This window comes from Altererythrobacter sp., from assembly GCF_050299635.1.
Classification (GTDB): domain Bacteria; phylum Pseudomonadota; class Alphaproteobacteria; order Sphingomonadales; family Sphingomonadaceae; genus Erythrobacter.
Genome location: NZ_JBNKWF010000004.1, coordinates 1 through 111,138, shown reverse-complemented (window position 1 = coordinate 111,138; position 111,138 = coordinate 1). Strand labels below are relative to the sequence as shown.

General features: G+C 61.8%; 112 protein-coding genes, 3 tRNA genes and 1 pseudogene (1 of these 116 only partly in view). 66 read left to right on the top strand and 50 right to left on the bottom strand.

Annotation, left to right across the window (positions count from 1 at the left end; genetic code table 11):
- Positions 1–594, bottom strand: the 5' portion of a protein-coding gene (locus ACQY6C_RS03280; protein WP_427964654.1) for a LysR family transcriptional regulator. Its footprint begins 342 nt before the window's first position; 594 of the gene's 936 nt are visible here — the first part of the coding sequence; it begins with the start codon at positions 592–594; its stop codon lies beyond the left edge, outside the window.
- A gap of 128 nt (positions 595–722) precedes the next feature.
- On the opposite strand from ACQY6C_RS03280, the gene ACQY6C_RS03275 reads away from it, so the two are divergent.
- Together ACQY6C_RS03275 and ACQY6C_RS03270 are read left to right on the top strand one after the other, a co-directional pair.
- Entirely contained in the window at positions 723–3,782 is a 3,060-nt protein-coding gene (locus ACQY6C_RS03275) for a TonB-dependent receptor plug domain-containing protein (RefSeq protein ID WP_427964651.1), read from the top strand.
- Between the two features lie 101 nt (positions 3,783–3,883).
- Positions 3,884–5,302 carry a sulfatase family protein gene (locus tag ACQY6C_RS03270; RefSeq protein WP_427964648.1) on the top strand — a complete coding sequence of 473 codons (1,419 nt, stop codon included), beginning with the start codon at positions 3,884–3,886 and terminating at the stop codon, positions 5,300–5,302.
- Between the two features lie 70 nt (positions 5,303–5,372).
- On the opposite strand, the gene ACQY6C_RS03265 is transcribed toward ACQY6C_RS03270, so the two are convergent.
- Both ACQY6C_RS03265 and ACQY6C_RS03260 read right to left on the bottom strand, forming a co-directional pair.
- A tRNA-Thr gene (locus tag ACQY6C_RS03265) sits at positions 5,373–5,448 on the bottom strand.
- 67 nt (positions 5,449–5,515) lie between these two features.
- A tRNA-Cys gene (locus tag ACQY6C_RS03260) sits at positions 5,516–5,589 on the bottom strand.
- Positions 5,590–5,724: 135 nt separating this feature from the next.
- Between ACQY6C_RS03260 and ACQY6C_RS03255 the strand changes: the two genes are divergently transcribed.
- Positions 5,725–6,504, top strand: coding sequence for a thioesterase family protein (locus tag ACQY6C_RS03255; protein WP_427964645.1), 780 nt, complete (start codon positions 5,725–5,727; stop codon positions 6,502–6,504).
- A gap of 29 nt (positions 6,505–6,533) precedes the next feature.
- Here ACQY6C_RS03255 and ACQY6C_RS03250 read toward each other — a convergent pair whose 3' ends face one another.
- The 5 genes from ACQY6C_RS03250 to ACQY6C_RS03230 form a co-directional block, all read right to left on the bottom strand.
- A complete protein-coding gene (locus tag ACQY6C_RS03250) occupies positions 6,534–7,340 on the bottom strand; it encodes a crotonase/enoyl-CoA hydratase family protein (protein WP_427964643.1) in 807 nt (268 codons plus the stop codon).
- 105 nt (positions 7,341–7,445) lie between these two features.
- On the bottom strand, positions 7,446–7,835 hold the full coding sequence (locus ACQY6C_RS03245) for a winged helix-turn-helix domain-containing protein (RefSeq protein ID WP_427964640.1): 390 nt from the start codon (positions 7,833–7,835) through the stop codon (positions 7,446–7,448).
- Positions 7,836–8,037: 202 nt separating this feature from the next.
- Entirely contained in the window at positions 8,038–8,523 is a 486-nt protein-coding gene (locus ACQY6C_RS03240) for a hypothetical protein (protein ID WP_427964637.1), read from the bottom strand.
- A gap of 12 nt (positions 8,524–8,535) precedes the next feature.
- Positions 8,536–9,009, bottom strand: coding sequence for a helix-turn-helix transcriptional regulator (locus tag ACQY6C_RS03235; RefSeq protein WP_427964634.1), 474 nt, complete (start codon positions 9,007–9,009; stop codon positions 8,536–8,538).
- A gap of 102 nt (positions 9,010–9,111) precedes the next feature.
- Complete coding sequence (locus ACQY6C_RS03230) at positions 9,112–10,311, bottom strand: LL-diaminopimelate aminotransferase (RefSeq protein WP_427964780.1); 1,200 nt, start codon at positions 10,309–10,311, stop codon at positions 9,112–9,114.
- 144 nt (positions 10,312–10,455) lie between these two features.
- Between ACQY6C_RS03230 and ACQY6C_RS03225 the strand changes: the two genes are divergently transcribed.
- The 5 genes from ACQY6C_RS03225 to lptG all read left to right on the top strand — a co-directional run bounded on the left by ACQY6C_RS03225 (position 10,456) and on the right by lptG (position 16,350).
- Complete coding sequence (locus ACQY6C_RS03225) at positions 10,456–12,360, top strand: PHA/PHB synthase family protein (RefSeq protein ID WP_427964631.1); 1,905 nt, start codon at positions 10,456–10,458, stop codon at positions 12,358–12,360.
- A 108-nt stretch (positions 12,361–12,468) separates the two neighbouring features.
- On the top strand, positions 12,469–13,275 hold the full coding sequence (locus ACQY6C_RS03220; RefSeq protein ID WP_427964628.1) for a phasin family protein: 807 nt from the start codon (positions 12,469–12,471) through the stop codon (positions 13,273–13,275).
- A 268-nt stretch (positions 13,276–13,543) separates the two neighbouring features.
- Entirely contained in the window at positions 13,544–13,894 is a 351-nt protein-coding gene (gene clpS, locus ACQY6C_RS03215; protein ID WP_427964777.1) for an ATP-dependent Clp protease adapter ClpS, read from the top strand.
- A 102-nt stretch (positions 13,895–13,996) separates the two neighbouring features.
- A complete protein-coding gene (locus ACQY6C_RS03210; protein ID WP_427964625.1) occupies positions 13,997–15,229 on the top strand; it encodes an LptF/LptG family permease in 1,233 nt (410 codons plus the stop codon).
- 23 nt (positions 15,230–15,252) lie between these two features.
- Positions 15,253–16,350, top strand: a complete 1,098-nt coding sequence (gene lptG / locus ACQY6C_RS03205; protein ID WP_427964622.1) for an LPS export ABC transporter permease LptG — start codon at positions 15,253–15,255, stop codon at positions 16,348–16,350.
- Here the strand turns inward: lptG and ACQY6C_RS03200 are convergent, their stop codons facing one another.
- Positions 16,351–17,442: a fatty acid desaturase family protein gene (locus tag ACQY6C_RS03200; protein ID WP_427964619.1), complete on the bottom strand. Its 1,092-nt coding sequence runs from the start codon at positions 17,440–17,442 to the stop codon at positions 16,351–16,353.
- Between the two features lie 140 nt (positions 17,443–17,582).
- Between ACQY6C_RS03200 and ACQY6C_RS03195 the strand changes: the two genes are divergently transcribed.
- Both ACQY6C_RS03195 and ACQY6C_RS03190 read left to right on the top strand, forming a co-directional pair.
- Complete coding sequence (locus ACQY6C_RS03195) at positions 17,583–18,743, top strand: N-acetyltransferase (RefSeq protein ID WP_427964616.1); 1,161 nt, start codon at positions 17,583–17,585, stop codon at positions 18,741–18,743.
- Between the two features lie 314 nt (positions 18,744–19,057).
- Positions 19,058–19,852 carry a response regulator gene (locus ACQY6C_RS03190; RefSeq protein WP_427964613.1) on the top strand — a complete coding sequence of 265 codons (795 nt, stop codon included), beginning with the start codon at positions 19,058–19,060 and terminating at the stop codon, positions 19,850–19,852.
- A gap of 22 nt (positions 19,853–19,874) precedes the next feature.
- On the opposite strand, the gene ACQY6C_RS03185 is transcribed toward ACQY6C_RS03190, so the two are convergent.
- On the bottom strand, positions 19,875–21,551 hold the full coding sequence (locus ACQY6C_RS03185; RefSeq protein ID WP_427964610.1) for a CHASE domain-containing protein: 1,677 nt from the start codon (positions 21,549–21,551) through the stop codon (positions 19,875–19,877).
- Between the two features lie 142 nt (positions 21,552–21,693).
- Here ACQY6C_RS03185 and ACQY6C_RS03180 point away from each other — a divergent pair, with 142 nt between their 5' ends.
- The 3 genes from ACQY6C_RS03180 to ACQY6C_RS03170 all read left to right on the top strand — a co-directional run bounded on the left by ACQY6C_RS03180 (position 21,694) and on the right by ACQY6C_RS03170 (position 23,804).
- Positions 21,694–21,864 carry a NepR family anti-sigma factor gene (locus ACQY6C_RS03180; RefSeq protein WP_427964607.1) on the top strand — a complete coding sequence of 57 codons (171 nt, stop codon included), beginning with the start codon at positions 21,694–21,696 and terminating at the stop codon, positions 21,862–21,864.
- Positions 21,865–21,875: 11 nt separating this feature from the next.
- Positions 21,876–22,487: a sigma-70 family RNA polymerase sigma factor gene (locus ACQY6C_RS03175; protein ID WP_427964604.1), complete on the top strand. Its 612-nt coding sequence runs from the start codon at positions 21,876–21,878 to the stop codon at positions 22,485–22,487.
- Positions 22,488–22,595: 108 nt separating this feature from the next.
- On the top strand, positions 22,596–23,804 hold the full coding sequence (locus tag ACQY6C_RS03170) for an AI-2E family transporter (RefSeq protein ID WP_427964601.1): 1,209 nt from the start codon (positions 22,596–22,598) through the stop codon (positions 23,802–23,804).
- Positions 23,805–23,909: 105 nt separating this feature from the next.
- Here ACQY6C_RS03170 and ACQY6C_RS03165 read toward each other — a convergent pair whose 3' ends face one another.
- Both ACQY6C_RS03165 and ACQY6C_RS03160 read right to left on the bottom strand, forming a co-directional pair.
- Entirely contained in the window at positions 23,910–24,518 is a 609-nt protein-coding gene (locus tag ACQY6C_RS03165; RefSeq protein ID WP_427964598.1) for a superoxide dismutase, read from the bottom strand.
- Positions 24,519–24,603: 85 nt separating this feature from the next.
- Positions 24,604–25,869 carry a dicarboxylate/amino acid:cation symporter gene (locus ACQY6C_RS03160; protein ID WP_427964595.1) on the bottom strand — a complete coding sequence of 422 codons (1,266 nt, stop codon included), beginning with the start codon at positions 25,867–25,869 and terminating at the stop codon, positions 24,604–24,606.
- 124 nt (positions 25,870–25,993) lie between these two features.
- Here ACQY6C_RS03160 and glmM point away from each other — a divergent pair, with 124 nt between their 5' ends.
- Genes glmM through thiD form a run of 3 tightly spaced genes read left to right on the top strand, consistent with a single transcriptional unit; the run spans position 25,994 to position 28,382 of the window.
- Entirely contained in the window at positions 25,994–27,331 is a 1,338-nt protein-coding gene (glmM, locus tag ACQY6C_RS03155; protein ID WP_427964592.1) for a phosphoglucosamine mutase, read from the top strand.
- Positions 27,331–27,570 carry a DUF1272 domain-containing protein gene (locus ACQY6C_RS03150; RefSeq protein WP_427964590.1) on the top strand — a complete coding sequence of 80 codons (240 nt, stop codon included), beginning with the start codon at positions 27,331–27,333 and terminating at the stop codon, positions 27,568–27,570. Before glmM ends, ACQY6C_RS03150 begins: the two co-directional genes overlap by 1 nt.
- On the top strand, positions 27,567–28,382 hold the full coding sequence (gene thiD / locus ACQY6C_RS03145; protein WP_427964587.1) for a bifunctional hydroxymethylpyrimidine kinase/phosphomethylpyrimidine kinase: 816 nt from the start codon (positions 27,567–27,569) through the stop codon (positions 28,380–28,382). Before ACQY6C_RS03150 ends, thiD begins: the two co-directional genes overlap by 4 nt.
- Before the next feature lie 36 nt (positions 28,383–28,418).
- Here thiD and ACQY6C_RS03140 read toward each other — a convergent pair whose 3' ends face one another.
- Positions 28,419–29,303: an LOG family protein gene (locus ACQY6C_RS03140; RefSeq protein ID WP_427964585.1), complete on the bottom strand. Its 885-nt coding sequence runs from the start codon at positions 29,301–29,303 to the stop codon at positions 28,419–28,421.
- A gap of 64 nt (positions 29,304–29,367) precedes the next feature.
- A tRNA-Gln gene (locus tag ACQY6C_RS03135) sits at positions 29,368–29,441 on the bottom strand.
- A gap of 185 nt (positions 29,442–29,626) precedes the next feature.
- Between ACQY6C_RS03135 and ACQY6C_RS03130 the strand changes: the two genes are divergently transcribed.
- Together ACQY6C_RS03130 and ACQY6C_RS03125 are read left to right on the top strand one after the other, a co-directional pair.
- Positions 29,627–30,877, top strand: a complete 1,251-nt coding sequence (locus ACQY6C_RS03130) for a Ppx/GppA phosphatase family protein (RefSeq protein WP_427964582.1) — start codon at positions 29,627–29,629, stop codon at positions 30,875–30,877.
- Entirely contained in the window at positions 30,874–31,539 is a 666-nt protein-coding gene (locus ACQY6C_RS03125) for an RlmE family RNA methyltransferase (RefSeq protein WP_427964579.1), read from the top strand. The genes ACQY6C_RS03130 and ACQY6C_RS03125 overlap by 4 nt, the downstream gene beginning before the upstream one ends.
- Positions 31,540–31,572: 33 nt before the next feature.
- On the opposite strand, the gene ACQY6C_RS03120 is transcribed toward ACQY6C_RS03125, so the two are convergent.
- Positions 31,573–32,226 carry a c-type cytochrome gene (locus ACQY6C_RS03120; protein ID WP_427964576.1) on the bottom strand — a complete coding sequence of 218 codons (654 nt, stop codon included), beginning with the start codon at positions 32,224–32,226 and terminating at the stop codon, positions 31,573–31,575.
- A 158-nt stretch (positions 32,227–32,384) separates the two neighbouring features.
- Here ACQY6C_RS03120 and ACQY6C_RS03115 point away from each other — a divergent pair, with 158 nt between their 5' ends.
- Positions 32,385–33,278 carry a prephenate dehydratase gene (locus tag ACQY6C_RS03115; protein WP_427964774.1) on the top strand — a complete coding sequence of 298 codons (894 nt, stop codon included), beginning with the start codon at positions 32,385–32,387 and terminating at the stop codon, positions 33,276–33,278.
- Positions 33,279–33,290: 12 nt separating this feature from the next.
- On the opposite strand, the gene ACQY6C_RS03110 is transcribed toward ACQY6C_RS03115, so the two are convergent.
- Positions 33,291–34,859 carry a tryptophan halogenase family protein gene (locus ACQY6C_RS03110; RefSeq protein ID WP_427964573.1) on the bottom strand — a complete coding sequence of 523 codons (1,569 nt, stop codon included), beginning with the start codon at positions 34,857–34,859 and terminating at the stop codon, positions 33,291–33,293.
- An 88-nt stretch (positions 34,860–34,947) separates the two neighbouring features.
- Here ACQY6C_RS03110 and ACQY6C_RS03105 point away from each other — a divergent pair, with 88 nt between their 5' ends.
- The 9 genes from ACQY6C_RS03105 to ACQY6C_RS03065 all read left to right on the top strand — a co-directional run bounded on the left by ACQY6C_RS03105 (position 34,948) and on the right by ACQY6C_RS03065 (position 43,829).
- The gene (locus ACQY6C_RS03105; RefSeq protein ID WP_427964571.1) at positions 34,948–35,619 is read left to right on the top strand and encodes a hypothetical protein; all 672 of its coding nucleotides are present in this window, start codon (positions 34,948–34,950) and stop codon (positions 35,617–35,619) included.
- The gene (locus tag ACQY6C_RS03100; protein ID WP_427964568.1) at positions 35,616–36,875 is read left to right on the top strand and encodes a DUF4350 domain-containing protein; all 1,260 of its coding nucleotides are present in this window, start codon (positions 35,616–35,618) and stop codon (positions 36,873–36,875) included. The genes ACQY6C_RS03105 and ACQY6C_RS03100 overlap by 4 nt, the downstream gene beginning before the upstream one ends.
- A 14-nt stretch (positions 36,876–36,889) precedes the next feature.
- Positions 36,890–37,846 carry an AAA family ATPase gene (locus tag ACQY6C_RS03095; protein WP_427964771.1) on the top strand — a complete coding sequence of 319 codons (957 nt, stop codon included), beginning with the start codon at positions 36,890–36,892 and terminating at the stop codon, positions 37,844–37,846.
- A 5-nt stretch (positions 37,847–37,851) separates the two neighbouring features.
- A complete protein-coding gene (locus tag ACQY6C_RS03090) occupies positions 37,852–39,195 on the top strand; it encodes a DUF58 domain-containing protein (protein ID WP_427964565.1) in 1,344 nt (447 codons plus the stop codon).
- Entirely contained in the window at positions 39,192–40,256 is a 1,065-nt protein-coding gene (locus tag ACQY6C_RS03085) for a stage II sporulation protein M (RefSeq protein ID WP_427964562.1), read from the top strand. The genes ACQY6C_RS03090 and ACQY6C_RS03085 overlap by 4 nt, the downstream gene beginning before the upstream one ends.
- Positions 40,253–41,179: an RDD family protein gene (locus tag ACQY6C_RS03080; protein WP_427964559.1), complete on the top strand. Its 927-nt coding sequence runs from the start codon at positions 40,253–40,255 to the stop codon at positions 41,177–41,179. Before ACQY6C_RS03085 ends, ACQY6C_RS03080 begins: the two co-directional genes overlap by 4 nt.
- On the top strand, positions 41,176–41,643 hold the full coding sequence (locus ACQY6C_RS03075) for a GNAT family N-acetyltransferase (protein WP_427964556.1): 468 nt from the start codon (positions 41,176–41,178) through the stop codon (positions 41,641–41,643). Before ACQY6C_RS03080 ends, ACQY6C_RS03075 begins: the two co-directional genes overlap by 4 nt.
- On the top strand, positions 41,640–42,548 hold the full coding sequence (gene bla / locus ACQY6C_RS03070; RefSeq protein ID WP_427964553.1) for a class A beta-lactamase: 909 nt from the start codon (positions 41,640–41,642) through the stop codon (positions 42,546–42,548). Before ACQY6C_RS03075 ends, bla begins: the two co-directional genes overlap by 4 nt.
- Positions 42,549–42,662: 114 nt before the next feature.
- On the top strand, positions 42,663–43,829 hold the full coding sequence (locus ACQY6C_RS03065; protein WP_427964551.1) for a mechanosensitive ion channel: 1,167 nt from the start codon (positions 42,663–42,665) through the stop codon (positions 43,827–43,829).
- A gap of 69 nt (positions 43,830–43,898) precedes the next feature.
- On the opposite strand, the gene ACQY6C_RS03060 is transcribed toward ACQY6C_RS03065, so the two are convergent.
- From ACQY6C_RS03060 to ACQY6C_RS03050, 3 genes are all read right to left on the bottom strand, one after another.
- Positions 43,899–44,681 carry a putative DNA-binding domain-containing protein gene (locus tag ACQY6C_RS03060; RefSeq protein ID WP_427964549.1) on the bottom strand — a complete coding sequence of 261 codons (783 nt, stop codon included), beginning with the start codon at positions 44,679–44,681 and terminating at the stop codon, positions 43,899–43,901.
- Positions 44,678–45,526 carry a DUF692 domain-containing protein gene (locus ACQY6C_RS03055; RefSeq protein WP_427964546.1) on the bottom strand — a complete coding sequence of 283 codons (849 nt, stop codon included), beginning with the start codon at positions 45,524–45,526 and terminating at the stop codon, positions 44,678–44,680. The genes ACQY6C_RS03060 and ACQY6C_RS03055 overlap by 4 nt, the downstream gene beginning before the upstream one ends.
- Positions 45,527–45,616: 90 nt before the next feature.
- Positions 45,617–45,904 carry a hypothetical protein gene (locus ACQY6C_RS03050; protein WP_427964544.1) on the bottom strand — a complete coding sequence of 96 codons (288 nt, stop codon included), beginning with the start codon at positions 45,902–45,904 and terminating at the stop codon, positions 45,617–45,619.
- A 219-nt stretch (positions 45,905–46,123) separates the two neighbouring features.
- Between ACQY6C_RS03050 and ACQY6C_RS03045 the strand changes: the two genes are divergently transcribed.
- The 4 genes from ACQY6C_RS03045 to ACQY6C_RS03030 are packed head-to-tail and all read left to right on the top strand — an operon-like array spanning position 46,124 to position 48,072.
- Complete coding sequence (locus tag ACQY6C_RS03045) at positions 46,124–46,414, top strand: DUF2282 domain-containing protein (RefSeq protein ID WP_427964541.1); 291 nt, start codon at positions 46,124–46,126, stop codon at positions 46,412–46,414.
- Between the two features lie 29 nt (positions 46,415–46,443).
- Positions 46,444–46,902 carry a DoxX family protein gene (locus ACQY6C_RS03040; RefSeq protein WP_427964538.1) on the top strand — a complete coding sequence of 153 codons (459 nt, stop codon included), beginning with the start codon at positions 46,444–46,446 and terminating at the stop codon, positions 46,900–46,902.
- The gene (locus tag ACQY6C_RS03035) at positions 46,899–47,429 is read left to right on the top strand and encodes a sigma-70 family RNA polymerase sigma factor (RefSeq protein WP_427964535.1); all 531 of its coding nucleotides are present in this window, start codon (positions 46,899–46,901) and stop codon (positions 47,427–47,429) included. Before ACQY6C_RS03040 ends, ACQY6C_RS03035 begins: the two co-directional genes overlap by 4 nt.
- Position 47,430: 1 nt before the next feature.
- Positions 47,431–48,072 (top strand): DUF1109 domain-containing protein, encoded by a 642-nt coding sequence (locus tag ACQY6C_RS03030; RefSeq protein ID WP_427964532.1) that lies wholly within the window; start codon positions 47,431–47,433, stop codon positions 48,070–48,072.
- A 6-nt stretch (positions 48,073–48,078) separates the two neighbouring features.
- On the opposite strand, the gene ACQY6C_RS03025 is transcribed toward ACQY6C_RS03030, so the two are convergent.
- Positions 48,079–49,104, bottom strand: a complete 1,026-nt coding sequence (locus tag ACQY6C_RS03025) for a CorA family divalent cation transporter (protein ID WP_427964529.1) — start codon at positions 49,102–49,104, stop codon at positions 48,079–48,081.
- Positions 49,105–49,174: 70 nt separating this feature from the next.
- Between ACQY6C_RS03025 and ispG the strand changes: the two genes are divergently transcribed.
- The 5 genes from ispG (at position 49,175) to ACQY6C_RS03000 (ending at position 53,677) form a co-directional block, all read left to right on the top strand.
- The gene (gene ispG, locus ACQY6C_RS03020) at positions 49,175–50,311 is read left to right on the top strand and encodes a flavodoxin-dependent (E)-4-hydroxy-3-methylbut-2-enyl-diphosphate synthase (RefSeq protein ID WP_427964526.1); all 1,137 of its coding nucleotides are present in this window, start codon (positions 49,175–49,177) and stop codon (positions 50,309–50,311) included.
- The gene (locus tag ACQY6C_RS03015; protein ID WP_427964523.1) at positions 50,308–50,805 is read left to right on the top strand and encodes an N-acetyltransferase family protein; all 498 of its coding nucleotides are present in this window, start codon (positions 50,308–50,310) and stop codon (positions 50,803–50,805) included. The genes ispG and ACQY6C_RS03015 overlap by 4 nt, the downstream gene beginning before the upstream one ends.
- A gap of 13 nt (positions 50,806–50,818) precedes the next feature.
- Positions 50,819–51,373 (top strand): manganese efflux pump MntP family protein, encoded by a 555-nt coding sequence (locus ACQY6C_RS03010; protein ID WP_427964520.1) that lies wholly within the window; start codon positions 50,819–50,821, stop codon positions 51,371–51,373.
- Between the two features lie 103 nt (positions 51,374–51,476).
- The gene (locus ACQY6C_RS03005; protein WP_427964517.1) at positions 51,477–52,928 is read left to right on the top strand and encodes an NAD(P)-binding protein; all 1,452 of its coding nucleotides are present in this window, start codon (positions 51,477–51,479) and stop codon (positions 52,926–52,928) included.
- A 47-nt stretch (positions 52,929–52,975) separates the two neighbouring features.
- Entirely contained in the window at positions 52,976–53,677 is a 702-nt protein-coding gene (locus tag ACQY6C_RS03000; RefSeq protein WP_427964514.1) for a murein L,D-transpeptidase catalytic domain-containing protein, read from the top strand.
- 15 nt (positions 53,678–53,692) lie between these two features.
- Here ACQY6C_RS03000 and ACQY6C_RS02995 read toward each other — a convergent pair whose 3' ends face one another.
- The gene (locus tag ACQY6C_RS02995; protein ID WP_427964511.1) at positions 53,693–55,081 is read right to left on the bottom strand and encodes a L,D-transpeptidase family protein; all 1,389 of its coding nucleotides are present in this window, start codon (positions 55,079–55,081) and stop codon (positions 53,693–53,695) included.
- A gap of 179 nt (positions 55,082–55,260) precedes the next feature.
- Between ACQY6C_RS02995 and ACQY6C_RS02990 the strand changes: the two genes are divergently transcribed.
- The 3 genes from ACQY6C_RS02990 (at position 55,261) to ACQY6C_RS02980 (ending at position 60,152) form a co-directional block, all read left to right on the top strand.
- Entirely contained in the window at positions 55,261–56,157 is an 897-nt protein-coding gene (locus ACQY6C_RS02990) for a DMT family transporter (RefSeq protein ID WP_427964508.1), read from the top strand.
- A gap of 124 nt (positions 56,158–56,281) precedes the next feature.
- Positions 56,282–58,957, top strand: a complete 2,676-nt coding sequence (acnA, locus tag ACQY6C_RS02985) for an aconitate hydratase AcnA (RefSeq protein ID WP_427964506.1) — start codon at positions 56,282–56,284, stop codon at positions 58,955–58,957.
- A 247-nt stretch (positions 58,958–59,204) separates the two neighbouring features.
- Complete coding sequence (locus tag ACQY6C_RS02980) at positions 59,205–60,152, top strand: hypothetical protein (RefSeq protein ID WP_427964504.1); 948 nt, start codon at positions 59,205–59,207, stop codon at positions 60,150–60,152.
- A gap of 637 nt (positions 60,153–60,789) precedes the next feature.
- Here ACQY6C_RS02980 and ruvB read toward each other — a convergent pair.
- From ruvB to ruvA, 3 genes are all read right to left on the bottom strand, one after another.
- Entirely contained in the window at positions 60,790–61,833 is a 1,044-nt protein-coding gene (gene ruvB / locus ACQY6C_RS02975) for a Holliday junction branch migration DNA helicase RuvB (protein WP_427964502.1), read from the bottom strand.
- Positions 61,826–62,101, bottom strand: coding sequence for a hypothetical protein (locus ACQY6C_RS02970; protein ID WP_427964499.1), 276 nt, complete (start codon positions 62,099–62,101; stop codon positions 61,826–61,828). Before ACQY6C_RS02970 ends, ruvB begins: the two co-directional genes overlap by 8 nt.
- Positions 62,102–62,306: 205 nt before the next feature.
- Positions 62,307–62,915, bottom strand: coding sequence for a Holliday junction branch migration protein RuvA (ruvA, locus tag ACQY6C_RS02965; protein WP_427964496.1), 609 nt, complete (start codon positions 62,913–62,915; stop codon positions 62,307–62,309).
- A 79-nt stretch (positions 62,916–62,994) separates the two neighbouring features.
- Between ruvA and aroC the strand changes: the two genes are divergently transcribed.
- From aroC to katG, 4 genes are all read left to right on the top strand, one after another.
- Entirely contained in the window at positions 62,995–64,083 is a 1,089-nt protein-coding gene (gene aroC / locus ACQY6C_RS02960) for a chorismate synthase (RefSeq protein ID WP_427964493.1), read from the top strand.
- Between the two features lie 273 nt (positions 64,084–64,356).
- Positions 64,357–64,923 (top strand): alkyl hydroperoxide reductase subunit C, encoded by a 567-nt coding sequence (gene ahpC, locus ACQY6C_RS02955; RefSeq protein ID WP_427964490.1) that lies wholly within the window; start codon positions 64,357–64,359, stop codon positions 64,921–64,923.
- A gap of 150 nt (positions 64,924–65,073) precedes the next feature.
- Entirely contained in the window at positions 65,074–66,663 is a 1,590-nt protein-coding gene (gene ahpF / locus ACQY6C_RS02950; RefSeq protein WP_427964487.1) for an alkyl hydroperoxide reductase subunit F, read from the top strand.
- A gap of 210 nt (positions 66,664–66,873) precedes the next feature.
- Positions 66,874–69,054 carry a catalase/peroxidase HPI gene (katG, locus tag ACQY6C_RS02945; protein WP_427964484.1) on the top strand — a complete coding sequence of 727 codons (2,181 nt, stop codon included), beginning with the start codon at positions 66,874–66,876 and terminating at the stop codon, positions 69,052–69,054.
- A 90-nt stretch (positions 69,055–69,144) separates the two neighbouring features.
- Here the strand turns inward: katG and ACQY6C_RS02940 are convergent, their stop codons facing one another.
- The 4 genes from ACQY6C_RS02940 to ACQY6C_RS02925 all read right to left on the bottom strand — a co-directional run bounded on the left by ACQY6C_RS02940 (position 69,145) and on the right by ACQY6C_RS02925 (position 72,054).
- Positions 69,145–69,372 carry a hypothetical protein gene (locus ACQY6C_RS02940; protein WP_427964481.1) on the bottom strand — a complete coding sequence of 76 codons (228 nt, stop codon included), beginning with the start codon at positions 69,370–69,372 and terminating at the stop codon, positions 69,145–69,147.
- A 170-nt stretch (positions 69,373–69,542) separates the two neighbouring features.
- Positions 69,543–69,881 carry a Smr/MutS family protein gene (locus tag ACQY6C_RS02935; protein WP_427964478.1) on the bottom strand — a complete coding sequence of 113 codons (339 nt, stop codon included), beginning with the start codon at positions 69,879–69,881 and terminating at the stop codon, positions 69,543–69,545.
- 242 nt (positions 69,882–70,123) lie between these two features.
- The gene (mltA, locus tag ACQY6C_RS02930) at positions 70,124–71,350 is read right to left on the bottom strand and encodes a murein transglycosylase A (RefSeq protein WP_427964475.1); all 1,227 of its coding nucleotides are present in this window, start codon (positions 71,348–71,350) and stop codon (positions 70,124–70,126) included.
- 32 nt (positions 71,351–71,382) lie between these two features.
- Entirely contained in the window at positions 71,383–72,054 is a 672-nt protein-coding gene (locus ACQY6C_RS02925) for a Tim44/TimA family putative adaptor protein (RefSeq protein WP_427964472.1), read from the bottom strand.
- Between the two features lie 254 nt (positions 72,055–72,308).
- On the opposite strand from ACQY6C_RS02925, the gene secB reads away from it, so the two are divergent.
- From secB to ACQY6C_RS02905, 4 genes are all read left to right on the top strand, one after another.
- Positions 72,309–72,851 carry a protein-export chaperone SecB gene (gene secB / locus ACQY6C_RS02920; protein ID WP_427964470.1) on the top strand — a complete coding sequence of 181 codons (543 nt, stop codon included), beginning with the start codon at positions 72,309–72,311 and terminating at the stop codon, positions 72,849–72,851.
- 29 nt (positions 72,852–72,880) lie between these two features.
- Positions 72,881–74,452: a murein biosynthesis integral membrane protein MurJ gene (murJ, locus tag ACQY6C_RS02915; RefSeq protein ID WP_427964467.1), complete on the top strand. Its 1,572-nt coding sequence runs from the start codon at positions 72,881–72,883 to the stop codon at positions 74,450–74,452.
- Positions 74,453–74,457: 5 nt separating this feature from the next.
- Positions 74,458–75,519, top strand: coding sequence for a tryptophan--tRNA ligase (gene trpS / locus ACQY6C_RS02910; RefSeq protein WP_427964465.1), 1,062 nt, complete (start codon positions 74,458–74,460; stop codon positions 75,517–75,519).
- Positions 75,520–75,667: 148 nt separating this feature from the next.
- Entirely contained in the window at positions 75,668–76,357 is a 690-nt protein-coding gene (locus ACQY6C_RS02905) for a DUF4136 domain-containing protein (RefSeq protein WP_427964462.1), read from the top strand.
- 73 nt (positions 76,358–76,430) lie between these two features.
- Here ACQY6C_RS02905 and ACQY6C_RS02900 read toward each other — a convergent pair whose 3' ends face one another.
- The 4 genes from ACQY6C_RS02900 to ACQY6C_RS02885 are packed head-to-tail and all read right to left on the bottom strand — an operon-like array spanning position 76,431 to position 80,201.
- Entirely contained in the window at positions 76,431–77,540 is a 1,110-nt protein-coding gene (locus tag ACQY6C_RS02900; RefSeq protein ID WP_427964459.1) for a hypothetical protein, read from the bottom strand.
- 58 nt (positions 77,541–77,598) lie between these two features.
- Positions 77,599–77,973, bottom strand: coding sequence for a hypothetical protein (locus ACQY6C_RS02895; protein WP_427964457.1), 375 nt, complete (start codon positions 77,971–77,973; stop codon positions 77,599–77,601).
- Between the two features lie 55 nt (positions 77,974–78,028).
- Entirely contained in the window at positions 78,029–78,502 is a 474-nt protein-coding gene (gene dut / locus ACQY6C_RS02890) for a dUTP diphosphatase (RefSeq protein WP_427964454.1), read from the bottom strand.
- Complete coding sequence (locus ACQY6C_RS02885) at positions 78,483–80,201, bottom strand: bifunctional phosphopantothenoylcysteine decarboxylase/phosphopantothenate synthase (protein ID WP_427964451.1); 1,719 nt, start codon at positions 80,199–80,201, stop codon at positions 78,483–78,485. Before ACQY6C_RS02885 ends, dut begins: the two co-directional genes overlap by 20 nt.
- Positions 80,202–80,394: 193 nt before the next feature.
- Between ACQY6C_RS02885 and ACQY6C_RS02880 the strand changes: the two genes are divergently transcribed.
- Entirely contained in the window at positions 80,395–80,790 is a 396-nt protein-coding gene (locus ACQY6C_RS02880; protein WP_427964448.1) for a DUF4345 family protein, read from the top strand.
- Positions 80,791–80,883: 93 nt separating this feature from the next.
- Here ACQY6C_RS02880 and ACQY6C_RS02875 read toward each other — a convergent pair whose 3' ends face one another.
- From ACQY6C_RS02875 to ACQY6C_RS02865, 3 genes are read right to left on the bottom strand one after another with little or no spacing between them, the layout of a single operon-like run.
- Entirely contained in the window at positions 80,884–82,020 is a 1,137-nt protein-coding gene (locus ACQY6C_RS02875) for a hypothetical protein (RefSeq protein WP_427964445.1), read from the bottom strand.
- 14 nt (positions 82,021–82,034) lie between these two features.
- On the bottom strand, positions 82,035–83,591 hold the full coding sequence (gene ubiB / locus ACQY6C_RS02870) for a 2-polyprenylphenol 6-hydroxylase (RefSeq protein ID WP_427964442.1): 1,557 nt from the start codon (positions 83,589–83,591) through the stop codon (positions 82,035–82,037).
- A 1-nt stretch (position 83,592) separates the two neighbouring features.
- The gene (locus ACQY6C_RS02865) at positions 83,593–84,324 is read right to left on the bottom strand and encodes a class I SAM-dependent methyltransferase (protein ID WP_427964439.1); all 732 of its coding nucleotides are present in this window, start codon (positions 84,322–84,324) and stop codon (positions 83,593–83,595) included.
- A gap of 211 nt (positions 84,325–84,535) precedes the next feature.
- Here ACQY6C_RS02865 and mutM point away from each other — a divergent pair, with 211 nt between their 5' ends.
- The 3 genes from mutM to dnaA all read left to right on the top strand — a co-directional run bounded on the left by mutM (position 84,536) and on the right by dnaA (position 87,831).
- Complete coding sequence (mutM, locus tag ACQY6C_RS02860) at positions 84,536–85,351, top strand: bifunctional DNA-formamidopyrimidine glycosylase/DNA-(apurinic or apyrimidinic site) lyase (RefSeq protein ID WP_427964436.1); 816 nt, start codon at positions 84,536–84,538, stop codon at positions 85,349–85,351.
- A 332-nt stretch (positions 85,352–85,683) separates the two neighbouring features.
- Complete coding sequence (gene rpsT / locus ACQY6C_RS02855) at positions 85,684–85,944, top strand: 30S ribosomal protein S20 (RefSeq protein ID WP_427964433.1); 261 nt, start codon at positions 85,684–85,686, stop codon at positions 85,942–85,944.
- Between the two features lie 423 nt (positions 85,945–86,367).
- Complete coding sequence (gene dnaA, locus ACQY6C_RS02850) at positions 86,368–87,831, top strand: chromosomal replication initiator protein DnaA (protein WP_427964430.1); 1,464 nt, start codon at positions 86,368–86,370, stop codon at positions 87,829–87,831.
- Positions 87,832–87,869: 38 nt separating this feature from the next.
- Here the strand turns inward: dnaA and ACQY6C_RS02845 are convergent, their stop codons facing one another.
- Positions 87,870–88,244, bottom strand: a complete 375-nt coding sequence (locus ACQY6C_RS02845; RefSeq protein WP_427964427.1) for a hypothetical protein — start codon at positions 88,242–88,244, stop codon at positions 87,870–87,872.
- 165 nt (positions 88,245–88,409) lie between these two features.
- On the opposite strand from ACQY6C_RS02845, the gene ACQY6C_RS02840 reads away from it, so the two are divergent.
- Positions 88,410–89,177 (top strand): HesA/MoeB/ThiF family protein, encoded by a 768-nt coding sequence (locus ACQY6C_RS02840; protein ID WP_427964768.1) that lies wholly within the window; start codon positions 88,410–88,412, stop codon positions 89,175–89,177.
- 91 nt (positions 89,178–89,268) lie between these two features.
- Positions 89,269–90,207 carry an alpha/beta hydrolase gene (locus ACQY6C_RS02835; RefSeq protein WP_427964424.1) on the top strand — a complete coding sequence of 313 codons (939 nt, stop codon included), beginning with the start codon at positions 89,269–89,271 and terminating at the stop codon, positions 90,205–90,207.
- A gap of 65 nt (positions 90,208–90,272) precedes the next feature.
- Here ACQY6C_RS02835 and ACQY6C_RS02830 read toward each other — a convergent pair whose 3' ends face one another.
- The gene (locus tag ACQY6C_RS02830) at positions 90,273–90,986 is read right to left on the bottom strand and encodes an NAD-dependent deacylase (RefSeq protein ID WP_427964421.1); all 714 of its coding nucleotides are present in this window, start codon (positions 90,984–90,986) and stop codon (positions 90,273–90,275) included.
- A 118-nt stretch (positions 90,987–91,104) separates the two neighbouring features.
- Between ACQY6C_RS02830 and dapB the strand changes: the two genes are divergently transcribed.
- The 4 genes from dapB to ACQY6C_RS02810 all read left to right on the top strand — a co-directional run bounded on the left by dapB (position 91,105) and on the right by ACQY6C_RS02810 (position 93,839).
- Positions 91,105–91,833 (top strand): 4-hydroxy-tetrahydrodipicolinate reductase, encoded by a 729-nt coding sequence (gene dapB / locus ACQY6C_RS02825; protein WP_427964418.1) that lies wholly within the window; start codon positions 91,105–91,107, stop codon positions 91,831–91,833.
- A gap of 18 nt (positions 91,834–91,851) precedes the next feature.
- A complete protein-coding gene (locus ACQY6C_RS02820) occupies positions 91,852–92,712 on the top strand; it encodes an ion transporter (RefSeq protein WP_427964415.1) in 861 nt (286 codons plus the stop codon).
- Entirely contained in the window at positions 92,709–93,356 is a 648-nt protein-coding gene (gene nth / locus ACQY6C_RS02815) for an endonuclease III (RefSeq protein WP_427964412.1), read from the top strand. Before ACQY6C_RS02820 ends, nth begins: the two co-directional genes overlap by 4 nt.
- A gap of 63 nt (positions 93,357–93,419) precedes the next feature.
- The gene (locus ACQY6C_RS02810; protein WP_427964409.1) at positions 93,420–93,839 is read left to right on the top strand and encodes a hypothetical protein; all 420 of its coding nucleotides are present in this window, start codon (positions 93,420–93,422) and stop codon (positions 93,837–93,839) included.
- Positions 93,840–93,848: 9 nt separating this feature from the next.
- Here the strand turns inward: ACQY6C_RS02810 and ACQY6C_RS02805 are convergent, their stop codons facing one another.
- A complete protein-coding gene (locus tag ACQY6C_RS02805; protein ID WP_427964406.1) occupies positions 93,849–95,084 on the bottom strand; it encodes a dicarboxylate/amino acid:cation symporter in 1,236 nt (411 codons plus the stop codon).
- A gap of 15 nt (positions 95,085–95,099) precedes the next feature.
- A complete protein-coding gene (gene dapE, locus ACQY6C_RS02800; protein WP_427964403.1) occupies positions 95,100–96,239 on the bottom strand; it encodes a succinyl-diaminopimelate desuccinylase in 1,140 nt (379 codons plus the stop codon).
- A 53-nt stretch (positions 96,240–96,292) separates the two neighbouring features.
- Here dapE and ACQY6C_RS02795 point away from each other — a divergent pair, with 53 nt between their 5' ends.
- Positions 96,293–96,760 (top strand): cupin domain-containing protein, encoded by a 468-nt coding sequence (locus ACQY6C_RS02795; protein WP_427964400.1) that lies wholly within the window; start codon positions 96,293–96,295, stop codon positions 96,758–96,760.
- On the opposite strand, the gene ACQY6C_RS02790 is transcribed toward ACQY6C_RS02795, so the two are convergent.
- The gene (locus ACQY6C_RS02790; RefSeq protein WP_427964397.1) at positions 96,757–97,425 is read right to left on the bottom strand and encodes a glutathione S-transferase family protein; all 669 of its coding nucleotides are present in this window, start codon (positions 97,423–97,425) and stop codon (positions 96,757–96,759) included. The two genes, ACQY6C_RS02795 and ACQY6C_RS02790, sit on opposite strands and share 4 nt — an antisense overlap.
- A 118-nt stretch (positions 97,426–97,543) precedes the next feature.
- Here ACQY6C_RS02790 and ACQY6C_RS02785 point away from each other — a divergent pair, with 118 nt between their 5' ends.
- Positions 97,544–97,963, top strand: a complete 420-nt coding sequence (locus ACQY6C_RS02785; protein WP_427964395.1) for a VOC family protein — start codon at positions 97,544–97,546, stop codon at positions 97,961–97,963.
- A gap of 3 nt (positions 97,964–97,966) precedes the next feature.
- On the opposite strand, the gene yihA is transcribed toward ACQY6C_RS02785, so the two are convergent.
- The 6 genes from yihA to ACQY6C_RS02755 all read right to left on the bottom strand — a co-directional run bounded on the left by yihA (position 97,967) and on the right by ACQY6C_RS02755 (position 102,246).
- The gene (gene yihA / locus ACQY6C_RS02780) at positions 97,967–98,641 is read right to left on the bottom strand and encodes a ribosome biogenesis GTP-binding protein YihA/YsxC (RefSeq protein ID WP_427964392.1); all 675 of its coding nucleotides are present in this window, start codon (positions 98,639–98,641) and stop codon (positions 97,967–97,969) included.
- A gap of 6 nt (positions 98,642–98,647) precedes the next feature.
- Positions 98,648–100,459 (bottom strand): membrane protein insertase YidC, encoded by a 1,812-nt coding sequence (yidC, locus tag ACQY6C_RS02775; RefSeq protein ID WP_427964389.1) that lies wholly within the window; start codon positions 100,457–100,459, stop codon positions 98,648–98,650.
- Positions 100,460–100,507: 48 nt separating this feature from the next.
- A complete protein-coding gene (gene yidD / locus ACQY6C_RS02770) occupies positions 100,508–100,717 on the bottom strand; it encodes a membrane protein insertion efficiency factor YidD (RefSeq protein WP_427964386.1) in 210 nt (69 codons plus the stop codon).
- On the bottom strand, positions 100,714–101,121 hold the full coding sequence (rnpA, locus tag ACQY6C_RS02765) for a ribonuclease P protein component (protein ID WP_427964383.1): 408 nt from the start codon (positions 101,119–101,121) through the stop codon (positions 100,714–100,716). Before rnpA ends, yidD begins: the two co-directional genes overlap by 4 nt.
- Positions 101,122–101,241: 120 nt before the next feature.
- Entirely contained in the window at positions 101,242–101,376 is a 135-nt protein-coding gene (gene rpmH, locus ACQY6C_RS02760; RefSeq protein WP_067678623.1) for a 50S ribosomal protein L34, read from the bottom strand.
- A gap of 84 nt (positions 101,377–101,460) precedes the next feature.
- Positions 101,461–102,246: an alpha/beta hydrolase gene (locus ACQY6C_RS02755; RefSeq protein WP_427964378.1), complete on the bottom strand. Its 786-nt coding sequence runs from the start codon at positions 102,244–102,246 to the stop codon at positions 101,461–101,463.
- A 157-nt stretch (positions 102,247–102,403) separates the two neighbouring features.
- Between ACQY6C_RS02755 and ACQY6C_RS02750 the strand changes: the two genes are divergently transcribed.
- Positions 102,404–103,912 carry a YifB family Mg chelatase-like AAA ATPase gene (locus ACQY6C_RS02750; RefSeq protein ID WP_427964375.1) on the top strand — a complete coding sequence of 503 codons (1,509 nt, stop codon included), beginning with the start codon at positions 102,404–102,406 and terminating at the stop codon, positions 103,910–103,912.
- Between the two features lie 1,112 nt (positions 103,913–105,024).
- Entirely contained in the window at positions 105,025–105,339 is a 315-nt protein-coding gene (locus ACQY6C_RS02745) for a hypothetical protein (RefSeq protein ID WP_427964372.1), read from the top strand.
- 94 nt (positions 105,340–105,433) lie between these two features.
- Here ACQY6C_RS02745 and ACQY6C_RS02740 read toward each other — a convergent pair whose 3' ends face one another.
- Positions 105,434–105,991, bottom strand: a complete 558-nt coding sequence (locus ACQY6C_RS02740) for a winged helix-turn-helix transcriptional regulator (RefSeq protein WP_427964369.1) — start codon at positions 105,989–105,991, stop codon at positions 105,434–105,436.
- A 159-nt stretch (positions 105,992–106,150) separates the two neighbouring features.
- On the opposite strand from ACQY6C_RS02740, the gene ACQY6C_RS02735 reads away from it, so the two are divergent.
- Positions 106,151–106,495, top strand: coding sequence for a CC_3452 family protein (locus ACQY6C_RS02735; RefSeq protein ID WP_427964366.1), 345 nt, complete (start codon positions 106,151–106,153; stop codon positions 106,493–106,495).
- Positions 106,496–106,605: 110 nt separating this feature from the next.
- Here ACQY6C_RS02735 and ACQY6C_RS02730 read toward each other — a convergent pair whose 3' ends face one another.
- The 3 genes from ACQY6C_RS02730 to galE form a co-directional block, all read right to left on the bottom strand.
- Positions 106,606–107,223 carry an HAD-IA family hydrolase gene (locus ACQY6C_RS02730; protein WP_427964363.1) on the bottom strand — a complete coding sequence of 206 codons (618 nt, stop codon included), beginning with the start codon at positions 107,221–107,223 and terminating at the stop codon, positions 106,606–106,608.
- 168 nt (positions 107,224–107,391) lie between these two features.
- Positions 107,392–107,517 carry a type B 50S ribosomal protein L36 gene (gene ykgO, locus ACQY6C_RS02725; protein WP_050599643.1) on the bottom strand — a complete coding sequence of 42 codons (126 nt, stop codon included), beginning with the start codon at positions 107,515–107,517 and terminating at the stop codon, positions 107,392–107,394.
- Between the two features lie 93 nt (positions 107,518–107,610).
- On the bottom strand, positions 107,611–108,630 hold the full coding sequence (gene galE / locus ACQY6C_RS02720) for a UDP-glucose 4-epimerase GalE (RefSeq protein WP_427964358.1): 1,020 nt from the start codon (positions 108,628–108,630) through the stop codon (positions 107,611–107,613).
- A 132-nt stretch (positions 108,631–108,762) separates the two neighbouring features.
- Here galE and ACQY6C_RS02715 point away from each other — a divergent pair, with 132 nt between their 5' ends.
- The 3 genes and pseudogenes from ACQY6C_RS02715 to ACQY6C_RS02705 form a co-directional block, all read left to right on the top strand.
- Positions 108,763–109,383, top strand: coding sequence for a DUF4136 domain-containing protein (locus tag ACQY6C_RS02715; protein WP_427964355.1), 621 nt, complete (start codon positions 108,763–108,765; stop codon positions 109,381–109,383).
- The gene (locus ACQY6C_RS02710) at positions 109,380–110,519 is read left to right on the top strand and encodes a M14 family metallopeptidase (RefSeq protein ID WP_427964352.1); all 1,140 of its coding nucleotides are present in this window, start codon (positions 109,380–109,382) and stop codon (positions 110,517–110,519) included. Before ACQY6C_RS02715 ends, ACQY6C_RS02710 begins: the two co-directional genes overlap by 4 nt.
- A 243-nt stretch (positions 110,520–110,762) precedes the next feature.
- Positions 110,763–111,029 (top strand): annotated as a pseudogene (locus ACQY6C_RS02705) (transposase); the annotation flags it as partial.
- Positions 111,030–111,138: the final 109 nt, after the last annotated feature.

Below are 111,138 nucleotides of genomic sequence, written 5' to 3'. Positions count from 1 at the left end.
TAGCTCGCTGATCTCTTCGGCCGAAGGGTTTCTAGACTTGGCTTGCAGAAGGTCGGGGCTGCTATAGATCCCCCCTCGTACAATCGCGAGCGGAATGGCGCCTGACTCGTGCGGGCGGTCTTCGCGAGAATGATACATGGCGAAATCGATCGCTCCCCGATCCAGTTTGGCTGAAGCCCGGTCAGATGGAAGGCGCACGTCGAAGTCGCATTCGATCATGGGATTTTCGCTGAGAAAGTGGCCGAGACCCGGCCGTACATAGTGATCGAACAGAGCCTGGCCGATACGAATACGGAAGCGGGCCGCCTTGTTGGTCTCGCTTGCTTCAAGACGATGCGCGGCCAGTGCCTGACCAGCACGGTCAAAAGCCTTGAGGTCTTCGCGGAACGCCTGACCGCGAGCGGTCATAGTGGGCTTTCGGCCCGGGCTCCGGGTGAACAGCTTGCAGCCCAGCTGCCTCTCCAGCAGCGCGATCTGACTGCTGACCGATGCTTGCGAGATGTTCAAATGTTCAGCGCATTCCCGAAAGCTGAGCACTTCAGACAGAGACCAGAAAACCTGCAACTGCCGAAGGGTGAAAGGTAGCTCAAGCATTATTGCCGGATACCAAACATATAATCTGAAAACAATGTTTCAGTTTGGCTGGACACTGCTTGCTCCAATCCACGAACGGCACGACTCTGGCCGCTCAAATCCAAAGGTTTGAGGGGAGAGGTATGTCCATGATTCGTGCGAGGATTGCGCGCCCGCAAAAGGCGCGCCTGCCATTTATAGCTGGAACGAGCATTCTGGCGCTCACTGTCGCAGTTACCCCTGTGGCAGCGCAGGAGGCTCCATCGAGCGGCGAGACAGTCGAACAACCTGCCGCAGGGTCGATTGTCGTCACCGGCTCGCGCCTGCGCACCGATGGGATGCAAACGCCAATTCCCGTCACATCGGTCGATGCCGAGGCTCTCGAAGACATGGCCGCAGGCAATCTGATCGAAGGCGTGGGCCAGCTTCCGCAATTCTTCGGAAACCAGTCGGTATCGGCGGTGCAGAAGTCTGGCGAAGGGGGTACCGGCTGGTTCACCCGCGGCGGATACGGCAACCTCGATCTGCGTGGTCTCGGCATCAACCGCACGCTTACCTTGCTCAATGGCAGGCGCATGATTTCGTCCGGCGTGTTCGGCGGCGTCGACATCAATGTCTTCCCAGAAGGCATGATCAAGAATGTCGAAACCACCACCGGCGGCGCATCCGCCGCCTATGGTACGGATGCTGTTGCGGGGGTCGTGAACTTCACGCTCGATACCGATTTCACCGGCGTCCAGGCCAAGGTCCAGGGCGGCATTACGGATCGCGGCGACAGCGCCAGCTACGAAGCTTCACTCAGCTTCGGCACATCGATCGGCGAGCGCGGGCACCTGTTGCTATCGGGAGAGATATTCGACCAGAATGGCGTCCACAATTACAAGGATCGAAACTGGTACGATGCTTGGGGCGTGATCGGCAGCGACGCCTATCCGCAGGTCATTTCCGCCAATTCGAGTTACAACGGCGTTATCTTCGCGCCCGGCACGCCGCTGCAAGGAATGGAGTTCCTGCCAGACGGTAGCGGCATTACGCCGTTCGTCCTGGGCGCTCCGTCGCTTGGAACAATCGGCACCCCTCCTGCGCGCCACTCGGTCGCAAACGGCGGCAGCGGAGACGATCTGGGCGGTGAGCTATTCACGCTCTTCCCCGATGCAAAGCGCAACAGCCTGTTCGCCTACGCCGATTACGAGGTGTCGGACGGCCTCACTCTCTTCGCGCAGGCGGTCAGAGGCCAGAACAAGACGTTCCGCTACAACGACCCGACAGGCTCCTTCAACGGCACGCCCACCACTGCGACGATCTTTCAGGATAACGCTTTTCTGCCAGACTCTGTCAGGCAGACCATGATCGACAACAATATCGACTCCTTCGTCTTGCGGCGCATGGGCAGCACCAGCGACCTGGCCAGGGAAATCTGGCTGCGAGACAACAATGTGATGTATTCCTTCACCGGCGGGCTAAGCTGGGACATCGCAAGCGGCGGTATGCTCGATGGCTGGCACGTGGATGCCTATTACCAATACGGCACCAACACCCGCAAAGCCTATCAGAGCGGAATACGGGTCGATCGCATCTTTGCCGCCCTGGATGCAGTGCGCGACCCGTCTTCCGGCGAGATAGTCTGCCGGACCTCCCTGTTCGGCAATGCCTTCCCGGGCTGCGAGCCGATCAATCTGTTCGGGGCCGGCAATGCTTCGGCCGCGGCGATCGACTACGTCACCGGATTCGAAGCCGGTGAGCAGGTGACTACTCCGATCTTCTACGCCGACAGCGGGTTCGATCGCGGCGAAACCTATAGCTACACGACCGGCAATTCGAAGTTGAACACCACCAGGATGCGCCAGCACCTGGTCGATTTCAGCATGAGCGGAGATGTGCTCGAAGGCTGGGCCGGTCCGATCACGATGGCGCTGGGTGCATCCTACCGCAAGGACAGCGTCAGGCAGTTGGTGCAGGATGTGACCAACCCGGCCTCCGACCATACGAACGGCCATCCCGTCCTGTGCAGTGGAGAAGCGCCCGGCCTGCGCGGCGTCAGCGTTTCGGACTGTCTCAACACGGTTGGCGTTCAATATTCCAAGGTCTCGAACATTCGCGGCTCGATCAACGTCAAGGAGGCATTCGCCGAAGCGCTGGTACCGCTCCTGGCGAACGCCGGGCCGGTCAACGCGCTCAACCTTCACCTTGCCGGGCGCTGGGCGGACTATTCCGGATCGGGCACAGTCTGGGCCTACAAGGCCGGGCTCGACGCGGAAATTGCGGACTTCCTGCGACTGCGCGGCACCTATTCGCGCGACGTGCGCGCCGCCAACCTTTCCGAACGGTTCGACAAGACCGGCGGCGTCGCCGTGCTCGATGATCCGCGCACGCCGAACGTCGTGGAAGCGCTCAATGTCACGCGCTTTTCCGGCGGCAATCCCGCCGTGAACCCGGAAAAGGCCGACACATGGACCGTGGGCGCCGTATTGCGGCCGAGCTTCCTCCCCGGCTTCTCCGTTTCGGCAGACTATTACGACATCAAGATCAAGGGAGCGATCGGGCAACTCGGCTCGCAAGCGGTGCTCAATGGTTGCCTGATCGACAATGTGCCGGAGCTTTGCGACCTGGTGACGCTCGATCCCGGCGACGTGCCAATCCTGGTCGGCGATGTATTCATCAACGTCAACGAGAACCGGGTCCGCGGTCTCGATGTAGAGATGGCTTACAGCACCCCTGTCGCCCTCTTCGGTGGCGATGAGGAACTCTCGACCCGCGTTTTTGCAAGCTGGTTGTTTGAAAACTCGCAAACCCTGGGCAATGGAACCTATACCGATCGTGCAGGACAGACCGGCATCCAGCAGTCCGATGGCGCGCCCTATGGCCTTCCCGATTTCAAGGCGACGGGTAACATCACCTACTCAAATGGCGGTTTCGGAGCCTACCTCCAGGGCCGCTACATCTCGTCCGGACAGCAGGAAAACTCGCTTGGCGATGTCCCGTTGAACAAGGTCGATTCCGCATTCTATCTCGATCTCAAGCTCAGCCAGGAAATCGAGGTTGGATCATCGACATTCGAGATCTTCGCGTCGGTCACCAACCTGCTTGACGAGGATCCGCCGATCACACCCTATTACAGCGTATTCGGCGGGCATTCCGCCCAGACCAACAGCGTCTTATTCGACCTGCTGGGCCGCCGCTACAATGTCGGCGTGAAGTTCAGGATGTAGTTCGGCACGGAGTTCCCATCCCGATCACCGTTTTCTCCAGCCTGGGGCGGCCATAGGCTCGCCAGTGCCGCCCCTTCTTTCTCTTCCGCAAAGGGTGCAGAATGAGCAATGACCGTCAATCGACCTTTGAAATCACGCGGCGGACCGTGATGGCGGGCGCAGCGGGAACAGCCGCACTTGCCGTGGCCAGTCCGGGTTTCGCCCACGATCCAACGCGCAAGCCGAATTTCCTCTTCATCATGGCGGACGATCTCGGTTACGCCGATCTGTCCTGCTACGGTCGTCGCGAGTATCAAACCCCGGTGCTGGACGCGCTGGCACAGCAAGGCGTCCGTTTCACTCACGCCTATGCCAACAGTGCAGTATGCACCGCCACACGGGTGGCGCTCATTACCGGACGGTATCAGTATCGCCTGCCAGTGGGGCTCGAGGAACCGCTGGGCCAGAGGAATGTTGGCCTGCCGCCAGAACATCCGACCATGCCTTCGCTGCTCAAACAGCAGGGTTACTACACCAGCCTGATCGGGAAATGGCATCTCGGCTCATTGCCGGATTATGGTCCGCTCAAGAGCGGGTATGACGAGTTCTGGGGCATACGGAATGGCGGCGTCGACTACTTCACGCACAAGATTTACGGCATGGAAGACCTGTGGGACGGCACGACGCAGATCGATGAGCAAGGCTATCTCACGGAACTCCTCGCCAATCGCACACTCCAGACGCTCGAACAGCGAGCTGGGGACGATCGGCCATGGCTGATCAGCCTCCACCTGACGGCACCGCACTGGCCTTGGGAGGGCCCCGAGGACCAGGAGGAATCCGCCCGTCTCGATGCCAAGGAAGGCTTCGCAATTGCCCATTACGACGGCGGCGATCAGGAAACCTATGCGACGATGGTGACCTATATGGATCGCCAGATCGGCCGCGTACTCGACAAGCTGGCCGAATTGGGAATGGAGCAGGACACAGTCGTCGTCTTCACCAGCGACAATGGCGGTGAACGTTTTTCCGATACCTGGCCGTTCACCGGGAAGAAGACCGAACTGCTGGAAGGCGGACTGCGGATCCCGGCAATCGTGCGCTGGCCCGGCCTGTCAACGCCTGGCAGCGAGAGTGACGCGCAGATCATGTCGATGGACTGGCTACCGACTTTCATCGCCGCGGCGGGCAGTGCGCCCGATCCCCGTTTCCCGAGCGACGGGATCGACATCCGCGAAGCCATCGCCGGACGCGCCCTGCCCGAACGGCCTTTGTTCTGGCGTTTCAAGAACCACGGACAGGAAGCAGCACGTTTGGGTCGCTACAAATATCTCAAGATTGCGGGCAACAGCTTCCTTTTCGATGTGATCGCCGACCCGCTGGAACGGGGAAATCTGAAGGAGCGGATGCAGGACACATTTGCCGACCTCCGCCAGCGATGGGAGAATTGGAACGCGAGCATGCTTGCGAACGATCCCGATGCGCCGTCCTATGGCTTCACCGGCGAGATGCTGGCGGATCACTTCGGCGTGGACAGCTGAATGGCGCGCCATCCGGCGTATGGCCGAACGGCCCCTTGTCAGAACAGCTTGGGTGTCTTCTGCGAAGAGGTGGTGCCGCTTACTGGACTCGAACCAGTGGCCCCATCATTACGAATGATGTGCTCTACCAACTGAGCTAAAGCGGCACTCTCGCCTCTCGGCCCATAATCGCCCTGCGGATTTACCGCAACGCTATCAAGCGCCGGAAGAATATGGAGGCCCGAGCCGGAATCGAACCGGCGTGCAAGGATTTGCAGTCCTCTGCGTAACCACTCCGCCATCGGGCCTCGCCCCACCCTCGCGAATGGGGAAGCGGCCCCCTAGCGAATGCCCCGCCGCATGGCAATCGCTTAACGCATGCGAGCGCGCTTTACGTTAGGTCAATCTGGACGCGGCGGCGCGAAACGGTCAGGGATCGCGGCATGAGTGTTTCTGCATTGATCGAACCCGTCACCGGCAAGCCTGGCCCCGTACAGCTATCCGAGGCAGCGAACTGGCTGCAGGGCCGTACGCTTTACGGCGGCGCATCGACGCTGATCGGCTATACGATGGCCCTGCGTGCCTTTCCCGATCTGCCACCGCTGCGCGCCGCCCAGGTGGGATTTGTCGCCCCCGTGGGCGACGAGGTCGAATTGTCGGCAGAGATCGTGCGACAGGGCCGCAACGTCACCCAGATCCGCAGCGAAATCCATGCGCAAGGCAAGCTCGCGCACACGGCGCTGTGGCTATTTGCCGAACCGCGCGAAGCCAATGCGGTTCATCCGGGCGAGAAGCCGGATGACTTCCCGCCGCAGCCTGAAGATTGCGAAGACGTGATGACGGGCAAGGGCCCCTCTTTCATCCAGTGCAATTTCGACCTGAAGCGGGCGCAGGACACCAGCGGTCCGGGCGCGCCGATCGTGCGCCGATGGGCTCGCCTCAAACAGACCGAGGATCTCGATCCGGTCAGCGAACTCATCCTGATGGGGGACGTGCTGCCACCCGGGGCAATGCGCGCGATGCGCCGGACGGCGCCGATCAGTTCGATCAACTGGTCGTTCAATCTGCTCGATACGGAACCGCGGACAAGCGACGGCTGGTGGCTTTCGGAGAATGCCAGTCAACACGCCGGTGACGGCTATTCATCAGAGCGTTTGCGGTTGTGGAACACGCAGGGCGAGCAGGTACTCGACGCGCTGCAATCGGTCGCCATCTTCGGCTGAGGCAGCGCATGGCCGCCCAGCCATGAGTTTCAGACGTCGTCGAAATTGGGCTGCCGATTGTCCATCCCTGCCATGACTGCCTCGACCTGGTTTTTCGACCGGACGATGGCGTGCTGCTCTATGCTTTCTTCCAGCAGGATTGAATCGGTACTCCGCTCGACCATTCCGGCCTGAAGCCGTTTGGCAGCGCGGATCGCGTGTGGATTGCGGTTGGCGATCTCGCTGGCGATGGCGGTCGCGCGTGCGAGCGGATCGGCATCGACATGGGTGGCAAGGCCCAGCCGCCCGGCCTCCTCGCCGGAGAATTCGCGGTTGGTGTAGATGAGTTCACGCAGCACGTCGTCACGCACCAGGCCGCGCCATAACGCATAGCCGCCCATGTCGGGCACCAGGCCCCACCGCATCTCCATGATGGACATGCGCGTATCGGGATGGACCACGCGGATATCCGCTCCGCTGGCGATCTGCAGTCCACCGCCAAAGCAAACGCCGTGGACGGCGGCGATCACAGGAACGGGCAATTTGCGCCACAGCATGGCAACCTGCTGGTACTTGTTCGCGTTGCCATAGGTCCGCTCGGTCAGCTCGGGCTCGTCAGATTTGGGCTGGCGCGCGAAATTGGACAGGTCGAGCCCGGCGCAAAAGGCGCGTCCCTCTCCAGACAGGACTACTGCCCTGAGGCCCTTCATCTCGTGTAGAGCGCGGCCGGCCTCTATGATCCGGGCGAACATCTCGGGATCGAGCGCGTTCATCTTGTCCGCGCGAATCAGGCGAACCTGTGCGACTCCGTCATCGCCAAGATCGATCGAGACGCGCTCATTGGGTTGAATTGCCATTCTGCATCCGCTCCTGCCGCTTGTTGGCGGCAAACTGGCGCATGTGGAGAGGGCTGTCCAGAACGTTACGGCAGGCGGGGCAAGCGCCCTTTCCTGCCACCCGGTTCAGCGCGCGCGATCGAATCGGAACGCACTAGGCCCGGGAGGCGCATCGAGGAAATATCCGCCCTGCGGGTGGGTCACCAACATGCGCGAAAGGCCAAACCGGTCGAGCTTTGCCCGCACGCGCGCGACATGCACCGCAACACTGTTCGTTTCAGGCTCGTGATGGATCCGCCACACCTCTGCTAGCAACTGCTTGCGCGTGACCGGCGTGCCAATCTCTTCAGCAAGGCGCCAGAGCAATTCGAACTCACGTGGGTGCAGGCCCAGCCAGCGATCCTCGACACGCCCGTCCCGGTGGAACAGATCAAGCGTGAGATCGCCTGCTTCACGAAAGCGCGGAATCATCTCCTCGCTTTCGATCAACAGGCGGCGTGCCGTCGATGCGCTCATAGTTCCAGCCTTCTGTTATTGCCCCATAGCTTTGTAGAATAGGCATTAATTTCGAATTCGATCAAGTGATCGTAGCATATGGCTTGTCGAGCCAGTCTGGCAGCAATGCTGAATAGCTGCGCGAACCTGGCCCGCCAATCGCGGCTTTCCCTTAGTTCGCCTTGCTTGGCTGCGCCGTGCGGACCTGCCTGATAACGCTCACTCAGGCCGAAACTCGCGGCCAAATCGGCGATGCCGTCCAGTCGGGATAGCTACCCAATCGCCGTCTGCGCCTGACGTGAGCTACGATACCCACGATCATGCAGACGAGGATCCCCCACGAAGGCGCAATGGCAAGGATCGGCAGGGAAATTGGGGCATGTCCGTGATCGATCGCCCAGGCGACATAGGCCAGGACCGAAACAAGCTGCAACGCTGCAATAACCAGAGGGTAGAGTCGGTTCGCTCTCAGCGCGACAGCCAGATACATGATGAGCCCGAAGCCATCGCTCGCCGCATGGAATGTAGGGGACCATGCCGATCCTGGCGCTAAGTGGTGATATATCCTGTGAGCCACGACCACCCAGCCAATGCCAATAATGGCAATCCACCTCTCAGGCGAACCGCCCAGGCGCAACATCGCAATTCCGGTCAGCACCATTAGGGTGGAATGGAGTGCCCAGCCATAGTCGAGAAACAGATCAAGCAAGGCTCGCTCCCGCTATCTGACAAGCGTGTCGACTACTTCCAGTGCTTCGACCGCAACCGCAATAAGTCCACCAAGCATCGCAGCAGCCAGGACGGCGATGAGCGCCAGTCTTGCCAGGGTCGCATTCGGACCATCAAGTGCAGCCGGCACCACGCGGGGCTCTACGATCTCTTCTTCCGTCGAACCCTCGTCTTGTCCAAGCGGAATTGCCGGACCATCGGCATCCTGGCCCGATGGGAGCGGCGCCTGCTCCTTATCCTGGCTCGGCACACCCTCGCCGTTCGCCACGTCACGGCGATAGATTTCGACCAATTCGTTCAGGCTCTCAGCCCCGTAGATGTCCTTCAGAGTCCGGATATGCTGATTGATGCGCGTTTCCGATACACCGAGTTCCCGCGCGATTACCTTGATCGGAACGCGGCGGTCGATTCGCTCCATCACGGCAAGCTGGCGCTCGGTCAGCTGCCGCGCGGTCATAGAGCCCATCAATTCCTCCATCACACGAATAGTAATGACGGAATGATCAAGACAAGAAAAGGGTCCCCGGCAATTTTATTGCTGAATTGCCGAATTATCGCACGCAGCTTGTCATGCCGCGGAACTATTGACCCCCAGTGAAGCGAAATAGCGCTTTATATTGCGCGCCGCCTGTCGCAGGCGCTGCTCATTTTCGACCATCGCAATTCGCACATAGCCTTCGCCCTCTTCACCGTATCCGACGCCCGCGGCGACCGCGACTTTGGCATGTGTCAAAAGCTGTTTCGAGAATTCGAGGCTCCCCATGTCCTTCAGCGCGGGGGGAAGCGGGGCCCAGGCGAACATCGAAGCGGGCGGAGATGGAATGTCCCAGCCGGCCCGGCCAAACGATTCCACCATCACGTCGCGCCGCTTGTGATAAAGCTGACGATTGGTTTCGACGATATCCTGCGGGCCGTTGAGCGCGGCGCAGGCCGCGGCCTGGATCGGCGTGAAAGCGCCATAGTCGAGATAGCTTTTCACCCGGCTCATCGCTGCGATCAGCGCCCTGTTACCCACCGCAAAGCCCATGCGCCATCCGGCCATGGAATAGGTCTTCGACATGCTGGTGAATTCGACCGCGACATCCTTCGCACCGGGTACCTGCATGATCGAGGGCGTCGGATTCCCGTCATAGTAGAGTTCCGAATAGGCAAGGTCGGACAGGATCCAGACCTTGTTCTCCTTCGCCCATGCGACCAGCCGCTCATAGAAAGCGAGATCGACCACTTCCGCTGTCGGGTTCGACGGATAGTTCACCACCAGCACGCTCGGGCGCGGAACCGTGAAGGCCATCGCCTTGTCGAGACTGCGGAAGTAATTCTCGTCCGGTGTCGTGGGAACGGAACGGATCGTCGCTCCGGCGATGATGAAACCGAAGGTGTGAATCGGATAGGACGGGTTCGGTGCCAGCACCACGTCACCAGGCGCAGTGATTGCCGTGGCGAGGCTGGCCAGCCCCTCTTTCGACCCCATGGTCACGACCACTTCGCGCTCGGGATCGAGCTCGACCCCAAAGCGGCGAGCATAGTAATTCGCCTGGGCCCGGCGCAGGCCCGGAATTCCCTTCGATTGGGAATAGCCATGCGCATCCGGCTTTTGCGCAACCTCGCACAGCTTGTCGATCACATGCTGCGGCGGCGGCTGATCGGGGTTGCCCATGCCCAGATCGATGATGTCCTCGCCCGCCTGACGCGCCGCATGCCGCATCGCGTTTACCTCGGCGATGACATAGGGTGGCAGGCGCTTCATGCGGTAGAAATCGGTATCCATGGTTTCCTTCATTCGATCCAGGCGCGCACCCCATTGGCCGCGCTGCATTTGAAATTACGCATATATCGGGTGAAGTGGAAGGGGACATTCGCTATGAGGCGAAAGAGTTTCGATTGAACCGTCACACGCACAAGAGAACCGACCATGGCCAATGACCCCGGCGACATGTGGAATGGGCAGTCCGAGCCCTTTCGCGCTTTCTTCGACATGCAGGGGGAGGCAATGCGAGAGATGTTCGGTCAGGTCCTGCCCGAAGGCACCCCGGGCGCCGCTGTGGATTCGGCAATCCCGACCGGCCTTTCCGCCGAAGATGTGACCGAATGGGCGAAGACGGCGAGCGAGCTGCAGACGATGTGGTTCGAGTTCGTGTCCGAAAAGGCGCGGGAGCAAGCGAGCAAGTCCGATCCGATGGACCCTGCGCAATGGATGATGATGGCGCAGAGCATGGCCAGGCAGGTCCCAGGCGCTCCGCTCGACACGGCGCAGAAGCTGGCAGGCGATGCGATGGCGGTTTGGCAGAGCGTATTCCAGCGCTTTGTCGGCGGCGAGAGCGAGACGAAGGAAGAACCCGGGCTTCCACGCAAGGACCGTCGCTTTTCCGATCCTGCCTGGCAGGAACATCCCGCCTTCGCCTTGCTTCACCAGACCTATCTGATGCTGGCGGAATATTTCACCCACGCCGTGCAGGAAGTTGAAGGGATCGACAGGGAGAGAAAGGAACAGCTCGAATTCGCCGTGACCAGCCTGGTCGAAGCGATGAGCCCTGACAACTTCCTGATGACGAACCCGGTCGTCCTGAAGCGCACGATGGAGAGCAAGGGGCAGAATCTGGTCAATGGCATGCGCCATTTGATCAACGACCTGAAGCGCGGCCAGCTGACGCATACCGATTCGGATGCCTTCACGCTGGGTGAAAACCTCGCCGCCACACCGGGCAAGGTGGTGCACGAAACGCCCATGTACCAGCTGATCCAGTACACCCCCTCGACCGAGGATGTGCTCGCGGTGCCGCTGGTGATCTTCCCGCCCTGGATCAATCGCTTCTACATTCTCGACCTGACGCCCAAGAAGAGCTTCATCAAATGGGCAGTGGATCAGGGCATCACCGTATTCGTCGCAAGCTGGAAATCGGCCGATGCGAGCATGAAGGAAGTGGTGTGGGACGATTATATCCGCGCCCAGATCGACGCGATCGACCATGTGCGCACCCGGCTGAAAGTGCCTGCGGTCCACACCATCGGCTATTGCGTGGCGGGCACGACGCTCGCAGCCACTCTGGCGGTGCTGGCGCGGCGCAACGAAAGCGACAAGGTCAAGAGCGCGACCTTCTTCACGGCACAGGTCGATTTCGAGAAGAGCGGCGAGCTCAAGCATTTCATCGATGACGGCCAACTCGAAATGATCGGCGCGCTCTCGAAGGATGGCTATCTTGACGGGCGCTATCTCGCCGCGACCTTCAACTCGCTGCGGGGCAAGGACCTGATCTGGAACTACGTCGTCAACAATTACCTGCTGGGCGAGGACTATCCCGCCTTCGACCTGTTGCACTGGAATGGCGACGTCACCAACCTTCCCGCCAAGTGGCACGGCGCCTATTTGCGCGACCTCTATCGCGACAACCGGCTTGTGGAACCTGATGCACTTTCGGCCGACGGCACGCCGATCGACCTGACTCAGGTCAAGACGCCAGCCTATATCCAGGCCGGCAAGGAAGATCATATCGCTCCGGCCGAAAGCGTCTGGCGCGCCACGCGACACCTCAAGGGGCCGCTCACCTTTGTACTGGCCGGATCGGGCCATATTGCCGGAGTGGTCAACCCGCCTGCTGCCAACAAGTACCAATACTGGACCGGCGACAGTACCGCTTCCTCGCTTAAGGAATTTGTCGACGGCGCCGAAGAGCATCCCGGTAGCTGGTGGCCGCACTGGATCGAGTGGCTGGAGAGCCAGGACGGTGCGCGCGTTCCCGCCAAAGGCAAGAGAAAGCCGGGCGGCAAGGGCGATTCCGTGATCGAAGATGCGCCAGGACGTTATGTAAAAACACGATAAATTACCGTTTTATAACTGTTTTTACGTTTTTTGTGCACTGCACAAAAAATCCTTGACTTCGCAGTTGCAATGCCTATTTTGTGCACTGCAACATGAAGCGAGGATTCCATGGCTGACAACGCCAAATCGAAAATCGATGCCGCTGCTGAAAAGGCTTACGCCGAAGCTGCTGCAAAGAGCACTGCCAGCGAGAAGGCAGCAGAAAAGCCGGTAGAGGCTCCTGCACCTGTCGCTGCGGCCAAGGTCGAACCCGCTCCCAAGGCGGCGGCCAAGGCCCCTGCCAAGAAATCTGCACCCAAGAAGAAGGTGACAGCGAAGAAGAAGGTCGTTGCCAAACCGGCCCCGGCGAAGAAGCCGGTCGCCAAGAAGGCTGCGCCCAAGAAGATCGCCGCGAAGAAGCCTGCCCCCAAGAAGGCGGCTGTTGCGGCCAAGACTACCGAAACCAATCCCGTCGTTCAAATCAAGGACAAGATCATGGCCACTGCCAAGACCAAAGAATTCACCAAGACCGCCAAGGAACTGGCTGCTGACGTTCAGGCTAAGCTGAAGAGCGCCTATGCCAAGACCAGCGAATACGCTTCGGAAGTGACCGAGTTCAACAAGGGCAACGCTGAAGCTGTTGTCGAAGCTGGCAAGATTTTTGCTGCTGGCGTTCAGGAACTGGGCCGCGAAGACGTGGAAGCCGGCAAGTCCGCTTTCGAAACCGTGACCGCCGACGTCAAGAAGATGGTTGCCGTCAAGTCGCCGACCGAGCTCATGCAGCTCCAGGGTGAACTGGCTCGCCGCAACTTCGACGCTGCCGTTTCCTACGGCTCGAAGCGCACCGAGGCGCTGGTCAAGCTCTACAACGATGCTTTCGCGCCGCTTTCGAGCCGCGTCAGCCTCGCTGCCGAGAAGATCAAGAAGGCCGCTTAAGGCCCTGATTGGCCCGAACACACACCGGGCCTGACAATTAGATAGCGGACCGGGACCTCTCTCCTCTCTCCCAATCCTGGTCAGCGAGCCCGAGCCGGGTGGATCACAACGATCCGCCCGGCTCTTGCGTTTCCGCCTTGATTGTCGTTTGGGCGCTGCAATGTTCGGCTGGAATTAACTTCTCGCCTGACATCTTGCGATCTTGCCGAGCGATACGATATTGCAGGACCCGATGATCGATCCGCGTTTTCCCTTTGCGTCGCAGCATATGCCCCTCCCCCGGCCCGCCGCCATGGCGGGTTCCGGTGATGATAGTGATACCGACGAGCAGGTCGGCATTGCCACCAGGACCAAGACGCGCCCCAAGAAGCCTAGCCAGTACAAGGTGCTGATGCTCAATGACGACTACACACCGATGGAATTCGTTGTGATGGTGCTCAAGCGCTTCTTCGCCATGGATCTGGAGCAGGCGACGAGAGTGATGCTGCATGTCCACCAAAGGGGCGTCGGCGTATGCGGTATCTTTCCCTACGAAGTAGCCGAGACCAAGGTGAACCAGGTGATGGATTTCGCCCGGCAGAACCAGCACCCGCTGCAGTGCACGCTTGAGAAAGCCTGATCGCGGGCCGATCCGGGCCGCGCGTGATGAATGTCGATTGGCCCTTGGCGCATTTTCGCGCTAGGAGCCGTTGCGAAACGCAACTGGACTGACGACACAGCCTTGTCAAAACTCTTTCCCAGCATTGACCGCTACATCTTCCGGCTGGTGGTGTTCCCGATGCTGGGCGTGTTTGCGCTTGCGGCTTCGCTGCTACTGCTCGACAAGATGCTGCGCCTGTTCGACTTTGTCGCGGTCGAAGGCGGGCCGATCGCGGTCGTCTTCAAGATGCTGGGTGCGCTGATACCGGAATATGCCAGCCTGGCGATTCCGCTGGGGCTGCTCCTGGGCATCCTGCTCGCTTTCCGCCGCCTGGCGACAACCAGCGAGCTTGACGTGATGCGGGCGCTCGGCGTGTCCTATAACCGCTTGTTGCGCGTGCCCTATCTGATCACGATGGCACTGGTGGCGGTAAACGTTGCGCTGGTATTCTACATCCAGCCGGTCAGCCGATACTATTACGAACAGATGGAATACGAGCTGCGCTCCGGCGCGCTCGGCGCGGCAATCAAGGTGGGCGAATTCACTACCATGAAGGACCGTATGGCGCTGCGGATCGAGCGCAGCGAGGATGACGGGTTGCGCCTGATGGGTATCTTCGCCCGCGTCGCCAACAGCAAGGGTCAGGTCCTCTCGATCAGCGCACGCGAAGGTTCCTTCCTTGCCACCAGCGACAGCCCGGACACGATCATCCTGCGGTTGACCGACGGCACGATCGTACAGGACACCGGCAGCAAGAACCCGCGCGTGCTCAGCTTCAGCAGGCACGATTTGCCGATCGATCTGCCGGCGGTAGAAAAATTCCGCGCCCGCGGCGATGCCGAACGCGAATATATCCTGCCTGAATTGTTACGGATCGGGTGGAACGACGAGGAGCCGGCAACCAAGCGCGATGCCAGCCAGGCCAGTTTCAACTTCCGGCTGGTCGAAGTGGTGATGATGCTATTGATGCCCTTGCTGGCGGTGTCGCTCGCGATCCCGCCCAAACGATCGACCAGCGCGCTTGGCGTGTTCGTCTCGATCATCATGGTGGTCGCCTATCACAAGGTGAACCAATATGGCGAAGACATCGCCGCGCTGGGCCGGGTTGACCCGATAATTGCCCTGTGGGGGCCCTTTACGCTGTTTTCCGCACTGATCCTGTGGATGTACTACCGCGTGGCATATGTCCCGGGTGGCCAGGCGATCGGTGCACTGGAAACCTGGTTCGATCGCTTGACCAAACGGGTAAAGAAGCTGTTCAAGCGCCGTCGGCCACGCCAGATCGCTTCGCTCGAAGCATCTCCGGCGGAATAGCCGAGGAATAGGAAAAGGCGACCGTGCAGCTCGATTTCTTCCCTTCGAGATCACTCACTCTCTACCTCGCGAAGATGTTCATCGTGCGGATTCTGGCCGTATTGGTGATGCTGGTGCTGGTGCTGATGATGCTCGATCTGCTGTCCAACAGCGGAGAGATCCTGGCAGTCGAAGGCAATGGCCAGGGCGAACTGCTGACCTACGCATCGCTCCGCATTCCGCAATTGATCCAGCGCTTCCTGCCCTATTCGGTGCTGCTGGCGACGATCATCACACTGGTAACGCTGAACCAGAACAGCGAAGTGATCGCGATGAAGGCGGCCGGGCTCTCCGCGCATCAGGTTCTGGCCCCGCTACTGCTGACTGCGACAGTCGTGGCCGCGATAAGTTTTGCGTTCAACGAACGGGTAGTGACCCGCGCAACCTCCACGCTCAAAGCCTGGGAATCGGCCGAATGGGGGCCGGTACCGCAGGACTCCGGGGTCAAGGCTGATGTCTATCTGACCGACGGATCCAACGTGCTGACCGCAGCCACAATCACCGGATCGGGCGACAACATCGTCATGAACAAGGTGACCTGGTACGAACGGGGAGCCGGCGGACTGATCCGGCTACAGGTGCGGGCGGACCGAGCGACATTTGCCAATCCCGGCTGGCGGCTGGAGAACCCGGTCCGTTTCAACGTCTCGACCACCACGACCGACCGGCCCGAGAGTATGGTTGTGGGGCAAGAACTGACCCCCGAGCAGGTCGATCTCGACACGATCGATCCCGATGCACAGTCGTTCCTCGACTTGCATGAGTCGATCCAGGCGCATGAAGCGGTCGGGCGCCGCACGGCAGAAATGCGCGCCAAATGGTGGCACAAGCTGTCAGGCCCGCTCTCTTCGGTCCTGATGCCCTTGCTGGGCGCGGTGGCAGCATTCGGTCTCGCGCGCTCGGGCCATCTGTTCGTCCGCGCGCTGATCGGAATGGCGCTGGGCTTCGCCTATTTCGTGGTCGACAATGCCGCGCTGGCGATGGGAAGCTTCGGCGGATATCCGCCCTTCCTCGCCGCCTGGGCGCCATTTTTCCTGTTCCTGCTGGTGGGCGAGACGGTGTTGATCCGCACCGAGGAATAGCTAGTCCCGGGACACCATCGTGCTCTTCGCGATCCGTGCCACAAGCACCGCCATGCCGGGATGGTTCGCACCGTCATAGGTCGAGTTCTCGCCCAGTTCGCGCTTCAAGCGGCGATGCGCTTCAGGCAGGTCGTGATAGGGCATGGACGGCATCAGGTGATGCAGCGCGTGGTAGCGCAGGCCCACTGGCGCCCAGATTTCCGCCGCCAGTCCGGGGGGCGGAACATTGACGCTGTCGAGGAATTGGGCCGTCACCGTCATCGGTTCACCCTCATTCTCCCACAGATGGGCTACCAGCGTGCGCAGCTGGTTGAGCACGGCAGTCAACGACACGATGGCAAGCGCGATCAGCAACGGGCGCCATCCGAGTATCTGTGTGCTGAGCAGCAGCGTCCATGCCCAGACGAACCCGCCCAGCTCCTGCCAGAACACGCGCGCCTTCATCACGCCTTCGGGCGGCTTACGGCGGAATTCGGGGTTGATCATCAGCGCCGATGCTCGTTCCCAAACCAGCTTGCGGATCGGCGGCACGATCACGCCAAGCGGCACCAGCACCCCATAGCGCAGCAGAAAACCGACCGGCGCGAGCAAGGCGATCAGCACGAAGACCGGCAGGCTCCACGGCTTCATCAGCGCCAGCGGGAGATATTCCGGATCCTCCACCGTGCCATATTGCGTGCGCTTGTGATGCAGCGTGTGCACCCCTTCATACATGAAGCTGGGCGTCAGCAGCGGGATGCCGACCAGCAGGTTCCACGTGAAGCGGAAACCAGGCAGCGCGTCGCGGTGGATATGCGTGAGCTCATGGATGAACATCAGCGCGCGGTAGAGCGCCAGCGAAGACACAAGGCCCAACACAACCGCCAGCGGCACGCTTTCCGTCAGAATCGCGCCTGCCATCGCGCCATAGCCTAGCGCAGCCGAAAGCAGCATGTCGGGCCAGTAAAGCACCGGTTTCGCTTCGCCCAGCCCCTTGGTCAGGTCGCGCGCAGCGCGCAGCATGTCCTTGTCATCGCTGGCCAGAAACTGTTCGCGAGTGGCGGGCGCGGGGTGCACCGGAGGAGAGGGTTCGAATGCGTGATCCATGGTCATTTCTGTGTTGCTGGAGGTCTTTTACCGCACAATTAGCGGGGAGGACAAACGAAGCCTCTCTAACAGTGTAATCGACTGGCTTGCTTGACACGGCGCAAATTGCGCACACAGGGCTATCACAAGCTGAACAGGAAACCCGCGTGAGCCAGGATCAGATAGTTGTCACCCCCGTATCGGGCAAGAAGGGCCGCGCCCGTTTTGTCGACCTTGGCCGCAGCTTTGCCGAGCGTTTGCCGCATTCGGTGCCGCAATTGCGCAGCGAGCAGATGGAATTGGTCGATCCGGGCAAGAACCCCTTTTTCGGGCACGGGCGCGCGCAGCTGTTTATTGCGGAGCGCGGCGGAACGCCCGTGGGGCGCATCTCCGCGCATATCGACGAGCTTGCGCTTGCTATGCCGGCCGAACAGGGATTTGGCCCCGGCACGGGCAATTTCGGCTATTTCGACGCGGAAGACGAAGCGGTGGCGCACGCCTTACTCGATGCCGCAGAAGGCTGGCTGCGCGATCAGGGCATGACCCGTTCGCTCGGCCCGATTTCCATGTCGATCTGGGAAGAGCCGGGTCTGTTGGTCAAGGGCCAGGATCATTCACCCATGATCATGATGGGCCATCACCCGGAAGAGTACCGCGGCTGGATCGAAAGCCACGGCTACGCCAAGGCCAAGGCGCTGTTGACCTACGAACTGGATGTCACCAGCGAATTTCCTCCGCTGATCCAGCGGATCGTAAAATCGGGCGAACGCAATGATCGGGTCAATGTCCGCCAGGTCGACAAGAGCCGCTGGGATGAGGAAGTCGCAATCGTCCTCGCGATTCTCAACGATGCATGGTCGAACAATTGGGGCTTTGTGCCCTTCACGCCCGAAGAAGTCGCCTATGCCGGCAAGAAGCTGAAACCCATCATCCACGAACAGATCAACATGATCGCGGAAGTGGACGGCAAGCCGGTCGCCTTCATGCTGACCTTCCCGGATATCAATGCCGTGCTCACACGGGTCAAAGGCAAGCTGTTTCCCTTCGGCTGGTTCCACCTGCTGCGCTGGCTCCGCAGGCCGGATCAGGCCAATATGCGCGTGCCGCTGATGGGCGTGATGAAGGAACTGCACAATTCGCGCCTCGCCAGCCAGCTCGCCTTCATGATGATAAGCCAGATCCGCCGCAATGCGGTGAAGGATTTCAACGCCGAACGCGGCGAAATCGGCTGGATCCTTGATGACAATCAGGGAATGGTGGCCATTGCCGACGCGATCGAAAGCAAGGTCAACCGCGAATACTGGATCTTCGAGAAGAAGCTCGGCTGAGCAACTCGCGCGATCCACGCGATCCACGCGATCGAAAGGTGCAAGTCATTGAAAAAGGCCCTCGCCATAATGACGAGGGCCTTTTGGGATCGTATCACCTACCGTTTGGACGGGAGGGGGGTCTCGGAGGTGACATCTGAAAAATGCGCAGTCCGCTGTCCGGTTCCCGCCTCGGTGAAAAAATATTCACGCAGGAATCGCGCATGCCGGGCCGGTATTCTGACACCTTTCGCCAAGATTGGCGGGAAGCGTGCTAGAAGGAACCGAAGACAGTACGAATCGTTGGCCGAACAGGACGTACGGGAAGGGAATCGATGTCTCTCAGCGATAGGATAGCCGCCAACCTGCCTTACTTGCGGCGATATGCCCGTGCCTTGACGGGCTCGCAGAAGAACGGGGACGCTATCGTCACCGCGACCCTGGAAGCTGCCCTGGCCGATGACGAGCTGAAGGCTTCATTGGCGGGCGGACGTGTACCGCTCTACCGCGCCTTCAACGCAGTCTGGTCGAGCGCCTGCATGGAATATGAAGGCGCACCGGTTGGCGCGAGCGGGCTGGAGAGCGCGGCCAATCTGCGGCTTGAATCGATTACGCCGCGGAACCGGCAGGCACTGCTGCTCACGACGCTGGAAGATTTCAGCCCGGCGCAGGCTGCGGATATCATGGGTCTGGACTCCACAGAGGTCGAAGCGCTGGTCGACGAAGCGGTCCAGGAAATCGATCGCGAATCTGCAACCAGCGTGCTCATCATCGAGGATGAGCCGCTGATTTCGATGCAGCTGGAGGATCTGGTGACCTCGCTAGGGCACGAGATTTGCGGCACCGCCGCGACCCGCACCCAAGCGCGCGAAGTGATCGCCAAGAGAACTCCCGGCCTGGTGCTGGCCGATATCCAGCTTGCCGACGGTTCTTCCGGCATCGATGCGGTAGACGATATTCTGGAGACCGGAAATGTGCCGGTGATCTTCATTACCGCCTATCCCGAACGGCTGCTTACCGGCGACAGGCCTGAACCGACCTATCTCGTGACCAAGCCGTTCCAGGAACGGACCGTTCGCGCGGCGATCAGCCAGGCGCTGTTCTTTGGATCGAGCAACCCGATCGGCTGAGACGGACACCCGGTCGCCGCTCTCAATCGGTCCCTTCGCGTATCTTGAATTCACCCCGACGGCGCACCGGCACGCGCAGCTCGCATCGCACCCCTTCTGGCGGAAATTCGAGCTTTACCGGCGACTTGAGCTCATGGGCAATGATCTTCTCGATCAGTTCCGTGCCGAACCCCGGCTTGCGCTGCGCCTCGACTTGCGGCCCGCCGCTTTCCTGCCAGCGGATGATTGCCCCATCTTCCCCCGCCATGTCCCAGGTGATTGTAACCTTGCCGCCCTTGCGGCTCAGCGCCCCGTATTTGGCGGCATTCGTAGCCAGTTCGTGCAATGCCAGGCCTAGCGAAAGTGCGTCGTTCGGGGCCAGTTCGACTGCCGGTCCGATCAGTTCAACCGTCGAATCGAAGCCTGCCGAATAGGGCGCAAGCTCCGCCTCTGCCACGTCGCGCAACAGGGTTGTGCCCCAATCGGACTTGGTCAGCAGGTCATGCGTGGCCGATAGCGCCCGGATACGTCCATCCAGCGCGGAAGCGAATTCATCGAGATTGTCGGTCCGCCGCCGCGTCAGCGATGCAATCGAAAGGACGTTGGCGAGCGTGTTCTTGACCCGATGGTTGAGCTCGCGCACCAGCGAGTTCCGGATCGAGTTCTGCTCCGCGTAATATTCGATGCGCGCTTCGTCCTCGCGCGCCTGCTGCGTCATCAGGCGCACCAGCACCATCAGCAGGCCCGCAACCGACAGCCCGAACAGCAGGGTCGCCATCGACAGCGATGACAGCGATTCACCGCGGGCGGATTCGATCTCCAGCAGGAACTGCCGGTTGGCAATCTCCACCCGCCTGGTCAGCACCAGCCCGGTCGCATGGACCGGCGGGCGCGACGCGATCAGGTTCTCGTCATCGCTGCTGCCGTCATAGAGGCGAAGCCCGATCCCTCCCAAGGCAGAGTTCCCAAGCGCGCTTTCCAGGAAAATCTGCGCGTTGAACGGGCTGTAGATGTAGCCGCGCAGTTCCCGCCCTGTCAGTGTATCCTCGAACACCGGCATGTAGATCAGGAAACCTGGCGCATCGCCCGTCCCTTCCTGCACCAGCACGATCTTGCCCGATGCCGTCGGGCGCACCATGCGTTCGGCCTCGTCCATCGCAGCGCGGCGGGTCGGCTGGGAATACATGTCGTATCCCAGGGCCCGGCGGTTCCTTTCCGTATTGGGCAAGAGGAATGTGACAGGCACCAGCCGATCCGTTCCTTCAGCAGGCTCTGGATTGACCCGCAGGCTGCTGCCCGTCTGTTCGGTGATGCGCTTCTCGTAATCGGGGATCTCTGCCGGAGTGATCGCTTCGGCCCAGCCGATCCCTTCGGTGCCGCGATAATCGGTGTCGAGTTTCAGTTCGGAAACGAAGCGGTTGAACATCGCCGGGCGCACCCGGTCCACCGTTGCGAACAGCGCCGCTCCGGCACGTAGATAGGACGCGTTTGTGCTGCCCCTGCGCTCCAGCGCGGCTTCAGCGGATTGCGCGGCTTCGGCCATTTGCGCACGGTCGCGCTGCAGCTCTCCGCTTTCGATCGAGAATACGCTGACGCCGGTAATCGAAAGGATCGCCAGGAAGATCGCGATCGGCACGGCGCGCGGATAGGCGATCAGCCAGCGGCCTATGCGCCCGTGCCCTGGCGGCGGCGTGTCGCGGGAAAGATTGCGGTTAGCCATTGCGCTTTCCATATTCCCACAATGGGTTGCGCTCTCCAAGGGGAGGGAACCAAACAGACGGGGCATCGTTCCCTCGACGTATAGCCATCTGCCGCATAGGATCGATCTGTCGATTCATGCAGGTCGGTCAATCGGGGTTCGCATGGCAGGGGAAAAGATCATTCCGGAACCGGAAAAGCAACCACGCAAGCAACCCGATTGGGCAGATGGTTTGCGTCAGCTATATGATTCGGTCGTTGAAGAGCCACTTCCCGACAGTTTTCGGGATCTGCTCGACAAGCTCGATGACAGCCCGAACCAGGGCAAGGCTTGAGAGAGCGACCGATGGCAAAAGTTGCAAGGACCGCGGCCGAGAAGGCCGATTTCAAGCGCGAGTTGACGGAAGTCGTCCCGCACTTGCGGGCCTTTGCACGCGGTCTATGCGGGCGCCCCGACATGGCCGACGATCTAGTGCAGGAAACGCTGATGAAGGCCTGGGCGGCGCAGGACCGGTTTGAGCCGGGCACGTCCATGCGGGCCTGGACCTTCGTGATCCTGCGCAACGTCTATCTCACCGATATGCGCCGCAATCGTTTTCGCGGTGAATATGACGAGACGGTTGCGGAGCGGATTCTCACGGCCCCCGCCGGGCAGGAAGAACCGATCCACCTTTCCGACATGCACCGCGCCTTGCTGACCTTGCCGCCAGAACGGCGCGAGGCGCTGTTGCTGGTGGGCGCAGGCGGATTTTCCTACGAGGAAGCAGCGCAGATCTGCGGATGCGCGATCGGCACGATCAAGAGCCGCGTGGGCCGCGCGCGCGCTGCACTGTCCGAAATGCTGGAAAGCGGGCAAATCCCGCCGCGCTCGGTCGACGACGAGGCAGCGCATCGTGCGATTCTGGAAGAACTTGACGAAGTGGCCGCCGGTAACGGTGTCGCCGCGACCAAGAACTGATCGCCGGTTTCGCACGGTCGCCAATCCGGCACACCAGAACAATAATCTGAAGCGGGCGGGCGGACTCAGGCTTGCCCTGCGGCAGGCTTGGCAGCAAAGTGAAGCCCGATGAATGACAAGCCATCATCTGCGCCGAAAACTTCAGGCAAATCAGGCCCTCACCTGCGCGGGCCGAAGCGCTTGCCCAGTCGGCGCATGGCCTTTGCGGAAGAGGAACTGAGGCTGATATCCGCGCTGGTGGTGCTGTTGGGGCTTGGGCTGTTCCTTGCCCTGCCCTTCGTACTCTCGATCGGATCGGTCGTGTTCCTGCCGCTTGTGACGGCGATCCTGCTCACCATTCTGCTTTCGCCGCTGGCTGACCGGCTGTCGTCATTCGGCCTGCCCAATGTCCTCGCCTCGCTTCTGGCGCTGCTGTTCTTCGTCGGGGTGGTGCTGCTCGCGCTGGCGCTGGTGCTGCAGCCGGCTGTGGCACTGTTCGACGAAGTACCCGAGATGACGCGGCGGGTGGGCGAACGCTTCGGCCAGTTGCGCGATCAGTTCGCCTGGCTGGCCTCCGCCAATCGCGAGATTGCCAGGCTGATGGGGCAATCGGGCGGACGCGAAGTCGTGCTGGCCAGTCCCAGCGTGCTCGAACAACTCGCCTTCGCGACTCCCAGCGCGGTGCTGGAGATGCTGCTGACCTTCCTGATGACGTTCTTCATGATCGAATCGAGGGTGAGGCTGCGTCGTCACCTGCTGTTCGACCGGGCAAGCTATGGATCGTCGGTAAAGGCCGCACGGGTAATGCGCGAGGTGCAGGACCGGGTGGCCGCCTATATCCTCACTGTCGGATGGATAAACGCCGGGGTCGGGATAATCGTTGCGGCGGGCGCCTGGCTGATGGGGATCGACGCGCCAGTAATGTGGGGCGGCCTCGCCGCCATCCTCAATTTCGTGCCCTATATCGGCCCGATGGCGATGACCGTGCTGCTCGCACTGTTCGGGATTGGCACGGCAGAGACGATGGTGCTGGGGCTGGTTCCCGCCGCGGCCTATCTCGGGCTGCACACGGTGGAATCGAATGTCGTGACGCCTTCGATCCTGGGCGCACGCTTCACCATGAACCCGGTGTTGATCCTGATTGCCCTGTCCTATTTCTCATGGATCTGGGGCGTGTTCGGGGCACTGCTTTCGGTCCCTATTCTGCTGACGCTCACCGCCTTCTTCGACCATGTCGGCAAACCCAATCTGGTGGGCTTCATTTTCGGCGAGCCGCTGTTCAAGGCCAATCCGCTGGCGATGGGCCTGGATGAGGAATCCGGCGGACAAGCCGGCTGATCCGTCCCGTTTGGAAGTGGGGCCCGCCAACGCTTTGCTGACAGGCCCCATTTCGACAGATTTCACGAGATAGCGCGCAGATCCGGAGCTATCCCTGACTTGGCCTCAGCCGTAGGTCCAGGCGCTTCCGCGAGCCAGGTTCTCCGCAGCGAAAGCCCAGTTCAGCTTGCCGTCGACGACTGCTGACAGATAGGCCGGACGCGCGTTCTGGTGATCGAGATAATAGGCGTGCTCCCAAACGTCGATCGTCAGCAGCGGGTTGAAGCCGCTGTCGGCCAAAGTGTCGCCATCATGCGTTTCCTCGATCGAGAGCTTGCCGTCCTTTTCGGCGAGCCACACCCAACCGCTGGCGAAATGGCCTGCGCCGCGATCCTTGAGCTGCTGCTTGAGGTTGTCGAGCGAGCCGAAACTGGCATCGATCATGCTCGCCAGTTCGCCTGACGGAGCGCCGCCATCAGCGGCCAGCGAATGCCAGTAGAAGCCGTGATTCCAGCTCTGCGCCGCATTGTTGAACAGGCCCTGATTGGAACCGCGCGCCGCAGCGATAACCGCTTCGAGCGGCTTGTCGGCCAGCTCGGTGCCGTCAATCGCCGCATTGGTCTTGTCGATATAGGCCTGATGGTGCTTGCCATAGTGGAACGAGAGGGTCTCGGCCGAAACAGCCGGGGCAAGCGCATCATCTGAGTATGGGAGAGGAATGAGTGTAAAGGCCATGATTACTCCATTTATGGCGTTGGATTGACACCGGAAAACAGCCGGGGGTACGCCCGACCAACTATCGATTGTGTGAAAGGTTGCGTCAGTTTTGCTGTTTTGCGCCGACCCGGTCGATTGCGCCGGTCAGTGCGACATTCATCGTCACATTTCCGAGCGTTCGCATAATATCAGGCAGCATCTCCACTGCAACCAGAAGTGCCAGCGGTTCGATCGGAACGCCCATCGCCAGCGCAATCGGCCCAATCGAAACGACAAAGCTGATCGAACCGGGCAGGCTGACCGAGCCGACACTGATGATGAGCGCGACCAGAATGCCGCCCACGAGCACAACCGGACTGAGTTCGACTCCGGCAAGATGCGCGACATAGATGGCCACCGCCATGTTCATCGCAGGGCTGGTCGCGCGGAAGATCGCCACCGCCAGCGGCAGGACGAACTCCGACGTGCTCTGGCGGAATCCCAGCCGGTTGGTGCTGTCGAGCATGGCGGGCAGGCTGGCGAGCGAGCTTTGTGTCGACAGCGCCACTGCCTGCGTGGGGACCATGGCGCGCGCAAATTGCAGCAGATTCACCCGTCCGAGCAGCCAGACGAGCAGATAGGCCCCCAGCAAGACCAGCAGGCCCATCGCCGATACAGTCAGGATGTAATGCCCCAGCGTGACGAAGGCCCCGTCTGCGCCCGCCCTGGAGGCAACGCCCAGCGCCAGCGCGAACACCCCTATCGGCGCCAGCCACAAGACCCAGCCGATAATCATCAACATGGCATTGGCCAGCGCATGAAACAGGCCGAGCAGCGATCCGCGCTGCGCCTGCTCGAGCCGCGTAATCGCCACCGCCAGTAAAGCGAAGAAGACCGTCAGCGGCAGCATGTTGGTTTCCGCAGCGGCGGCAAAGATATTGGGCGCGATCAGTGAAGTGAGGAATTCTCCGATCCCCGGCACCTGTTGATCGGCCAGTTCGCTCCTGGCGAAGACCTCTGCAGCCGCATCGGGCACCGGAAATATCGCGAGCAGCATGGGCATGAAAATGGCGGCGATCAGCCCGCTCAATATCAGCACTGCGAACACCAGGCCCAGCATCCGGCGCGCAGCAGCACCGGCTCGCGCGGCCTGCGCCATCTGCGTGATACCCAGTACCAGCAGCGCGCCGACCAGCGGAATGATCGTCATCTGCAGGGCGCGCAGCCACAGGGTCGCAACCGGCTCCGTCACCGCCAGAACCAGCTCGATGGAAGCGTTCGCGGAGAGCAGCATTCCGAGCACCAGCCCGGCGACGAGACCGGCAAAGGTCCAGCCAACCGGCAGCCTGATATCGATCAATTCGAACCGCTGTGCCGCCGTATCGCTCACAAACTCTTCCCCAATCGGGCATCAAACCCTTCCATTAGCGCGATAACCACGCCAGAAGCTGCTGACAATCAGGCCGGACCGATCCGGGCCATCCGATCCACGAATTAGGGGACGCTATCGTCCGATGACACGCAAGTTCTTTGGCACCGACGGAATCAGGGGCCGCACAAACAAGGGCGTGATGACCGCCGCAACCGCCATGAAGGTGGGCCAGGCGGCAGGCGCACATTTCCTGCGCGGCACGCATCGCCACCGGGTGGTGATCGGCAAGGACACGCGCCTGTCCGGCTATATGATGGAAAGCGCGCTGGTGGCGGGTTTCACCAGCGTGGGGATGGACGTCATCATGACCGGCCCCTTGCCCACGCCGGCCATCGCGCTGCTCACGCGCGAGATGCGGGCCGATCTTGGCGTCATGATCTCTGCCAGCCACAACCCATATGAGGACAACGGAATCAAGCTGTTCGGGCCAGATGGGTTCAAGCTTTCCGATGAAGACGAGCTCGCGATCGAGGGTTTGCTCGACAAGCCGCCGATGCTGGTTGATGCTGACCGGATTGGCCGTGCGCGGCGGATCGAGGATGCCCGTGGTCGCTACATCCACGCGGTCAAGCAATCGATCTCCAGCGATACGCGTTTCGATGGGCTCAAGGTGGTGGTCGATTGCGCCAATGGCGCGGCATACCAGGTCGCGCCTTCGGCCATCTGGGAACTGGGAGCGGAAGTGGTGACGCTGGGCGTCTCGCCCGACGGAACCAACATCAACCGCAATGTCGGCTCCACTGCGATCGGAGCGCTACAGGCCAAGGTGGTCGAGACTAGCGCTGATATCGGCATCGCACTGGATGGCGACGCCGACCGGCTGATCGTGGTCGACGAGAAAGGCCAGGCGGTCGATGGCGACCAGCTGATGGCGCTGATGGCCACGCGCATGGCGCAAAAGGGCACATTGAAGGGCGGCGGCGTGGTTGCCACGGTCATGTCCAACCTTGGTCTCGAGCGCTTCCTGCAAGGACAGGGTCTGTCGCTCGAACGCACCAAAGTGGGTGACCGCTATGTGCTCGAACGGATGAAGCAGGGCGGCTTCAACGTCGGCGGCGAGCAATCGGGCCATATGATCCTGCTCGACCATGCGACGACGGGCGACGGCACCATTGCGGCGATGGGTGTGCTGGCCAGCCTCGTGCGTTCGGGCAAGCCGGCGAGCGAATTGCTGCATCTGTTCGATACGGTGCCTCAACTGCTCAAGAACGTGCGCTATGATGGCGGCCAGCCGCTGGATGACAGCGGCGTAAAGCAGGTGATCGCCGATGCCGAGCGCGAGCTTGAGGGCAAGGGACGGCTCGTGATCCGTCCTTCGGGAACCGAGCCGGTGATCCGTGTGATGGCCGAAGGCGATGACCAGAGTCAGGTCGAAGCGGTCGTCGACCGGATCTGTGCGGCGGTGAAGGAGGCGGCGTAATGTTGGAAATGCGGCCCGATTGCGAACGCTGCGGAGCGGACCTTCCGGCGGAAGTGCCGGGAGCCTTCATCTGCAGCTTTGAATGCACCTTCTGCACCACCTGTGCCGAGGATCTGGACGATGTCTGCCCCAATTGCGGCGGCGAACTGATGGATCGGCCGACCCGCGCGAAGAAGCTGCATGACAAGTTTCCGCCTTCGACGGAGCGGAAGTTCATTCCTTCGACAGGCCCAGGATGACCGGGTCTAAGCCCCCGCCCCGGATCCTCGCCATTGCCGGATCGGATTCATCCGGCGGTGCAGGCATTCAGGCCGATATCAAGACCATCACCATGCTCGGCGGCTATGCCATGAGCGCGATCACTGCGGTGACGGCGCAGAACAGCTTGGGCGTGCAAGCCATCGCGCCGATGGGCGGCGAGATCGTCAGCAAGCAGATCGCTTCCTGCGTCGAGGATATCGGCGTCGACGCGATCAAGATCGGTATGCTGCATGATAGCGAGATTCTGGGAGCGGTCTGCAGCGCGCTCGAACGCGCTGATTCGAATGTGCCGATTGTGCTCGATCCGGTGATGATCTCCACCTCGGGCGCGGCGCTGATCGCGCCGGACACGGTGGAACTGCTGCGAGAGAGGCTATTCCCGCGCGCCACGCTGGTCACGCCCAACCTGCCCGAGCTCGAACACCTTGCCGGACGCACGCTGGCTACACTCGAACAGATGCAGCATGCTGCGCTGGAACTCGCGCAGGCCTATGGCTGCTTCGTTCTGGCGAAGGGCGGGCATACCGAGGATCACCGCGTCATCGATACGCTGGTGGGGCCGGCCGACGAGCGCGCGGTGGCCTTCAACCATGCCCGGCTCGATACGCGCCATACGCATGGCACCGGCTGCACCCTGTCATCGGCCATCGCGGTATTGCTGGGCCATGGGCAGCCGCTGGAGCATGCCGTGCGCCTGGCACGCAGTTTCGTCTATCGCGCGATCGAGGGCGCACCGGGTTTTGGCGCCGGGAATGGTCCGCTTGGCCATCAGGCGGTGAGAGGGGGCTAAAGGGGCGCGCGAGCCGGCTCTCTCTCCGCCCTCTCGTCAACACTCCAGATCGTAGAACTCGGCGATATGGCACCAGGCATCTTCCGCCGTTTCGCACCAGTGAAACAGCTCCAGATCCTTTGGCGAGATCGTGCCTTCCTCTGCGATAGCCTCGAAATCGACCACCCGGTCCCAGAACTCCCTGCCAAACAGCAAGATCGGGATCGGCTTCATTTTCTTGGTCTGGATCAGCGTGAGCAGTTCGAACAGCTCGTCGAATGTGCCGAAACCGCCGGGGAACACCGCCACAGCGCGGGCGCGCAGCAGGAAGTGCATCTTCCTCAGCGCGAAATAATGGAAGCGGAAGCTGAGATAGGGCGTCACATAGGCATTGGGCGATTGCTCATGCGGCAACACGATATTGAGCCCGATCGATTCAGCGCCTGCATCGCTGGCCCCGCGATTGGCGGCCTCCATGATCGAGGGCCCGCCGCCCGAGGTAATCACGAACTGGCGCTTGCCACCTTCGACAATCGACTTCTCACTCACGATCCTGGCGAGTTTGTAGGCGACATCATAATATTTCGCCTTGGCGGCGAGATTCTTCGCCACCTTCTGCTCGAACTCGCTGCCGCCCCTGGCTGCTTCCATCACCGCCTCGGCTTCGTCCGGCGAAGGGATGCGCGCAGAGCCATACATCACCAGAGTCGAGCCAACCCGCGCTTCATCAAGCAGCATTTCCGTCTTCAGCAGCTCAAGCTGGAAGCGCACCGGGCGCAGTTCGTCACGCAGCATGAAATCGGTATCGCGGAAAGCGAGCTGGTAGGCCGGATGCAGCGTTTGCGGCGTCTCATGTACTTCCGCATCGGCAAAGCTGGCTTCCTGGTCGGCCGGATAGAATTTGCGGCCGGTCAGTTCGTGATCATTGGGTTTGTCATTCATAAACACGGGCCTAGGCGGGACCTGCGGCGTCGGCAAGCCCAATGGACAATGTGAGATGATGGTCTGGATGCCCCGTGAGGATTCGAACCTCAATTGACGGAGTCAGAGTCCGTAGTCTTACCATTAGACGACGGGGCAACACGGCTTGCGAGAGGCGAAAAGCGCCTTGGCGAGCGGAGGGTGCATCTAGTTTCGCGCAGGCCGCAGGTCAAGGCCCGTGACGCGCACATTCTTACCGAGCTTGCCCCGCCCGCACACTCAGGATAACATTACAGCCAAGTCCTCGCGCCACCAGGGTGCGAGAGGAAAAGAAAGTATTGAATATGGCGGGATTTTCTCCGCCGGACAGCAAAAGGAAGGCTGGAAAACACAGGAGCGGCAGGTCCGGCAAGGTAGCCGATTTTCGCTACAAACGCTCCTCTCAGCCTAAGGATGACGGTGCTTCCCGCCCTGGGAAGCGCAGCGGCGGCAAATCCGCACAGCAGAACAGGCCAGCAAGCAGGAACGATTCGGCGCCGTGCAATGGCAAGCGCGCCGCACGTCCTTCCGCGCCTGCGCGTACTCCGTTTCAGGATAATCCCAGGCAGCGGCGACAGGCCTATGCAGCGCTCGATCTCGGCACCAATAACTGCCGCCTGCTGATTGCGCGCCCATCGGGCGAGAATTTCACCGTTATCGATGCCTTCAGCCGCGTCGTGAAGCTGGGCGAAGACCTGGCGCAATCGGGCCGGCTCAGCGATGCAGCCATGGACCGCACGCTCAGCGCGTTGTCGGTCTGCGCCGACAAGCTGCGCCGCCGCAATGTAACGCTGGCCCATTCGGTCGCCACCGAGGCGTGCCGCCGTGCCGCCAACGGCCAGGAGTTCATCGAGCGCGTGCGCGAGGAGACCGGCATCGTGCTGAACGTCATCAGCGCGGAAGAAGAAGCCCGGCTGGCGGTGCTCGGCTGCCATATCCTGCTCGAACAGGGCGAAGGCCCGGCGGTGATCTTTGATATCGGCGGCGGTTCGACCGAACTCGTCCTGCTAGAACCCTCGGGCGCAGTGCCGCGCATTCTCGATTGGGCGAGCGTGCCGTGGGGCGTTGTGTCGCTGACCGACACCGTTCCAAGGCTTGACCCGACCGATGAAGGCCGCGCCAGCCGCTATGCCAGGATGCGCCAGATCGTTTCGGACAGTTTCGCGCCCTTTGCCGGACGGATCGCCGAAGCGGCCAAGCATGAAGACAAGCGCTTGCTCGGCACAAGCGGAACGGTGACGACGCTGGCGAGCCTGCATCTCGAGCTGCCGCATTACGACCGCAAGGCGGTGGACGGGCTTATCGTTCCTTCACAATCGATGCGCGAGATCAGCACGCGCCTTGCCACTCTGTCGCGCGGAGAACGCAGCGAACTGCCCTGCATTGGGCAGGATCGGGCGGATCTGGTGGTGGCGGGCTGCGCCATCCTCGAATCGATCCTCGACATATGGCCAGCGGATCGCCTGGGCGTAGCCGATCGCGGCATCCGCGAGGGCATATTGCGCAGCCTGATGGCGGCGGACCTGCAGCGTCCTGACGGCAAAGCCGCGCAATGAGCCGGTCAGGCCGCAACCCTGACAAGCGCGTGCGCACCGCGCGCAAGCGCAGCGCCTCGTCCACGCGCTGGCTCGAACGGCAGCTCAACGACCCCTATGTGAAGCAGGCCAAGGCGGAGGGCTATCGCAGCCGGGCCGCCTACAAGCTGATCGAGCTGGACGAGCGTTTCAGCCTGATCCGCGGCGCGAAGCGTGTGGTCGATCTGGGGATCGCGCCGGGCGGATGGAGTCAGGTGGTGCGCAAGCTGGCTCCCGGTGCGGCCGTGGTCGGGATCGACCTTCTGCCGACCGATCCGATCGACGGCGTCAGCATCCTGCAGATGGATTTCATGGACGATGCCGCTCCGGCCGCGCTGGAGGCGGAACTGGACGGGACGCCCGATCTTGTCCTGTCGGACATGGCCGCCAATACCGTTGGCCACAAGCAGACAGACCATCTGCGCACCATGGCGCTGGTCGAGGCAGCAGCATGGTTTGCAATCGAAAACCTGCAATCAGGCGGTGCTTTCGTGGCCAAGGTCCTGGCTGGTGGTACGGACAGCGACCTGCTCGACATGCTCAAGCAGAATTTCGCCAGCGTCAAACACGCCAAACCCCCGGCGAGCCGCAAGGGCTCGTCAGAGTGGTATGTCGTGGCTCAAAAATTCAAGGGGCGCGGCTAGCTGTCGCGCTAAACGCCCTGCTAACGGCGAAAATCAGGCGCCGGCTTCTTCCGTCTGGGCGGCAGCGTCCTGCTCGGCCACTGCTTCGGCAGCAGCTTCGCTCTCCGTTGCGCCTTCGTCAGCCGACGCGCTTTCCGCACCCGCCTCCTCAGCCGCGGCAGGTGCCGGTTTGGCCGGAGCACCGCCCTTGGATTCGAGGAACAGCATCACATTGGCGCGATCTTCCGGCTTGGAAAGGCCGGCGAAGCTCATCTTGGTGCCATTGGCAAAACCACGCGGGCTGGCGAGCCATGCGTCCAGATTTTCCCAGGTCCAGTCGCCGCCGTGGTCCGATAGCGCCGAGCTATAGGCGAATCCGGCGACATGCTTGCCGATCGGCTTGCCCATCACGCCAAAAAGGTTCGGGCCGATGCCATTGGCACCGCCCTGGTCAACTGTATGGCAAGCGGTGCATTTGGCGAAGATCTTCTCGCCGGCAGCCGGATCGCCCGTTGCCAGAAGCGTCCCCAGATCGGGGCCCGCCGCTTCACCGCCACCTTCTTCACCCGCTTCGATGACATAGCCGGGAGTTTCGAGTTCTTCATGCCCATCGGCGTGGAAGACCTTGCCGCTGAGGATTGCAAGACCCAAAGCGACAATGCCGGAAAAGAGGACCCAGCCGGCGGCAGTGTTGAAACGATCGTTCATGGTCAGGTTTGATCCGCGAAGTGAGTTGCGCAATTGCGCGCCGCTCTAGTCGCGCATGGCGCAAGGTGCAAGGGCGATCATGGATCGACCTGTGGCGAAGCAATCTGGCGATCTTTCCGGGCTTGCCGGGCGCGGCTGGCGCGGATAGCAGCATTCCGATGCAGAACTTCCCCACTCTTGCCAAGGCGATGGTCGCCACCATGCGCGAATCGGCTGCAGCCGAACCGCAGCGCGCGATCACATTCCAGGGATCGCCCGGTGCCAATTCACACCGTGCAGCGATGGAGGCGTGCCCCGATTGCCTGCCACTGCCCTGCTTCAGCTTCGCCGATGCGATCGATGCGGTGAAGGCAGGCAAGGCGGGCAGCGCGATCATCCCGATCGAGAACTCGCAGCATGGCCGCGTGGCAGACATCCACTTCCTGCTGCCGGCAAGCGGGCTTTCGATCGTGGGCGAATATTTCATGCCGATCGACCACGCGTTGATGGGATTGGGCAAAGGGCCCTTCAAGGCCGCCTACAGCCATCCGCAGGCGCTGGGGCAGTCACATCACTTCCTGCGCGAGCGCGGCATCGTGCCAATCAACTATACTGACACGGCGGGTGCCGCCGCATTTGTGGCCGAACAGGGCGACCCGTCGATCGCGGCAATCTCCCCGCCTATCGCGGCCGAGCTCTACGGGCTCGAGATTGCCGAGCAAAATGTGCAGGACGCACATGACAATATGACGCGCTTCGTGATCCTGGCGCAGGATCCGCTCGATCCGGCCGTGCTGGACGGCGATGAGGCAATCACGACCTTCGTGTTTGAAGTGAAAAACGTACCTGCCGCGCTTTACAAGGCGCTGGGCTGCTTCGCCACCAACGGCGTCAACATGACCAAGCTGGAAAGCTACCAGGAAGGCGCCAGCTTTGCCGCGACCATGTTCTATGCCGACATCGTGGGCGCTCCCGGCGATCCCGCAGTCGACCGTGCGCTCGAGGAACTGGCCTTCCACAGCAAGGAACTGCGCATACTGGGCTGCTATCGCCAGGCGCGTAAGCGCGGCTAGCGCCGGGTCATTCTATGGCCCAACCGCGCCAGGGGAAGGGCAGTATCGAGCCACAAACTCGTGGTGCATCGGCAGCCTTTCAGCGGCTTGATTCACTTCCGCCACGATCTGCCGAATTTCGCCCGCAATGGTCTTGGGGTCCACTCTGTCGGTGAGGGCATGGAGACCATCGGGCAGGAAATTCTGGCCGATCAGGAGCGAACTCCAACTACCCAGCTGGAACAGATGTCCGCCGTCTATCGCCAACATCCCGCGTTGCTTCCACAGTTCCAGCACTTCGGAGAGCGAGTCTGGGATCTCCATCCCTGCTGTGTATTTCCAGAAGTCTGAATCATCACGCTGATTGAGCTTGTAGTGAGCGATGATGAAATCGCGAACCTGGCGCCAATCCGTCTCGACCAGAGTGTTGTAGCGATCGCGCAAGACGGGATCCATCCGCCGGCTCGGAAAGAGTTCGACCAATCGTTCCAGCCCGGTCTGGACGAGATGAATACTGGTGGATTCGAGCGGCTCGAGGAAACCGGCGGCCAATCCCAGCGCGACGACATTACCTTCCCATGCGCGCTTGCGTCGTCCGGTGCCGAACTTGAGCAGGCGCGGCGTGTCGATCGGCTCGGTATCCAGCGTCGCCAGCAAGCGCTGTTCGGCTTCGCTTTCCGACGAGAAACTGCTTGAAAAGACGTGACCATTTCCAATGCGGTTCTGCAGCGGAATCCGCCATTGCCAGCCGACTGAATGGGCGATCCCCTTGGTATAGGGAGTCAGCCCCCCTTCGGCTCGTTTGCTAGGCACTGCCAACGCACGATCGGCTGGCAGCCAATGCGACCAGTCGTCGAACGGTACCTGCATGGCATCGCCGAGCAACAAGCTGCGAAAGCCCGAGCAATCGACGTACAGATCGGCTTCCAGCCTGCGACCGTCTTCGAGCAGCACCCCTGCGACATTCCCGCTTTCATTGTCGCGATCGACCGAGGTGATCCGGCCTTCGACCCGCTTGGCTCCACGTGCTTCGGCCAGGCGCCGCAAGTGTCGTCCGTAAAGAATGGCATCGAAGTGATAGGCATAGGCGTATCTGCTCAACGGGTCGTTGGGCGGCCTCGTCGGAAGCGCAAAGCGATCCGCACGCGCTGCCGCCTTGGCGACGAAGACATCTTCCCAGGCTGGATAGTAGGCTTCGCCCGCCAATCTCCCAAGTAGCCACCAATGGTGCAGCTTCACGACCGCATCCAGTTCGCGCCCGACAAAGCCGAACTGGTGCAGATAGCGATCGCCAGGGCGCCCCCAGTTGTGGAACTCGATCCCGACCTTGAACGTCCCGTTGGTTTCAGACAGGAAAGCCTGCTCGTCGACCCGGCAGAAGTGGTTGAACTTCTTGATAGGCGGGATCGTCGCTTCGCCCACGCCGACCACACCGATCGCATCGCTTTCGACCAACGTGATTTCGATGTCACGCGAAAGCGCGGTTGCCAACATGGTCGCGGCCATCCAGCCGGCTGATCCTCCGCCGACGATCAGAACCGAGCGAACCCTTTCGCTGCGAGGATCGATAGGCAGGTTTCCGGGCAAGTCTGCGATCACCATGCCTGCCTTCATGACATTTTCTGGAATCTTGGCAAGTTAGGCCGCACCCAGCTTGCGCTATCCATCGCGATTTGCCACGAAGTTATCGATGACAATTGCCCCGGCAAATGGCGCGCCGCATCAGGCGGGCACGGCACCTGCCGGGTGGCAGGACTTGCGCAGCGATACGGATATCCAGTTCGCGCCCGTCGATATTCCCGAAATTCCTCCGCATGTTCCCACCTGGTTCGAACGGTTTCTGACATGGCTGGGTGAACTCTTCCGTCCGCTCGGCGGACTGCTCGCGCAATCCTGGCCGGTGCTGAAATGGGTGCTGCTGGCTGTGGCAATCGCGGCCGTGCTCTATTTCGTCGTGCGGCTGATCGACCCGTCGCTGCTGCGCCGGCGCAGGCGGGATATTTCGGAGGAAGGGGAAGCTGCATGGCAGCCCGAGCGGGAGGCTGCCATGGCCCTGCTCGAGGATGCCGACCGGCTTGCTGCCGAAGGCCGCTTCGATGAAGCAACCCATTTGCTGCTCCAGCGCAGCGTCGGGCAGATCGCCAGCGCCCGGCCGGATCTGGTCGAACCGTCAAGCACTGCGCGCGAGCTCGCTTCGCTTGGCGCGCTGCCGGACCGCGCAAGAATGGCCTTCGGAACCATCGCCGCACGCGTGGAACGCAGCCTGTTCGCCATGCAGTCGCTCGAGCGTTCGGATTGGGAAGCCGCGCGCACCGCCTATGCCGATTTCGCACTCGTCCGGATCGAAGGCGCAGGAATATGAGCACGCGCACCGCTTCCCCATTTTCGCTGCGCACTGTGCTGGCCCTGGTGGTGTTCGGCTTTGTCGCGTTTCTCGCGCTGCTCTATTTCATCGGATCGGGAGATACCGGCCGTGATACCAATGACGGCCGCGCCCATGCGGCGTCAAACGGGCTCAACGGCTATTCGGGCCTGGTCAAACTGCTGGAAGCCAAAGGCTCCCATGTTAATCTGTCACGCTCACCAAGCGGGCTGGAGACTTACGACCTCTTGGTGCTGACGCCACCCCCCTATTTCGATGCGGAGGAACTTTCCGAAATCCTCGAAGACCGCCAAGACCGCGGTCCGACATTGGTGATCCTGCCCAAATGGTATGCCTATGGCTTTCCCAAGCGCCTTCCCGACGAGGTAAAGGACAAGATCAAGGACGGATGGGTGCAGCTGGCTCGCGCCGAAGCGCCTGGCTGGCCCAAAGACCTTGCCAGTCCCTACACGCTGAAAATCGAAACCGAGCAGGTCGAAGACGGCAAGATTGCCGATTGGAACGGGATTGGCCGTTCAGGAACCCTGCCCACCAAATCAGTCCTCTACGCAGAATATGGGGACCTGCATTCTCCGGTCGTAACCGACAGTGCAGGCCATATTCTAGTGACGGAAATCATGGGGAAGAAAGACAGCGCCTTCTATAACGACGCGCATAATGCGGTCTTCGTGGTCGAACCAGACCTTGTGAACAATTACGGGCTCGCCGATGCAGACCGGGCTGCCCTGGCCGTTCAACTGGTCGAATATGCCGGATATGACGAGATCGAAGCGGTCACATTCGACCTTACGCTCAACGGCTTCGGTGGTTCGACCAACTTGCTCACCCTGGCCTTCCGCCCGCCATTCCTGGCCGCAACCCTGTGCCTGATGCTCGCCATAATAGTTATCGGCTGGCGCGCATTCCGCCGGTTCGGCCCGCCTGTTGCGGAAGGACCGGCGATTGCTTTCGGCAAGCAGAGGCTGATCTCCAACGGAGCGGGACTGATCCTGCGCGCGAACCGGCTGCGGCTGCTTGCCGAACCCTATGTCGGGTTGATGGCACAACGTTTGCAACGCAGGCTGGGGCTCGCCCGGGCGAGCGAGACCGAAATCGACGCCGCGATTGCGCACAGGCTGCCGCAAGAAATTCCGTTTAGTCAGCGGGCATCGTCGATGCGCGCCGCCCGCAGCAAATCCGAAATCCTGAGCGCCGCCGCGGCGCTGAAAGAGCTTGAAGGGAAACTCACGCGATGACGACTTCCGATGCGATGACCTTGGGCGAGCTGCGCGACCTGGCGCAATCGATCCGCGGTGAAGTGGGCAAGGCCATCGTCGGCCAGGACGGTATGATCGATCTGCTGCTGGTGGCAATGGTGAGCGAGGGGCATGTGCTGCTGGAAGGCCCGCCGGGAACCGCCAAGACTTTCCTCGCGCAAAGTTTCGCCACCGCATTGGGGCTCGATTTCGGGCGGATCCAGTTCACTCCCGATCTGCTGCCGGGCGATATCCTCGGCTCCAACCTGTTCAACTTCCAGACCAGCCAGTTCACGCTCACCCATGGGCCGATCTTCTGCGAACTGCTGCTCGCGGACGAAATCAACCGCACGCCGCCCAAGACGCAGGCGGCCTTGCTGGAAGCGATGCAGGAACGCCGCGTGACGCTCGACGGCGAAAGCCATCCACTGCCCGATCGCTTCATGGTGGTGGCGACGCAGAACCCGATCGAGAACCAGGGCGTCTATCCGCTGCCCGAAGCGCAGCTCGACCGCTTCCTGTTCAAACTGCTGGTGCCCTATCCCGAGGAAAGCGAAGAAGCGGCAATCGTCACGCGCTATGGCTCGCGCAGCGGCCCGCCCCGGCCGGCCGATCTGGGCGTCACCAAGGTTGCCGATCCGGCACAATTGGCGAATGCCAGCCGCGTGCTGGATCAGGTCACTCTGGCCGACGATATCGTGCATTATGTCGTACGTCTGGTGCGGGCGACGCGCGACCATGCGGAGCTCAGCGTGGGCGCATCCCCGCGCGCGGCGGTGATGCTGGCCAATGCGGCGCAGGCACGCGCGGCGCTGGACGGGCGCAATTATGTCATCCCCGACGATGTGAAGGCGTTGGCGATACCCGTGCTGCGTCACCGGCTCACGCTCAGCCCCGCCGCCGAGATCGAAGGACGCGATATCGAAGCGCTGGTGAGCGAGCTGGTCGAGAGCACGGAGGCTCCGCGCTGATCGCAATGCGGTTGCCCCGTCTTCCTTCCCTGCCGATCGTCCCGACGCAGCGAACCGCCTGGCTGGCGGCTGCAGCTGCGCCGTTCGCGCTGGTGATCGCTGCGACGGCGCCGCAGGCCTGGATGATCGCCCCGGCTGCGGCGGGCGCGCTGCTGCTGGTGGTCATTATGGATGCGCTGCTAGCGGGCAAGGTCGAAAGCTGGAACATATCCGCGCCCGCCGATGCGGAAGTGGGCGAGCCGACGCCAATCACCTTGCGCTGCGCGTTCCGCTCCGGCGTTCGCAGGCAAATCGAAGCGGCGCTGCAATTCGACACTCGCCTCGATGAAGGCGGACGCGCAATCGTTCCGCTCGCTGCCAGCCCCGATGGCGTGGGCTTTCGCGGTATCCATCAGGCGCGGCCCAATCGCCGGGGCACGGCACAGATCACACACGCATGGCTGCGCTGGACCGGGCCGCTTGGCCTGGGCGCGCGGCAGGCCGATCGCCCGATCGAGCGCGAGGTGCGGATCTGGCCCGATCTTTCGCCGGTCCGCTCGCCCGAACTCCAGACCTTCCTGCGCGACGCACAGATGGGCCTTATCGCCCGGCGCATTCGCGGCGAAGGCACGCAGTTCGAGGCATTGTCCGAATACGAACCCGGCATGGATCGCCGCCGGATCGACTGGAAGGCGAGCGCACGCCACACCAAACTCTATGCCCGCGAGAACGAAAGCGAGCGCAACAACCAGATCGTTTTCGCCTTCGATTGCGGGCAGGCGATGTGCGAGCCGGTCGATGGCCTGCCGCGCATCGATCGAGCTGTTTCTGCTGCGCTTACGTGCGCTTATGTCGCGCTCAAGGGCGGCGACCGGGTGGCGCTGTTCGGCTTTGCCCAGCGGCCCGAAGTCATCACGCCCTTCATCCGCGACGCGCGCGCATTTCACCGCCTGCAAGGCGCAGCGGCCGGGCTCGACTACCATTCCGCCGAGCCCAATTTCACGCTCGCGCTGGCGACACTGACCGCCCGGCTGAAGCGGCGTTCGCTGGTGGTGCTGTTCTCAGATTTCACCGACCTCACCGCCGCCGAACTTATGGTCGAAAGCGTCGGCAGGCTGGTCGACAAACACCTGGTGTTGTTCGTGACCATCGCCGACAGCGAGTTGGAAGAATTCGTCGCGGCCGAACCAGGCGACCTTGCGACGCTGGCACGCAGCGTGACCGCGGATACGCTCGCCCGCCAGCGCGCGCTGGTGCTGAGCCAGCTCAGGCGGCTGGGCGTTGATGTGATCGAAGCGCCGTGGGACCAGATCGGCTATCGCCTGATCGACCGTTATTTCGCCATCAAGCGGCAGGAAGCGATCGGATGAAGGCGCCAATCATCTCAAGTTGGCTGCGCAAGGGCGAGGTCGAGGCCCCGCCGGACATCGAAAGCGCATCGCTGCGCTCAGACCGCTTCAGGCTGGAACGCGAAGGCGACTGGAAACGGCTTGAGGACATTCTCAAGCGGATCGAGCGCGGCTCGCTGCGCCGCGTTAGCGACGAAGACTTGCTCGCGCTCCCCACGCTCTATCGCACAGCCGCCTCCAGCCTTGCAGTGGCACGCGAAACCTCGCTCGACCGCTCCACGCTCGACTATCTCGAAGCGCTGGTCCAGCGCGCATGGTTCCAGGTCTATGGCCCGCGCCAGGGCCTGTTCGCCTGGATGCGGAGCTTCCTGGCGGGCGGGTGGAGCCGCGCGATTCGCGAAATCTGGCTCGACCTGTGCATTGCGCTATTCATGATGATTTGCGGAACGGTGGTGGGCTGGCTGCTCGTCGCGCAGGACAAGGAATGGTATTACCGCCTTGTCCCGACGCAGTTCATGGACACCCGCGTGCCCGGCGCCACGCGCGAACAATTGCTCGAATCATTGGCAACCAAGGATGGGGCGGGCGGCTTGTCGGGCTTCGCCGCAATGCTGTTCAGCAACAATGCCGGGATCGCCATCCTCGCCTTTGCGCTCGGCTTTGCCTTCGGAATCCCTTCACTGATGCTGCTGATCCACAATATGGCCGTGCTGGGCGCGATGCTGTGGCTGTTTTCAGGGCAGGACCTCACATTCGAATTCGTCGCCTGGTTGAGCGTTCATGGCACGACCGAACTCTTCGCGATCCTGCTGGCCGGCGCGGCGGGTCTCCACATTGGCCGGTCGATGGCCTTTCCCGGCAACCGCTCGATCCTGGCCGCGGCCTCGGAGAGCGGAAAGCGCGGAGCACTGGTCATGGTCGGCGTCGTCATCATGCTGGTGGTCGCAGCGATTCTTGAAGCCTTTCCGCGCCAGCTGATCGGCGGACTGGAAGACCGCTTCCTGATCGGCGGGACCATGCTGGTGCTTTGGCTGGCCTATTTCTTCGCCTATCGCCCGCCCTCCAGTGGAGCCGAAGCATGAGCGCAGCAGGCACAGCGGCTATCTACAGCCCAATGGGCGCGTCTTCCCGCCGCCGTATCATCACGACGCCGGAAGGGATCGCCCTGCCTGTGACTGTCGCATCGCGCGGCGCACGCGTGGGGGCGCTGATCCTCGATTTCGTTATCCAGTTCCTGGCTTTGCTGATCTTCACCATCTTGATGGGCTGGCTGTTCGGCGGGCTGATGGATGTGATCGAGGGGATGGAAGACCAGGTGGCAGGAACCGCTGAATTCCTGATCATCATCTACCTCATCTTCCTGTTCCTGATGCGTTACGGCTATTTCCTCGCGTGCGAGCTGGGTCCGCGAGGCGCAACGCCGGGCAAGCGCATTACCGGCATCAGGGTAGCGGCGCGCGACGGGGGGCGACTTACTGCCGAAGCCGTGATCGCCCGCAATTTGCTGCGCGATATCGAGCTGTTCCTGCCGCTCGTATTCCTGCTGGAAGCTCCAGGCGGCGCAATGGGCAATGCCGGATTTGCAGGCCTCGCCTGGTTCCTGCTGTTCATGGCCTTTCCCTTCTTCAACAAGGACGCGCTGCGTGCCGGGGACGTGATCGCCGGAACATGGGTGGTCGAGGCTCCACGCGGCAAATTGGCGGAAACGCTTTCTACGCAAGGTGCGGCGAGCGGCACCAGTTCACTGACCGGTGCGCAATATGAGTTCGGCGAGGCGGAGCTTTCGGTCTATGGCGAACACGAGTTGCAGACGCTGGAACGCGTGCTGCGCGATGGAACGGAGGAATCAATCATCGCCGTGCATGAAACGATTTGCCGCAAGATCGGCTGGGAGCCGGGCGCAGGCGATGAGCGTGCCTTCCTTGAAGCGTTCTACGCCCAGTTGCGCGCGCGGCTGGAAGGCGGGATGCGCTTCGGCAAACGCAAGCGGGACAAGTTCTCGTGAGCCGATACCGTATAGAGGCGGACGATCTGCGCGATCCTGCGGTGCTGGGCCTGATACAGCTCCATCTTGACGAGATGTACCAATGGTCGCCGCCCGAAACGGTCCATGCCTTGCCTGCCGAACGGCTGCGCCAGCCCGATGTCAGCTTTTACGCCGCGTGGGATGGCGACACTCTGGCTGCAGTCGGCGCGCTGAAGGAGCTGGATGGTGAGCGCGGCGAGCTCAAGGCGATGCGCGCATCCCCTGCCTTTCGCGGCAAGGGTGCGGGTGAAGCCATATTGCTGCACCTGATTGGAGAAGCACGGCGGCGCGGGTATCGCTGGCTGGGGCTCGAGACTGGGCGACCGGATCCCTTCCTCCCGGCCAAGAAGCTCTATGAAAAGCATGGCTTTGCCGAATGCCCCGCTTTCGGCGACTATGTTTCGGATGAGTTCAGCCTGTGCATGGATATGGACCTGACATGACCAGCCGGCGCTCATTCATGGCAGGCGGCGCGGCACTGGCGGCCAGCGCCTGCGTGCCGATCGATACCAGCCCCACCGGCCGCCTGTCGGCAAAGCTGCGGATCATCGAAGCCGCGAGCGGTGGCACATTGGGCGTCGGTCTGCTTGATGCCGAAAATGGAGCAATGCTTAGCCACAACGCCCAAATGCGCTTTGGCCATTGCTCGTCATTCAAGTTTTCTCTCGCCGCCATGGTGCTGGCGCGGGCGCAAAGCGGCGCAATCGATGCCGATGAGCATGTGACGTGGAGCAAAGACGATCTGATGTCCGTCTCACCTTTTACGACGAAACGGATTGAGGAGGGGGCGACGCTGCGCGAATTGGCCGAAGCGGCGCAGAAGTACAGCGACAATGCCGCTGCCAACATCCTGCTGAAGCAGCTAGGCGGGCCGGAAGCACTGACGGCGTTCTGGCGCGAGATTGGCGATGGGACTAGCCGCCTCGACCGTATCGAACCTGCGCTCAACAATGTTCCGCCGGGTGAAGAACGCGACACGACTACCCCCACCGCAATGGCGCGGACAGTTTACCGGCTTGCCTTTGGATCCGTCCTCGATCCGGAAGACCAGCAAACACTACGGCAATGGACGACGGACACCAAAACAGGTGTGCGGCGCGTCCGCGCAGGCCTTCCGGAGAGCTGGCCAGCGGGCGACAAGACCGGCACGTCGAACTGGCCGGGCGTGGGCAGCATCTATGTCGATGTGGGCTGGGTCCACCCGCCGGAACGCGAGCCGCTGACCTTCGCAACCTACTTCCAATCGCGATCAGCACTGGAAGGCATGGATCCCGCTTCCGAGCAGGTATTGGCTCAGGTGGGCGAGGTTCTTGCGGCCTTTGCCCTGCACGGATCCTCTCCCGCCTGAGCGGTAACTCACGCCCCCAATGCGCCAAGTTATCCACTGATCGCCCAGCACAATTTTTAGCGGGCCCGCCCGCCATGCTAGCTTTCTCTCCCTCAATCTTGGGGGAGAGAGACAATGGACTGGAAGTACCACTTCGACCAGGCGCTGGCGGCGGAACTGGCCGAAAAGATCGGGCTGGCGCTGGTCGCACTTTTGGCGACCTGGGCACTGGCCAAGGCCGCCAAATGGACCTTCGCGAAGCTGGTCGACAATGTCGACTTCTTCAAGCGCGGCACCGGCAGCGGAGAATCGCTGGGCGTTTCGCTTGGAAAAATCGTTTCGCTGCTGATCTGGCTGTTCGGCCTGCTCATCATTCTCAACATATTGGGTCTTGGCGGCGTGGCAGGGCCGGTCGACAGCTTGCTTGAGAATGTCGTCGACTTCCTGCCCAATCTGCTGTGGGCTGGGCTCATCTTCTTCATCGGGATGATGGTGGCGCGAATCGTGCGCGACATCGTGGTCACCGCCTTGCAAACGGTCGATTTCGACAAGTGGGCCAATCGCGGCGGCGTGGACAATGTCACCGGCAATTCCACCATCAGCAAGACCATAGGAACGATCATCTATGTGCTTATCGCGATCCCTTTCGCGATCGCGGCGATCGAACAACTTGGCATTGAGTCGATTTCAGGCCCTGCCAGCGACATGCTGCGGATCATCCTGACGTCCATTCCCAATGTCATATTTGCGGGTATCCTGCTGGCGATAGGCTATTTCATCAGCAAATTCGTGGTTCAGATCATCAAGGAAGTGCTGCCGGGTCTCGGCGTAGACCGGGCGCTGGGCGAAAGCGGGTTGATTGCCGACGGCACGACCGCTTCCAGCATCATTGCCCGCGTGGTCCAGGTGGCAATCGTGCTTTTCTTCGCGATCGCCGCGACGGAAACGCTCGCCTTCCCGCAGCTCACTGCGATCCTCGACCAATTGCTGGAACTTGGCGGCCGGGTGATCTTTGGTGCGGTGGTCATTGCCTTCGGTTTCCTGATCGCAAACCTGCTTGCACGATTGATCAGCGGTGATGGTGAAAGCGCCACGGCGGCCACGATCGTCAAATGGCTCACCATCGTTCTGTTCGTCTTCATGGGGCTCGATTTCACCGGCATCGGCGGAATGATCCCGACCAACATCCTGACGATCATAATCGCTGGGCTGGCTGTCGCCGGTGCGCTGGCCTTCGGACTCGGGGGCCGCGAATGGGCCGCCAGAAAGCTGGAGCAACTGGACAAGACGAACTCTGGCTGAGCGATATCTCGCAAGAGCCGAGTGACGGGGCGCGGCGGCCATGCCACCGCGCCCTTTCCTTTGGTGCGGTCAGGCGGCGAGCGAAGCGATCATCCCTTCGTTGAGCCAGCGGCCGAGCATGGCCCCGGCGCGCATGGCAGCCTGTTGACCCGAATCTTCCGTGATCTGCGCGCTGGCGAGCGCGCCGCACACTTCTCCATAGCTCGCGCCCTCCTGCATGGCGCGGAAGGCCTGCGCCTCTTCTGCGGCAACCATCAGGAATGTCGGGCGCTCACCTTCACGCCAAACCAGCGCCCCGGCGGGCGCATCAAGCGCGTGGACGGGCCGTTCGAAGTCATTCTCACGGGTCGCGTTCCAGATCGTGCGCAAATCGTGATTCACCACGCGCGCCGTGGCGCCGGGCATGAAAGCGAGGCGCAGTTCGGCCCAATCCTCCTCGCCAAAGCCCGACGTATTCTCGGCAAAGCCGGCGCCGTCGAGCGGCACTCTGTTCTCGGCAGTAAAAACCTGAAGCATGTTCCATTCGAGCCATGCCAGTTCCGCCACTTCGGGATCATGCGCAAACAGAGCCTCACAGGTGGCATCGAAACCTGCTCCAGCTTCGTCGATCGTCCAGCCGCCAGGCGGATTGCTGATCAAATGATGAGCGGCCGCACGCCGAAAAGCCTCTTCACCAGCCCAGCGCGCAGTTCGTTCGTAAGTGCTGCGCAGCGCGTCAACCAGTGCGGACCGGTAATTGTTGCGATAGACTGCCATGCCAGCCGCTTGGCGCGCGCTCCAGCTATCGGGCGCGGGTACATCCTCATCCAGCACCTGCGCCATGAATGCGGATTGTGTCTCAGCCAGCCTCATGCCGCGGCACTCCTGCTGGGCTGCTTCGCGACTTTGCGCGCCAATTCCAGCTCATCCATCAGTTCGGGCAGCGGCGGGATCTTGTCGTCACGCTCGATCATGGTTGCGACCGGCCCCAGCCTGGCCATGGCACGGCCATAGAGCGCCCACACCTCATCGCAGACCGCGCGGTCATGCGTGTCGATGACAATTTCGCACTCGTCGCTTCTGGGTGAATGCCCCGCCAGGTGGATTTGCCGCACACGCTCCAGCGGCAGCCCATCGAGATAGTCCTGCGTCGAGAATCCGTGATTGCAGGCACTGACATAGACATTGTTGACGTCCAGCAGCAGGTAGCAGCCTGTCCGCTGCGCCATTTCCGAGATAAATTCCCACTCGGCCATCTCGTCCTGCGGGAAGGTCATGTAGCTTGAGGGGTTTTCGATCAGCATCGCCCGCCCGAGATGATCCTGCGCCCGCCCGATATTCTCGCAGACCACGCCCAGCGCTTCCTGCGTGAGCGGCAAGGGCAGCAGATCGTGGCTGTTATGCGCGCTGGTGCGGGTCCAGCACAGATGGTCCGAGATCCATAGCGGATCAATCCGCTCTGCCAGCCGCTTCAGCCGGTCAAGATAGGCAGGATTGAGCCCGCAAACCGAACCGATCGACATCGACACGCCGTGCAGAATAACGGGATGTTTGGCGCGAACCTGCTCCAGCACGCGTAGCGGCTTGCCCCCATCGACCATGTAGTTTTCGCTGATGACCTCGACGAAATCGACCGGCACATCGCCATCGAGAAAATCGGCGTAATGCGTGCGTCGCAGGCCCAGCCCGAAGCCGCAGAAGGGTTCGATCGAACTCATTGCGAATATCCCGAAATCGAGTGGGTGACCCGGCGCCGAGTCAGGGGGGCATGAGGGAGGCGCCGGATCACCCGAGGGTCGACGATTGGCTTAACCAAGATCGCCGATAGTTCCGCCAGTCGAGAGGCATTCACCGGCTTTCATCGCCTTGAAGCCGTGGCCCTTGCATTCGTTCTGGCCCTTGCAAGCATGCTCGCTGGTCGCGCAATCGGCCTGGCCCTTGCAACTGTTGACGCCATAACAGTGGACTGTGTCTTCCGAGCCGACGGCAGTGCCGGAGGAGCCAGCAGGCGGTTCGGCAGCGAAGGCCGCGACCGATGAAAGCGCCATTGCGCCGGCCAGTGCGGCCACTGCTGTCTTGCGGGTCTGGATAATCATGAAGTCCTCCAAATGGGAATGGTTCTGCCCATGGGCGGGCACAATGGAGTTCGGACGAGACTGGCCTGACGTTACAGTCCGGCTTTGATCGATGAAAAAAGATGAGGTTCCCGGAATATCGGCGGCACCTGTAACCGCGCCGCAGCCCTCTCCGAACCAGCAGGCAATCCCGGCGAGCGCGCCGGTCAACATGACCATCAATTTCTACGGAGAACCCAAATGAAAACCAAGTCGATCGCCGGTTTCGCTGGCCTTGCCCTCAGCGCTGGAATTGCCGCCGGTATCGCTGCTACGCCTGCTGCTGCAGCGGAGCAGAAAGCGCCGATGGAGAAATGCTATGGCATTGCCAAGGCCGGCCAGAACGATTGCGCTGCCGGGCCAGGCACATCCTGTGCGGGCACTTCCACCCGCGATTATCAGGGCAATGCCTGGAAGCTCGTGAAAAAGGGCACTTGTGAGAGCATCGCCACGCCGAAGGGCAAAGGCTCGCTCAAGCCGATCAACCGCTGATCGACCCGGCGTAGCGAGGGAGAGTGGCGATGGGTGCTTTGATTTCGCATTGCGACCGCATGTTCGGCATGCTGTCGGGGCGGCTGTTCGAAAGCCTGGTGCTGCTGTTCGTGCGTCTGGCCCTTGCCGGTATATTCTGGCGATCGGGCCGTACGAAGGTGGTCGAAGGGACGTGGCTCCAGATCAGTGACACCACGAAATACCTGTTCGAAAACGATTACTCGGACGTACCGATTCCGCCTGACATTGCCGCGCATTTGGCGACCTATTCCGAGCATCTGTTCCCGATCCTCCTGGTCCTCGGCCTTGCCACGCGATTTTCTGCGCTGGCCTTGCTGGGCATGACGCTGGTAATCCAGATCTTCGTCTTTCCCGAAGCCTGGTGGAGCGTGCATATCGTGTGGGTGGCTCTGGCAATGGTGCTGATTTCGCGCGGAGCCGGAATGCTCTCGCTCGACGCGGCGTTCATGAAGGCACGCGGGCGGTGATCTCGGACGAATCCACCCTCGCCCGGCTGATGGCGGCGGCACAGCGGGGCGACAGGCCCGCCTACAATGTACTGCTGTCTGAAGCGGGCATGTGGCTTGAGCGCTACTTCAGCAGACGCGTGCCCCCTCACCAGATCGACGATCTGGTGCAAGACGTGTTGCTGGCGCTGCATTCCAAACGATCGACCTATGATCCGGCACGGCCTTTCCTGCCGTGGCTCGCGGCAATCGCGCGCTATCGCTGGATCGATCACCTGCGCAAGGTTTATCGCCATGAAGCGGACGAGTTGGGCGACAATGATGCGAGCGTGGACAGCGAGGAGGATGTGGTTGAAGCGCGGGTGAGCCTTGAGCGGCTATTCGTCCATCTGCCACAGAAACAGGCGGAAGTGATCGAACTGGTGAAGATCGAAGGCAATTCGATCCGCGAGGCATCCGAAAAGACAGGCCAGAGCGAAAGCCTGGTAAAAGTGAATATCCATCGCGGGCTGAAGAAACTGTCCGCGCTTATCGAGAAGGCAGAGTGACATGAACCGGGCGCGAGAGAACATGATCGCCTCACTGACTGACGGGCTGGAACCGGTCCGCAGCTTCCGTATGCGGGATGGCGTGCTGGCCGTGGGCGTAGCCGGCATCGTCACTTTGGTCGGCATCGCGCTCATCGAAGGACTCTGGAACGGGGTATGGAACGGCGAGGCCAAGCCATTCTTCTGGGTTACCAACGGGTTGCTGCTATTGCTTGGGCTTGTCAGCAGCGGCGCGGCCGTGGGGCTTGCCTCACCTTCGGTGGGCAATCGACACGATGCACCGAAATGGGCGGCTGCGATGACGGGCGTTCTGCCGATCGCCGCGATCATAAGCCTGATCCCGCATGAGGATCCAATTGGTACCGTGATGGACCCCGCCTCGACTCATTGCCTGGCCTTTGCACTGGGAGCTTCTCTGCTGACGGGCGTTGTACTGACGATATGGCTGCGGCGCGGCGCGCCGGTGTCGCTCAATGCGGCAGGCTGGATGGCCGGGCTGGCCGCAGGCGCGCTGGGATCGGTGACCTATGGCATGTCTTGCCCGCTCAATTCGGTCACTCATCTGGGTATCTGGCATATCCTTCCGGTTGCGATTGCCGCTATTGTGGGCCGATTGGCGATCCCGCCGCTAGTCAGGTGGTGAGAGGATTCAGAGCCACTTCCACTTCCAGAACAGCGCGAGCATGGCCAGGAAGATCGCCGCGCACATGCCGACCACAATCCAGAACGCGTCCGCATCCTGAACGCCCGGCATTCCGCCGACATTGATGCCCAGCAGGCCGGTAACGAAACTCAGCGGCAGGAAGATCGCAGCCACAATCGTGAGCAGATAGTTCGTCCGCTCATTGCGCGCGATCGAGCGCCCGCGAATATCGTCCATCAGCACCACCGCGCTTTCCTTGCTGATGTCGAGATCTTCCAGATAGCGCCGCAACCGGTCGATGCTCTCGGCGATTTCGCGCCGGTCGTGATCCTCGAACCATTCGGGCGCGACGCGCGAGATAGCTTCCAGCGCTTCATGCATCGGCCCCATATGCCTCTTGAGCCCCAGGCAATTGCGGCGAATGGTGGCGATCTTTTCCAGCATGCCTTCGGGATCGTCTTCCGGATCGCGCTCTTCCAGCTCGTCGATATGCTCGTTCATGTCGACGATCGAGCGGTTCATCCGCGTAATCATCGCTTCGGTGATCTCGGTGATGAGCGCCCCGCAATCGTTCGGCCCCGCTTCGCGGCGGTCGATCATCTTGAGTACATAGCGCGGGGTCTGCAGCGGCAACCGGCGCAGGGTCAACAGCCGCTTGCCATCGCACCATAGCTGCATCGAAAGCATGTCTTCCGGCTGCGCATCGGGGTTGAAATTGATGCCCCTCAGCGTTGCCACCAGCGTTTCCCCCTCCCTGAAGGCGCGCGGACGGGTCTTGTCGCTGACGAGCAGTTCGCGGGTCGGCTCGGAGATTTCCAGCTCGCGGAGCCATTCCTCCACTCCCGGCCGAGTGCGGCACAGGTGGACCCACAGCACCTCTCCATCGCCATCGGGCTGCCATGCGCGCGCCTCGTCCCAGGTGACAGGACGGCCAGCGCCCTGCCCATCCAGAACGCGGCCAAAGATCAGGGGATTGTCCCCGTTGCCGTCTTCCGCCTGGTCGGGCTGCCGATCGTCGAACTCTTCGTCCATCGCGCCTTCATGCCTCAAACATTCGGCGCTGTCATTGCCCCTTCATCGCGCGGCGCCTATATGCCCGGCCATGTCTTCAGTGAGACCTTGGCGCGACATAGAACGTCGCAAGAGCCGCCAGATCATGGTCGGCAATGTCCCGGTGGGTGGCGATGCGCCGATCACGGTGCAGACCATGACCAATACGCCGACCGAAGATGCGGCGGCGACCATCGACCAGATCCGCCGCTGCGAGGATGCTGGCGCGGATTTGATCCGCGTGTCCTGCCCGACGGAGGAAGCGACCGCGAGCTTCGCGAAAATCGCCAGGGCAGCGCGAGTCCCGCTGATCGCGGACATCCATTTCCATTACAAGCGCGCGCTTGAGGCCGCCGATGCAGGCGCGGCCTGCCTGCGCATCAACCCGGGCAATATCGGCAGCGACGAGCGGGTGGCCGAAGTCGTCCGCGCGGCCAAGGCCAATGGCTGCGCGATCCGCATCGGCGTCAATGCGGGTTCGCTCGAAAAGGATCTGCTCGAGAAATATGGCGAACCCTGCCCCGAAGCGCTGATCGAAAGCGCGCTCGACCATATCAAGCTTCTGCAGGATCACGATTTCCACGAATACAAGGTGGCGGTGAAGGCTAGCGACGTGTTCCTGGCCGTGGCCGCCTATCATGGCCTCGCGGAAACGGTCGATTGCCCGCTGCATCTGGGCATTACCGAGGCGGGCGGACTGATCGGCGGCACGGTAAAAAGCTCAATCGGCATAGGATCGCTGCTGTGGGCCGGAATCGGCGACACGATCCGCGTCAGCCTCTCCGCTGAGCCCGAACAAGAGGTGAAGGTCGGCTTCGAAATACTCAAAGGCCTGGGCTTGCGCACACGCGGGGTGCGGGTCGTCTCCTGCCCGTCCTGTTCACGCCAGGGCTTCGACGTGATCCGGACGGTCGAGGCGCTGGAAAACCGGCTCGAGCACATCAAGACGCCGATGAGCCTTTCGGTGCTGGGCTGCGTGGTCAACGGACCGGGCGAAGCGCGCGAGACCGATATCGGCATTACCGGCGGCGGCAATGGCAAGCACATGGTCTATCTTTCGGGCGTGACCGATCACCATGTGCAAAGCGCGGACATGCTCGATCACATTGTCGAACTGGTCGAAGCCAAGGCAGCCGAGATCGAAGCCAATATGATCGATGCGGGCAAGGCGACGGAGGTGGCCGAGTGAGCCTCTCCATCAGGCAAGCCAGGCCTGACGACCTTCCTCTGATCGCCGGCCTGATCCGCGCCCTGGCGGATTACGAGAAACTGGCGCACGAAGTGCGGTTCGATGAGGAGATTCTCGCCAGAAACCTGTTCGGCGAGCGTCCGTATGCCGAAGTGGTGATCGGCGAGGTCGATGGCGAACCCAAAGGCTTTGCGCTGTTCTTTCACAATTTCTCGACCTTTGAAGGCAAGCCGGGAATCTATCTGGAGGACCTGTTTGTCCAACCTGATGTGCGCGGCAAAGGCCTGGGCAAGGCGTTGCTTGCTCATCTCGCTTCGCTCGCAGTCGAGCGGGATTGCGCTCGGCTCGAATGGTGGGTGCTGGACTGGAACACACCCTCGATCGACTTCTACAAATCGCTCGGCGCGAAATTCATGGACGAGTGGACGGTCATGCGAGTGGACGGATCAGCGCTAACCCAATTGGCCAGCGCCGCGCCAGACGCCGCGAAATAGGTCGGCTCCCGCCATGATTGCTGCAATGTTCGCCGCCCTGCTTCTCGCGATTGCACTGGCGATGGACGCTTTTGCTGTCGCCATGGTGCAGGGAGCATCCTTCCGCCCCGGCGGCAGGGACACGCTGCGGATCGCACTCTATTTCGGGATATTCCAGGGTATCATGCCGATCATCGGCTGGGGGCTGGCCAGGCTCTCGCTCGATTGGGTGGCAGCGATCGACCACTGGATCGCCTTCGGGGTGCTGGGAATCCTCGGCTTGCGCATGCTGATAAAGTCCGAACACGACGAGGAAGCCGTTCCGCTCAACGGCCTGGCGCTGACCGGAGCGGCAATTGCCGAGAGCATCGACGCGCTTGCAGCGGGCGTCACACTGCCCACGATCGGATTGCCGATCATGACAACCTGCATCGTGATTGCCCTGGTCACCACCATCTTGTCTGCAATTGGCGTCGGCATCGGAGCAAGGCTGGGGCAAAGGTTCGGGCGGCCAGCGGAATTCCTGGGCGGGCTGATCCTCATCGGATTGGGTCTGAAGATCCTGGCCGAACACACTGGAGTGATCTGACGCATGTAGTCCATTGCCAGGCATGGACAATGCGCGCTGGCACGTGCCCACCATTTGAGCTATTTCCCACGGCGGTCGCAATCCTCCGAGGGAGAGTGTGGATATGGCCGACATCGAAACCGATTACCTCATCATCGGAGCCGGGGCCGTAGGCCTGGCCTTTGCTGATACGCTGATCGAGGAAGATCCCGATTGCCACATCACCTTTGTCGACCGGCATGCCCGCCCCGGCGGACACTGGAACGATGCCTATGGTTTCGTGGCGCTACACCAGCCGAGCGCGAATTACGGTGTAAACTCGATGGGGTTCCCGACCGAACGGATCGACACGCACGGACCGAATAAGGGGCTGCACGCGCTCGCTAGCGGAACCGAAGTGCTCGCCTATTTCGAAAAGGTCATGAATTTGCGGCTGCTGCCGACCGAGCGCGTCGCCTATTACAGGCTGAGCGAGTTCAAGGGCAGGAACGAAGCGGGCGAGGCGCGGATCGTCTCGATCCTCTCGGGTGAGGAGACAACGGTTAGAATCCGCCGCAGGCTGGTCGATGCGACATTCTACCAAACGTCCGTCCCGTCGACGCACAAGCGCCAGTTCGACGTTGCCGAAGGCGTCGATGTCGTTCCGCCCGGCGCGCTGCTCGATTTGTGGAAGCGCCCAGAGGCGCTGCCCGAACATTACGTCATCCTTGGCGGCGGCAAGACCGCGATGGACACCGCCGTCTGGCTGATCGAAGCGGGCGTAGAACCAGACCGGATTACTTGGGTGCGCCCGCGCGAGAGCTGGCTATGGAACCGCGTTTACACCCAGCCCGGCGAGGAATCGCTCGAAGACGTGGTCGGCATGCAGATCGCGATCCTCAGCGCTGCAGCCGAGGCGCAAGACGGCGCCGAACTGATGCACATGCTGGGCGAGGACGGCTATTTTCTCAGGATCGACGAATCTATCGAGCCGGAGATGTTCCACTTCGCCACCATCTCGCAGGGCGAGGTGGACATCATGCGGCGTATCAAGAACGTCATCCGCAATGGCCGGGTAAGTTCGATCGAACCGGGCAAGATGATCTTCAGGGATAGCGAAATTGCTGTTCCCGAAGGCAGCCTGTTCATCGATTGCACCGCTTCGGCTGTGCCCTTCCGCGTCAGGGAAAACAGCCGCCCGATTTTCGATGGCGACACGATCACGCTTCAGCCGCTGCATGTGCCCCTGGTGACAACCAGCGCGGCGGTGGCGGCATTCATCGAAGCCAATTACGATAATGACGAAACCCGCAACGCGCTGGCCACACCTGGCCCGCTGACCGATACGCCCGCGACCTACCCCTACAGCCTTCTCATCACCTTGACGAACCGCGGCGCATGGTCACGTGATCCCAAAATGAGTGCCTGGTTGGCGACGGCCCGCATCGACATGCTGAGCCCAACAATCGCCAAGCTCTCGGCAGAAGGCAGCCCAAAGCTGGCAATACTTGCTCAATTTCAAGATGTTATATCGAAGAACATGCCCGCGATGGCGCAGCTCGGCATGAAGGCCAAGGCTGTGCACGAGGCGGCATAAATTCGCTATTCACTCATCTTACAACTTTGGGGTAGTATAGCACAGGTATGAAGAGACGGGATCTCTTGAGTGGCGGATTGGTTGCGAGCGCTTCGCTTGCCCTGCCCACGCGCGTCTTTGCTACGCCGCGTGCCGGATCAAAGCGCGACCGCGCGCTGTTCGAACTGGCCAAGCGCGAGCTGGACCGGGCCGGTGACGTCGTGTGGAAGCGCGATATCGTGGGCGTGGCCGATTATGGCCTGCATTCGGCCGAGCGCCGGTTCCATTTCGTCAATCTCGATCGCGAAGAAGTCCAAAGCTATCACGTCGCGCATGGATCGGGCTCCGATCCCGAGCACGATGGCTGGCTCAATCGTTATTCCAACGTCGAAGGGTCCAACGCGACGAGCCGCGGCGCCTATATCACCTGGGAATGGTACGTCGGCCGTTACGGCACCTCGGTGCGGTTGGGCGGCCTCGATTCCACCAACAACAATGCTTTCGACCGCGCAATCGTGATGCATCGCGCCAAATATGCCGAACCAGAGCATATTTCACGCTGGGGCCGCCTGGGCCGTTCCAACGGTTGCTTTGCCATGGGCGAGGAACAGTTCAGGATCGCGCTGCTCAACCTGTCAGGCGGGCGGCTGCTCTATGCCGACAGCCTGGGCTGGAACGAAGACGGCAGCGTGGTCCCGGTCCACAGCGTCGAGCCGCTGGTTGCTGACGACGCGCATTGGCCGAAACGGATCAATCCGGGCGTTTACTGACCTACAGTGCGCCCGTCAGGTCCGAAGATCGTCGATGATCTCGACCACTTCCTCGTCTGTCTCGGTCGCGCGATTTGAAACACGCGGCTGGTCGAGGCTCGCCAGCACCGGCGCATCGCGCCCGTAGATATCCTTGAAGGTTGCCAGATCGCCGTCGATGTCCGAAGCCATGGTGAAATAGGTGATATAGACCGGCATCTCGCGTTCGATCGGCACGCGGGTGTACTTGCCTGAGGTGGCAACCTCGACCGCTTCTTCCTTGGTCGCACCCTTACCCAGGATCGCCATGGTGATCGCCAGTTCCAGCGCGCGTTCGGTGCGGATGCAGCCATGGCTCAGCGCGCGTTGATCGGCATTGAACAGCCCGCGCGAAGGCGTGTCGTGCAGGAAGATCGCATGCGGATTGGGCATGTCGAGCTTCATCATCCCCAGCGAATTTCCCGGGCCCGGCTGCTGAACCACGCTGATGTAGCCATTGGCGCCCTTGACCGCCTTGTAGCCGGCGCGACGCGCCCAGGCCGGATTGGCGAGGACCTTTGCGCCCAGCCCTTCACCCTTCACGATCGACTGCGGCACAGTCCATGTAGGGTTGAAAATCACACCCTCGACCTTCTCCGCCAATTGCGGCGTCGCGGTGCGCCCCGGCTTGCCCACGATAGTGCGATAGGTGCTAATGATCTTGTCATTCACCGTCAGGCGGAGCTGGTATTCGGGCACATTGGTGATGAGATATTGCTTGCCCAGATCGCGGGCGAGCCAGCGCCAGCGATCCATATTGGCCCGGATCAACTTGCGGCGGGCGGAATCTTCCGTCTTCGCCAGCTCTTCCTTGAGCCGCGCATAGTCCGGATGCGTAGGATCGAGTTGCGCCAGAGTACCGGCGATGTCGCCGCTCGCCACCGCTTGCTCAAGCAGGTCAGCGGTGCGGAAGCGGTCGCGATCGGGATCGACCACAAACCATTGCTTGCGCGCATCCATCGGCGTGCGCCCGTCGCGCAGATCCTCAACCAGCCACACGAAACTGCGGCTGGCGAGTTCGTCAAGTTCCTGCGACGGGCCGGAGGCGATTGCAGTGCGCAGGGCCTGGAGGTCGTAATCCTTCGGATCGAGGCCTTCCGCCCCGATACCTTCGATTACCTGCACCAGCGCATCAGCCTTCTCCAATGACCAAGCTGCGATCAGCGGCTTGGGCGTGGCATCGAGGTCGCCCTGCACAACCGGTTCGGAAACCATGTTCGGAAAGGCGGCTTCGAAGGAACCGGGCTTGGGGCCCACCTCGACCTCTGCCTCATTGTGCCGGTCTTCGGGCAGCAGGCTTTCCGGCTCGGCCTGTTGCGCCAAGGCCGCACCGCCAATCGCCAAGGCGGCCACTCCAGCAATCCACTTGCCCGCCGTCATACGCATAAGAATCTGAACTTCCTTAATCTTTCAACTTGGCAGACGCTACACAGAACGCCTGCAAATGCCGATATATTAGTACCGATTGCTATAGAAGGCCACGGCTTTCGCTCCTGTGAACCCGGGTGCAAATCAACGGCATCGATAGCGTGGCGAATAGGGTGACGGCACCGCGCTGCTCGCCTATGGCGGCACGGATGCGCCAATCCGAACCTTCGCTCAGACCCTATATCGCCACGATCGCGGGAATTGCGCTGTTTTCAGCGATGGATGCGGCGATGAAAGGCGCTTCGATCGCAACCGGGGCCTACAGCGCCTATCTGCTGCGCTGCCTGATCGGCCTGGCCATGATCGCCCCTTTCTGGTGGTTTTCCGCGCGCAAATGGCCCTCTCGCGCTACGATGAAGATCCACCTCCTGCGCGGCACGGTTGTCGCCTTCATGGGGTGGACCTTCTTCTTCTCGCTCGTGAGGCTCCCACTGGCAGAAGCGATCGCGCTGTCATTCATATCGCCGCTGATCGCGCTCTATCTTGCCGCGATCCTGCTCAAGGAACAGGTCGAACGTCAGGCCATCATCGCGGCGCTGCTGGGTCTGGCTGGCGTTGTCGTTATCATTGGCGGCAAGATCGGGCGTGAACGGATGACCGACGATGCGGTGATCGGACTCGCCGCCATGATGCTGTCTGCCCTGCTCTATGCCTGGAACCTGGTGCTTCAACGCCAACAAGCATTGGTTGCGCGCCCGAGCGAAGTCAGCACGTTCCAGAATGGCGTTGTGGCGCTGGTGCTGCTCGCCGGAGCGCCTTTCCTGCTCAAACTGCCAGAGCCAGAGGTCTGGCTGCACATTACCGCCGGAGCGGTCCTGGCGGTGGGCGCGGCACTATGTCTCGCCTGGGCCTACGCCCGGGCCGAAGCGCAGGCGCTTGTGCCAATCGAATACACCGGATTCGTGTGGGCCGCTCTGTTCGGTTGGATTATTTTTGACGAAGATGTGACCTCGACAACGGTAATGGGGGCCATGCTGATCGTGATCGGCTGCTGGATCGCGACCCGTCGCCGGCCCGAACAGTCAGCCCTATAGGGCCTGATTCACCCTTCTGCCCCCTTGACCAATCGCCTGTGAAAGAGCAGGTGCCGCGGCAAAAGCGACTCCCTGTTTTTCCTCCCCAGGGGGCAACGCGAAATCACGAAAGGATGAAACCCGCATGACCCAGGTCGGCAAGGACACGCTCGCAGCCCGCTCCACCCTCAATGTGAATGGCAAGGAATACGCCTATTATTCTTTCGCCAAGGCTTCCGAGACGATTGGCGATGTCTCCCGCTTGCCGACATCGATGAAGGTCCTGCTGGAGAACCTGCTGCGCTTCGAAGACGGCGGCTTCACCGTTTCGACTGACGATATCCAGGCAATTGCCGACTGGCAGAAGAACCCGGTGACAGGCAGCGAGATCCAGTACCGTCCGGCCCGCGTGCTGCTACAGGATTTCACCGGCGTGCCTTGCGTGGTGGACCTTGCCGCGATGCGCGATGCGATCGCCAAGCTGGGCGGCGATACCGCCAGGATCAATCCGCAGGTCCCGGTAAACCTCGTCATCGATCACTCGGTCATGGTTGACGAGTTCGGCCATCCCAAGGCTTTCGAGAAGAATGTCGAACTGGAATATGCCCGCAATGCGGAGCGTTATGACTTCCTCAAATGGGGCTCGAAGAGCTTCCAGAACTTCTACGCCGTGCCTCCGGGCACCGGCATCTGCCACCAGGTGAACCTGGAGCATATCGGCAAGGGCGTTTGGTCGAGCCAGGATCAGAGCGGGGCGAGTGTCGCCTATCCCGATACTTGCGTGGGCACCGATAGCCACACCACGATGATCAACGGCCTTGGCGTGCTGGGCTGGGGCGTGGGCGGAATCGAAGCCGAAGCCGCAATGCTCGGCCAGCCGGTCTCCATGCTGATCCCCGAAGTGGTCGGCTTCAAGCTGACCGGCGCGATGGCCGAAGGCATTACCGCCACCGACCTCGTGCTCACCTGCGTGCAGATGCTGCGCGAAGTGGGCGTGGTTGGCCGCTTCGTCGAGTTCTACGGCCCCGGCGTTTCGAACCTTAGCCTGGCCGACCGCGCGACGATCGCCAATATGGCGCCCGAATATGGCGCCACCTGCGGCTTCTTCGGCGTCGACGACAAGACTCTCGACTATCTGCGCCTCACCGGCCGCAGCGAAGACCAGATCGCACTGGTCGAAGCCTATTCGAAGGAACAGGGCATGTGGTTCGAGCCGGACAATGAGCCGGTCTTCTCGAACACGCTCTCGCTCGACATGGGCGCCGTCGTGCCTTCGCTCGCCGGGCCAAAGCGCCCCCAGGACAAGGTCATCCTCCCCGAAGTGGACGATCTGTTCAACGGCGACCTCGCCAAGCTCTACAAGAAGGACGCGCCCGTCCGCGTTCCGGTGGAAGGCAAGGACCACGATATCGGAGACGGCGACGTTGTGATTGCGGCCATCACGAGCTGCACCAACACCTCCAACCCGGATGTGCTGATCGCCGCCGGCCTCGTCGCCAAGAAAGCGAATGAAAAGGGCATGAAGCCCAAGCCCTGGGTGAAGACCTCGCTCGCCCCCGGATCGCAGGTGGTTACCGACTACCTCGAGAAGGCCGGGCTGCAGGATCACCTGGACGCGATCGGCTTCGACCTCGTCGGCTATGGCTGCACCACCTGCATCGGCAATTCGGGCCCGCTCGCCCCACCGATCAGCAAGGCAATCAACGGCAATGACATCGTTGCCGCCAGCGTCCTGTCGGGCAACCGCAACTTCGAAGGACGCGTCAGCCCCGATGTGCGCGCCAACTTCCTCGCTTCGCCGCCGCTGGTGGTCGCCTATGCGCTCAAGGGCACGGTGACCGAAGACTTCGTCACTACTCCGATCGGACAGGACAGCGACGGCAACGACGTGTTCCTGAAAGACATCTGGCCGTCCAATGAAGAGGTCGCCTCGGTCCGCAATTCCAGCATCGACCGCAACATGTTCGAAACGCGCTATGCCGACGTCTACAAGGGCGACGAACACTGGCAGGCGATCAATGTCGAAGCCTCCGACACCTATCAGTGGCGCCCGGGCAGCACCTATGTCGCCAACCCGCCCTATTTCGAAGGCATGGGCATGACCCCGGCACCGGTGACCGACATCAACGATGCAAAGCCGCTGGCGATCCTGGGCGACAGTGTCACCACCGACCACATCAGCCCTGCCGGTTCGATCAAGGAAGACAGCCCGGCCGGCGAGTATCTGATGAGCAATCAGGTCGCCAAGGCAGACTTCAACTCCTATGGCTCGCGCCGCGGCAACCACGAAGTTATGATGCGCGGCACATTCGCCAACATTCGCATCAAGAACGAAATGGTTCCGGGCGTCGAAGGTGGATACACCACCTACAATGGCGAGCAGATGGCGATTTACGACGCCGCCATGAAGCACAAGGCGGACGGCACACCGCTGGTCGTTGTCGGTGGCAAGGAATATGGCACCGGCTCCAGCCGCGACTGGGCGGCCAAGGGTACCATCCTGCTCGGCGTGCGCGCCGTCATCGTCGAAAGCTTCGAGCGTATCCACCGTTCGAACCTGGTTGGCATGGGCGTGCTACCGCTGCAGTTCAAGGCGGGTGACACGCGCGAAACGCTCGGCCTCAAGGGCGATGACAGCTTCACGATCAAGGGCCTGGCGGACCTTCAGCCCGGCCAGGACGTGGAAGTCGAAGTCACACGCGCCGATGGGACCACCTTCAGCTTCACCGCGCTTTGCCGCATCGATACGGCGAACGAGATGGAGTATTACAAGAACGGCGGCATCCTGCAGTATGTGCTGAGGAAGCTCGCATCTGACTGATCGGTCCAGCCTGATTGGCGGAAGAAATTGAGGGGCGGTCCGCAAGGGCCGCCCTTTCGATTCCTCAGCTACTTTCGCGCTGAAACTCGCTTGTGCGCTCGAATGCACGGTGGAAGATCTGTTTTCGCTCGTGGACTAAGTACGTTTTAGCGAAAAAGATGGGCGGCAAACCGGATCGGATGCCGCCCGTAACCAGTCAAATTGGCTCCGCAAGGGTGCGGTTCAGGCCCCCTTGCGGATCTTGAACTTGCGGCGGCCCAGGATCGCGGCGGCCGCCGCACCGAACAAGAAGGTCATCGGCGGCGCAGGGACATCGGTCCCGCTGCTTGTGCCGCCCGAGGAGCTGGACGAGCCGGATGTGCTCGAGGAGCTCGATGAACTGGTTGAACTTGAAGAGCTCGAAGAACCTGACGAGCTGGAAGAACCGGAAGACGAAGAGGACGAACTCGAAGACGAGCTGCTGGACGACGAGGAGCTGGTGCTGCTCGTGATGATGCCCGTGCTGCCTCCGCTGGTCGACACACCGCCACTGCTTCCGCCCGAGCTAGAAGAAGACGAGCTCGAAGAAGATGAGCTGCTGGAAGACGAACTCGACGAGCTGGACGAGGACGAAGAGCTGGAAACATTGCCGCTCGAACTCGACACATTGCCGCTCGAGCTTGAAACGTTGCCAGACGAACTCGATACGTTGCCACTCGAGCTACTGACGTTACCGGACGAGCTTGAAACCGAGCCGGTTGAACTCGAAACATTGCCGCTCGAGCTGCTCACAGCGCCGGTCGAACTCGAAACATTCCCCGAGCTTGACGAGGTGGAGCTGGAAACCGAGCCGGTCGAGCTCGAAACGCTGCCGGTCGATGTCGAAGTGCTGACCTCACCGGTCGAGGAGCTGATGTTGCCGCTCGAACTGGTGGAGCTGACCTGGCCGCTCGACGAAGTGGTCGATGTCGAATTGTCGATATCGATATCGATGTCGATATTGATATCGCCGCCTTCACCGTCGAGCGGAATGTCGACCGTTCCCGAACTGCTGGTATCGGTGGGATCGTCGAACCCGTCGCTCGTGCTTCCACCCGATGTGGACGTCGTCGTGGTCGAAGTCACGGTCACATTGCCGCCCGATGATCCGCCGCCACCGAAGAAGCCGCCGAAGAAGCCTCCGCCGAAACCGCCGCCAAGACCGCCGCCGCCATAAACGACCGGGCCGCCAAAGCCGCCACCGCCGCCCTGGATCGGGGGCAGCGCGGGAAGCGGCGCCGGGATCATGCGGGCGCGATAGATCGGCGGGCATTCCTGTGCGTCGGCATAGGCGCTCACTGCACCTTCAGGCGCGAGGCCCACATCGGTACCAGGCTGGACCGGCTCGCATTCGAGAGTCCGCTCAACGATCCGCCGCTGGCGCTTGATCGGCTTGGGAATCTCCCGCTCGCGAGTCTTGATATATTTGACCTGCTGGACGGGTACCGCTTTGCCCTTGACGAGCTTGCCCTTCATCTCGCTTGCATAGGCAGGGTCCCCAACCGGGGTTTCCGCGACATGCACGGCACCGCCGGCGAGCAGGGCGACACCTGCTGCGGTTGCGGACAGCTTTGCTGCGAGCAGTTTAACCGACATGGACTTGTTACTCTCATCTGCATCTGCGGATGCGGCAAACCGGCGATTCCGGCCTTCCGCCTATTCCTTTGATTGCAAATGAGTGCGGTTAGTTACCAACGGCAACGCAATTAACCATGAATCATGTGCCCAGCGTCCAGTTTCTTCATTCGGGAGGCGCCGATTTGGCCTACCTGTCCCACTATGAAACCAATCCAGGCCAAATTATTCGCCGTTTTTTAAGGAGTTCCGTCAAACAGGCCCGTTTGTGATGACTGATCGGGAGGCCTGGGAGGCGACATTTCGAGGTGCTCCCAGCCTGCATCGTTAAGCACGCGGCCGCGCGCCGTGCGCGCCAGCAGGCCGAGCTGGATGAGATAGGGCTCGATCACATCTTCCACCGTGTCGCGCGGTTCTGCCAGCCCAGCAGCGAGCGTTTCCACCCCCACCGGGCCGCCCTTGTAAGTGCCTGCGATCATGAGAAGATAGCGCCGGTCCATCGCATCGAGGCCAAGCGAATCGATCTCCAGCCGCGTCAGCGCATCGTCGGCAATCGCCCGCGTGACCGTGTCCTGGCCTGCGACATGGGCGAAATCGCGCACCCGCCGCAGCAGCCTTCCCGCTACGCGCGGCGTCCCGCGACTGCGCCGCGCAATCTCGCGCGCGCCCGCGGGATCGATATTCATGCCCATCAACCGCGCCCCGCGCGTCACCACCAGATCGAGCTCGTCATGGGTATAGAAATTAAGCCGCACGGGGATGCCGAAGCGATCGCGCAGCGGAGTTGTCAGCAGGCCCTGCCGCGTGGTCGCCCCGATCAGCGTAAAGGGTGGCAGGTCGATTCGAACGCTGCGCGCCGCGGGCCCTTCGCCGATGATGATATCGAGCGCGCGGTCTTCCATCGCGGGATAGAGGATTTCCTCCACCACCGGATTGAGCCGGTGAATTTCGTCGATGAACAGCACATCATGCGGCTCTAGATTGGTCAGCAGCGCCGCCAAATCGCCCGCCTTGGCGATCACAGGGCCGCTGGTGGCGCGGAAACCGACGCCCAGTTCCTTGGCGACGATCTGCGCCAGCGTGGTCTTGCCCAGGCCAGGTGGGCCGAAGAACAGTGTGTGGTCCATCGCCTCGCCGCGCGAGCGCGCGCTATCGATGAAGACGCGCAGGTTCTCGCGCGCGGCCTCCTGCCCGATGAACTCGGCCAGCGACTTGGGCCGCAACGCCGCATCTGGATCGTCTGCTTGCCTGTCCGGCGAATGGAGGGGGATGGGATCAGTCAATTGCTTCACCGTCGACCTTCCAGCCAATCCAAGCAAAAAGGGCCATCAGTGGCAACATTACGAATGCCGCCGCGCCAGGAAAAAAGAAGAATGCGATACCAGAGGTGGAATTGCCATACGCCACAATGTCATAGCAGGTGAACGCAGCGTAACCGAAATAGGCGATGGCTAATCCTATGAGAAGGCGCACAGCTACGACCGAATTCGTCTGCCCGGCGAAGTATAGCGAGACCCAACCCCAGGCGCCCATAAATGCGGCAGGCAACACAGACCAGAGCCAACTTTCGGCACTCCAAAATTCCAACCAGTTTGCTCTCCTGACGCTCACGGCCAGTTGGATTGTCGCGAGAAGAAGAACTAATCCCCCTAAGCCTAGCCACCTGCGGACTGACATCCTCATCACAGCTATCCCAAGCCAGTCGTGGCTGAAATGGATGCTGAAACGAGTTCAGGATGACGAGTTGAGATCTCCATCACCCCGCCGCCCTTTTCAGTGCTACGCGGATCAGCTCGCTTTCGCTGGCGTCCTCACCCAGTTCGCCCTGAGCGCGCGCGACGGCCTGTGCGGCAATCGCGGGCTTGAAGCCGAGATTCTCCAGCGCGCTCACAGCATCGGCGCTGGCGCTGTTAGCGGGAACGACAAATCCAGCCACGCCGCCGCCCGAACCAGACCCCGGCAATGCGCCCGCCTTGTCCTTCAACTCGTTGACGATTCTCCCGGCCAGTTTCGGCCCCACGCCCTGCGCGCGCGCAACCGTCGCCGCATCGCCGCCAGCGCAGGCATCGCGCAATTCGCCGGTCGAAAGCGCGGAAAGGATCGCCAGCGCGACCTTGCTGCCCACGCCCTGAACCTGCGTCAGCAGGCGAAACCAGTCGCGTTCCCCGGCTTCGGCAAAGCCCAACAGCCGCATGTCGTTCTCCGACACCTGCAGATCGGTATAGACGGTGCAGGCTTCGCCCTGCTCGCCCAGCGCCGTGAGCGTCTTGGCCGAACAATGGACCAGATAACCCACGCCCTGCACGTCAATCACCGCCCAGTCGGTGCCGGTTTCGTCGAGCAGGCCCTTCAGCTTCGCGATCATGGTTTGTTCTTGAACGTAAAGATAAGTTTGGTCCAGAGATTATGGACAGCAGCCCACAGTTGCGCCAATGCGCTTGCACATGAGTTGGAACACTTTCGGACGCGTGCTGCGCTTTACCACCTGGGGCGAGAGCCATGGCCCGGCGCTGGGCGCTGTGCTGGACGGGTGCCCGCCGCGCATCGCACTGAGCGAGAGCGACATCCAGCCTTACCTCGATGCGCGTAAGCCAGGGCAGAGCCGCTTCACCACTCAGCGGCAGGAAGCGGACCTGGTGCGCATCCTTTCAGGCACTTTTGAAGGCCAGACGACAGGCACGCCAATCAGCCTGATGATCGAAAACACCGATCAGCGCAGCAAGGACTATTCGGAAATCGCCAAGGCCTATCGCCCCGGCCATGCCGATTACGCCTATGACGCGAAATACGGCATCCGCGACTATCGCGGCGGCGGGCGGTCCTCCGCGCGCGAAACCGCAGCGCGGGTTGCGGCGGGCGCGGTGGCGCGGCTCGTCATCCCCGAAGTGACGATCACCGCCTATGTCTGCGAGCTGGGCGGCGATGCAATCGACCGCGAGGCAATCGACTATGCAGAGATCGGCAACAACGCCTTCTTCTGCCCCGATGCGGCCGCGGCAACGCGCTGGGAAGAGAAGGTCGACGCCGCGCGCAAGGCCGGATCATCGCTCGGCGCAGTGGTCGAATGCGTGGCGACGGGCGTTCCCGCAGGTTGGGGCGCCCCTGTCTATGCCAAGCTGGATGGCGATCTTGCGGCAGCGATGATGAGCATCAACGCGGTCAAGGGCGTCGAGATTGGTGACGGGTTTGCGGCCGCGCGGCTGACGGGCGAAGAGAATGCCGATCCGATGCGGCCGCCTGAACCGGGCAGCAATGATGGCATGCCGCGCTTCACCGCCAATCACGCTGGCGGCACGGCAGGCGGTATTTCGACCGGCCAGCCGGTGGTATGCCGCGTGGCGTTCAAACCGACCAGTTCAATCCTGACGCCGGTGGATTCGATCACCGCTGATGGCGAAGCGACGCAGGTGCGGACCAAGGGCCGCCACGATCCCTGCGTGGGCATTCGCGGCACACCGGTGGTCGAAGCGATGATGGCGCTGGTGCTGGCCGACCACAAGCTGCTCCACCGGGGTCAGAACGCGCTCAAGTAGCGTAGCGATAGCGCAGCAGGAACGCGCTCATGTAGCGTAGCGGTAGCGCAACAGGAACGCGCCCGACTGCAGGCAATGAGCGCCCTTCGCAAGCGCGATACCGCTCCGCATAATGCAATTTCTACAACAATTCATAAGTCACTGTTGCAATTTTGGAAACTACTGCATTTGATCGATAAAATCGATGTTAGCAATCGCACAAAATCGCTTTTCTGCGTTGCAACAATGCCTATTTGAACCCCCGAGTTTCAAACCAAACCAGAGGGATTATTCATGGGTATCATCGGAAGCACCATCAAGCCGTTCAAGGCCACCGCATTCCAGGCGGGTAAGGACTTCTTCGAAGTCACGGACGAGGACGTGAAGGGCAAGTGGAGCGTGTTCTTCTTCTATCCGGCGGATTTCACATTCGTCTGCCCGACCGAGCTGGAAGACCTTGGCGAGAAATACGACCTGCTGCAGAGCATGGGCGTGGACGTCTATGCCGTCAGCACCGACACGCATTTCAGCCACAAGGCATGGCACGACACTTCCGAGAAGATCGGCAAGCTGAAGTATGCCTTCCTGGGTGACCAGCTGCACACGCTGTCGAACAATTTCGGCGTGCTGCGCGAAGAGGCCGGCCTGGCTGACCGCGCGACTTTCGTGGTCGATCCCGATGGTGTGATCCAGATCATGGAAATCACCTGCGAAGGCGTGGGCCGCAACGCCAACGAACTGACCCGCAAGATCAAGGCGGCGCAATATGTCCGTGCAAACCCCGGCCAGGTCTGCCCGGCCGCGTGGGAAGAAGGCAGCGAAACGTTGGCTCCTTCGCTCGATCTGGTCGGCAAGATCTGATCGTTGAACTTCGGGAACCGGCAACACCGCCGGTTTCCATTGCCCGGGCTCCCGCTCGGGTCGCTGGAAGCCCCGGGGCCTCTCTCCCCCTCCCAAGGCCCCGGGTCTTCTGGCTAACACCCAAAAATCAATTCTTCGGAGTGACGCCTCATGCTCGACCAGGCGATGAAAGATCAGCTCAAGCAATATCTCGCCAATCTGCGCGAGCCAATTGAGCTCGTCGCATCGTTGGGTGATGACGAGAAGTCCGCGCAAACGCGCGCCTTGCTCGAGGAAATCGCCGCGCTGCACGATCTTGTCACGGCTTCGTTCGACGGAACCGACGATCGCAAGCCCAGCTTCGTGATCCGCCGCGCGAGCGATGCGGAAAAGTGGGTGCGGTTTGCGGGCCTCCCCATGGGGCACGAGTTCACTTCGCTGGTGCTGGCGCTGCTGTGGGCGGGTGGCCATCCGCCCAAGGTCGATGCCGACCTGATCGAACAGGTTCGCGCGCTGGAAGGCGATTTTCATTTCGAGATGTATTTCTCGCTCTCCTGCCACAATTGCCCGGACGTAGTGCAGGCGCTGACGCTGATGGCGCTGGAGAACCCGCGGATCACCGCCACGCTGATTGAAGGCGGCGCCTATCAGGACGAAGTCGAAGCGCGCGGCGTTCTGGCCGTGCCCGCGACCTTCCTCAATGGCGAAAGCTTCTACAACGGCAAGATGGAGCTGGCCGAGATCCTCGCCAAGCTGGACAGCGGGGCCGATGCCAAGGCGGCAGAAAAGCTGAGCGCCAGGGACCCGTTCGAAGTGCTGGTGATCGGCGGCGGTCCTGCAGGTGCGGCGGCAGCGATTTACACGGCGCGCAAGGGCTTCCGCACCGGCATCGCGGCCGAACGCTTCGGCGGACAGCTGCATGACACACTCGGCATCGAGAACCTGCCCGGCACGCCCTACACAGAAGGGCCGAAGCTGGCAGGCGATCTCGAACGCCATGTCGGCGAGTATGACATCGACCTGATGAACCTTGCCCGTGCCGTGCAGCTTGTTCCGGCCGAAATGCCAGGCGGATTGCACCGGATCGAACTCGCCAATGGCGGCACGCTCAAGGCGCGGTCGCTGATCCTCTCGACCGGCGCGCGCTGGCGCAATCTCGGCGTTCCGGGTGAGGCGGAATACCGCAACAAGGGTGTCGCTTATTGCCCGCATTGCGATGGCCCGCTGTTCAAGGGCAAGCGCATCGCGGTGATCGGCGGCGGCAATTCGGGCGTCGAGGCGGCGATCGACCTCGCCAATGTCGTCGGTCATGTGACGCTGATCGAGTTCGACAGCAAGCTGCGCGCAGACGAAGTTCTGCAGGCCAAGCTGCGCTCGCTCCCCAATGTCGAAATCGTCACTTCAGGACAGACGACCGAAATCACCGGCGATGGCGAGCGTGTGGACGGCCTGGTCGTGAAGGACCGCGAGAGTGGCGAGGAGCGCCGGATCGAACTGGAAGGCGTGTTCGTCCAGATCGGTCTCGTGCCCAATACCGAATGGCTGGCCGAAAGCGGGCTCGAACTGTCAAGGCACGGCGAGATCGTGACCGATGAAGAAGGCCGGACCAACTTGCCCGGCATCTTCGGCGCGGGCGATGTCACCACCGTTCCCTACAAGCAGATCGTGGTCGCCATGGGCGAAGGATCGAAGGCGGGGCTGTCCGCATTCGACTACCTGATCCGCAACGAAGCGAGTGACGAAATCGCACAGGCCGCCTAACTGGCCATCCAATCGCCGGAACAAGATGCGCATCGCCGCTTTTCCTTAGGGAGAGGCGGCGTTTTCGCTTGTGCTCAAGATCAGGTTTTTGATCGTAATATCCAATCAATGAGCGCCATTTAATCGATTGGACAGTTTACGGGTGAAACGTCATCCTCCGTCTCAAGACTCACCTCCCCCGAGTCTCTTGCCTGAGAGGAGAACAGCATCATGGACATGAAAACCGGCGATATGGGCGGCAAATGCCCCTTCACGGGTGGCGGCACCCGCACGCTGCTGGGCCGCACGAACGAGGATTGGTGGCCCAACAAGCTGCCTCTGAACATGATGAGCGATCGCGGGTTGTCACCCAGCCCGATGGATCCCGACTTCGACTATGCGGAGGCATTCAAATCGCTCGACCTTGCGGCGGTCAAGGCGGATCTGACTGCGCTGATGACCGATAGCCAGGACTGGTGGCCAGCAGATTACGGCCATTACGGCCCCTTCTTCATCCGCATGGCCTGGCACGCGGCAGGCACCTATCGCGTGTCTGACGGGCGCGGCGGCGCGGGTGAAGGGCAGCAGCGTTTCGCTCCGCTCAACAGCTGGCCCGACAACGGCAATCTCGACAAGGCTCGCCGACTCCTCTGGCCGATCAAGCAGAAATATGGCGATGCGTTGAGCTGGGCCGACCTCTTCGTGCTGACCGGCAATGTCGCAATTGAATCGATGGGCGGCCCGGTGTTCGGCTTCGGTGGCGGCCGTCCCGACGTCTATTACCCCGAGAAGGTCTATTGGGGCACCGAGGATGAGTGGGTGAACACCGGAGCGGAAACGCGCATCCAGCCTGACAAGGACTGGGACCTCGAGGACCCGCTCGCCGCAATCCAGATGGGCCTGATCTACGTCAATCCCGAAGGGCCGGGCGGCAATCCCGACCCGCTTCTTGCGGCGCGCGACATGAAGGAAACCTTCCTCCGCATGGCCATGGATGACGAGGAGACCGTCGCGCTGACCGCCGGTGGCCACGCCTTCGGCAAGGCGCATGGCGCAGTTGATCCGGGCACGCTGAGCGGCGACCCCGAATCCGAAGCGCTCGAACTGCAGGGCTTTGGCTGGGCAACCGACGCGGGCCAGATCGCAGAGGGGCTGATTACGACTTCGGGCATCGAAGGCGCCTGGACGCCCAACCCCACGCAATGGGGCGGCGACTACTTCCGCCTGCTGTTCAAATACGATTACGAGCTGGTCCACAGCCCGGCCGGCGCGCAGCAATGGCAGCCGGTCAATCCGGACCCGGAGGACATGGCGCCCGATGCGCGCGATCCTTCCAAGAAGGTTCCGACCATGATGACCACTGCCGACATGGCGTTGAAGATGGACCCCGATTATCGCAAGATATCGGAGAAGTTCCTGAACGATCAGGCAGCGCTGGACGATGCCTTCGCCCGTGCGTGGTTCAAGCTGACGCACCGCGATATGGGCCCCAAGGCACGCTATCTCGGCCCGGACGTCCCCTCGGAAGACCTGATCTGGCAGGACCCGGTCCCGGCGGGCTCCACGCCTTCGGACAGCGACGTTGCCGCCTTCAAGTCGGCGGTGCTTGGCAGCGGACTGAGTGTCAGCGAACTGGTCAAGGCTGCCTGGGCATCTGCCTCGACCTATCGCAGGACGGACCATCGCGGCGGCGCCAATGGCGCCCGCGTGCGGCTCGCCCCGCAGAAGGACTGGGAAGCCAACGACCCCGCCGAACTGAGCAAGGTTCTGAGCAAGATCGACGAGCTGCGCGGCAATCTGTCGATGGCCGATGCAATCGTGCTCGCAGGCACGGCAGCGGTCGAGAAGGCGGCTAAGGATGCTGGCCATGATGTGGCGGTGCCCTTCACCGGCGGGCGCGGCGATGCCGGTGACGAGCAGACCGATGCGGCGAGCTTCGCCTATCTCAAGCCGCTCGCCGACGGGTTCCGCAACTATCGCGCGGGCCGGCTCAGCGTCGCGACCGAGGAACTGCTGATCGACCGGGCCGATCTGCTTGGCCTGACGCTGCCCGAAATGACGGCACTGGTCGGGGGCCTGCGCGTGCTGGGCGCCAATAGCGGCAATACCGCTCATGGCGTATTCACCAGCCGCAAGGGCCAGTTGACCAATGACTTCTTCGTCAACCTGCTCGACATTTCGACAAAATGGTCAGCCGTGGATGCGGACGAAGAGGAGTTCACCGGCAGCGACCGCAAGAGCGGCGAGAAGAAATGGACCGCGACACGCGCCGATCTCGTCTTCGGTTCGAACTCACAGCTTCGCGCTATCGCCGAAGTCTATGCCCAGAACGGCAATGAAGCGAAGTTCGTGAAGGACTTCGTAGCCGCCTGGACCAAGGTGATGAACGCAGATCGTTTCGACCTCGCCTGATCGATCGCAGCACTGGGCGCAAAGCGCCGCCGTGCGACGAGCGATTAGGGTCGCTAGGAACCCCCGGTCGAAAGGCCGGGGGTTTTTGTGTCAAACCTCCCCTTCAGGATGACCCTTGTTCCATGCACCAATGATTGCCTGTCCGCCGCCAAACACAAATCCGCCCGCAACAATCGGCCAGGACAACAGCAACCTGGATAGATTCATCAGATCTTCGACAACCGGCGCTCCATTCAGGATCGCACGCAATGTCAAAGTCAGAGTGATTGTTATCATGGCCAATGCGATCAGAGCTGCCGCCATCTGGATTCTCTGCATAATTTCCTCCCCCAAAAGATCGAGGTTGCAAATGGCAGGCTGGCCTTCGGCTTTGATATTCCTATTGCGGCTCGATCCGCTGGCGAGCCCGCCACACCGACAATTCCGGCATTGTGCCACAATTCGCAGCGCACGCCTTACTGGCGCCACCCCGACAGCAGCTTGCAGGCTCAGCGCCCACGCTTGAGAACAAGATAGAGCGCGCCGCCTCCGCCATGGCGGATATGCGCCTTGCGCACGGCTGCGATGGCGTCGGAATGGCGGCTGGCAGCAAGCCAGTCGAGCAGTTTGGCGCGGATCGCCCCGCGCTTCTCCGCCCGGTCGGCAGGATCGGTAGGGCGCGAGCGGCCCGCGATCAGGAGCACCACGCGCGCATCCACGGCCCGCGCCTGCTCGATCCCGTCCATCAGTCGGTCATAGGCCGCGTCGAGCGAATGCCCATGCAGGTCGAGCGTAAAATCGGGCTGGACCGATCCCGCTTTGAGCTTGCGATCCCAATGCGAGTCCAATCCGGAATGCGCCTCCCCGCGCCGGGGAGGAGGATCGCGCCGCGAAGCGGCGGGGTGGAGGGGCAAGTGCGGCTCTTTCGCCGAGGCAGGCTTCGGAGCAGTTGCGGGTGCGCCTCTACCGTCCCCGGAACGCGCCCGAGGACGGGCCCCTTCCCCCTTTTGGGGAGGATGCAGCGGCGTCACGGTGGAAGCGAGCTTTGCCCAGGCCTCCGCCTCTTGCTCACTCAGGCCGCGCGGAATGCTCATTGCGTGGTGTTAAGCTGCGCGCGGTCCAGCCGCTCGACCGTGCCCTTGGGCAGCAGGATCAGCGCCTGCCCGCGCCCGCTCATGCCGCCAGCGATCGCGCGGGCCCGTTCGCCCGCCCCCCAGAAAGTGTCAAAGCGATTGGCGCCCTTGATGGCGCCACCAGTGTCCTGCGCAATCCACAACCCGTCCGCCTCGTTCCGGTCGAGATCGAGCCAGACCGGAGCGCCCAGCGGGACGAAGCGCGGGTCTGCCGCCACCGAACTGGTGCCGCGCACCGGCACGCCCAGCGCGCCGAGCGGGCCGTCTCCATCGAGTTCGCGGAAGAAGATCCAGCTCTTGTTGAGCCGCATCAGATCACGGCCTTCCCCTGGTCTCTCGCGCAGATATTGCATGATGCCCTGCATCGAGCCGGGATATTGGCCCGGACCGTCACCCAGCAGCCCGCGCTCGCGCATGACCTTGCCGATACCGACATATTCGCGCCCGTTCTGACCCGCATAGCCGATCCGGATCACTTCGCCTTCGGGCGTCTTGAGGCGGCCCGATCCCTGGATCTGGAGGAAGAAAAACTCGACCGGGTCGGCGGCCCAGGCGATCTCCAGCCCACGCCCCGCCAGCGCGCCGTCCTCTATTTCCGCGCGCTCGTAGTAGAGCACGAAATTGCCGCTTGCATCATAGCGACCGAGCGGTGGGCGCCCCGTCCGCTCTGTTTCGGGCATATCAGCAGGCCAGGCGCGCACCAGCTCGGGCGGTGGACCATAGACCGGCACGTCGCAACCGGGCTGGCGTGTACGGCACCCGGTGATTTCGGGCTCGAAATAACCGGTCGCGAAGGCCGCACCGTCGCCCACGCGCACGGTCTCGAAGTAGCTTTGAAAGAATCCCGCCGCGCGGTCGGGCGGCCAGGCCGTTGCCGCATCGCAGGCCGGTTTCCAGTCCGCACCATTTGTCAGCCCGCTGGCATCTTCGCGCGCCTGAAGCTTGGGACACGATTCGAGGAAGCTGGCGAGTGCTGTTCCTGCGTCGCCGGGCGTCAAGCCAAGCGCTCCGACGTTGGGGCCGCGCACGAGCCCGGCGAAAGCGGCACTTTCGACCGCTTTGACCGGCGGAGCAATCGGTGTCGCGGTATGCGGCGCGGCGCCATCTGGGATCAGCCGCACGCAGGCGGACAGGACGAGGAGAGAGCCGAGCGCCAGCCCGTTCGAGAGCCAGTGCCGCAGCATGCGTCCTCCTCTTCAGCCAGGGATCTTGGCGATCAGCCTTGGTCGGTTTCGTCGAGCAGCCAGTTCGGATCGGCGGAATCGACTTCGCGTGCAAAGGTCCAGATGTCGCGGCTTTCAACCGCATCGTCGAGCGATCCGGCAATCACATTGCCATCCTTGTCGCGCGTAACCGCGGCGATGTCGGCAATGAACAGCACAGCTACTCGCGCCGTGCGTCCTTCCAGCGAGGCCGAATGGATGCGCGTTTCCTCGATCCGGATCAGCTTGTTATCGAGCGTGTGGCCCGCAGCTTTGCGCCCTTCAATCTCGGAATCGAAGCTGGCGAAGACATCATCATCGCACAGCTGCCTGAGAGTCTCGCTATCGCCTTTCCAGAAGGCATCAAGGATCATGCCATAGGCGCCCTTGGCTCCTTCGAGGAAAGCGATGATGTCGAAACGCGGATCGGCAGAGGCGATTTCGCGCACTCCGCGTTCGACCGCAGGCATGACGCCTTCCAGCCGCGGCTGGCGCTGCTGGAACTGGGAAGGGGCGGGCTTTGTGGATTTCGCCGCCGCAGGATCCTTCCCCTCACCCTTGTCGCCCGCATCGAAACGATGCGGAATCGACTCCTCTTCATGCTCGGCGCGCTGGCCAAGCACGGAATAGAGCCTCAGCCCCAGAAAGGCTGCGATCATGGCTAGGATGACGATTTCGACAATCACGTTTGTTTACCCGGCGGTCTTGCAAGCCGTCCCCGGCTCGAATGTTAAATCCCTGAGTGCCCTAAATAGGATCGAATTACAAATCGGCAACGGCTATTCCTGCTTCGATTGATGCCTTCAAGGGCCCCGTTTCGTCTCAACGCACGAAAGCGGTATTCGGTCCAGTTGCGGGCACCGCCTTGCGGTGCTAGGCGCGCGGCCAAACCGCTCTATGGGCGGAATGACACTCAACCCGATACGAAAGTTGGACCGACATGGCCGAAGAAGGCGACATTCTCACCGATCTCAATCTCAGCGATGGCGCACCCAATGGTGCGGACAACCTGCCGAGCGCGGGCATCATCACGCAATATGTGAAGGACATGTCGGTCGAAAACCCGAATGCGCCCGAGGTCTTTCAATGGACCGAACAGCCGCAGATCGATCTGCAGTTCAACATCGGGTCTAACAAGGTCAATGACGAGATCCACGAAGTGGAGCTCAAGATCAACCTCACGGCGAAGACATCCAAGGGCAATGCCTATCTGGTCGAGCTGGCCTATTGCGGGCTGGTTGCCATGCGCAACATCCCCGAAGAACATGCTCATGCCTTCCTGTTCGCCGAAGCTCCGCGCTTGCTGTTCCCCTTCGCCCGCGCGGTGGTGGCCGACGCGGTGCGCGATGCAGGCTTCGCGCCGATGATGATGGACCCGATCGACTTCAACGGGCTCTACCTGCAGCAGCTTCAGGCGAAGCAGCAGCAGGAAGCGGCCGAGGCGGGTAGCGATGAAACGCCCGCTCCCAGCGGCAACGCCTGAGGCGCGGAGACTAATGTGAAGGCTCTCGCATGAGCCTGCTCAAACATGTCGGCACGATCGGCTCGCTGACGCTGGCGAGCCGTGTCGCGGGCATGGCGCGCGAGATGATCTTCAGCCGCGTGCTCGGCGCCAGCGCCATAACGGACGCATGGTTCCAGGCCTTCATCATTCCTAACGTCTTCCGCAGGCTGTTTGCGGAAGGCGCCTTTTCCGCCGCCTTCGTGCCGATGTTCTCCAAGCGCCTGCACGGCGAAGGAGGGCTTGAGGAAGCGCGCAGCTTTTCCAACGATGTGCTGAGCATCTTCCTGCCGGTTCTGATCCTGCTTTGCGCAGTGATCGAACTGGCAATGCCGGGCGTGATCTGGCTGCTGGAAGACAAGCAGACCGATCCGGACGATTTCGCCATGGCCGTGGCTTTCGCGCGAATCATGTTCCCTTACATCGTGCTGGTCAGCCTGGTGACTTTGTTCACAGGCATGCTCAATTCGGTGTCGCGCTTTGCACCGGGAGCGAGCTTCCCGATTATCCTCAATCTGGTGCTGATCTGCGCGCTGCTGGGCGGCGATTATGCGATGCGGACCATGGGAGCGAACGTAGAGCAGGTGACATATGGCATCGCTTGGGCCGTCACCGCTGCGGGCGTGTTGCAGCTTGCCTGGCTCTACTACTGGACCCGCGTAGAAGGGTTCCGCCCGCGGCTGCTGTGGCCGCGCATCACGCCCGAAGTGAAGCGGCTGTGCGTCATCGCGTTGCCTGCTGCGATCGGTGGCGGCGCCTACCAGATCAACACTTTGATCCAGCTCTATTTCCTCAACCAGATCGGCGACGCTTCGGTCAGTTACATGAATTATGCCGACCGCCTGAACCAGCTTCCGCTGGGGATCATCGGCATTGCGCTGTCCACCGCCATCCTGCCGACACTGTCAAAGTTCGTCGGTAGCGAGAACAAAGAAGGCGCCGACCGCATCCAGTCCGATGCGATCGAACTGTCCATGTTGCTGACCATCCCGGCGGCGGTCGCGCTGGCAATCTGCGCAACCCCCTTCGTGACGATGATTTTCCAGGGCGGTCGTTTCGACCTGGCAGACGCCGCGATCGCGGGCAGAGTGCTCGCTGCGCTGGTGCTGGGCTTGCCCGCCTATGTGCTGGTCAAGGTTCTAGTGCCCAATTTCTATGCCCGTTCGGACACACGCACGCCCGTCTATGCCGCCTTCATCTCGCTGACGGTCTTCGTCACGCTGAATTTCGCGATTCTGACCGATTTTGGCGTGGTCGGCGTGGCCTATGCCAGCGTCATCGGCGCATGGATCAACGTGGCATTCCTCTATGCCGTGCTGGTGAAGCGCGGGCACTATGCCATTCCGCTCGCGCTGGTCGGGCGGATCGCGCGCCAGCTAGTCGCAGCCAGCGCGATGGGCACCGCCTTGTGGTTCGCTCGCGATTTGCTAACCGGGTGGTTCGCCGCCGGTCTGTTCGAGCGGCTGTTCGCTCTGGCGGTGCTCGTTGCGTGCTCTGCCGTCGTCTATTTCGGCGTGGCCTTTGCGGTTGGCGCCATTGATAAGCAGCGCATTGCCGCGCTGACCAGGAAGAAGGCTCCCTAACTCTCATGCGCGTCGTTTCCGGTATCCAGCCTACGGGCAATCTCCACCTCGGCAATTATCTGGGGGCGATCCGCAATTGGGTTCGGATGCAGGACGAGATGGACGAAGCCAACCGCGCTCAGGCAGCCTCAGGCGGTAGCGCGGACAAGCAATCCAGCGAATGCCTGTTTTTCCTTGCCGATCTCCACGCCATCTCCATGCCATTCGACCCGAAGGACCTAACCTCGGCCACGCTGGAGATGACCGCCGCGCTTGTCGCCTGCGGGATCGATCCATCGCGCTCGATCCTGTTCAACCAGGCGCAGGTTCCGGCCCATGCAGAATTGCAATGGCTGCTCAACGGCACCGCGCGGATGGGTTGGTTGGGCCGCATGACGCAGTGGAAGGACAAGGCGGGCAAGAACCGCGAGGGGCAGAGCGTTGCGCTGTTCGCCTATCCGGTGCTGCAAGCGGCGGACGTGCTGCTCTATCAGGCTACGCATGTGCCGGTGGGCGAAGACCAGAAACAGCATCTCGAGCTGGCGCGCGACATCGCGCAGAAGTTCAACAATGACTTCTGTAGCGAAGACGCGCCAGTCTTCACGCTGCCAGACCCCTATATCCCGCCCGAAGCCGCGCGGATCATGAGTCTGCGCGATGGTAAGGCAAAGATGAGCAAGTCCGATCCATCGGATATGAGCCGCATCAACCTGTCCGACGATGCCGACACGATCATGAAAAAGGTCAAGAAGGCCAAGACCGATCCCGAACCGTTGCCGAGCGAGGCGGCGGGGCTGGAAGGCCGGGCGGAAGCACTCAATCTGGTCAGTATTTTCGGTGCACTGTCGGGCGAAAGCGTGGACGCCGTGCTCAGCCGCTTCGGCGGGCAAGGCTTCGGCGCGTTCAAGCCCGCGCTGGGCGAGTTGATGGTGGAAAGCCTCAGCCCGATTTCCGAACGTTTCCGCGAGCTGAAGCAGGACCGCGAATCGCTCGACGCAATTCTGGCGCGCGGTGCGGCCAAGGCGCGCGAACGCGGGCTTCCGACGCTCGATGCAACCTACAAGGCTTTGGGCCTGGTTAGGGGTTAATGGGCTGAACGGGTGGAAGTTCACCGTTTGGCGGTGTTCAATCTTCGTTCAGGCCATCTCCTTTACAACACGGTCCATCGATGACAGCGTGCGCCTGGAGTCAGGGCGGTGCCGCTGCGCGACCGCTTCAAACTGAGAGGTAACCGTAATGTTCAAGCCGCCCAGAATCCCTGCCCGAGTGCTCAGGCTCGCAAGTGTGCCGATTCTGCTTGCGAGCCTTGCGGCCTGCGCAACACCGTTCAAGGCTGATGTGTCGCGCTTCCAATCGCAACTGCCGGCTCCTGCGGGCCAGAGCTTCGCTGTCGTCGCGGATGACCCCGCGCTCGCCGGTGGGCTCGAATTCGCACAATATGCCGATCTGGTTGAAGCGCAGATGGAACGGCTTGGTTATGCTCAGGCGCCATCGCCTGAAGATGCCAGCCTGCTCGTTCGCTTCGATTACGGCGTGGACAAGGGGCGTGAGAAGATCCGCACCACCGATACCGGATTTGCCGATCCGTTCTGGGATCCGTGGTATCGTTCGCGCTACTATTACCGCTCGCGCTTCTATCGTCCGCGCAGCCTTTGGGGCTTCGGTTTCTACGACCCCTGGTTCGGCGGTCCCGAAGTACGCAGCTACACCGTCTATACCAGCGGAATCGACATGAAGATTGACGACAGGGCGAGCGGCGACCGGTTGTTTGAAGGCAAGGCGCAGGCCGTCTCGACCTCAAACAGGCTGCCCTATCTGGTGCCCAATCTGGTCGAAGCCATGTTTACCGACTTCCCCGGCAATTCAGGCGAAACGCTGCGCATCACCATCGCACCGGAAAAGACCAAGGTGCGCAAGGTCGACTGAACGGGCGAACGCTGCAAACAAGAATTGGAAGGGCGGCCCCGGCGATGGAGCCGCCCTTTTTCGTAGTGCCAGATCAGTAGGACTTGGTCAGTGACAGCGCCAGCCGCCAATCGCGGGGCAATTGAATTCCGTGGAGATTCTGATGGATCGGCATCGATGCCTCGATCCCCAGCTGCGGAGGCTTTGCCCCGGAGAGCGGCAAGGCAATGTTGATCCCCGTTGCGGCCCACACGATATCGCCTCCGTAATTGGGCTGGCGATCGGCAGGTGCCGAATGGTTGTGCCCGGCATTATAGTGCCCTTGCACCTGCCCTTCATGTTCCCATGAAATGCGCCCTGTCACGCTCGCTCTGGGACTTATGAGTTTGCTGGCCCAGGCAGTGAACTTCGCCTTGTCGCCAAAGGAAAAGCCGGACTTGTTGCGCTCCTCGCTGCGCCAGCGATAGCTGCCCTGTGCGCCCCAGCCGAACGAACCGCTCGTGCCCGACAGCGTGAGCGAAGGCTCAAGATCCCATGTCCCGCTGCCTGACTGCATACCGTAATGGACGAATGTGCCGTCCGAGTTCTTGCGATCGGCCTTGCCTGTCGGGAGCCACAGCCCCAGCGTCGCATGAGCGTTCAGCCCGTGCGAGCGGGCAAGCCGCAGCGAGCCGGAAACCAGCGTATCGGCCAGCCCCTGCGTTGAATGGGTCATCTTCTGTCCGAAGGCGAGGCTGTGATGCCCCGCACTCATATCCATGCCGCCCATCATATCCATGCCGGTGTTCGCCGGATTGATGCCCACCATGGTCATTTCGTGCCGCATCCACTGCGGCATGACCATGAAGGTGAGATTGTCATTGGGTGCGTACATGATGTCGAGCATCACCATGTCCATTTCCATCTGGCTGGCTCGCGAGACATAGCCTGACGCCAGGATATCCGCATCGGATATGGTGCGAGTTCCCGCACGGTTTGCTCCGCGAGAGCTTTCGTGCAGGTAGCGCAGGCCCAGCATCAGTTCGCCGCTGTCGTGCATATGGTCATTCATCACGCCTGCCGCTGCATGAAGCGGTTCATAGCTGACGACGATGGGAGCGGATTCTTGAGGTTCGGAGCCTTCGCGCGCATCCTGAGCTTCCGCCGGAACGGAGCCCAGCGCGAATGGCAGCGCGATTGCGCTGCAAACAAACAGTCTTTTCATGGTTTTATCCTGTGATCGAAGGAGAGAAGAGGCAGGCCTCGCCAGTGCGAGGACCTGATCAACCCTTCACAGGAGGGGCACGGCCCGGAGGCCGGAACCGGCGCGCAACCCCAAGCTGGAATTGAGCCAGCGTAGCAGCCGGGACAGTCTGTTCCGCCACATCGGCCAACGCCACGTCGATCGCCGCTGGCAAGGGCGCAGCACCGGCAAATCCGGCAAAGGCGCACGGCGCATGATGCTTGCCGTCAACCGGCGCGCGTCCGTCGCGCTTGAGCGGAATCTCGATCGTCGTCGCTGCATTGCAAATCCGTACGACGATCGAATCGCCATGGGTCTGATCCGGCATCCATCCCGCAGGCACTGCCGCACGCATGAACAGCGCCACGGCAATCATGGCCCATACGAATGCCAGATTTTTCCGCCTGAGAATCACGCGCTTCCAATAGGCACGACTGAAATGGCAGGCAAGCGGGCTTTCAAACCCGGAACTACAATCTCTCGTGCCCACCGGTCGAGCCGAAGCCGCCGGTTCCGCGCACGGTCGCGTCGAGCTCATCCACCTCGTCCCAGGCCGCCTGTGTAACCGGCGCAAGCACCAGCTGCGCCACCCGGTCGCCGCGAGCGATCGGGAAGGGCTCCGTTCCGTGATTGATCATGATGACCTTGAGCTCGCCGCGATAATCGCTGTCGATCGTGCCGGGAGTGTTGGGCACGGTGACACCATGCTTGAGCGCGAGGCCGGAGCGCGGGCGGACCTGGATCTCGTATCCCTGCGGTATCGCCAACGCCAGGCCGGTCGCAACCGGATGCCGGGCGCCGGGAGCCAGCGTCACATCTTCGGCAGATACCACGTCCATGCCCGCGGCACCATCGGTGGCGTAGCGCGGCAGGTCCAGCCCTTCACCATGCGGTAGGCGCTTGACCTGGACCGCTACGGAATCGTTATGCGTCGTTTGTTCCATCAAGAGCGGCTGCTATCCGCTCTACCAGCTCCATGGCAACATCCAGCTTGGGCATTTCGTCCAGGCTCTCCACACCTTCGCCGGTTACGATGTGAACCTTGTTCAGATCCCCGCCCATGACATCGCCTGAAACATCATTGGCGATTACCCAGTCGCAGGCCTTGCGCTTGCGCTTGGCAGTGGCGTTCTCGATCACATCCTCGGTCTCGGCAGCAAAGCCGACGACCAGTTCAGGCCGCGTATCGGAAGCGGAGACATTGGTGAGAATATCCGGGTTCTCCTCAAGCACCAGAGCCGGAGGAGCCGAGCCGCGTTTTTTCATCTTCTCGCCGCGATATTCCTTTGGCCGCCAGTCGGCGACGGCGGCAACCATGATCGCCACATCGGCGGGCAGCGATTCGCGTACCACTTCGGCCATGTCGCGTGCGCTTTCCACATTGATGCGGTCAACGCCCTTGGGTGTCTGCAGCGAAACCGGCCCCGCGACCAGCGTGACCTTAGCGCCCAGCGCGGCAGCGGCCGCAGCAATCGTGAAGCCCTGCTTGCCCGATGAACGATTGGCAATGTAGCGCACCGGATCGATCGCTTCCCAGGTCGGCCCGGCGGTGATGAGCACATGCCGTCCCTTGAGCGGTTGGTGCCCCTTCTTGACCTTGAATGCGTCGCCTTCGAGCGCATCGTCCTCTCGCTCGGAAACATCTTCGGGCCGCTCGGGTTCGCCGGCTTCTTCCTCGCCCTCTTCGGGGATAGGCTCCGGCTCGGCAGCGCCTTCCTTGACGGTATGATTGATCGCTTCGGCATCGGTCGGCGGAGCGGACTTGGCTGCGCCTTTCTGCGCCATGAGCGGGCCGCCGAGATCGGGCACCGCATCGGGTGCAACCTCCTCTTCGCCAGCAGCCACTTCGTCTGCATCCAGGTCTTCGCCAGCCTCTGCGCCCTCGGCAACCGCTTCATCGGCTTCGAGATATTCGGCTTCGATTTCCTCTGCGGTACGCTTGGCAGTCGAACGCGGGATGATCGAAGCAAGCAATCCGCCCAGCCCGCCGCCCCTCGGCGCTTCCTCGGGCTCGATCGCTTCGACTTCGTTTTCTTTAGCCTCTGCCGGCTTTGCTACCTTGGCCACAGCAGCGGCAGGTGCAGGCGTGTCGACCTTGATGCCAAAATGCGCGGCAATCTCTGCCCAGATCGCGTCGGGTTCGGGCAAGCGGCCATAGCCAAACTCGCCGCAGGCCATCGGTCCTTCATCGGGATCGAGCACCTGCACACCAGCCTGCCTGAGCCAAGTGACATTGCGCTGCGTCGCTTCGTGTTCCCACATGCGCACATTCATGGCGGGGACCGCCATCACCGGCTTGTCGGTCGCAAGGATCAGCGTGGTCGCAAGATCATCGGCAATGCCGGTAGCCATCTTTGCCATGAGATCCGCCGTGGCGGGACAGACCACCAGCAGGTCGGCCTCGCGGCTGAGCTCTATATGCCCCATCTCCGCTTCGTTCTTCAGGTCCCACAGCGTAGTGTGAACCGGATTTTCGGAGAGCGCGGCGAGCGCCATGGGTGTAACGAATTGCTGGCCACCTTCGGTCACGACGCAAGTGACATCGCCTCCGCCCTTGCGGATCAGCCGGACGAGCTCGCACGATTTGTAGGCGGCGATACCGCCACCAACAACCAGCAGAATCTTGGGTTTGGCGCCGTTCACACGTCAAATCCCGTGCCGACACACAGCGAAACACACATAGTCTTAGGAGAGCCCCCCTGTTTACGATCCGCGGAAAACGAGCCTAGCGCTACTGCTCGCCCCAGCCAAGCCTGCCGATTAGTGGTTAAATTTTACCTAGCACGGCCCTAACAAACGGCTAACACACAATTCAAAGACAAAGGGGGAAGATGCCATGGTCCTGGTTCTACGCGCACTGCTGTTCGTTGGGGGGCTGTTTTTCGTGCTGATGGGCGTCAGCTTCCTGCTGGACCCGGCCGGGTATGGCGCGGCCTTCGGCCTGGCGTCGAAGGGAGCGCACGGGCTGGCGACAATCCGTGCCGACATGACGGCATTCTTTGTTGTCGCAGGCGGCTGCATGATCTGGGGCGGCTGGGCGCGCAACGGCGATCCGCTGCTGGTCAGCGCTGCACTGATGACGATCGCACTGCTCGGCCGCTTTCTGGGGCTGGCGCAGGATGGCACCTATGAAGGCTGGCTGCAGCCGATGGTGATCGAGGCCGTGACGGCAGGCGTGGCGCTCTATGCCAGCCGCATCCTTCCGCATCACAGGCTGATAACCGAAGATTAGGTCGCGTAGAGAAAATACCGGGTGGCGGAGAGGGCCGGAGCGGGGCGCAGGAATTAGCTACGCCGAATCCGGATCGACGCCATCAAGAATGTTCTAATTCGCGCGCGCCGAATGCCATAGATCGCGCAGCGCGCCTGGGACCCAATAGAGGCCAACGAACCAAGCCGGGGCAACCATCAGCCCCCAATAGAAATTGTTGGCCCGCCCGGCGATCATGAACAGAAGGCCATAGCCTGCGAAGAGCAGCAGCGCCTCGAGCCCCAACCGATCCTTCAATCCGGCCCAGCCGAGCAAAGGAAGCAGGACGAGCGGCGCGGCAAGCCACGCGGGTAACAGGTAAAGCCCGGTGCACAGCACGATGAACTCGATCCACCCACCCGGACCGCGCAGCGCCAACCAGGACGACGACAAGGGATCCTGTGGGCCGGTCAATTGGCCGACCAGGCTGACATGGTAGGCCAGCAGAGCGACAAAGCCCGCCACCAGCAAGCTCCAGGCCGCCATCTCGCGCCAGTCACGCCGCCAAAGCGCCAGTGCGCCCATCAGCATGACGAAAGGCAGCGCGTGTTCGCGAATCGCCAGTGCCAGCGCCGCGGCAATCCACGCGCCGCGCCAACGCCCCGGGCTGTGCAAGGCCAGCGCCAGGGCCAGAAACATGCCCGACCATGCTTCATGGAGCACGAAATACATTGGCTTGAAGCCCACCGCTGCTCCCCAACCCAGAAGACCGAGTGCAATCACGCGGCGCGCAGGCCTGTCCAGGATCGGCGTCAGCCGCCGCCACCAGGCAAAGCCCGTCAGTGCAGCGAGCAGCAGCGCCACAATGAAAATCAGCGGGCCAAGAGCGGCGCTCGTCACCGCCAGAGTCGGCAAACGTACCGCGAAGCCGGGACGGACAGGGAAATTGCGCGCCCGCTGTTCGGCAACAGCAACCTGGTAATAGTTCTCGCCCGCTGCAACGCGCGCCGTAATCGCATCATAAAGCGCAAGATCGACGTCGCGGGTCGCTGATTGCGCCTCTTCTCCCTCCTGTTGGGGTGCCGGGGAGGACGCATTCCCAGTCCGGGCCTCAGCCTGGGCGGTGGGGATCGCCTGGGTGTCAACAGAGAGCAATTGCGGCGGCGACGGCTGCCAGGTCAGCGCGGCCAGCGCCAGCACCGCGGCAATTGCCAGCAGCAGGAGGCGCGCCGCTCTCCTGTCAATCCCGGCGAAATGCGTCGGCGCTTCCATCCCCCAAGCCCCTGCTAGCCGATCCAGCCGAGACTGAGCGCTCCTGCGACGACGCCCGCACCGAGCACGGCGGAAAACAGATATCCTAGCCAGCGGCGAGATTGGCCCGCACGATTCTCCCACATCAACTCAACATCGGGCAGCGGTGGCTGCTCTGGCGCACCACCCTTGGGCGGGAAGCGGTCCTCGATGCGGCGGAGTAGGCCGGGCAGGCGCAGTAGTGTCTGCGTGTCTTCACGAATCCGGTCTGCCAGCGCAGCCTCGGGCCCCAACTCGTCGCGAATCCAGCTACGCACGAAAGGCGCGGAAACGTCCCACATATTGATTTCTGGGTGGAGCTGCGTCGCGATCCCCTCGACCATTACCATGGTCTTTTGCAGCAACAGCAGATGCGGCTGGGTCTGCATGTCGAAATCGCGCGTGATAGCGAACAACCCGTCGAGCATCTGCCCGACCGAAAGCTCGCTCACCGGCTTGCCGCGCATCGGTTCGCCCACAGCGCGCAGGGCCGTCGCGAACTCATCGACCGAGTGATAGCTCGGCACATATTGCGCCTCGAAATGGATTTCGGCCACGCGGCGATAATTGCCGGTGGTGAGGCCATAGAGGATTTCCGCCAGCCATTGCCGCGCGCGCCGGTCGATCCGGCCCATGATGCCGAAATCGATCGCCACGATCGTGCCATCGTCCTCCACGAACAGGTTTCCCTGATGCATGTCGGCATGGAAGAAGCCGGAGCTGATCGCCTGTGTCAGGAATGCCAGCACCAGCCGCGAAGCGAGCGCGGGCAGATCGTGCCCCCTGGACTTCAGCTCCTCGATCTTGCTGATCTTGACGCCATCGACCCATTCGACCGTCATCACACGGCCATTTGTGCGGTCCCAGTCAATTTCGGGGATGCGATAGCCCTGGACGCCCTTCGTCCCCTCCGCCAGCTCGGAAGCCGAGGCAGCCTCGCGCCGCAAGTCGAGTTCGCGATTGGTCCAGCGCTTGAAATTGGCGATGGTGAGCCGAGGCCTGAGCCGCGCCGCTTCGCCGCCCAGCGCCTCCAGATGCGCCGCCGCCCATTCATAAGTGCCGATGTCCCGCGCGAAGCGTTCGCGGATACCGGGCCGCAGCACCTTGACGGCGACCTGCTTGCCTTCGGTCGTGACTGCGCGGTGAACCTGCGCGATCGACGCCGCGCCAACCGGCTCGGGATCGATCTCGCTGAAAAGCTGCTCGACCGGTCTGCCGAAGCTTGCTGCGATTGAGGCCTCTATCTGCTCGAAGGGAACCGGCGGCAAGCTGTCCTGCAGCGACAGGAGGTTGTGCGCAGCCTCATCCCCTACCAGATCGGGCCGCGTTGCCAGCGTCTGGCCCAGCTTGATTGCGGCAGGGCCGATATCCTGGAAAGCCCCGGCGTAATCGGGGACCTGCGGCTGGAAGGTGCCGAAACGCGCAAGGCGCGCCAGGCGCTTGACCGGCACTGGCGTATTTGGATCGCGTTCGATCCCGCGCAATGCGCCATGCCGCGCCAGCGTCCGGCCCCATTTCAGCAACCGCCAGATATGCGTAGCCGGCCTCGGCACTCTATATTTTCCACCCCGAATGGATCGCGACCGCGCCGCCCAGGATCGCCTCAACCCGCGTGTTCACGAAACCCGCATCGCGGATCATCCTCTCGAACTCCGGCATCGGCGGAAAGCGGCGGATCGATTCGGCAAGGTAGCGATAGCTGTCCTCGTCATCTGCGATCACCTTGCCGATCTTGGGCATCAGCTTGTGCGAATAGAGGTCGTAGATTTCCTTGAATCCCGGCCAATCGGTGGTGCTGAACTCCATGCAGAAGAACCGTCCGCCGTAGCTGAGAACCCGGTGCGCCTCTTTCAGCGCGGCAGGAATATCGGTCACGTTCCGGATACCGAACACGATCGTATAGGCATCGAAAGTCCGCGAGGGATAGGTCAGCTTCTCCGCATTCTGGTTCGACCAGGTGAGCCCGGTGATCCCGCGTTCCATCGCGCGCTCAATCCCGACATCAAGCATGTCCTGATTGATATCGGCCACGGTCACTTCCGCCCCGCGCGCCGCCATGCGGAACGCGATGTCGCCTGTGCCTCCCGCCATATCGAGCACCGCTTCGCCCGGCTGTGGCTTGACCCGGCGCACGAAGCGATCCTTCCAAAGGCGGTGCATGCCACCCGACATGGCATCGTTCATCACATCGTATTTGGACGCGACGCTGGAAAAGACCGCACCCACGCGGCGGGTCTTCTCGTCTGGGGCTACATCTTCGTAGCCGAAAGAAACTTTTTCGCTCATCGCCGCGCGCCTTAGGAGTTTATTCGTGTGGCGTCTATTCGGAGTTCGGCTGCGCCAAACTCCCGCGCCCGGGCCCGGCCCTCTCCTCTGCCCAACCACCCGATATCTTGACCGATAGCCTATCGGGTGGTTGGGCAGGGGAGAGGGCCGGTACCGCATCGGGCGGGCCGAGCTCTCGATGCGCGGAGGGTTGCCTGCCGCCGGAGGAAAGATGCCGGAACTTCCCGAAGTCGAGACAACGGTGCGTGGACTTGCGCGGTTCATGGAAGGCGAACGCATTACGCGCGTGACGCTGAACCGGGCCGATCTGCGCCGCCCCTTCCCGCCCGAACTTGTACAGGTTCTGACGGGCGCTCAGGTCACTTCGCTGGGCCGCCGTGCCAAATATGGGCTGATCCACACCGACCGTGACCAGACCTTGGTGTTCCACTTGGGCATGAGCGGCCGCTGGAGAATCGATCCGTCCGAGGACGACAAGCACGACCACGTCGTGATCGAGACCGCCAGCAACCGCTTCGCCCTGTGCGATCCGCGCCGCTTCGGGTCGGTCGATCTTGTGGGCACAGCGGATCTCGAGGCCTGGCCCATCTTCGCTACTATGGGGCCGGAACCGCTGGGTGATGCGTTCACGCCAGCCCGTCTCAAATCTGCGCTCACCGGCCGCAAGCAGGCCATCAAACTGTGCCTGCTCGATCAGAGGGTCGTGGCCGGGCTCGGCAATATATATGTGTGCGAGGCGCTGTGGCGCGCAGGCATCCACCCGCGCAAGCCGGGCGGGAAGGTCACGCGCCCTCAGATCGAACGGCTCGTCCCAGCAATCAAGGACGTGCTCACGCAGTCGATCGGCGATGGCGGTTCCACCCTGCGCGACTATGCCGCGCCCGATGGCGAGCTGGGCTATTTTGCCACGCGCTTCGATGTCTATGGCCGTGAAGGCGAACCATGCCGGCGAGAGGACGGCGGGATCGTCCGCCGCCTCGCGCAAGGAGGGCGCAGCACGTGGTATTGCCCGAAGTGCCAACGCTAGCTTCTTGCACCCGCATCCGCGGGTGCATCCTCGGTGCTATTCCTCCGCTTCGCTCCGGGCACCTGCGGGCGGACAGTCGGCCTTGCGCACCTTCGGTTCGGGAAACAGAACTCCGAGCCATAGGCTCGCAGGGGCGAGTGGGCCAGCGCAGCAAGGATTGCACGGATTTGCAATCCGCATCAAACAAAGGAATCAACCAGAACGCACGCAGAAGTTGACGATTTGCGCTCCTGTGACTATGTGCGCCGCTTTCCGGCGTGAATCGCCGTTTCTGCAAACAGGTTTAACGAGTAAAGCGGTCGCCTGACGGGTGGCCCGAGAATAGGACAGACATGGCCAATACGCCGCAAGCCCGCAAGCGCATCCGTCGCAACAACCGCCGCGCCGAAATCAATGGCGCCCGCATGAGCCGCATTCGCAACTTCGTGAAGAAGGTCGAGACTGCGATCGCCGGTGGCGACAAGTCTGCGGCTTCGGAAGCGCTCAAGGCAGCTCAGCCTGAAATCGCTCGCGGCGTTGCGCGCGGCGTGCTTCACAAGAACACCGCTTCACGCAAGATGTCGCGTCTTTCGAAGCGAGTCGCTGCACTCTGATTCGGTCGATCCAAAGCGGATCGACAACCGTTTTCAGCACAAGGGCCGGCCCGATTGGGTGCGGCCCTTTTGTTACCGCAATGCAGCATCGAAAGCGCATTGCCCGAAACCTTAGGATTCCCCGCGATTCGCGGCGCCTGACTCAATAAAACTCTATTTTTCAATGATTTGAACGGAAGTCTGCGGGGTTGCGGCGAGTCAACACAAATATTTCAGTTTTTTTGCACCCCCACCCCTTGCGCCAAAAAGAAAGGCGTAGATAAGTCATATCTCACTCGGGGCGGGACAGCCTGGGTTCTTACATTTTGCACGATGGGGGCAAGCCCGGAATCACGATTCCGGGGGGTGGCGTAGCTTTGCCTGTCGTAACGTCGGGGGCGAACTCCGGACACGTTCCGGGGTACGGATGGGATATGGTATAAGATGGTGCACAAGAACGATAACGCTCGGGCCACGAAAAAGATCGACGAGGATTTGATGGAAGATGCAGAGGCTGTAAATCTTGCGGCTGACTGGGCTGATATCAGCCAGGGACTTCGCAAGGATCTCGGCCACCAGCTGCACAGCCAGTGGATCAAGCCGATTCAGCTGGGCAGCTTCTGCAAGGACAGCGGAACGCTTGATCTGTTCCTGCCAACCGAGTTCTCGGCCAATTGGGTGAACGACCGATTCCATGACCGGCTTCAGCTCGCGTGGAAGATCGCGCGCAGCGAAGTGCGCAAGGTGCGGATCCAGGTCCATCCGGGCCGCCGCCAGCTTCCCGAACTGCGTCTCGACAGCGGCCGCCGGGCAGCCAATGACGGCGGCGATACCAGCGTCATAGCGGTAGCTGCGGGCACGATTGGCGATGCCGGCTTCACCAGCTCGGTCGGGCTCGACCCGTCGCTTACCTTCGCCGCCTTCGTCACCGGCGAGACCAACATCCTCGCCAAGAACGCTGCCGAACGCATGGCAGCGACGGAACAGCCGCAATTCTCGCCGCTCTACCTCAAGGCTGCGACCGGCCAGGGCAAGACGCACCTGTTGCACGCCATCGGCCACGCCTATCTATCGGCCCACCCCCGCGCGCGCATCTTCTACTGCAGCGCCGAGCGCTTCATGGTCGAATTCGTCCAGGCGCTGAAACAGAACCAGATGATCGAGTTCAAGGCGCGCCTGCGTAGCTTCGACCTGCTGCTCGTGGACGATATCCAGTTCATCATCGGCAAGGCCAGCGCGCAGGAAGAGCTGCTCTATACGATCGATGCGCTGCTGGCCGAAGGCAAGCGGCTGGTCTTCGCCGCCGACCGGGCACCGCAAGCGCTCGACGGGGTGGAACCGCGCCTGCTCAGCCGCCTTTCCATGGGACTGGTCGCGGATATCCAGGCCGCCGACATCGAATTGCGCCGCTCGATTCTCGAATCGAAACTCACGCGCTTTGCCCCGCTCGACGTGCCCGACGATGTGATCGATTTCCTCGCCCGCACCATCACGCGCAATGTGCGCGAGCTGGTGGGCGGCCTCAACAAGCTGATCGCCTACGCCCAGCTGACGGGGCAGGAGGTTTCGCTCCAGCTGGCAGAGGAACAGCTGACCGATATACTCTCGGCCAACCGCCGCCGCATCACGATCGACGAGATTCAACGCACGGTTTGTCAGTTCTATCGCATCGACCGTTCGGAAATGTCATCCAAGCGCCGCGCACGCGCAGTCGTCCGCCCGCGTCAGGTGGCGATGTACCTGTCAAAGGTACTCACTCCGCGCAGCTATCCCGAAATCGGGCGCAAGTTTGGCGGACGCGACCACTCGACGGTGATTCACGCGGTCCGCCTGATCGAGGATCTGCGGCAGCGTGACGCGGACATGGATGGCGATGTGCGCAGCCTGCTGCGCCAGCTGGAAAGCTGAGAGTTTTGGGAGGGAGGCGCCTGGCGGGTTGATACCCGTCAGGCCGCTGCCTTCTGCAGGGCGCGCTTGCCCCATTCGCGCGCACCGGCGCTATGGGCGTCGATCATGCGAATATCTTCGAGATAGCCGTGCGGATCGTTCTCGATATCGGCCACACGCCAGCGCGTCTGCATCTTCGCGATCAGGTGGCGCGCTTCCATGAAGCGGCGCTGGAACTCCTCCGCGATCTGGGGATTGGCCTTGAGTCTGGCGTCTTCGGCCACAGCCGTGAACAGCTTGGCGATCTCCGCCGCATAGGCGGATCTTAGCGCCAGAATGTCGCGCACCATATTGTTGTCGGCCGTCCGGGCGACTTGCTTGAAGTCGCCAACAATCTCTTCGAGCCGGTCAATGCAGGTAACGATTGGATCCATGTTTCCCCTCAGCCCTGTGCGGCGCGAGCTTTCCTCTCGAGCTGCCAGCCGCGTCGGATTCGGCAGCACCTGATTCGCTTAAGAGGCAGGCGTTAACGGGCAGCTAAGCTCGTCTCTTTGCCGTGAATGGTTCCCCTGCAGGCAAAGCTGCACTATGCGCGCTCGATGGCACTCACCCCGCAACGTCTCGACCGCTTCGCCCGCCATATCGTGCTGCCCGAAATCGGCGGCGCGGGTCAGGTCGCGCTGGCGGACAAGAAAGTGGCGCTGATCGGGCTGGGCGGGATCGGCTCGCCTGTGCTGCAATATCTCGCCGCAGCGGGGATCGGTCGCTTCGCGCTGATTGACGACGACGTTGTCGATGCCAGCAACCTCCAGCGCCAGACGATCTTTACCGAGCGCGACGTGGGCCATGGCAAGGCCGTAAGCGCGCGGCGCTGGCTCGCCAATTTCGACGAGGCGCTGGAAGTCGAGATCAGCGACGCCCGGATAACCCCGGACAACGCAGGCCGATTGATCGGGGGCGCGGATCTCGTGGTGGACGGGACCGATAATTTCGCCACACGCCTCGCCGTTTCCGATGCCTGCGTAGCCTGCGGCGTGCCGCTGCTCAGCGCCGCAGTCGGGCGTTTCCAGGGACAAGTCGGCGCCTTTGCCGGGCACCTCGAAGGGCAGCCCTGCTATCGCTGCTTTGTCGGGGACGCATTCGACGCGGAGGATTGCGACACCTGCGCCGAAGACGGGATGCTGGGCGCGATGGCGGGCTGGACCGGAACATTCGCCGCGATGCAGGCTGTGCGCATCCTGCTGGATGGCGTCAGCACATTCGGCGATCCGCAATGGGGCAAGCTCCATGTGCTCGACGGGATGAAGCCCGGAATGCGGACGATGACGCTGCCCAAGGATCCAGAGTGCAAAGGCTGCCGGACCTGAAGCGAAGGCGCAATTGACGTGCCTCCGCAGCGCGTTACCTTCCCGGCGCACCCGTGATCCGACGACGGGAGAATTGGGGAGAGAAACAGACATGACTGCTTTGTGTCCGGCCACGCGACTGGTGACATTTCTTGTAGCGCTGGCCATCAGCGGCTGCACCATTCCGGCGATGGCACAGAACGACGGGATGATCGAAATCGAGATCCCAGCGCAGCCCGGTTCGATCCCGCTGGACACCGGTCCACTGCCTGGCGCAACAACAGGCGAAAGCTGGCACAGCCAGTACGGCAGCCCCTTCGCCCGCAATGTGACCGAAGCTACACTGATGCCTTTCCTGCCCGACCCGGCGAATGCGAGCGGCGCGGCAGTGATCGTCGCCCCCGGTGGCGGTTTCCGTACATTGTCGATGAAAAACGAAGGCTGGGCGGTTGCCAAGTCCCTGGCGGAGCGAGGCGTCGCTGCCTTTGTACTCAAATACCGGCTGAACCAGACACCGGCCGATCTTGCCGAGTTCGCCAATCCGCAACGACCGGGAATGCCGCGGCCGCTGCGACAGGGCAAGTTGACCGCGGAGCAGGCCTCAGCCGCAATCAAACCCCAACTTGACGATTCGCGCGCGGCATTTGCCCTTATCCGGTCCCGCGCGGGCGAGTGGGGAATCGATCCCGATCGCATCGGCATGATCGGCTTTTCCGCCGGCGCGATGCTGACCATATCCACTGAGTTGGCAGTCAAGGATGCCGATCCCGCATTCCTCGGCGACATCTATGGCCCAATGACGGAGACGGTCGTCGCGCCCGACGCGCCGCCACTCTTCGTCGCGCTGGCGGCGGACGATCCGCTGTTCGGCAACGCCGGTTACGGGATCATCCAGAGTTGGCGCGATGCGGGCCGACCGGTCGAATTTCATCTCTACGAGCAAGGCGGCCATGGCTTCGGCATGTATGACAAGACGACGACCAGTACCGGTTGGTTTGATGCCTTCGCGAGCTGGCTGAAAATGCACGGCTTTCTCGACCGCGAGCAATAGCTGTTCGGGCCTGCGCGCCAGTCGCCCCACCACTCCCTGAATCCTGTCATTCACAGGGACGTGGCTCAGCGAGCTAGCACCTCCTCCACCCACGCCGGAACAAGTTCACCCGCCCGGCCCTGGCGACTCTCGTGGAACCAGTGCGAACCTTCGCTGCGTTCAAGGTTGAGTTCCAGCGTCTGCGCGCCCAAATCGCGGGCATCGCGCACAAAGCCCGCCGCCGGATAGACCGCGCCGCTGGTGCCGATGCTCACGAATAGGTCCGCCTCGCGCAGCGCCCGATAGATCCGCTCCATCTGGTAAGGCATTTCTCCGAACCACACGACATCGGGGCGCAAGGTCCGCGCCTGGCACACAGGGCAAGGCGGACGCTGACCATCCTTGGCTGACATGGGCGCATCCCAAGGCGAGCGCATCTCGCAAGATGTGCAGAGCGCGCTCTTGAGCTCGCCATGCATGTGCAGCACGCGCTTCGCCCCCGCCCGCTCATGCAGATCGTCAACATTCTGCGTTACGATCAGCAGCTCGCCCGCAAACTCGGCATCGAGCAGCGCCAGAGCATTATGCGCGGCATTGGGTTCACGCTCACGCAAAGCCTCGCGCCGCATATCGTAAAAGCCCAGCACCAGATCGGGATCGCGCGCAAAGCCTTCAGGCGTGGCGACATCCTCGACATTGTGCTGTTCCCACAGCCCTCCCGCGCTACGAAAAGTATCGATCCCGCTTTCGGCACTGATGCCAGCGCCGGTCAAGATCACGATGTTGTTGAAACCTGACATCGCTTTTCCTTGTCGTCACCCTGAACTTGTTTCAGGGTCCATCCCTCAAACGGCTCCATTCTCACTTAGATGCGGAATGGATGCTGAAACAAGTTCAGCATGACCCTTGGGAGCAAAGATGGCACAGTTCGGAATCATTGGTCACAAGGGGCGCATGGGACAGGCCCTTCTGAAAGCGGTTGCCGCTGCGGGGCATGAGGTCTCTGGCGGCGTTGACGCGGGCGATTCTCCCGGCCCGCTGGCGACCCGGTGTGACGTTCTGGTGGATTTCTCCGCTCCCGCCGCGCTCTCCGCCAATCTGGCTGCGGCGCGCGTGGCGGGGACGCCGATCGTGATCGGCACCACCGGGCTTGAAGAGGATCATCACCGCATGATCGACGAATCGGCGCAGTATCTGCCGATCCTGCAGACGGGCAACACCTCGCTTGGTGTCACACTGTTGGCGCATCTGGTACGCGATGCGGCAAGCAGGCTTGGCCCCGACTGGGATATCGAGATCGTCGAGATGCACCACCGGATGAAGGTCGATGCGCCTTCGGGTACCGCGCTATTGCTGGGCGAAGCGGCAGCGAAGGGACGCGGGATCGAGCTGGCATCGAACAGCGAAAGTGGGCGGAATGGTCACACCGGCGCGCGGGCGCAGGGCGCGATCGGCTTTGCCGCGCTGCGTGGCGGCACCGTGGCGGGTGACCACAGTGTGATTTTCGCCGGGGACGAGGAACGGATCACGCTCACCCACAATGCCGAAAACCGCATGATCTTCGCTCGCGGGGCTGTGAAGGCAGCCGAATGGTTGATCGGCAGGGAGCCGGGGCGCTACACAATGCCGCAGGTTCTCGGTCTGTAACGGGAGGTCCAAGGGGGGATGCGCACGCTAAGAAGATATCTGCACAAGCAGTTCTTCATCGGCGCCGAGCCGGACGGGCGGCTGACCATCCTCAACCGGCTGCTCATTGTCGTCATCTTCCTGGCAGTGGGATCGGCCGCGCTTTCGACCGAAGCGAGTCTGCCGCCAGCCTTGCATCAGGCACTGGTGACAGGCGAGAAAGTGTTCGGTCTAATCTTCCTGCTCGAATATTCCGCCCGCTTCTATGCTGCGGCAGATGAGCCTGGCGAGCAGAGTAACTGGCGAAAGCGCTGGCAATTCGCGATCTCGCCGCTCGGTCTGATCGATCTCGTTGTGGTGCTTTCCACTCTCGTCCCGCTTATTACCGCAGACGCATCCATGCTGCGCACCGTGCGCCTGCTGCGTGTTCTCGCGGTAATAAAATTCGGACGCTTCTCGAGGGCGATAAGGGAGGTCTGGGCCGCAGTGCGCGACCGCGCAGACGATCTGATCGTCACCGCAGCGCTGGCCTTCATCTTTGTGCTGTTCGGAGCCACCGCGCTTTACATGACCGAGGGCGACATTCAGCCCGAAGCCTTCGGATCGATTCCGCGCGCGCTGTGGTGGTCGGTCATCACACTGACGACGGTCGGTTATGGCGACGTCACCCCAATCACGCCCTTGGGGCAGGTCTTTGCCGGTATCCTTGCACTTAGCGGCATCGCCTTCGTCGCAATGCCCACGGGCATTATCGCCGCGGCCTTTTCCGATGCCATGCAGCGCCGCCGCGACCAACGGATCGAGGAGATGCGCCAGCATCTCGAACGACTCGACGAAGTGGACGACCGGGTCGAAGCCAAGCTCGCCGCGCTCGAAAGGTCGAGTGGCAATAAGCTATGACCAGAGACCAGATTTTCGAATTCTTCCGCCGCTTGGCGGAGGATAATCCCGAGCCGGAAACCGAGCTGGAATATGGCAACGCCTATCAGTTGGTGGTGGCGGTGGCGCTCTCTGCCCAGGCAACCGACGTCGGCGTCAACAAGGCGACTCGCGCGCTGTTCGCCAGGGTCAGGACGCCGCAAGAGATGCTGGATCTGGGCGAGGAAGGGCTGAAGGAACACATCAAGACAATCGGCCTGTTCAATTCCAAGGCCAGGAACGTCATCGCGCTATCGCATATGCTGATCGACAATCATGGCGGCGAAGTTCCCGATACGCGCGAGGAACTGGTCAAGCTGCCCGGTGTCGGACGCAAGACCGCCAATGTCGTGCTCAATTGCTGGTTCAAACAAGAGACCTTCGCGGTCGATACGCATATCTTCCGTGTCGGCAACCGCACCGGCCTCGCCAAGGGCAAGACGCCCGAGCAGGTCGAAGCCAAGCTGGAAAAGCGCGTGCCGCAACCGTTTCGCCTGCACGCGCATCACTGGCTGATCCTGCATGGCCGCTATGTCTGCAAGGCGCGCACGCCGGAATGCTGGCATTGCAAGCTGGTGGATCTGTGCAGCTTCGGGAAGAAGGTACTGGAAAAGCCGAAGCGATAGCCCGCCTTGCCAATTGGGCGCACAAGGCGCACCCTTGCACCGAAAAGCTCAGGAGGCTCAGTCATGAAACCTCGCAAGATCGGCACAATCTGCGCCCTCGCGGCGGCAGCATTGCTCCCCGGAAGCCTGGCCGCGCAGGATGCAGCCGAAACAGCAGTCATCGTCTCGGGATCGGGGGCCGGACAGGCGAAGGCTTCGCGCTCACTGGGCAATGCGGTCTCGGGCAGTCTCGATTCGGCTGCAGGTGTAATCCGCTCGACGCAGCGCGCACGCCGGCCTGCCTCTCGCAAGCGGCGTGGAAGCAATGGCAGCGTCCAGATCGGCAGCGAAATCCCCTCAGGCGTGGACGCGCTGGAGGGCACCGACGCCGCTGCCTACAAGACGGACGGCGGAGCGACCATCAAGTTCAGTGGCCGGTTTGTGCCATCCGGCAAGACCGAGTGCGACGAGAATTGCGCGAAGGACGACAAGCCCGAGGAGTGATCTCGCTCGTTAGACGTCGTCCGCGCTGACCATCTCGGCCCGGTCGATCTCATTGGTAAGCGCAGCCACGGTGGTGGCGACGGCGGCATCGCCGCTGACATTGGTGGTGGTCCGCATCATGTCCATGATCCGGTCTACGCCCGCCACGAAGGCGATGGTTTCCAGCGGAACGCCCACTGCGCCGAACACCAGCGCCATCATGATCAATCCTGCACCGGGGATGCCCGCTGCGCCGACCGCACCCAATGTGCCCAGGATCGAGATCAGGAAATAGTCGCCCCAACTCAGGTCCACGCCGAAAATCTGCGCGCCGAACAGTGTGGCGAGCCCCAGATACATCGCGGTACCGTTCATATTGATCGTTGCGCCGAGCGATATCACGAAGCTCGCGACCGAGTTGCTGATGCCGAGGTTGCGTTCTGCGCAGCGCAGCGTAACCGGCAGCGTCGCATTGGAACTGGCAGTGGAATAGCTGACTGCGATCGCATCGACGATCCCGCGGAAAAAGTCGATCACGGGCAGGCGTGCGATGAGCTTGATCATCGAGGAATACATCACGCCGATGATCAGCAGGCAGCCAAGGTAGTTGAGGAACACCAGCTTGCCGAGCGCGCCCAGTGCGGAAAGGCCCAGCGTACCGGCGACCCATGCCATGAGCGCAAAAACGCCGAATGGAGTCAGTTCCATCACCACCATGGTGACCTTCTGCATCACCACCGAGCCCGAATCGAAGATCTTGAGAACCGGCTCGCCCGCTTCCTTGGCCATCAATATGCCAATGCCGATCAACAGCGAAAAGACGATCAGCGGCAACACATTGACGTCCGCCATCACCTGAACCGGGCTTTGCGGCACCATGCCGAGCAACATGTCACGCCAGGTCGTTTCGTTCGGTTGCGGCACGGCACCCATCTCGATCATCGAGGTGTCGACCCCCATGCCAGGCTGGACCAGCGTTCCCAGCATCAAGCCAAGCCAGACTGCGATCTGCCCGGTCACAACAAACAGCAGTAGAGCACGCCAGCCGACGCTGCCGAGCTTGCGCAAATCACCGATCGAGGCGACGCCTGCCACCAGGCTGAAGAAGATCAGCGGGACCACCAGCATCTTGATGAAGGCGACGAATATATCGCCCACGATCTTGATGCTTTCGGCTTGCGGACCCCACAGCCATCCGACTGCGACACCGAGGATGAGCGCCCCGACGACGCGTTGCCATAATGGAATTGCAAACCAGGCGCGCATCGCGGCCCTCCCCTCTCAGTCCTGTTTCAGCGCCGCTTTCGCGATGCGAGCGTAGATCCGGCTTAGCGTATCGAGATCGTCCAACGCCACCGCCTCGTCACGCTTGTGCATGGTCGCATTGCACAGGCCGAACTCGATCACCGGGCAAACTGCACGCAGGAAGCGGGCATCCGACGTACCGCCGCTGGTCGATGGTTCCGGTTCGATTCCCGTTTCGGCCTTCACTGCATCGGCAATGATCTGTGAGAATGCACCGGGCGGCGTGAGGAACGGCTCGCCCGAAATGACGGGATTGGCCTTGCCGCCGTGTTTCTCCGCAATCGCCACGACCTGGCTCGACAAAGAGGCGCCCGAATGCCGGTCGTTGAAACGGATCGAGATGCGCGCCTTGGCTTTTGCCGGAATGACATTATGCGCCCGATTGGGCACGTCGATCTCTGTAATCTCGAGATTGGAAGGCTGGAACCATTCAGTCCCGTCATCCAGATGCAGTCCGTTGAGTTCCGACAGAATCGCAACCATGCGCGGCAGCGGATTGTCGGCGAGGTGCGGATAAGCGACGTGGCCCTGGGTCCCATCGACCTCCAGCCAGATATTGACCGAGCCGCGACGCCCGATCTTCATCATGTCGCCAAGCCGGTGGACGCTGGTGGGTTCGCCCACCAGGCACAGGTCGGGCTGGTGACCATGCTCGCGCATGAAGTCGATCAGCGCGCGCGTTCCGTGCAGCGCCGGACCTTCCTCGTCGCCGGTGATGATGAAGCTGATCGTGCCTGCATCTTGCGGGACTTGCGCCACTGCGTCGACCATGCAGGCAATCGCGCCCTTCATATCGACCGCACCGCGCCCGTAGAGCAGTTCGCCACGCGTTTCGGGAGCAAAGGGCGCTGTGGTCCAGCCTTCACCCGGTGGCACGACATCGAGATGTCCCGCAAAGGCGAAATGCTTCGACCCATCCGGCCCGCGCCGGATGGCGAACATATTCTCGACCGGCGCCTCATCGCTATCCGCCTCGCCATCGCCGCGCGTGAAGCGATGGATCTCGAAGCCGAGCGGCGCGAGCATTTCTTCCAGCACATCGAACACCAGCCCCGTCGCGGGCGTCACGCTCGGGGCCTCGATCAGTTTTTCGGTGAAGGTTCTGGCGTCGCTCATTCCGTGTGGGTTAGACGAGCGGAGAGGTCCTTTCCACTACGGAGTGCAGTGCTATGCCCAAGCTCGATCTTGACGCCATCCCGCAGACCAATGCCACTGGCTATCCTGCGCCCTATAATGAGGATGTGCAGGACCGCTGGTACCGGCGGCTCGCTCCCGTGGCGGGACTCACCAGGATGGGCGCGAGCCATGTCGTACTGAAGCCCGGAGCCTGGTCTTCACAGCGCCATTGGCACCAGGAAGAAGACGAGCTGGTGGTGATGCTCGAAGGCGAAGCGGTGCTGGTCGAGGACGGTAGCGAAAGCGTGGTGCGCCCCGGCGATGTGCTCGCCTGGCCCGCAGGCGAACGCAATGGCCATCACTTGCAAAACCGCAGCGATAGCGACTGCGTCTTCATCGCCATCAGCGCGGGCGACGCTGACGCCGACCGCGGCGAATATCCCGATATCGACATGGTGTTCGATCCCGATGGCTACGCCCGCAAGGACGGTACACGCTACGAGACCAGCCGCACGCCCTAGCTTGCAGGGGCGACCTCGAACTGTTCGATCACCCATTCCTCGTCTTCGGAGGCGGCAATCCATTCCTGCATCCAGTCATGTTCCCACATCGCCTGCATATAGGCCTGGGCGAAGCCCGGCACGGCAATGCCATAGGTCATGAAGCGGGAGACGATCGGTGCGTAGAATATATCCGCGGCGCCGAAGGTGCCGAACAGGAAGGGGCCGCCCTTGCCAAAGCGTGCGCGCGCTTCGGCCCATAGCGTCAGGATGCGAACGATGTTCTCCTTGGTCGGATCGCTGACGTCCGAAAGCTGGATCCGCCTGCGCACATTCATCGGCAATTCGCGCCGCAGTGGCAGGAAACCGCTGTGCATCTCTGCAACGATCGCCCGCGCCATGCCGCGCGCACCTTCTTCCTTGGGCCAGAAGCGGTCGCGCCCGACCTTGTCGGCGAGATATTCCATGATCGCCAGGCTGTCCCACACCACCGTCTCGTCATCCCACAGGATCGGAACCTTGCCCGATGATGGCTGAACCTCGCCCATCTCCCGCTTTCGCTCGGTCCAGTCCTCACCCATGATCGGCACGGTGAGTTCGTCAAAATGAAGGCCCGATTGCTTGACTGCGAGCCAGCCGCGCATCGACCAGCTCGAATAGTTCTTGTTGCCGATAATCAGCTTCATTCGGGGCGCTCCACCTTGCGTTCCTGTTGCGACCTAGGAGTTCATGTTGAAGCTGTCGAGGCTGAACAAGCCATTCCGGACTTGGCAGCGGCGAAGAGGGCGCTAATTGTCGCACACGATGAGCCTGCGCCCTTTCCATCTCGCCTTTCCGGTTGACGATCTTGCCGCCGCGCGCGCCTTTTACGGCGGTGTGATGGGTTGCGAGGAAGGGCGCTCGTCTGACCAATGGATCGACTTCGACTTTTTCGGTCACCAGATCGTAGCGCACCTTGCGCCGGGCGAGGCCGGAGACCGCGCGAGCAATCATGTCGACGGGCACGGCGTGCCGGTGCCGCATTTCGGGATCGTCCTGAAAATGGAGGACTGGCAGGCGCTGGCCGACCGGCTGACTCAGGCAGGCACCGAGTTTGCGATGGCGCCGACGATCCGCTTCAAGGGCCAGGTGGGCGAGCAGGCAACGATGTTCTTCCGCGACCCATCGGGCAATGCGCTGGAAATAAAGGCCTTCGCCGACGATACGATGTTGTTTGCGACGTAGCGGCTAGTTCGCGACGTTCCAGCCCGCGCCCAGCGCGTCTTCGACCACCGCCGCGCGCAGTTCCGCGATGCCCATGCCTTTTTCCGCACTGGTTATGTGCAGCATCGGGAAGGCGGCAACGTGCTTGCGCGCTTCGTCCGCCACTTTAGCCGCAGTTGCGTCCAACTCGCTGGCCTTGATCTTATCCGCCTTGGTAAGCACGACGCGGTAGCCGACAGCCGCTTCGTCAAGCATCTTCATCATCTCGCGATCGACGTCTTTCAGGCCGTGGCGGCTATCGACCAGCACCAGCGTGCGATGGAGCACCTGCCGCCCGCGCAGATAGTCGCGCACCAAACGCTTCCACTTTTCGACCACCTTGGGCGGGGCCTTGGCGAAGCCGTATCCGGGCATATCGACCAGACGGAAGAGCGTCGGCTCGCCCACTTCGAAGAAATTGAGCTCCTGCGTGCGGCCCGGCGTAACCGAGGCACGCGCGATCGCCTTGCGTCCGGTCAGCGCGTTGAGAAGCGAGCTCTTTCCGACATTGCTGCGCCCGCAGAACGCGATTTCCGGCACCTTGGGATCAGGCAGAAATTTGAGCTGCGGCGCGGAGAGCAGGAATTCCACGCGCCCGGAAAACAGCTTCGAAGCCGCTTTCTCGCGGGCCGCCTGTTGCTTCTCTTCGTCCGGCGTCACTCGCCTTCAGCCCTTGCTCTTGTCTTCGCGCGCCTTGTCCCGCGCAGCGACCATCGCCTGATCGGCTTTCTGTTTTTCCGTCGCCGCGCGTAATTGCGGATGCTTGGAATAGAGATAGCTTTGCTGCGCCAGTGTGAGCAGGTTCGAAGTCACCCAGTAGATCAGCAGGCCCGCCGCAAAGGGCGCCATGACGAACATCAGCACCCAAGGCATGAACTGGAAGATCTGCTGTTGCACTGGATCCATAGCAGTGGGATTGAGGCGGAACGTCGCCCACATGGTGATGCCGAGCAGCACAGCGAGCACGCCGATGCCGAGGAATCCCGGTGGATCGAACGGCAGGAAGCCGAACAGGTTGAGTATCTTCGCCGGATCAGGAGCCGAAAGGTCCTTGATCCACAATATGAAGGGCTGGTGGCGCATGTCGATCGCCAGGATCAGCGTCTTGTAGAGAGCGAAGAAGATCGGAATCTGCAACAGCAGGGGGAGGCAGCCCGCCAGCGGGTTAACGCCCTCGTCCTTGTACAGCTTCATTACTTCCTGCTGCTGTTTCTGCTTGTCGTCCTTGTAGCGCTCCTGGATCGCCTTCATCTTCGGCTGCACCGCGCGCATTGCCGCCATGCTGGCGAATTGCTTTTGCGCGATCGGGAACATCGCCCCTCGCACGATCACCGTCAGCAGGATGATTGCGACGCCGAAATTGCCCACCAGCTTGAACAGATGCGTCAGCAGCCACCAGATAGGCCAGGCAATGATCTCGAACCAGCCCCAGTCGATCGACTTGCCGAAATTGTCGATGCCTTGCGCCTCATAGGCGCGAAGCACGTTGCTTTCCTTCGCACCGGCGAAAAGGCGCGTAGTGCGCGTGACCTGCTTGCCATCGGCAATGGTGACCGGCTGATAAATTGCGTCGGCGCGGAACAGTTCGTCGCCAAGCGGACGGAAATCGGCATCGACCTGCTGCCCGTCCTGCGGGATCAGAGCGGAGAGCCAATAGATATCTGTAAACCCGATCCAGTCGGTCGAACCTTCGATCGGTTGCGCGCCGTCATCGACCAGATCGTCGTAATTCGGGCCGAACTGTACCGCGCCATCGGCATCCGCAATCGGCCCCGAATGAACGTTCCACGTATCCAGGCTGGCCGTCCGGTTGGTGCGGTTGATCAGCGCAAACGGCTGAACCACGATCGGTCCGCCGCTGGTGTTGGCGACCGTCTGTTCGGCGGTGATCATGTAGTGATCGTCAACCGACAGCTTGATCGTAAAGCGCTGGCCCTCGCCATTGGCCCAACTCAGGGTAACCGGATTGTCTTCCGACAGAGGGCCATTGCTGGCTGTCCACACAGTGCGTTGATCGGGCAACTTCACGCCCTCGCCGATCCAGCCGAACTGCGCAAAATGCTGTGCCGGCGTGCCTTGAGGCGAAAACAGCCGGACCGGTCCGCTGTCCTTCTTCACCGTCTGGCGATGAGTCTTGAGCACCAGATCGTCGACCATCGCGCCGATCGGGTTGATCGATCCGGCCACTTCGGCAGCATCGATCTTGACCCGCTTGCCTTCGGCCAACGCTACGTCGAGATCCTTCTGTTCCTCGGCGATAAGCGCGGGGTCGGTCAGCCCGCCTTCGCGCGTGTGCTTCGCTTGCGAGGTGCTTCCCTCTGGCTGAGCGGGCGCTTGGCCCTGACCCAGCTGGTCCACCTGTTCGACCTGCGGTGCAGTCGAGGCATCGGGATAGAAATACCGCATCGCGAAGTCCCAGCCCAAAATGAGCAGGCCCGAAAGCACGACGGCGAGCAATAGGTTTCGCTGGTTGTCCAAGATGTAATCCCGTGCGTCTGTTCGTTCTTCAAGTGTGTTATATAGGTATTACGGCACGGGATCATAGCCGTGCCCGCCCCAAGGGTGGCAGCGCATTAGCCGCTTAAGCGCCAGCCATCCACCCTTGATCGCACCATATTTGCCGAGCGCTTCCACCGCATATTCGGAGCAGGAGGGCGCATAGCGGCAAGTCGACGGCAGGATCCGGCTTGGGCCCCATTGCCAAAGGCGCGCGATGAAGATCAGGATGTGCTTCACTTGCGATCACCTTGCTGGAGATTCCCCGGGCGCGGGTGCCTCTTCCTTGGGCCCCGCGCGCGCCTTGGCGGGTCGCCCTTGCCAGCTGCAGCACGCACCAGCGCCTCATCAAGTTCGGCGGCAAGCTTGTCAAAGTCGCGCTCGATCCCGCCCTCGCGGCCGATCAGGACATGGTCGTGGTCGGGCAGGCCATGCTTGGGGAGCGCATCGCGGAGCAATTCGCGGAAACGGCGCTTCATGCGGTTGCGAACCACCGCATTGCCGATCCGTTTTGTTACGGTGATGCCAAAGCGCTTGCCTTTGCCCTGATTGGGGTTTGCCAGCAGTATGAATCCGGGCCGCGCCACGCGCAGGCCGCGGTTCGCCGCAAGAAAATCGGCGCGCTTGGTGAGGACGCGAATCATGATTGGCCGGGAAAAGCAACGGGTCCCCGAATGGGGACCCGCAAGGGCGACTGCCCGTCGCGCCTTATGGCGCGAAAGCCGAGCGCACGGATGTGCGCGCTGGCGCTTGAAGCCAGAAAATTATGCGCAGAGGTTCTTGCGGCCACGCTTGCGGCGAGCGCGCAGGACCTTGCGGCCACCCGGAGTCGCCTTGCGGGCGAAAAAGCCGTGACGGCGAGCACGCACGAGATTGCTGGGTTGGAAAGTCCGCTTCATATCGTCCTCGAAAATTTGGATGGTGCTTGCTGCACCAATAAAAAGGGCCGCCTTCCACGGCGACCGCCTGTATGGAGCGCGCGGTTAGTGGATGCTTGGGCCCGAGTCAAGCCGCGCGATCCATCCGCGCATATCCGCCGCCGTCAACCACAACGCCCGATCATGCGGCACCGAATTGGTCAAGGCGTAGAAATCCTCGGCGCGCTCCTGCGACATACCCATCTCGCGATAATAGTCGAGATAGAGCCGGTTTTCGGGCGCATCGAGAGCGAAATCGCCTGGCTCACGCCCATAGGTGTCGATCCAGGAATGGACCGCAAACTGCGCGCCATCCTCCAGACTACGCTCGGCCCCGGCCAGGAAAAGCTCGACCGCACCCGAACGCACAGACCCGCCAGCAGGCACATGTGTCGCAATCCCGGCGGCGTGGATCATCCGACCCAGGGCTAGATTGGCGATATCGTCGCGCGTGCCTGGCGCTTCGATCAATTCGAGCACTTCGACCCCCGGATTGTCGCGCAGCAGGGCCTGGAACTGACCGGGACTGAAGCGATCGGTCGCCCCCATCAACGCGGCGTGCTTCCCGTCGAGCACACGAAACGGTCCGTAATTCGAAGCACCTTGCAGCACATCGCGCGGTTCGAAAGCTTGCAGCTGGGGGCCAACAAGTCGTTCCGAACGCACTGCGATGTGCTGCCGGGTGACAGTAGGTTCGCTTATCCGAACCCAGCTTTGCGCAGCCTCGTCCCATTCCTCGACCCAGCTTTCGACCGCCACGACGCGCGCCGCCGACAGGCCTTGCGCGCTCGCAGGAAGGGGAATGGCGATCGCATGAGCCAGGGCAAGGAGCAGGATAACAAGGCTGCGCATGCGGCAATCCTGCTCCGCAACCCCCTGCCAAAGGGCAAAGCCATATGCTTTCAATCAAGTTGACGCCGATTTCCGGGTTTTAACTCGCTCTTTCCTCCAACATGCTGTAGTCTTTGAACAAACTGTGCATTCTTGTGCCGGAGAGCAGGGGTAATCATTGGTCGCGCTGGTTAAGACAGTGGCCTATCTCGGGCTAGAGGCGCGCAGCGTCGAGGTGCAATGCTCGGTTGCGCCGGGCTTGCCCAAGTTCAATATCGTTGGCCTGGCGGACAAGGCTGTCGGCGAGAGTAAGGAGAGGGTGCGTGCCGCACTCGCTGCGATGGGATTGGCGCTGCCGCCAAAGCGGATCACGGTCAATCTTTCGCCTGCTGACCTGCCCAAGGAAGGGTCGCATTACGATCTGCCGATCGCTTTGGCTCTGCTCGCCGCGATGGGCGTCACCGATACCGAACAACTGACCGAGTGGATCGCAGTGGGCGAGCTTGCGCTCGACGGTCGCATCGTCGCTTCACCCGGCGTGCTGCTGGCCGCGCTCCATGCCAGCGAAGTCGAACTGGGGCTGATCTGCCCGGCTAAGCAGGGGAGCGAAGCGAGATGGGCCAGCGGCGTGCCGGTGCTGGCCGCGCCCGATCTCGTCAGCCTGCTAAACCATCTCAAGGGCACGCAGCGCCTGCCCGATCCGCCGCGCGGCGAGGTTGAGCCGGCAGTGCCGGTGGCCGACCTCAAGCAGGTCAAGGGGCAAGAGACCGCCAAGCGCGCGCTGGAGATCGCCGCAGCGGGCGGTCACAATCTGCTGATGATCGGGCCGCCGGGTGCAGGCAAGAGCCTGCTGGCAAGCTGCCTGCCCGGGATCCTGCCCGAGCTGACACCAGCGGAAGCGCTGGAGGTCTCAATGGTCGCCTCGGTCGCGGGCACGCTCGAAGGCGGGCGGATCAGCCGCGCGCGTCCTTTCCGCGCGCCACACCATTCGGCCAGCATGGCGGCGCTGACCGGCGGCGGGCTGAAGGTAAAGCCGGGCGAAGTAAGCCTTGCGCATCTGGGCGTGCTGTTTCTCGACGAATTGCCCGAATTCCAGCGCCCCGTGCTCGATTCGCTGCGCCAGCCGATCGAGACCGGCAGCGTCGATGTCGCGCGCGCCAATGCGCATGTCACCTTCCCCGCGCGGGTCCAACTCATCGCGGCGATGAACCCTTGCCGCTGCGGGCATCTGGGCGATCCTGCTCTCGCCTGTAGCCGCGCGCCGCGCTGTGCGGCGGATTACCAGAGCAGGGTCAGCGGCCCGATGCTCGACCGGATCGACCTTCATGTCGAGGTCGATCCCGTCAGCGCGGCGGATATGGCGCTGCCACCGCCCGCCGAGGGGAGCGCGGAGGTCGCTGCGCGAGTGGCAAAGGCACGCTCGCTCCAGACGGCGCGTGCGGATGAGACCGGCGCGCGCAGCAATGCCGAGCTGAACGGCGATGCGCTGGAACGCTGGGCTGCTCCCGACGAGCCTGGGCAGAAGCTGTTGCTGCAAGCGGCCGACGCGATGCGGCTTTCGGCGCGCGGCTATACGCGGATGCTGCGCGTCGCGCGGACGATCGCCGATCTATCCGGCGCCGAGCGGGTTGGCCGAATTCATATCGCCGAAGCGCTCAGCTATCGCAGACAGGCCCCGCGGGCTTGACGGCTCGAATTGGGGTGGTGAGCGGACGTTGGTGGATCTACTGCTTAGGAGATGACTCTCCTCCAATTTGAGGAAGATGGTTCTGTGCAAACTCGTCGCACAACGGATTTGCTTGCAATTATTTGCTGTGAACGATGCACGAATGAAACTTTTAGGCGCGCACTATTGGAACTATAGATAGCGGTTGGCGGTTGCCGCCGCCGATTTTCAGCACAGCAAGGAAGAATCATATGGTGTGGGCTCGGTTGATTATTTGCGCCGCTTTGATGGCGGGGTCTTCGACTGCCACGTCAGCTGCATTTGCCTCATCGCCAAGTGGAGATGGTCAGATTACGGTGTCCATTTCTAGCCCTGCAACCGCACAAAGTAATGTAATGTTGCTCCGTCAGCCCCGTATTGTTGAGCCAGTTCGCGGTGCCTTGCCGATTGAGGCTATCCCGAAAGTACTGGCGCGATCGGGCGAGTCGCGGATCACTTGGGCGAGCTCATCTCTGACGATCAACTCTGAGGGGACGATAGAGGCTTGTGATCCTGTCGAAGCAAAGACAACCACTGGACTGAGCGTTCCCTTCGTTCCTGCAGACCCAGCCTTGGGTCTTGAAGTTTGTGATTTGCTGCGTGAACACGTGCGTTTCATACATGCCATTGATGAGGCAGGACGACCGACGGCAGCAATGGTTGGGGTTAAAATTCTGTTTGAGCAAGGCGATGCACGGCTGCCATCCATACCGCCACCGCTGCCGCCTCTGGGATTGAGCTTCACTCGAACGTCTGGCCAGGTTACTGACGCTACAGGCCGTTGGATCGGTAATACTTGGACGCACTCCCAGTATGCCATCAACCCACCGGATTGGGGTGCTGCGCTCACGGATCGGCGGAATTTGCCGTCAGCGGCAATGGTCGGCGTGCTGGTGGATCTTCGGCCGCATAACGGGAATAACCGAATTGAGAATTGCACAGTCGTGCGAACAAGCGGTGACGCCCGGCTCGATACAGCAACGTGCGACGCTCTCGCTGCCGCAGGTTTTGATCAGTCGCGCGTTCGCTATACTTCCGAATTTGGGACCGATCGTTTTCCGGTGAGAGTAGATTGGTCACGCGACCAGGCAACTATGACGACTCTGCCGTCCGTGGAGGTGCCCCACATGCCGGAGGATGTCGCGCTAACGGTGGAAGACGTACCCCCTGGCGTGCGACCGTCCGAGGAGTTGGTACAAATCAACTTGCAGCTTGCCAGCGACGGCGCGGCGTTGAGATGCGAAGTGATGCAGAGCAGCGGAGATGATGTCTGGGACGCGACGAGTTGTAGACTGGCGAAGGAACGGGCGCGTTTCACTTCACCGCTCGACTGGTTCGGGACACCCTCACCTGGGACCTATGCGTTGACAATAGACTGGCAGAAGATGGTGATTCGACCGCGCTGGTAAACAACTTTGCGAATGCAATGCAAGAACGGCTTTGGCCAGGAATGGATCGCTTGCTTACTGGCTGGAATTTGAGTCGGAACCGGACTTTCCAGCCCTACCCAGCAGCAGCCCGCTTCTTCGCTTCTTCGAGATCGACCACATCGCCGCGAGTAGGCATGGCGCCGGCATCTGCGCAGGTACCATCGGGGCGAATGCCGACATTCTCCTTGCGCGTAAGCCACAGGTCCTGATGGGTCAGGATCCGGCCATCGTGAGAAAGGATCGAGACTGGGCCGATCGGCAGGCGGTCACGCTCATCGACCAGCACGGGATCTTCCACCACGATTTCGCCGCTGTATTTCTGGCCCCATTGGCGTAGCGCCAGCATGGCAGGCAGCAAATCGAAGCCCTTTTCGGTCAAACGGTACTCGATCTTGCGCCGGTCATCAGCACAAGGTTCCCGTTTCAGGATGCCGTGTTCGACCAGTTTCGCCAATCGGCTTGAAAGAATATTACGCGCAATTCCCAGCTCGCTGAGGAATTCCTCGAAATGATGCACGCCGTTGAAGCTCGCCCGCAAGATCATGAACGACCATCGTTCGCCCATAACTTCAAGAGCTTGCGGCAGACCGCATTCGATCAGCTCGCGCAGTGGTTCTCTTAGATCGCCCATTTCAGTCCTTCCTCTGCAACCTATTTAGCGCAGCTTTCAACGACCCGCAAAAAGCTTTTAGGTTTCTGGTTGCAACTTAAAACCTAATCCAGTAGGTAGTGATTCGCAACTGGTTTCGATTCGAAACTAGGTTGACCGAAACGCCGAAAGGATAAGACCATGACCCTCTCCTTCCCCACGTCGCGGCGCCTGAGTGTCTTCGCTCTTGCGCTCATCTATTCAACACTCACCATCGGTGCAGTGGTTTCTCCCGGCGCTGCCCAGGCTCGGGATAACGGCCCATACTACATTGCAGAGCTCGCCGCCCCGGTGGACGACAACCGCACTGTTGCAGGTGGCGTCGCCTGGAGCTGCAAAGGCACCACTTGCTACGCTGGCAAGGGCAATTCGCGCCCGCTGCGGATCTGCCGCGGTATCCAGCGCGAGTTCGGCGAAGTGACGAGCTTCACCGCCCAGGGCAAGCAACTGCCGGAAGACAAACTGGCAGACTGCAACGGCGAATGAGCCTTCGTTTCCCCGCGTCCGGTCTGCTCTCCATGGCCGGGCGCCCCCTCAAACCTCCGGCGTTTTCGCCGGAGGTTTTTTCTTGCGTAGCGTAACCTCTTCCCGGAAGCTCAGGCGCCGATCAGACCGCGCGCGACGAGGTCGCGCTCCAGTTCATCGGCATCGTGGAAGTGATGCACCTGCCAGCCCAGCTTGCGCGCGGCAGCAATATTGGCCGCATTATCATCGATGAACAGCATCGAACCCGCATCATGCCCGAACCGGCGCTCGGCGAGCTGGAAGATTGCGGGATCGGGTTTGGCCAGCCTTTCCTGTCCTGACACGACGATGTCGCCAAAGTGATCGAGCACGGGCTGGGTCGGCCGGAATTCCTCCCAGAACTCCGCCCCGAAATTTGTAATCACGTAGAGCGGCATATCTGTCTGGGCCAAACGCTCGATCAACGCCGTCGTGCCGGGAACGGGCCCCGGGATCGTCTCCAGAAAGCGGCTGGCATAGGCATCTATCAGATGCGCGTGCTCAGGGAACTGTGCCTTGCGTTCCGGCACCATCTCGGCCAGCGGACGCCCTGCATCGTGCTGAAAGTGCCATTCCTCGGTCACGACATTGGCGCAGAACCAATCAAGCTCGGCCTCGTCGTCGATCAGCCGGGCGAAAAGATGCCGCAGGTCCCACTGGATGATGACCCGCCCGATGTCGAAAACAACGGCTTCCAATCGTCTGGTCATGCGATCACACGCGAAAAAGCCGCCTCACAAGGGGAGAGGCGGCTCAGCTTGAGGCGAAAATGGTAGGCTTCGAGAACCGGCTCGCAGCGCACTTTGATGCGCGTGAGAACCGGAAGCGCAGGAGACTGCCGTTTGCAGCCCAAGTTGGGCCGCCTGGCAGTCAACGCATTAACCCTGGCGGGCCTTGAATCGACGGTTGGTCTTGTTGATCACATAGGTCCGGCCGCGGCGACGAATCACGCGGCAATCGCGATGGCGGCCCTTCAGCGACTTGAGGCTGTTGCGAATCTTCATGGTTCTGCTCTTTAAATGCTGCGCGCCGGAGATCGGCCCCGGCGCGTTGAAATCAAGGCGCGCCGTTAGCCTGCGCGCCCTCCACGGTCAAGCCTAACCTCTGATCTCGGACAATTTGCGCTCCCATTGCAGGGCATGAGCGATAATCGTGTCGAGATCGGCATGTTGCGGCTGCCATGGCAAGGTAGCACGAATACGCGATGGATCGGAAATTAGCGAATCGGGGTCGCCCGCGCGGCGCCCCTCGATCCGGCGTTCGATAGTGCGGTTGGTCACACGGTCGACTGCATCGAGCACCTCAAGCACGGAGAAGCCCCGGCCGTAGCCGCAATTCATCGTCAGTGACCGTTCGGGCTGCGCAATCAGCGCTTCCAGCGCCAGCACATGCGCGGCAGCAAGATCGCTGACGTGGATATAATCGCGCACGCCGGTTCCATCGGGCGTGTCGTAATCGGTACCGAACACGCTTACGCTTTCACGCTTGCCCAGCGCGGCTTCCACCGCGACCTTGATCAGATGCGTCGCCCCGGCAGTCGATTGCCCGCTGCGCGCGTGCGGATCGGCGCCCGCGACATTGAAATAGCGCAGCGCACAGAAATTGAGCGGATGCGCAGCCGACACATCGGCCAGCATCTGCTCGGTCATCAGCTTCGACCAGCCATAGGGATTGATCGGTTTGCGCGGCGTATCCTCCGTCACCGGCGAGGTTTCGGGCATGCCATAGGTCGCTGCAGTGGAAGAGAAGATCATATGCGGGACGCCCGCCTTGACCGCCGCTTCGATCAGCGCGCGGCTCTTCACAGTGTTGTTGTGGTAGTATTTGAGCGGGTTCTCGACACTCTCCGGAACCACGATCGACCCTGCGAAATGCATGATCGCACCCGTGCCCTGGCCCATGCCTTGCTCCGCGAAGATGCGCGCCAACAGATCAGCATCCTCGATATCGCCTTCATACAGCGGCACATCTTCCGGCACCGCGAATTTGAAGCCGGTGGTGAGATTGTCGATCACGGCCACCGGCCAGCCGGCATCCTTCAGTGCCAATACGGCGTGGCTACCAATATAGCCGGCGCCGCCCGTCACCAGCACGGGAACTCTTCTGCTTTCGTTCATGACTTTTCCGCTAGCAATAAAGCAATTGGGAAAGAATGAAGAAATTCGGCCTACCCCCAAGCAATTTGGCGTAAAGTTCGCGCCGGCATCCCGCTGAAACCGGCTGGGAATGCCTGCAGGAAGGAAGACAAGATGAAAAGCTTTCGCACAATAGCCGTGTCGATCGCGGCCGCCGCGGCGCTGGCCGGTTGCACCTCCACACCCTCCACCGGGCCGATCCAGGTGACGCGCTTCCACGAGACTTCCGGGCTGAATGCCATCGGACAGGGTAGCGTCTTCGTCGATTCCGCGCCTTCGATTGATGGCGGCACGCTGGCCGATGCGCCCTACAAGGCGGCGGTCGCCCGCCAGCTCGCCCAGTTGGGCTATGTCGAAGCTGACCGGACCAGCGCAACTCTGATCGCGCAGGTCAAGGTCGAGCGCTACACAACCGGCACCGACTTGCCCAAACGTGGCCCCGTGAGCGTGGGCGTAGGCGGATCGACCGGCTCTTACGGATCGGGTGTCGGGCTCGGCATCGGGATCAATCTGGGCGGCAAGAAGAACCGCGAGAACCTGGGCACCGAGCTTTCAGTCATGCTGCGCGACAAGGCCAGTGGAAAGGCGGTGTGGGAAGGCCGCGCCGAAATGGAGGTTGCGCGCGGATCGGAACTTGCGGCAGAGGGGGCCGCAGCATCCATATTGGCCGATGCCCTGTTCCGGGATTTCCCCGGCGGCAATGGCGAAACGGTCGAAGTCGAGGTTTCCCAGTGAATGATATCGTGATTGATGCCGGGTTCGATTCCGGCAATATCGAAGTTCTGAATGTTGCAGGCAATACGGCGTCGCTCGCCATTCCGCGCGACCACAATTCCGAATTCGCCCAATGGTTCCATTTCCGCGTGACCTGCCAGGCGGGCGAGCCGCTTGAGCTCAAGCTCACCGGGCTCAACAAGTCGGCCTATCCGGGCGGCTGGCCGGGATACGACGCCTGCGTATCGGAAGACCGCGAATATTGGGCGCGCGCTTCCAGCAGCTTTGACGAAGGCGAGGCCGATGGCACGCTGACGATCAGCTACACGCCTGCAGGCAATGTCGCATGGTTCGCCTATTTCGCGCCCTATTCGATGGAGCGGCATCACGATCTGGTGTCCGAAGCCGCCGCCGCCGAGGGCGTGGATTTGCTGCGCCTCGGCACCACGCTCGACGGGCAGCCGCTCGATTGCCTCGAGATGGGCGAAGGCGAGGTGCAGGTCTGGCTCACCGCGCGCCAGCATCCGGGCGAAACGCAGGCCGAATGGTGGATGGAGGGTGCGCTCGAATGCCTGACCGATCCCGCGGATCCGGTCGCGCGTGCGCTGCGCAAACGCTGCCGCCTGCACATCGTGCCCAATTGCAATCCTGACGGTTCGCGCCGCGGGCACCTGCGCACCAACGCAGTGGGCACCAATCTCAATCGTGAATGGGAGACGCCCAGCGCCGAGAAGTCCCCCGAAGTGCTGGCGATCCGCAACCATATGGACGCGACCGGAGTCGGTTTCGCGATGGATGTCCATGGCGATGAAGCGATCCCCGCTGTGTTCCTCGCCGGTTACGAAGGCATCCCCGACCTGACCGACGAGCATTACGCCGGCTTCACGCGCTATTCCGCGATCCTCGACCGGCGCACGCCCGATTTCCAGACGAAGCTCGGCTATCCCAAATCCGCCGCCGGCAAGGCCAATATGACCATGGCGACGACGCAGATCGCGCACCGTTTCGGCTGCACGGCGATGACGCTGGAAATGCCCTACAAGGATCTGGCCGACGCGCCCGAGCCCGAACAGGGCTGGAGCCCGGAACGCTGCAAGCTGCTGGGCCGCGATTGCCTCGCCGCACTGCTGGAATGGCTTGAGGCGGCTGAGGGCTGAACCGAGCCGGATTTCGGGAACCGTCTCTCATTCGTCATTCCCGCGGAGGCGGGAACCCAGCGAGATAAACACCCTACCGTCATTGCGAGGCGCGTAAGCGACGAAGCAATCCAGCGGGTCAGACGGTGCAATTTGGGTTCGCGCAGAGAACGCAGAGATGCGGAGTGCGCTGAGGGAGGCTTAACTCAGGCAAGACCCTTCAGGCCCTTGCGGGAGCAATTAAGTGCACTGTCACCGTAATTCACCAGCCACGATCGCGGTGAATATGTAAACCTTGAGGATCGCAGCATCCACAGCAACACGGTCGAAGGCTATTTCAGCATCATCAAACGCGGCATGAAGGGCGTTTATCAGCACTGCGGCGAGGGCCACCTTCACCGCTATCTGGCAGAGTTCGAGTTCCGGTATAACAATCGCGTTGCGCTGGGTTTCAATGGCACCGACCGCGCAAGCCATGCACTGAGTGGCATCGCTGGGAAACGCCTCACCTATCGGTCAGCTAACGCATAGGCCGAAAAAAAATATAGAGATTCAACCTCAACAACTTACGTTCGATTTTCGTCAAAGGCGCGGGAAATATTGACTTTTGGAGATTCTCTGCCTATCTTTTAACCAATTC

What these genes read in the sequence shown, in the direction of transcription:
- ACQY6C_RS03225 (WP_427964631.1), top strand. Translation starts at nt 10,456, where the DNA reads ATGGCCAATGACCCCGGCGACATGTGGAATGGGCAGTCCGAGCCCTTT.
- ACQY6C_RS02730 (WP_427964363.1), bottom strand. Translation starts at nt 107,223, where the DNA reads ATGACCAGACGATTGGAAGCCGTTGTTTTCGACATCGGGCGGGTCATC.
- ACQY6C_RS03150 (WP_427964590.1), top strand. Translation starts at nt 27,331, where the DNA reads ATGTTGGAAATGCGGCCCGATTGCGAACGCTGCGGAGCGGACCTTCCG.
- ACQY6C_RS02865 (WP_427964439.1), bottom strand. Translation starts at nt 84,324, where the DNA reads ATGAGCGAAAAAGTTTCTTTCGGCTACGAAGATGTAGCCCCAGACGAG.
- ykgO (WP_050599643.1), bottom strand. Translation starts at nt 107,517, where the DNA reads ATGAAGATTCGCAACAGCCTCAAGTCGCTGAAGGGCCGCCATCGCGAT.
- ACQY6C_RS03050 (WP_427964544.1), bottom strand. Translation starts at nt 45,904, where the DNA reads ATGATTATCCAGACCCGCAAGACAGCAGTGGCCGCACTGGCCGGCGCA.
- ahpC (WP_427964490.1), top strand. Translation starts at nt 64,357, where the DNA reads ATGGGTATCATCGGAAGCACCATCAAGCCGTTCAAGGCCACCGCATTC.
- ACQY6C_RS03025 (WP_427964529.1), bottom strand. Translation starts at nt 49,104, where the DNA reads ATGGACGAAGAGTTCGACGATCGGCAGCCCGACCAGGCGGAAGACGGC.
- ACQY6C_RS03115 (WP_427964774.1), top strand. Translation starts at nt 32,385, where the DNA reads ATGCAGAACTTCCCCACTCTTGCCAAGGCGATGGTCGCCACCATGCGC.
- thiD (WP_427964587.1), top strand. Translation starts at nt 27,567, where the DNA reads ATGACCGGGTCTAAGCCCCCGCCCCGGATCCTCGCCATTGCCGGATCG.
- ACQY6C_RS03065 (WP_427964551.1), top strand. Translation starts at nt 42,663, where the DNA reads ATGGACTGGAAGTACCACTTCGACCAGGCGCTGGCGGCGGAACTGGCC.
- ACQY6C_RS03095 (WP_427964771.1), top strand. Translation starts at nt 36,890, where the DNA reads ATGACCTTGGGCGAGCTGCGCGACCTGGCGCAATCGATCCGCGGTGAA.
- mltA (WP_427964475.1), bottom strand. Translation starts at nt 71,350, where the DNA reads ATGCTGCGGCACTGGCTCTCGAACGGGCTGGCGCTCGGCTCTCTCCTC.
- mutM (WP_427964436.1), top strand. Translation starts at nt 84,536, where the DNA reads ATGCCGGAACTTCCCGAAGTCGAGACAACGGTGCGTGGACTTGCGCGG.
- ACQY6C_RS03110 (WP_427964573.1), bottom strand. Translation starts at nt 34,859, where the DNA reads ATGGTGATCGCAGACTTGCCCGGAAACCTGCCTATCGATCCTCGCAGC.
- ACQY6C_RS03045 (WP_427964541.1), top strand. Translation starts at nt 46,124, where the DNA reads ATGAAAACCAAGTCGATCGCCGGTTTCGCTGGCCTTGCCCTCAGCGCT.
- galE (WP_427964358.1), bottom strand. Translation starts at nt 108,630, where the DNA reads ATGAACGAAAGCAGAAGAGTTCCCGTGCTGGTGACGGGCGGCGCCGGC.
- ACQY6C_RS02785 (WP_427964395.1), top strand. Translation starts at nt 97,544, where the DNA reads ATGAGCCTGCGCCCTTTCCATCTCGCCTTTCCGGTTGACGATCTTGCC.
- ACQY6C_RS03140 (WP_427964585.1), bottom strand. Translation starts at nt 29,303, where the DNA reads ATGAATGACAAACCCAATGATCACGAACTGACCGGCCGCAAATTCTAT.
- acnA (WP_427964506.1), top strand. Translation starts at nt 56,282, where the DNA reads ATGACCCAGGTCGGCAAGGACACGCTCGCAGCCCGCTCCACCCTCAAT.
- ACQY6C_RS03100 (WP_427964568.1), top strand. Translation starts at nt 35,616, where the DNA reads ATGAGCACGCGCACCGCTTCCCCATTTTCGCTGCGCACTGTGCTGGCC.
- ACQY6C_RS03090 (WP_427964565.1), top strand. Translation starts at nt 37,852, where the DNA reads ATGCGGTTGCCCCGTCTTCCTTCCCTGCCGATCGTCCCGACGCAGCGA.
- ACQY6C_RS03000 (WP_427964514.1), top strand. Translation starts at nt 52,976, where the DNA reads ATGAAGAGACGGGATCTCTTGAGTGGCGGATTGGTTGCGAGCGCTTCG.
- ACQY6C_RS03235 (WP_427964634.1), bottom strand. Translation starts at nt 9,009, where the DNA reads ATGGGCTCTATGACCGCGCGGCAGCTGACCGAGCGCCAGCTTGCCGTG.
- dapB (WP_427964418.1), top strand. Translation starts at nt 91,105, where the DNA reads ATGGCACAGTTCGGAATCATTGGTCACAAGGGGCGCATGGGACAGGCC.
- ACQY6C_RS02740 (WP_427964369.1), bottom strand. Translation starts at nt 105,991, where the DNA reads ATGGGCGATCTAAGAGAACCACTGCGCGAGCTGATCGAATGCGGTCTG.
- ACQY6C_RS03055 (WP_427964546.1), bottom strand. Translation starts at nt 45,526, where the DNA reads ATGAGTTCGATCGAACCCTTCTGCGGCTTCGGGCTGGGCCTGCGACGC.
- trpS (WP_427964465.1), top strand. Translation starts at nt 74,458, where the DNA reads ATGCGCGTCGTTTCCGGTATCCAGCCTACGGGCAATCTCCACCTCGGC.
- katG (WP_427964484.1), top strand. Translation starts at nt 66,874, where the DNA reads ATGGACATGAAAACCGGCGATATGGGCGGCAAATGCCCCTTCACGGGT.
- ACQY6C_RS03220 (WP_427964628.1), top strand. Translation starts at nt 12,469, where the DNA reads ATGGCTGACAACGCCAAATCGAAAATCGATGCCGCTGCTGAAAAGGCT.
- ACQY6C_RS03175 (WP_427964604.1), top strand. Translation starts at nt 21,876, where the DNA reads ATGGCAAAAGTTGCAAGGACCGCGGCCGAGAAGGCCGATTTCAAGCGC.
- ACQY6C_RS02835 (WP_427964424.1), top strand. Translation starts at nt 89,269, where the DNA reads ATGACTGCTTTGTGTCCGGCCACGCGACTGGTGACATTTCTTGTAGCG.
- ACQY6C_RS02790 (WP_427964397.1), bottom strand. Translation starts at nt 97,425, where the DNA reads ATGAAGCTGATTATCGGCAACAAGAACTATTCGAGCTGGTCGATGCGC.
- ACQY6C_RS03275 (WP_427964651.1), top strand. Translation starts at nt 723, where the DNA reads ATGATTCGTGCGAGGATTGCGCGCCCGCAAAAGGCGCGCCTGCCATTT.
- murJ (WP_427964467.1), top strand. Translation starts at nt 72,881, where the DNA reads ATGAGCCTGCTCAAACATGTCGGCACGATCGGCTCGCTGACGCTGGCG.
- ACQY6C_RS03255 (WP_427964645.1), top strand. Translation starts at nt 5,725, where the DNA reads ATGAGTGTTTCTGCATTGATCGAACCCGTCACCGGCAAGCCTGGCCCC.
- ACQY6C_RS02830 (WP_427964421.1), bottom strand. Translation starts at nt 90,986, where the DNA reads ATGTCAGGTTTCAACAACATCGTGATCTTGACCGGCGCTGGCATCAGT.
- ACQY6C_RS02880 (WP_427964448.1), top strand. Translation starts at nt 80,395, where the DNA reads ATGGTCCTGGTTCTACGCGCACTGCTGTTCGTTGGGGGGCTGTTTTTC.
- ACQY6C_RS03120 (WP_427964576.1), bottom strand. Translation starts at nt 32,226, where the DNA reads ATGAACGATCGTTTCAACACTGCCGCCGGCTGGGTCCTCTTTTCCGGC.
- ACQY6C_RS03080 (WP_427964559.1), top strand. Translation starts at nt 40,253, where the DNA reads ATGAGCGCAGCAGGCACAGCGGCTATCTACAGCCCAATGGGCGCGTCT.
- ACQY6C_RS02995 (WP_427964511.1), bottom strand. Translation starts at nt 55,081, where the DNA reads ATGCGTATGACGGCGGGCAAGTGGATTGCTGGAGTGGCCGCCTTGGCG.
- dut (WP_427964454.1), bottom strand. Translation starts at nt 78,502, where the DNA reads ATGGAACAAACGACGCATAACGATTCCGTAGCGGTCCAGGTCAAGCGC.
- clpS (WP_427964777.1), top strand. Translation starts at nt 13,544, where the DNA reads ATGCCCCTCCCCCGGCCCGCCGCCATGGCGGGTTCCGGTGATGATAGT.
- ACQY6C_RS03060 (WP_427964549.1), bottom strand. Translation starts at nt 44,681, where the DNA reads ATGAGGCTGGCTGAGACACAATCCGCATTCATGGCGCAGGTGCTGGAT.
- ACQY6C_RS03005 (WP_427964517.1), top strand. Translation starts at nt 51,477, where the DNA reads ATGGCCGACATCGAAACCGATTACCTCATCATCGGAGCCGGGGCCGTA.
- dnaA (WP_427964430.1), top strand. Translation starts at nt 86,368, where the DNA reads ATGGTGCACAAGAACGATAACGCTCGGGCCACGAAAAAGATCGACGAG.
- secB (WP_427964470.1), top strand. Translation starts at nt 72,309, where the DNA reads ATGGCCGAAGAAGGCGACATTCTCACCGATCTCAATCTCAGCGATGGC.
- ACQY6C_RS02900 (WP_427964459.1), bottom strand. Translation starts at nt 77,540, where the DNA reads ATGAAAAGACTGTTTGTTTGCAGCGCAATCGCGCTGCCATTCGCGCTG.
- ACQY6C_RS03165 (WP_427964598.1), bottom strand. Translation starts at nt 24,518, where the DNA reads ATGGCCTTTACACTCATTCCTCTCCCATACTCAGATGATGCGCTTGCC.
- ACQY6C_RS03105 (WP_427964571.1), top strand. Translation starts at nt 34,948, where the DNA reads ATGACAATTGCCCCGGCAAATGGCGCGCCGCATCAGGCGGGCACGGCA.
- ACQY6C_RS03250 (WP_427964643.1), bottom strand. Translation starts at nt 7,340, where the DNA reads ATGGCAATTCAACCCAATGAGCGCGTCTCGATCGATCTTGGCGATGAC.
- rpmH (WP_067678623.1), bottom strand. Translation starts at nt 101,376, where the DNA reads ATGAAGCGGACTTTCCAACCCAGCAATCTCGTGCGTGCTCGCCGTCAC.
- aroC (WP_427964493.1), top strand. Translation starts at nt 62,995, where the DNA reads ATGAGTTGGAACACTTTCGGACGCGTGCTGCGCTTTACCACCTGGGGC.
- ACQY6C_RS03125 (WP_427964579.1), top strand. Translation starts at nt 30,874, where the DNA reads ATGAGCCGGTCAGGCCGCAACCCTGACAAGCGCGTGCGCACCGCGCGC.
- glmM (WP_427964592.1), top strand. Translation starts at nt 25,994, where the DNA reads ATGACACGCAAGTTCTTTGGCACCGACGGAATCAGGGGCCGCACAAAC.
- ACQY6C_RS03245 (WP_427964640.1), bottom strand. Translation starts at nt 7,835, where the DNA reads ATGAGCGCATCGACGGCACGCCGCCTGTTGATCGAAAGCGAGGAGATG.
- dapE (WP_427964403.1), bottom strand. Translation starts at nt 96,239, where the DNA reads ATGAGCGACGCCAGAACCTTCACCGAAAAACTGATCGAGGCCCCGAGC.
- bla (WP_427964553.1), top strand. Translation starts at nt 41,640, where the DNA reads ATGACCAGCCGGCGCTCATTCATGGCAGGCGGCGCGGCACTGGCGGCC.
- rnpA (WP_427964383.1), bottom strand. Translation starts at nt 101,121, where the DNA reads ATGATTCGCGTCCTCACCAAGCGCGCCGATTTTCTTGCGGCGAACCGC.
- ACQY6C_RS03230 (WP_427964780.1), bottom strand. Translation starts at nt 10,311, where the DNA reads ATGGATACCGATTTCTACCGCATGAAGCGCCTGCCACCCTATGTCATC.
- ACQY6C_RS02735 (WP_427964366.1), top strand. Translation starts at nt 106,151, where the DNA reads ATGACCCTCTCCTTCCCCACGTCGCGGCGCCTGAGTGTCTTCGCTCTT.
- ahpF (WP_427964487.1), top strand. Translation starts at nt 65,074, where the DNA reads ATGCTCGACCAGGCGATGAAAGATCAGCTCAAGCAATATCTCGCCAAT.
- ACQY6C_RS02990 (WP_427964508.1), top strand. Translation starts at nt 55,261, where the DNA reads ATGGCGGCACGGATGCGCCAATCCGAACCTTCGCTCAGACCCTATATC.
- ACQY6C_RS03180 (WP_427964607.1), top strand. Translation starts at nt 21,694, where the DNA reads ATGGCAGGGGAAAAGATCATTCCGGAACCGGAAAAGCAACCACGCAAG.
- ACQY6C_RS03030 (WP_427964532.1), top strand. Translation starts at nt 47,431, where the DNA reads ATGAACCGGGCGCGAGAGAACATGATCGCCTCACTGACTGACGGGCTG.
- ACQY6C_RS02875 (WP_427964445.1), bottom strand. Translation starts at nt 82,020, where the DNA reads ATGGAAGCGCCGACGCATTTCGCCGGGATTGACAGGAGAGCGGCGCGC.
- ACQY6C_RS02905 (WP_427964462.1), top strand. Translation starts at nt 75,668, where the DNA reads ATGTTCAAGCCGCCCAGAATCCCTGCCCGAGTGCTCAGGCTCGCAAGT.
- ACQY6C_RS03270 (WP_427964648.1), top strand. Translation starts at nt 3,884, where the DNA reads ATGAGCAATGACCGTCAATCGACCTTTGAAATCACGCGGCGGACCGTG.
- ACQY6C_RS03185 (WP_427964610.1), bottom strand. Translation starts at nt 21,551, where the DNA reads ATGGCTAACCGCAATCTTTCCCGCGACACGCCGCCGCCAGGGCACGGG.
- ACQY6C_RS02755 (WP_427964378.1), bottom strand. Translation starts at nt 102,246, where the DNA reads ATGCGCAGCCTTGTTATCCTGCTCCTTGCCCTGGCTCATGCGATCGCC.
- ACQY6C_RS03190 (WP_427964613.1), top strand. Translation starts at nt 19,058, where the DNA reads ATGTCTCTCAGCGATAGGATAGCCGCCAACCTGCCTTACTTGCGGCGA.
- ACQY6C_RS03010 (WP_427964520.1), top strand. Translation starts at nt 50,819, where the DNA reads ATGATTGCTGCAATGTTCGCCGCCCTGCTTCTCGCGATTGCACTGGCG.
- ACQY6C_RS02805 (WP_427964406.1), bottom strand. Translation starts at nt 95,084, where the DNA reads ATGCGCGCCTGGTTTGCAATTCCATTATGGCAACGCGTCGTCGGGGCG.
- ACQY6C_RS02940 (WP_427964481.1), bottom strand. Translation starts at nt 69,372, where the DNA reads ATGCAGAGAATCCAGATGGCGGCAGCTCTGATCGCATTGGCCATGATA.
- ACQY6C_RS02845 (WP_427964427.1), bottom strand. Translation starts at nt 88,244, where the DNA reads ATGGATCCAATCGTTACCTGCATTGACCGGCTCGAAGAGATTGTTGGC.
- ACQY6C_RS02795 (WP_427964400.1), top strand. Translation starts at nt 96,293, where the DNA reads ATGCCCAAGCTCGATCTTGACGCCATCCCGCAGACCAATGCCACTGGC.
- ACQY6C_RS02810 (WP_427964409.1), top strand. Translation starts at nt 93,420, where the DNA reads ATGAAACCTCGCAAGATCGGCACAATCTGCGCCCTCGCGGCGGCAGCA.
- ACQY6C_RS03130 (WP_427964582.1), top strand. Translation starts at nt 29,627, where the DNA reads ATGGCGGGATTTTCTCCGCCGGACAGCAAAAGGAAGGCTGGAAAACAC.
- ispG (WP_427964526.1), top strand. Translation starts at nt 49,175, where the DNA reads ATGTCTTCAGTGAGACCTTGGCGCGACATAGAACGTCGCAAGAGCCGC.
- ACQY6C_RS03200 (WP_427964619.1), bottom strand. Translation starts at nt 17,442, where the DNA reads ATGACCATGGATCACGCATTCGAACCCTCTCCTCCGGTGCACCCCGCG.
- ACQY6C_RS03085 (WP_427964562.1), top strand. Translation starts at nt 39,192, where the DNA reads ATGAAGGCGCCAATCATCTCAAGTTGGCTGCGCAAGGGCGAGGTCGAG.
- rpsT (WP_427964433.1), top strand. Translation starts at nt 85,684, where the DNA reads ATGGCCAATACGCCGCAAGCCCGCAAGCGCATCCGTCGCAACAACCGC.
- ACQY6C_RS03170 (WP_427964601.1), top strand. Translation starts at nt 22,596, where the DNA reads ATGAATGACAAGCCATCATCTGCGCCGAAAACTTCAGGCAAATCAGGC.
- ACQY6C_RS02745 (WP_427964372.1), top strand. Translation starts at nt 105,025, where the DNA reads ATGACGACTCTGCCGTCCGTGGAGGTGCCCCACATGCCGGAGGATGTC.
- nth (WP_427964412.1), top strand. Translation starts at nt 92,709, where the DNA reads ATGACCAGAGACCAGATTTTCGAATTCTTCCGCCGCTTGGCGGAGGAT.
- ACQY6C_RS02715 (WP_427964355.1), top strand. Translation starts at nt 108,763, where the DNA reads ATGAAAAGCTTTCGCACAATAGCCGTGTCGATCGCGGCCGCCGCGGCG.
- ACQY6C_RS03040 (WP_427964538.1), top strand. Translation starts at nt 46,444, where the DNA reads ATGGGTGCTTTGATTTCGCATTGCGACCGCATGTTCGGCATGCTGTCG.
- ACQY6C_RS02840 (WP_427964768.1), top strand. Translation starts at nt 88,410, where the DNA reads ATGGCACTCACCCCGCAACGTCTCGACCGCTTCGCCCGCCATATCGTG.
- ACQY6C_RS02820 (WP_427964415.1), top strand. Translation starts at nt 91,852, where the DNA reads ATGCGCACGCTAAGAAGATATCTGCACAAGCAGTTCTTCATCGGCGCC.
- ruvA (WP_427964496.1), bottom strand. Translation starts at nt 62,915, where the DNA reads ATGATCGCGAAGCTGAAGGGCCTGCTCGACGAAACCGGCACCGACTGG.